At 37.0% G+C, this 115,343-nt stretch carries 85 protein-coding genes and 1 tRNA gene (1 of these 86 running past the window's edge); 50 read left to right on the top strand and 36 right to left on the bottom strand.

The genetic code is table 11. The features are described 5' to 3' along the window. Positions 1 to 619, bottom strand: partial view of an ADP-forming succinate--CoA ligase subunit beta gene (gene sucC, locus LPB89_RS11965; RefSeq protein WP_026986007.1) — the 5' portion only. 575 nt of this gene lie to the left of the window's left edge; the window shows 619 of its 1,194 coding nt (coding positions 1-619); the start codon lies at positions 617 to 619; its stop codon lies beyond the left edge, outside the window. Positions 620 to 1,036: 417 nt separating this feature from the next. Here sucC and gltB point away from each other — a divergent pair, with 417 nt between their 5' ends. The 17 genes from gltB (at position 1,037) to LPB89_RS11880 (ending at position 19,948) form a co-directional block, all read left to right on the top strand. Then, on the top strand, positions 1,037 to 5,554 hold the full coding sequence (gltB, locus tag LPB89_RS11960) for a glutamate synthase large subunit (RefSeq protein ID WP_230702027.1): 4,518 nt from the start codon (positions 1,037 to 1,039) through the stop codon (positions 5,552 to 5,554). Positions 5,555 to 5,653: 99 nt separating this feature from the next. Further along, positions 5,654 to 7,108, top strand: a complete 1,455-nt coding sequence (locus LPB89_RS11955) for a glutamate synthase subunit beta (protein WP_230702026.1) — start codon at positions 5,654 to 5,656, stop codon at positions 7,106 to 7,108. A gap of 590 nt (positions 7,109 to 7,698) precedes the next feature. Further along, a complete protein-coding gene (gene lysA, locus LPB89_RS11950; RefSeq protein WP_127336861.1) occupies positions 7,699 to 8,922 on the top strand; it encodes a diaminopimelate decarboxylase in 1,224 nt (407 codons plus the stop codon). Positions 8,923 to 9,457: 535 nt separating this feature from the next. Beyond that, entirely contained in the window at positions 9,458 to 9,772 is a 315-nt protein-coding gene (locus tag LPB89_RS11945) for a GIY-YIG nuclease family protein (RefSeq protein ID WP_230702025.1), read from the top strand. 233 nt (positions 9,773 to 10,005) lie between these two features. Beyond that, positions 10,006 to 10,455: a hypothetical protein gene (locus LPB89_RS11940; protein WP_230702024.1), complete on the top strand. Its 450-nt coding sequence runs from the start codon at positions 10,006 to 10,008 to the stop codon at positions 10,453 to 10,455. A 583-nt stretch (positions 10,456 to 11,038) separates the two neighbouring features. Next, positions 11,039 to 11,398 (top strand): hypothetical protein, encoded by a 360-nt coding sequence (locus LPB89_RS11935; protein ID WP_230702023.1) that lies wholly within the window; start codon positions 11,039 to 11,041, stop codon positions 11,396 to 11,398. Then, positions 11,398 to 11,994 carry a hypothetical protein gene (locus LPB89_RS11930; protein ID WP_230702022.1) on the top strand — a complete coding sequence of 199 codons (597 nt, stop codon included), beginning with the start codon at positions 11,398 to 11,400 and terminating at the stop codon, positions 11,992 to 11,994. Before LPB89_RS11935 ends, LPB89_RS11930 begins: the two co-directional genes overlap by 1 nt. Before the next feature lie 209 nt (positions 11,995 to 12,203). Next, positions 12,204 to 13,385 (top strand): hypothetical protein, encoded by a 1,182-nt coding sequence (locus tag LPB89_RS11925; protein WP_230702021.1) that lies wholly within the window; start codon positions 12,204 to 12,206, stop codon positions 13,383 to 13,385. A 147-nt stretch (positions 13,386 to 13,532) separates the two neighbouring features. Further along, complete coding sequence (locus tag LPB89_RS11920; RefSeq protein WP_230702020.1) at positions 13,533 to 13,859, top strand: helix-turn-helix transcriptional regulator; 327 nt, start codon at positions 13,533 to 13,535, stop codon at positions 13,857 to 13,859. Beyond that, complete coding sequence (locus tag LPB89_RS11915; protein ID WP_230702019.1) at positions 13,849 to 14,352, top strand: SRPBCC domain-containing protein; 504 nt, start codon at positions 13,849 to 13,851, stop codon at positions 14,350 to 14,352. Before LPB89_RS11920 ends, LPB89_RS11915 begins: the two co-directional genes overlap by 11 nt. 52 nt (positions 14,353 to 14,404) lie before the next feature. Continuing rightward, a complete protein-coding gene (locus LPB89_RS11910; protein WP_230702018.1) occupies positions 14,405 to 14,905 on the top strand; it encodes an SRPBCC domain-containing protein in 501 nt (166 codons plus the stop codon). A gap of 92 nt (positions 14,906 to 14,997) precedes the next feature. Continuing rightward, the gene (locus LPB89_RS11905; RefSeq protein WP_230702017.1) at positions 14,998 to 15,423 is read left to right on the top strand and encodes a DoxX family protein; all 426 of its coding nucleotides are present in this window, start codon (positions 14,998 to 15,000) and stop codon (positions 15,421 to 15,423) included. A 190-nt stretch (positions 15,424 to 15,613) separates the two neighbouring features. Further along, positions 15,614 to 17,206, top strand: a complete 1,593-nt coding sequence (locus tag LPB89_RS11900; protein WP_230702016.1) for an ABC-F family ATP-binding cassette domain-containing protein — start codon at positions 15,614 to 15,616, stop codon at positions 17,204 to 17,206. Between the two features lie 75 nt (positions 17,207 to 17,281). Then, positions 17,282 to 17,650, top strand: coding sequence for a nuclear transport factor 2 family protein (locus LPB89_RS11895; protein ID WP_230702015.1), 369 nt, complete (start codon positions 17,282 to 17,284; stop codon positions 17,648 to 17,650). 215 nt (positions 17,651 to 17,865) lie between these two features. After that, positions 17,866 to 18,393 carry a hypothetical protein gene (locus LPB89_RS11890; protein ID WP_230702014.1) on the top strand — a complete coding sequence of 176 codons (528 nt, stop codon included), beginning with the start codon at positions 17,866 to 17,868 and terminating at the stop codon, positions 18,391 to 18,393. 10 nt (positions 18,394 to 18,403) lie between these two features. Further along, a complete protein-coding gene (locus LPB89_RS11885) occupies positions 18,404 to 19,249 on the top strand; it encodes an alpha/beta hydrolase (protein ID WP_230702013.1) in 846 nt (281 codons plus the stop codon). Between the two features lie 24 nt (positions 19,250 to 19,273). Further along, complete coding sequence (locus tag LPB89_RS11880; protein ID WP_230702012.1) at positions 19,274 to 19,948, top strand: GNAT family N-acetyltransferase; 675 nt, start codon at positions 19,274 to 19,276, stop codon at positions 19,946 to 19,948. Between the two features lie 94 nt (positions 19,949 to 20,042). On the opposite strand, the gene LPB89_RS11875 is transcribed toward LPB89_RS11880, so the two are convergent. Continuing rightward, on the bottom strand, positions 20,043 to 21,578 hold the full coding sequence (locus tag LPB89_RS11875; RefSeq protein WP_230702011.1) for a YifB family Mg chelatase-like AAA ATPase: 1,536 nt from the start codon (positions 21,576 to 21,578) through the stop codon (positions 20,043 to 20,045). A gap of 75 nt (positions 21,579 to 21,653) precedes the next feature. Next, complete coding sequence (locus LPB89_RS11870; protein WP_230702010.1) at positions 21,654 to 22,631, bottom strand: Gfo/Idh/MocA family protein; 978 nt, start codon at positions 22,629 to 22,631, stop codon at positions 21,654 to 21,656. A 129-nt stretch (positions 22,632 to 22,760) separates the two neighbouring features. Here LPB89_RS11870 and LPB89_RS11865 point away from each other — a divergent pair, with 129 nt between their 5' ends. The 3 genes from LPB89_RS11865 (at position 22,761) to LPB89_RS11855 (ending at position 28,764) form a co-directional block, all read left to right on the top strand. Then, the gene (locus LPB89_RS11865; protein ID WP_230702009.1) at positions 22,761 to 25,757 is read left to right on the top strand and encodes an amidohydrolase family protein; all 2,997 of its coding nucleotides are present in this window, start codon (positions 22,761 to 22,763) and stop codon (positions 25,755 to 25,757) included. 43 nt (positions 25,758 to 25,800) lie between these two features. Continuing rightward, on the top strand, positions 25,801 to 27,108 hold the full coding sequence (locus LPB89_RS11860) for an amidohydrolase family protein (protein WP_230702008.1): 1,308 nt from the start codon (positions 25,801 to 25,803) through the stop codon (positions 27,106 to 27,108). Between the two features lie 339 nt (positions 27,109 to 27,447). Then, complete coding sequence (locus LPB89_RS11855) at positions 27,448 to 28,764, top strand: ammonium transporter (RefSeq protein WP_154342423.1); 1,317 nt, start codon at positions 27,448 to 27,450, stop codon at positions 28,762 to 28,764. 177 nt (positions 28,765 to 28,941) lie between these two features. Here LPB89_RS11855 and LPB89_RS11850 read toward each other — a convergent pair whose 3' ends face one another. The 3 genes from LPB89_RS11850 to LPB89_RS11840 form a co-directional block, all read right to left on the bottom strand. Then, positions 28,942 to 31,038 carry a cytochrome c biogenesis protein CcdA gene (locus tag LPB89_RS11850; RefSeq protein WP_230702007.1) on the bottom strand — a complete coding sequence of 699 codons (2,097 nt, stop codon included), beginning with the start codon at positions 31,036 to 31,038 and terminating at the stop codon, positions 28,942 to 28,944. Next, the gene (gene tilS, locus LPB89_RS11845; RefSeq protein WP_230702006.1) at positions 31,038 to 32,348 is read right to left on the bottom strand and encodes a tRNA lysidine(34) synthetase TilS; all 1,311 of its coding nucleotides are present in this window, start codon (positions 32,346 to 32,348) and stop codon (positions 31,038 to 31,040) included. The genes LPB89_RS11850 and tilS overlap by 1 nt, the downstream gene beginning before the upstream one ends. Positions 32,349 to 32,652: 304 nt before the next feature. Continuing rightward, the gene (locus LPB89_RS11840; protein ID WP_230702005.1) at positions 32,653 to 33,939 is read right to left on the bottom strand and encodes an anthranilate synthase component I family protein; all 1,287 of its coding nucleotides are present in this window, start codon (positions 33,937 to 33,939) and stop codon (positions 32,653 to 32,655) included. 203 nt (positions 33,940 to 34,142) lie between these two features. Between LPB89_RS11840 and LPB89_RS11835 the strand changes: the two genes are divergently transcribed. Both LPB89_RS11835 and LPB89_RS11830 read left to right on the top strand, forming a co-directional pair. Beyond that, positions 34,143 to 35,042: a DUF4349 domain-containing protein gene (locus tag LPB89_RS11835; protein ID WP_230702004.1), complete on the top strand. Its 900-nt coding sequence runs from the start codon at positions 34,143 to 34,145 to the stop codon at positions 35,040 to 35,042. A gap of 207 nt (positions 35,043 to 35,249) precedes the next feature. After that, positions 35,250 to 35,627 (top strand): DoxX family membrane protein, encoded by a 378-nt coding sequence (locus LPB89_RS11830; protein ID WP_230702003.1) that lies wholly within the window; start codon positions 35,250 to 35,252, stop codon positions 35,625 to 35,627. A gap of 57 nt (positions 35,628 to 35,684) precedes the next feature. Here LPB89_RS11830 and LPB89_RS11825 read toward each other — a convergent pair whose 3' ends face one another. The 3 genes from LPB89_RS11825 to LPB89_RS11815 all read right to left on the bottom strand — a co-directional run bounded on the left by LPB89_RS11825 (position 35,685) and on the right by LPB89_RS11815 (position 38,972). Continuing rightward, complete coding sequence (locus tag LPB89_RS11825) at positions 35,685 to 36,227, bottom strand: lipocalin family protein (protein ID WP_230702002.1); 543 nt, start codon at positions 36,225 to 36,227, stop codon at positions 35,685 to 35,687. A 164-nt stretch (positions 36,228 to 36,391) separates the two neighbouring features. Then, positions 36,392 to 37,795: a dihydrolipoyl dehydrogenase gene (gene lpdA / locus LPB89_RS11820; protein WP_127340226.1), complete on the bottom strand. Its 1,404-nt coding sequence runs from the start codon at positions 37,793 to 37,795 to the stop codon at positions 36,392 to 36,394. Between the two features lie 721 nt (positions 37,796 to 38,516). Further along, positions 38,517 to 38,972 (bottom strand): Lrp/AsnC family transcriptional regulator, encoded by a 456-nt coding sequence (locus tag LPB89_RS11815; RefSeq protein WP_230702001.1) that lies wholly within the window; start codon positions 38,970 to 38,972, stop codon positions 38,517 to 38,519. 422 nt (positions 38,973 to 39,394) lie between these two features. On the opposite strand from LPB89_RS11815, the gene LPB89_RS11810 reads away from it, so the two are divergent. Beyond that, a complete protein-coding gene (locus LPB89_RS11810) occupies positions 39,395 to 40,597 on the top strand; it encodes an aminotransferase class I/II-fold pyridoxal phosphate-dependent enzyme (RefSeq protein WP_230702000.1) in 1,203 nt (400 codons plus the stop codon). Between the two features lie 149 nt (positions 40,598 to 40,746). Here the strand turns inward: LPB89_RS11810 and LPB89_RS11805 are convergent, their stop codons facing one another. The 8 genes from LPB89_RS11805 to LPB89_RS11770 all read right to left on the bottom strand — a co-directional run bounded on the left by LPB89_RS11805 (position 40,747) and on the right by LPB89_RS11770 (position 54,141). Next, positions 40,747 to 41,841, bottom strand: a complete 1,095-nt coding sequence (locus tag LPB89_RS11805; protein WP_230701999.1) for a DUF695 domain-containing protein — start codon at positions 41,839 to 41,841, stop codon at positions 40,747 to 40,749. A 250-nt stretch (positions 41,842 to 42,091) separates the two neighbouring features. Further along, a complete protein-coding gene (locus LPB89_RS11800; protein ID WP_230701998.1) occupies positions 42,092 to 44,035 on the bottom strand; it encodes an amino acid permease in 1,944 nt (647 codons plus the stop codon). 734 nt (positions 44,036 to 44,769) lie between these two features. Further along, on the bottom strand, positions 44,770 to 47,676 hold the full coding sequence (locus tag LPB89_RS11795) for an FAD-binding and (Fe-S)-binding domain-containing protein (RefSeq protein WP_230701997.1): 2,907 nt from the start codon (positions 47,674 to 47,676) through the stop codon (positions 44,770 to 44,772). Positions 47,677 to 48,230: 554 nt separating this feature from the next. After that, positions 48,231 to 48,509, bottom strand: a complete 279-nt coding sequence (locus LPB89_RS11790; protein WP_230701996.1) for a hypothetical protein — start codon at positions 48,507 to 48,509, stop codon at positions 48,231 to 48,233. Positions 48,510 to 49,493: 984 nt separating this feature from the next. Next, positions 49,494 to 50,645 carry a macro domain-containing protein gene (locus tag LPB89_RS11785; protein WP_230701995.1) on the bottom strand — a complete coding sequence of 384 codons (1,152 nt, stop codon included), beginning with the start codon at positions 50,643 to 50,645 and terminating at the stop codon, positions 49,494 to 49,496. After that, complete coding sequence (locus LPB89_RS11780; RefSeq protein WP_230701994.1) at positions 50,642 to 51,979, bottom strand: DarT ssDNA thymidine ADP-ribosyltransferase family protein; 1,338 nt, start codon at positions 51,977 to 51,979, stop codon at positions 50,642 to 50,644. The genes LPB89_RS11785 and LPB89_RS11780 overlap by 4 nt, the downstream gene beginning before the upstream one ends. A gap of 250 nt (positions 51,980 to 52,229) precedes the next feature. Further along, positions 52,230 to 52,598: a hypothetical protein gene (locus LPB89_RS11775; protein ID WP_230701993.1), complete on the bottom strand. Its 369-nt coding sequence runs from the start codon at positions 52,596 to 52,598 to the stop codon at positions 52,230 to 52,232. Between the two features lie 331 nt (positions 52,599 to 52,929). Continuing rightward, a complete protein-coding gene (locus LPB89_RS11770; RefSeq protein ID WP_230701992.1) occupies positions 52,930 to 54,141 on the bottom strand; it encodes an alpha/beta hydrolase-fold protein in 1,212 nt (403 codons plus the stop codon). 245 nt (positions 54,142 to 54,386) lie between these two features. Here LPB89_RS11770 and LPB89_RS11765 point away from each other — a divergent pair, with 245 nt between their 5' ends. From LPB89_RS11765 to LPB89_RS11685, 17 genes are all read left to right on the top strand, one after another. Further along, the gene (locus tag LPB89_RS11765) at positions 54,387 to 55,595 is read left to right on the top strand and encodes an anhydro-N-acetylmuramic acid kinase (protein ID WP_230701991.1); all 1,209 of its coding nucleotides are present in this window, start codon (positions 54,387 to 54,389) and stop codon (positions 55,593 to 55,595) included. Between the two features lie 472 nt (positions 55,596 to 56,067). Continuing rightward, on the top strand, positions 56,068 to 57,639 hold the full coding sequence (locus tag LPB89_RS11760) for a glycoside hydrolase family 10 protein (RefSeq protein WP_230701990.1): 1,572 nt from the start codon (positions 56,068 to 56,070) through the stop codon (positions 57,637 to 57,639). Further along, complete coding sequence (locus LPB89_RS11755; RefSeq protein WP_230701989.1) at positions 57,626 to 58,948, top strand: MFS transporter; 1,323 nt, start codon at positions 57,626 to 57,628, stop codon at positions 58,946 to 58,948. The genes LPB89_RS11760 and LPB89_RS11755 overlap by 14 nt, the downstream gene beginning before the upstream one ends. A 22-nt stretch (positions 58,949 to 58,970) precedes the next feature. Continuing rightward, a complete protein-coding gene (locus tag LPB89_RS11750; RefSeq protein ID WP_154344047.1) occupies positions 58,971 to 59,321 on the top strand; it encodes a hypothetical protein in 351 nt (116 codons plus the stop codon). 22 nt (positions 59,322 to 59,343) lie between these two features. Further along, a complete protein-coding gene (locus tag LPB89_RS11745; RefSeq protein WP_230702369.1) occupies positions 59,344 to 59,796 on the top strand; it encodes a GNAT family N-acetyltransferase in 453 nt (150 codons plus the stop codon). After that, the gene (locus LPB89_RS11740; protein ID WP_230701988.1) at positions 59,796 to 61,424 is read left to right on the top strand and encodes a glycoside hydrolase family 3 protein; all 1,629 of its coding nucleotides are present in this window, start codon (positions 59,796 to 59,798) and stop codon (positions 61,422 to 61,424) included. The genes LPB89_RS11745 and LPB89_RS11740 overlap by 1 nt, the downstream gene beginning before the upstream one ends. A 119-nt stretch (positions 61,425 to 61,543) precedes the next feature. Next, positions 61,544 to 62,182: a peroxiredoxin gene (locus LPB89_RS11735; RefSeq protein ID WP_154344040.1), complete on the top strand. Its 639-nt coding sequence runs from the start codon at positions 61,544 to 61,546 to the stop codon at positions 62,180 to 62,182. 158 nt (positions 62,183 to 62,340) lie between these two features. Next, positions 62,341 to 62,649 carry a co-chaperone YbbN gene (locus LPB89_RS11730; RefSeq protein WP_041519142.1) on the top strand — a complete coding sequence of 103 codons (309 nt, stop codon included), beginning with the start codon at positions 62,341 to 62,343 and terminating at the stop codon, positions 62,647 to 62,649. Positions 62,650 to 62,732: 83 nt separating this feature from the next. Beyond that, positions 62,733 to 62,990, top strand: a complete 258-nt coding sequence (locus LPB89_RS11725; RefSeq protein ID WP_017495510.1) for a hypothetical protein — start codon at positions 62,733 to 62,735, stop codon at positions 62,988 to 62,990. A 479-nt stretch (positions 62,991 to 63,469) separates the two neighbouring features. After that, positions 63,470 to 63,967, top strand: coding sequence for a thiol peroxidase (gene tpx, locus LPB89_RS11720; RefSeq protein WP_127340202.1), 498 nt, complete (start codon positions 63,470 to 63,472; stop codon positions 63,965 to 63,967). Between the two features lie 8 nt (positions 63,968 to 63,975). Then, complete coding sequence (locus LPB89_RS11715; protein WP_230701987.1) at positions 63,976 to 64,350, top strand: diacylglycerol kinase family protein; 375 nt, start codon at positions 63,976 to 63,978, stop codon at positions 64,348 to 64,350. Between the two features lie 18 nt (positions 64,351 to 64,368). Further along, positions 64,369 to 66,813 (top strand): DNA translocase FtsK, encoded by a 2,445-nt coding sequence (locus tag LPB89_RS11710; protein ID WP_230701986.1) that lies wholly within the window; start codon positions 64,369 to 64,371, stop codon positions 66,811 to 66,813. Between the two features lie 7 nt (positions 66,814 to 66,820). After that, positions 66,821 to 67,513, top strand: coding sequence for an outer membrane lipoprotein carrier protein LolA (locus LPB89_RS11705; RefSeq protein ID WP_230701985.1), 693 nt, complete (start codon positions 66,821 to 66,823; stop codon positions 67,511 to 67,513). 8 nt (positions 67,514 to 67,521) lie between these two features. Then, positions 67,522 to 68,979 carry an LptF/LptG family permease gene (locus LPB89_RS11700; RefSeq protein ID WP_230701984.1) on the top strand — a complete coding sequence of 486 codons (1,458 nt, stop codon included), beginning with the start codon at positions 67,522 to 67,524 and terminating at the stop codon, positions 68,977 to 68,979. 2 nt (positions 68,980 to 68,981) lie between these two features. Next, positions 68,982 to 70,115, top strand: a complete 1,134-nt coding sequence (gene ribB, locus LPB89_RS11695; protein ID WP_230701983.1) for a 3,4-dihydroxy-2-butanone-4-phosphate synthase — start codon at positions 68,982 to 68,984, stop codon at positions 70,113 to 70,115. A 3-nt stretch (positions 70,116 to 70,118) separates the two neighbouring features. Next, positions 70,119 to 70,508 (top strand): acyl-CoA thioesterase, encoded by a 390-nt coding sequence (locus LPB89_RS11690; protein WP_230701982.1) that lies wholly within the window; start codon positions 70,119 to 70,121, stop codon positions 70,506 to 70,508. A gap of 160 nt (positions 70,509 to 70,668) precedes the next feature. Continuing rightward, a tRNA-Ser gene (locus LPB89_RS11685) sits at positions 70,669 to 70,753 on the top strand. Positions 70,754 to 71,100: 347 nt separating this feature from the next. Here LPB89_RS11685 and LPB89_RS11680 read toward each other — a convergent pair. From LPB89_RS11680 to LPB89_RS11620, 13 genes are all read right to left on the bottom strand, one after another. Then, positions 71,101 to 73,128: a protein-disulfide reductase DsbD gene (locus tag LPB89_RS11680; protein WP_230701981.1), complete on the bottom strand. Its 2,028-nt coding sequence runs from the start codon at positions 73,126 to 73,128 to the stop codon at positions 71,101 to 71,103. Between the two features lie 125 nt (positions 73,129 to 73,253). Continuing rightward, positions 73,254 to 76,070 carry a pitrilysin family protein gene (locus tag LPB89_RS11675; RefSeq protein WP_230701980.1) on the bottom strand — a complete coding sequence of 939 codons (2,817 nt, stop codon included), beginning with the start codon at positions 76,068 to 76,070 and terminating at the stop codon, positions 73,254 to 73,256. A 41-nt stretch (positions 76,071 to 76,111) separates the two neighbouring features. Beyond that, positions 76,112 to 77,662, bottom strand: coding sequence for a S8 family peptidase (locus tag LPB89_RS11670; protein WP_230701979.1), 1,551 nt, complete (start codon positions 77,660 to 77,662; stop codon positions 76,112 to 76,114). Between the two features lie 96 nt (positions 77,663 to 77,758). Next, positions 77,759 to 78,346, bottom strand: a complete 588-nt coding sequence (locus tag LPB89_RS11665) for a TlpA disulfide reductase family protein (RefSeq protein WP_230701978.1) — start codon at positions 78,344 to 78,346, stop codon at positions 77,759 to 77,761. A gap of 34 nt (positions 78,347 to 78,380) precedes the next feature. Further along, complete coding sequence (locus tag LPB89_RS11660) at positions 78,381 to 79,604, bottom strand: DUF4369 domain-containing protein (protein WP_230701977.1); 1,224 nt, start codon at positions 79,602 to 79,604, stop codon at positions 78,381 to 78,383. Between the two features lie 122 nt (positions 79,605 to 79,726). Next, on the bottom strand, positions 79,727 to 81,211 hold the full coding sequence (locus tag LPB89_RS11655) for a RagB/SusD family nutrient uptake outer membrane protein (RefSeq protein ID WP_230701976.1): 1,485 nt from the start codon (positions 81,209 to 81,211) through the stop codon (positions 79,727 to 79,729). Between the two features lie 11 nt (positions 81,212 to 81,222). Beyond that, a complete protein-coding gene (locus tag LPB89_RS11650) occupies positions 81,223 to 84,804 on the bottom strand; it encodes a SusC/RagA family TonB-linked outer membrane protein (protein WP_230701975.1) in 3,582 nt (1,193 codons plus the stop codon). Positions 84,805 to 84,901: 97 nt separating this feature from the next. Next, the gene (locus LPB89_RS11645) at positions 84,902 to 86,062 is read right to left on the bottom strand and encodes a FecR family protein (RefSeq protein WP_230701974.1); all 1,161 of its coding nucleotides are present in this window, start codon (positions 86,060 to 86,062) and stop codon (positions 84,902 to 84,904) included. Positions 86,063 to 86,177: 115 nt separating this feature from the next. Further along, a complete protein-coding gene (locus tag LPB89_RS11640) occupies positions 86,178 to 86,717 on the bottom strand; it encodes an RNA polymerase sigma-70 factor (protein WP_230701973.1) in 540 nt (179 codons plus the stop codon). A 440-nt stretch (positions 86,718 to 87,157) separates the two neighbouring features. Continuing rightward, on the bottom strand, positions 87,158 to 87,664 hold the full coding sequence (locus LPB89_RS11635) for a cupin domain-containing protein (protein ID WP_230701972.1): 507 nt from the start codon (positions 87,662 to 87,664) through the stop codon (positions 87,158 to 87,160). Positions 87,665 to 87,731: 67 nt separating this feature from the next. Beyond that, positions 87,732 to 88,253 carry a cupin domain-containing protein gene (locus tag LPB89_RS11630; RefSeq protein WP_230701971.1) on the bottom strand — a complete coding sequence of 174 codons (522 nt, stop codon included), beginning with the start codon at positions 88,251 to 88,253 and terminating at the stop codon, positions 87,732 to 87,734. After that, positions 88,250 to 88,642, bottom strand: a complete 393-nt coding sequence (locus LPB89_RS11625) for a DUF4267 domain-containing protein (RefSeq protein WP_230701970.1) — start codon at positions 88,640 to 88,642, stop codon at positions 88,250 to 88,252. Before LPB89_RS11625 ends, LPB89_RS11630 begins: the two co-directional genes overlap by 4 nt. A 79-nt stretch (positions 88,643 to 88,721) precedes the next feature. After that, complete coding sequence (locus LPB89_RS11620) at positions 88,722 to 89,300, bottom strand: Crp/Fnr family transcriptional regulator (RefSeq protein ID WP_230701969.1); 579 nt, start codon at positions 89,298 to 89,300, stop codon at positions 88,722 to 88,724. Positions 89,301 to 89,663: 363 nt separating this feature from the next. On the opposite strand from LPB89_RS11620, the gene LPB89_RS11615 reads away from it, so the two are divergent. The 8 genes from LPB89_RS11615 to LPB89_RS11580 all read left to right on the top strand — a co-directional run bounded on the left by LPB89_RS11615 (position 89,664) and on the right by LPB89_RS11580 (position 97,434). Continuing rightward, complete coding sequence (locus LPB89_RS11615; RefSeq protein WP_230701968.1) at positions 89,664 to 90,530, top strand: helix-turn-helix domain-containing protein; 867 nt, start codon at positions 89,664 to 89,666, stop codon at positions 90,528 to 90,530. Between the two features lie 102 nt (positions 90,531 to 90,632). After that, positions 90,633 to 91,562 carry an NAD-dependent epimerase/dehydratase family protein gene (locus tag LPB89_RS11610; protein WP_230701967.1) on the top strand — a complete coding sequence of 310 codons (930 nt, stop codon included), beginning with the start codon at positions 90,633 to 90,635 and terminating at the stop codon, positions 91,560 to 91,562. Positions 91,563 to 91,690: 128 nt separating this feature from the next. Then, on the top strand, positions 91,691 to 92,791 hold the full coding sequence (locus LPB89_RS11605) for an adenylate/guanylate cyclase domain-containing protein (protein WP_230701966.1): 1,101 nt from the start codon (positions 91,691 to 91,693) through the stop codon (positions 92,789 to 92,791). Between the two features lie 333 nt (positions 92,792 to 93,124). Further along, complete coding sequence (locus tag LPB89_RS11600) at positions 93,125 to 94,243, top strand: serine hydrolase (protein ID WP_230701965.1); 1,119 nt, start codon at positions 93,125 to 93,127, stop codon at positions 94,241 to 94,243. A gap of 100 nt (positions 94,244 to 94,343) precedes the next feature. Further along, the gene (locus LPB89_RS11595; protein WP_230701964.1) at positions 94,344 to 94,898 is read left to right on the top strand and encodes a DUF6624 domain-containing protein; all 555 of its coding nucleotides are present in this window, start codon (positions 94,344 to 94,346) and stop codon (positions 94,896 to 94,898) included. A 186-nt stretch (positions 94,899 to 95,084) separates the two neighbouring features. Continuing rightward, entirely contained in the window at positions 95,085 to 96,086 is a 1,002-nt protein-coding gene (locus LPB89_RS11590) for an alpha/beta hydrolase (RefSeq protein ID WP_230701963.1), read from the top strand. A 174-nt stretch (positions 96,087 to 96,260) separates the two neighbouring features. Next, the gene (locus LPB89_RS11585) at positions 96,261 to 97,010 is read left to right on the top strand and encodes a DUF6597 domain-containing transcriptional factor (RefSeq protein ID WP_230701962.1); all 750 of its coding nucleotides are present in this window, start codon (positions 96,261 to 96,263) and stop codon (positions 97,008 to 97,010) included. A gap of 31 nt (positions 97,011 to 97,041) precedes the next feature. After that, positions 97,042 to 97,434: a VOC family protein gene (locus LPB89_RS11580; RefSeq protein ID WP_230701961.1), complete on the top strand. Its 393-nt coding sequence runs from the start codon at positions 97,042 to 97,044 to the stop codon at positions 97,432 to 97,434. Positions 97,435 to 97,597: 163 nt separating this feature from the next. On the opposite strand, the gene LPB89_RS11575 is transcribed toward LPB89_RS11580, so the two are convergent. The 6 genes from LPB89_RS11575 to LPB89_RS11550 all read right to left on the bottom strand — a co-directional run bounded on the left by LPB89_RS11575 (position 97,598) and on the right by LPB89_RS11550 (position 111,011). Continuing rightward, positions 97,598 to 97,981, bottom strand: coding sequence for a response regulator (locus LPB89_RS11575; RefSeq protein WP_230701960.1), 384 nt, complete (start codon positions 97,979 to 97,981; stop codon positions 97,598 to 97,600). A 207-nt stretch (positions 97,982 to 98,188) separates the two neighbouring features. Beyond that, the gene (locus LPB89_RS11570) at positions 98,189 to 99,910 is read right to left on the bottom strand and encodes an FAD/NAD(P)-binding protein (protein ID WP_230701959.1); all 1,722 of its coding nucleotides are present in this window, start codon (positions 99,908 to 99,910) and stop codon (positions 98,189 to 98,191) included. Between the two features lie 51 nt (positions 99,911 to 99,961). After that, on the bottom strand, positions 99,962 to 100,864 hold the full coding sequence (locus tag LPB89_RS11565) for a CorA family divalent cation transporter (RefSeq protein WP_230701958.1): 903 nt from the start codon (positions 100,862 to 100,864) through the stop codon (positions 99,962 to 99,964). A gap of 391 nt (positions 100,865 to 101,255) precedes the next feature. Beyond that, positions 101,256 to 101,768 (bottom strand): NADPH-dependent F420 reductase, encoded by a 513-nt coding sequence (locus tag LPB89_RS11560; protein WP_230701957.1) that lies wholly within the window; start codon positions 101,766 to 101,768, stop codon positions 101,256 to 101,258. A 190-nt stretch (positions 101,769 to 101,958) separates the two neighbouring features. Further along, positions 101,959 to 103,113: a type IX secretion system outer membrane channel protein PorV gene (gene porV / locus LPB89_RS11555; RefSeq protein ID WP_230701956.1), complete on the bottom strand. Its 1,155-nt coding sequence runs from the start codon at positions 103,111 to 103,113 to the stop codon at positions 101,959 to 101,961. Positions 103,114 to 103,244: 131 nt separating this feature from the next. Further along, complete coding sequence (locus tag LPB89_RS11550; protein WP_230701955.1) at positions 103,245 to 111,011, bottom strand: S8 family serine peptidase; 7,767 nt, start codon at positions 111,009 to 111,011, stop codon at positions 103,245 to 103,247. A gap of 581 nt (positions 111,012 to 111,592) precedes the next feature. Here LPB89_RS11550 and LPB89_RS11545 point away from each other — a divergent pair. Together LPB89_RS11545 and LPB89_RS11540 are read left to right on the top strand one after the other, a co-directional pair. Then, positions 111,593 to 113,239 (top strand): tetratricopeptide repeat protein, encoded by a 1,647-nt coding sequence (locus LPB89_RS11545; RefSeq protein WP_230701954.1) that lies wholly within the window; start codon positions 111,593 to 111,595, stop codon positions 113,237 to 113,239. Between the two features lie 118 nt (positions 113,240 to 113,357). After that, positions 113,358 to 114,377, top strand: a complete 1,020-nt coding sequence (locus LPB89_RS11540) for a proline-specific peptidase family protein (protein ID WP_230701953.1) — start codon at positions 113,358 to 113,360, stop codon at positions 114,375 to 114,377. Positions 114,378 to 115,343: the final 966 nt, after the last annotated feature.

Raw genomic sequence — 115,343 nt, 5'->3', positions numbered from 1 at the left:
TTTCAAACATAGAAGCATCAGAACCAATGTAAGCATTGTACAATGAATCGATGAATTTTACCATTTCTTTGAAAGCATTTCCTGAAAGACCTAAGTTAAAGGCAATTCTTCTTGCCTGAAAACCTTGTAATCCAACAGTAGGATCAACTTCTTCAGTAAAAATTAAGTGTGGTGTGTGTTCCGCAACTTCTTCAATATCCATTCCACCTTCAGTAGAATACATAATCATATTACGACCGGTAGCTCTATTTAATAAAACAGAAACATAAAATTCAGAAGTTTCACTTTCACCAGGATAGTAAACATCTTCTGCTACTAAAACTTTGTTTACTTTTTTACCTTCAGCAGAAGTCTGAGGTGTAATCAATTGCATTCCGATAATTTGTCCTGCAATTTCTTCAACTTGTTGTAAGTTTTTAGCAAGCTTCACTCCACCACCTTTTCCACGGCCACCTGCGTGAATTTGTGCTTTAATTACGTGCCATCCTGTACCGGTTTCGGCAGTTAATTGTTTTGCAGCAGCTACAGCTTCAACTGCATTGTTAGCCACAATTCCGCGTTGAATGCGTACTCCGTAACTCGCTAAAATTTCTTTTCCTTGATATTCGTGTATGTTCATAATATAGAATTTGTCTGGTTCTGAATTTATTTCAGAATAAAAGTGCGACAAAAATAGCAAAATTCAACTGAATAGTAAAATCTTTTTTCAATTAAAAAATGCCATAAAAAGGACATTAAACCATTATTTATTTCCAAAGAAAAGGAATCGTTAAACTATCGCTTCTAAAATGTTAACTAAAAACCGTCAAATAGTTTGATATTTAACAAAAACTTCACTGATTCCAAAGCCTTACACGCAATTTCATTTCATATATTACAATGTAAATTGTGATTTTGTCATTTCACAATGCGTTCTGCAATATTATTATCATTTAAGAATCATTTTTCTAATATTACAACAAAAATGTAAGCGAAATTAGAATTTCAATACATTATGTTTAACGAAATCTTTATTTTTGTAGAAAAAATATCAAGAATGAGAGTTAAAGAACAAGGGCTTTATTTGCCTGAATTTGAACACGACAATTGTGGTGCAGGATTTATTTGTAATTTGAATGGTATTAAATCTAATGACATCATTCACAAAGCATTGGACATCTTAATAAAACTGGAACATCGTGGCGCAGTTAGTTCTGATGGAAGAACTGGAGATGGAGCTGGAATTTTATTTGATATCCCACATGACTTTTTCAAAAAAGTATGTGATTTTGAAATCCCTGAAACGCGTGAGTATGCAGTAGGAATGGTTTTTTTACCAAAAAGCAAAAACCAGGTTACTTTTTGCATGAATGCTTTCGAATCAACAATCAAAGACCAGAATTTAAAGGTTTTAGGCTGGAGAGACGTACCCGTTGACGTAGAAAATTTAGGGCAGATTGCCGCAGAAAAAGAACCATCTGTTAAACAGGTTTTTGTTAGCAAAAACGGTCAGGATTTAACGGAACAAGAATTTAATGCAAAACTTTTTGCAGCTAGAAAAATTGCAGAACACGCGATTAGAGGATCCAAAACCTCCGAAAGTCATATGTTTTACTTTACTAGTTTATCGACCACTACTATAATATATAAAGGCTTACTGATGCCGGAAGACATTAGCCGATATTATATCGACTTAAAAGATCCCGATTTAGTGACCCGTCTGGCCTTAGTACACCAGCGTTTCTCTACCAATACTTTCCCTTCATGGGACTTAGCACAGCCATTCCGATATATGTGTCACAATGGTGAAATCAATACGCTTCGTGGAAATGTAAGCAGAATGCGTGCCCGTGAAGAATTAATGGAAAGCAAAATTTTTGGTGATGATATCAAAAAATTATTTCCGATTATCTTAGAAGGAAAATCAGATTCTGCTTCTATGGACATGGTTATTGAACTTTTATTAATGACCGGCCGATCCTTGCCTGAAGCCATGATGATGGTTGTTCCGGAAGCCTGGGAAAAACACCAGACGATGTCGGCAGAAAAGAAAGCGTTCTACGAATTCAACTCCTGCATCATGGAGCCCTGGGATGGTCCCGCTTCGATTCCGTTTACCGATGGAAACGTAATTGGTGCCTTACTGGACAGAAACGGATTGCGTCCTTCCCGTTACACGTTGACAAAAAGCGGTTTCGTAATCATGTCATCAGAAATTGGTGTACTGGATATCGAACCGGAAGATGTAATTCAGCACGGTCGTTTAGAGCCGGGAAAAATGTTCCTGGTAGATATGAACGAAGGCCGTATTATTGAAGATGAAGAAATAAAAAAAGCAATTGTAACCAAGCGTCCGTACAAAGAATGGGTTGAAGCAAACTTGTTACCCTTAGCTAAAGTTCCTTACACCAACAATCCTGTTCCTGTTGAAAAACTTGATTTTCAGACCAGACAGCGTTTGTTCGGTTATACGATCGAAGATTTAAAAACAATTATCAATCCAATGGGATCAGATGGTGCTGAAGCCATCAGTTCTATGGGGAATGATACGCCATTGGCCGTTTTATCAGATCAGCCGCAATTATTGTACAACTATTTCAAACAATTATTTGCTCAGGTGACCAATCCTCCTCTGGATGGTATTCGTGAGGAAATCATTACCGACATCAGTTTAGCCATTGGAGGAGATTTTAATATTTTCGAAATTGAAGCAAAACAATGTAAAAAATTAAAAATCCAGAATCCGGTTATCTCCAATGAAGATTTAGATAAAATCAGAAACATTGACCACGAAGATTTCAAATCGGCTACCATTTCTACTTTATACAAAATAGAAAAAGGAGTTAACGGTCTGGAGCGTGCGTTGGAGAAATGTGTTCAGGCTACATTTAAAGCGGTTTCTGAAGGCTGTAATATTATCATTCTTTCAGACAGAGGCGTAAGCGAGCAAATGGCTCCAATCCCGATGTTACTGGCTTGTTCTTACATCCACCACTCTTTAAACATCCTGAAAGTTCGTTCTAAATTCGGAATCATAATCGAATCTGCAGAGCCACGCGAACCGCATCATTTTGCTTTATTGTTCGGATATGGTGCCAGTGCCATTAATCCATACATGGTAAACGAGATCATTCACGATCAGGTCAACCAGGGATTCATTACAAAAGTGAAAGCAGATTACGCTATTATCAACTATAACAAAGCGATTGCAAAAGGTATCCTTAAAATCATGAACAAAATCGGTATCTCTACCTTACATTCGTACAGAGCTGCCCAGATTTTCGAGATTTTAGGTTTAAATAAAACGTTTACTTCTAAATATTTCCCTTACACGCCTTCCAGAATCGAAGGAATTGGTTTGATAGAAGTGGAAAAAGAAGTAAAAAAACGTTTCCAGAAAGCCTTTCCAAATTCAAAAATCGCCAACTTATTGCCTTTGGAAATCGGAGGTATTTACAGATGGAGAAGAGGTGGGGAAAAACACATGTTCAACCCGACTACGATTTCTAAATTACAACAGGCCGTTCGCCTGAACAGTCCGGAAAGCTATAAAGAATACTCTGACATGGTCAATGAGCAAAGCTCAAACCTAATGACGATCAGAGGTTTATTTGAATTCAACAATTTAGATCCAATTTCTATTGACGAAGTAGAACCATGGACCGAAATCGTGAAGAAATTCAAAACCGGTGCGATGTCTTACGGATCGATCAGTAGAGAAGCACATGAGAATTTAGCGATTGCCATGAACAGAATTGGCGGAAAAAGTAATTCCGGAGAAGGTGGAGAAGATCCGAAACGTTTCCAGAAAGAAATCAACGGAGATTCCAGAAACAGTGCCATCAAACAAGTAGCATCAGGACGTTTTGGCGTTTCGATCAACTATTTGACAAATGCAAAAGAAATTCAGATTAAAATGGCTCAGGGTGCTAAACCAGGAGAAGGCGGACAGCTTCCGGGAGAAAAAGTAGTGCCATGGATTGCTGAAACCAGAAACTCTACACCTTATGTAGGTTTGATTTCACCTCCGCCGCACCACGATATTTACTCTATTGAGGATTTATCACAGTTGATTTTCGACTTAAAGAATGCCAACCGTGACGCACGTGTCAACGTAAAATTAGTTTCCGAAGTAGGCGTTGGAACCATTGCTGCCGGTGTTGCCAAAGCAAAAGCCGACGTAATCCTGATTTCAGGTTATGACGGAGGAACCGGTGCTGCACCATTGACTTCTTTGCAACATACCGGTATTCCATGGGAACTTGGTTTAGCCGAAGCACAGCAAACTTTAATATTAAACGATTTAAGAAGCCGTGTCGTTTTAGAGTGCGACGGACAATTGAAAACAGGTCGTGACGTAGCTATTGCTGCCTTATTAGGTGCTGAAGAATTTGGTTTTGCCACTGCCCCGCTTGTCGCTTCAGGCTGTATCATGATGAGAGCCTGTCACTTAAATACCTGCCCTGTTGGTATTGCGACTCAGGATCCTGAATTGAGAAAAAACTTCAAGGGAACTCCGGAGCACGTGATCAACTTCATGTATTTTATTGCAGAAGAGTTAAGAGAAATCATGGCACAGTTAGGTTTCAGAACTTTGAAAGAAATGGTGGGTCAGTCACAAAAATTAAATGTGAACAAAGCGATCAAACATTACAAAGCCAATGGTTTGGATTTATCATCAATTTTGTACAAACCGGAGAAAGCAAAAACAGTTCCGAACCACAATACAACAGAACAGGATCACAACCTGGAAAATGTATTGGATTTCGAAATTATCAAAGAAGCGATTCCGTCTATTTACAGAAAAGAAAAAACAAGAGTTACATTTAAAATTAAAAATACAGACCGTTCTGTAGGTGCCATTTTGAGTAATGAAATCTCAAAAATATATGGCGCACAAGGTTTACCTGAAGACACTATTTTAGTTGATTTTGAAGGTTCTGCCGGACAAAGTTTTGGTGCATTTGCTACCAATGGATTGTCGTTTAAAATTCACGGAAACTGTAATGATTACTTAGGAAAAGGACTTTCAGGAGGAAAATTAATTATCAAGGTACCTCCTACTGCCACCTTCAAACCTGAAGAAAATATCATTATCGGGAACGTTGCCCTTTACGGAGCTATTACCGGAGAGGCGTATATTAATGGAATGGCCGGAGAGCGTTTCTGTGTGAGAAATTCCGGAGCAACTGCGGTTGTCGAAGGAATTGGAGATCACGGATGCGAGTACATGACAGGTGGTACAGTTGTAGTTTTAGGAAAAACAGGAAGAAACTTCGCAGCCGGAATGAGCGGTGGTGTGGCTTATGTATACGATCCTAAACAACAATTCGATGCAACAGTGTGCAACATGGAAATGGTTGCCTTTGATCCTATCGAAGAAGAAGACGTAACCAAATTACGAAAACTGATCAAAAACCACTCTTTGTACACCAACAGTCCATTAGCAAAAAGAATTTTAGCAGACTGGGAAAACCAACAAAACAATTTCGTAAAAGTAATGCCAACCGATTACAAAAAAGCATTACAGCGAATTGCAGAAGAGAAAAAAATAGAAGAATTAATAGCTGGATAAATGATTTTAGAATTCAGATTTTAGATTTTAGTCCCGATAGCTATCGGGATTGGAATTTAAGCATTGGAATTTTAAAACTTTATTTTAATTAAAAATGTCATGGGTAAAATAGGCGGATTTAAAGAATATAACAGAGCCGACGAAAGTAATTTAGAAGTAGCAGAACGTGTTTCGAACTACAACGAATTTACCATTCCGTTAGCAGAAGATAAGAAAAAAGAACAAGGTTCAAGATGTATGGATTGTGGTATTCCTTTTTGCCACAGTGCCTGTCCGTTAGGAAATTTAATTCCTGACTTCAACGACATGGTACATCAGGAAGAATGGCAGAGTGCCTTAGCGATTTTACAATCGACTAATAACTTTCCGGAATTTACGGGCCGCTTATGCCCTGCTCCATGTGAGAAATCATGTGTACTGGGCATCATCAAAGAACCGGTTGCGATCGAAAACATCGAGAAAAACATCATCGAAAGAGGTTTTGCCGAAGGATGGATCAAACCACAAACACCATTAACCAGAACAGGAAAAACCGTAGCCGTTATTGGTTCGGGTCCTGCAGGGCTCGCAGCTGCCCAGCAATTGAACAGAGCGGGTCATACCGTTACCGTTTTTGAAAGAGACAATGCTATTGGAGGTTTATTGCGCTACGGAATTCCGAATTTCAAATTAGAAAAAGGAATTATCGACAGACGTGTAGCCATCCTTGAAGCCGAAGGAATCACTTTCAAAACCAATGTAAATGTGGGTGTTAACTTTAGCGTTGCAGAACTGAATGCTTTCGATTCTATCGTATTGTGCGGTGGAGCAACAGAGAGAAGAAGTTTGCCAACTAAAGGAATCGAAAGCAAAGGCGTTGTTCAGGCAATGGATTTCTTAACACAGCAAACTAAAGTTTTATACGGAGAGTCCATTCCGGACCAGGTTAAGGCAACCGGAAAAGACGTCATCGTAATTGGTGGTGGAGATACAGGTTCTGACTGCGTTGGAACATCAAACCGACACGGAGCAAAATCAGTGACTAACTTTGAAATTTTACCAAAACCTCCGGTTGGAAGAAGCGAATCAACACCTTGGCCTTTCTGGCCGTTGCAGTTGAAAACATCCTCTTCTCACGAAGAAGGCTGCGACAGAAACTGGTTAATCAATACAAAAGAATTCTTATCCAATGATAAAGGAGAACTTGTAGGATTAAAAACCGTTGAAGTACAATGGAAAATGACTCCGGGTCAGCGTCCTGAATTAATCGAAAAAGAAGGTTCCGAAAAAATCTGGCCTTGCGATTTAGCTTTACTGGCTTTAGGATTTACAGGTCCGGAAAAAACGTTAAGCGAGCAATTAGGGCTTGAAATTGATATGAGAAGCAATTATAAAGCTAAAAACTATCAGACCAACGTTCCTCACATCTTCACTGCCGGTGATATGCGAAGAGGGCAATCCTTAATCGTATGGGCAATCTCAGAAGGCCGTGAAGCAGCAAGAGAAGTAGATTTGTTCTTAATGGGCTCTACCAACCTGCCAACTAAAGGAAACGGGGATTTACCGAGTTTGTAATTTTTAAGGTTCTGAGATACTAAGATGCTAAGGGACTGAGTTTTTTTTCTACCATTTTATTTACTCTTTATTACTTAAATAACATAATTACCACAAACCCCTGAATATTAATTCAGGGGTTTTGTTTTTCTCGCAGGTTTTGCTTCGCCTGTTCGCTATCGCTCAGGTGGCTGATTTAGCAAATTAAAAATCTGATCTTCAAATATAGCCCGCGGTTCCAACCGTGGGAAACGTATTTGGATTGCGCTCCAACGTTTGAAACCGTTAGCTATGTTTTTCTCAGATTGTAAACAAATCGGCTAAGTAATTACGGTGATAATTATAAAATTCCACAATAAAAAAATTAGTGGAAATTCGTGAAATTCTTGGCAAACAAAAAAAATAAAAAATCCACGCTAATCTTTATTCCGTGACAAAAAACTTAGTATCTTAGAGTCTTAGTCTCTCAGAACCTAAAAGAGAATTTTATAAAAATTCGAAATAACCGACTTTTTGTTTAAAAACAAACAATTTGTTACAATTTGTTATTTTTCTACAAATAATTTGCTGTTAGTCAAAAGTGTAATAACTTTGCCCAAAATAGTTTAAAAATGCAAGCAAAAGATTTACTGCAGTTAGCAGACCAATTTGGAAGTCCATTATATGTTTATGATGCCGAAAAAATCCAATCTCAGTACAACAGATTAACGAAAGCTTTCTCTAAGGTAGAAAATTTGAGAGTTAATTACGCCATGAAGGCATTGTCTAATGTTGCGATTCTTCAGTTGTTAAAGAACATGGGGTCTGGTTTAGATACTGTATCGATTCAGGAAGTTTTATTAGGACTTCATGCTGGCTATGATCCTGACAAAATCTTTTTTACACCAAACGGCGTTTCTTTGGAAGAAATCGAAGAAGTTGCTGCGATGGGTGTACAAATCAATATTGACAACTTATCTATTCTGGAGCAATTCGGAACAAAATATCCTCAGATTCCGGTATGCATCCGTATCAATCCGCACGTAATGGCGGGTGGAAATGCTAATATTTCGGTAGGACATATCGATAGTAAATTCGGAATTTCGGTACATCAAATTCCGCACATATTGCGAATTGTAGAGAATACAAAAATGAGTATTGTTGGAATTCACATGCATACAGGATCTGATATTCTTGATATCGAAGTATTCCTTTATGCTGCTGAAATCCTTTTTGATACCGCTAAACACTTTAAAGATTTGGAGTTTTTAGATTTCGGAAGCGGATTTAAAGTTCCTTACAAAAAAGACGATATCGAAACAGATATTGAAGAATTAGGTAAAAAATTATCCAAAAGATTCAATTCTTTCTGTGCCGAATATGGCCGGGATTTAACCTTGATTTTCGAGCCAGGTAAATTTTTGGTGAGTGAAGCAGGTTTCTTCTTAGCCAAAGTAAACGTGGTAAAACAAACAACCTCAACGGTTTTCGCCGGAGTTGACAGTGGTTTCAATCACTTAATCCGTCCTATGTTTTATGGTTCACAACACTATATCGAAAACATCTCGAACCCAAAAGGAAAAGAGCGTTTTTATTCTGTGGTGGGATACATTTGTGAGACTGATACTTTTGCCAACAACCGCAGAATTTCAGAAATTACTGAAGGTGATATTCTAGCGTTCAGAAACGCCGGAGCCTATTGTTTCTCGATGTCTTCGAACTATAATTCAAGGTACAAACCAGCCGAAGTTTTATGGAAAGACGGAAAAGGAATCCTGATCCGCCAACACGAAACATTCGAAGATTTACTTAAAAATCAAATTCCGTTGCCAGAAGAAGTTGCTGCAACAGTTTAAAATAAAAAAAAAGAGAATATTGTTAAGTCCCGTTTCATTTTGAAGCGGGATTTTTTTATTGCATAGTTCTGATTTTAGATTGGCAAACTTATGTCAGGCTGAGCGAAGTCGAAGCCCACGCAAAGTAACCATAATGTTTGTCATTTCGACGAAGGAGAAATCTTCACAAGAACTCCGCAAATTAATAACCATACTTTCATTCGAAATCAAACCACACAAATTATCCCCATTTTTGTCATTTCGACGAAGGATAAATCACACAAGAAACTCCGCAAATTAATAACCATACCTTCATTTAGAAATCAAACCACACAAATTATCCCCATTTTTGTCATTTTGAGAAAGGAGAAATCTTCGCAAGAAACTCCGCAAAGTATAACCATAACTTCCATTCGAAATCAACACACAAATTATCCCCATTTTTGTCATTTCGACGAAGGAGAAATCTTCACAAGAAACTCTGCAACGTATATCGATTTAAAATTTTAATTATAAGAAAAATCTTAAAATTAATATCTTTAGCAAAAAAAGAAAAATGCAACTACAAGAAGGTTATCATACTTACTACATATACATCATAACGAACAAATCTAAAACTGTTTTTTACACAGGGGTTACCAATAATTTGAAAATTCGCTTAATTCAACATACAGAAAACAAAACCAATGGAAATAAAACTTTTGCATCAAAGTATAATGTTACGTACTTGCTTTATTATGAAAAATTCACTTGGATTCAAGAAGCAATTGCACGAGAAAAAGAAGTAAAAGATTGGCGCAGGGAAAAGAAAATCGAATTGATAAAAACTATTAACCCAAATCTGGATTTTTTGAATGATTTATTTGCATGATTTTACAAGCAGATTTCAGACTATATTTCCTCGCTTTGTAGAGTTACTTACGAAGATTTCTCCTCCGTCGAAATGACAAACTTTACGCACAACAAACCCGACAGGTTTTTAAAACCTGTCGGGTTTGCTAAACTCAAATCCTTACACTAATTACAAATCCACATTATTGGATTATTATTTTAATTCGTATTTTCGTCTGGGTAAATATTCACAAAATTAAAACCAAAAAACCCATGAAAATCACGATTCCCCTATCGCTATTATTCCTATTACTCACTACTACTATTTTCAGTCAGACCCTTGCTGATTTAAAACTAAAACCTAAAGAAATCCCCAAAGGTTATACTTTAAGCGATGGTCACATTTGTGTTTCTCCTCAGGCCTGCACTTTTTATACTGATATTGAAACGTACAGCAATATGACGGGAGTCTTAAAAAGTAAAGCCGTTCAAAGTTTCAAAAATAAAACCGACAGTGGTTCTATCATGTATTTTGAATTTGAAAACAGATTCAAAGGAGATCGATTCCTGCAGGGAATGCTCTGGGGAAAAGACGGGGAACCAACAGACGAGCATCCGGAAGAATATCTTGCAGAAGGAAAATTTCTGATCATCTGGAGTTTTCGTCCGAACAGCAAGATCAAAGAAAAATCAGAAGCCAAAATTGATGCGATTTTACAATAAGCAAATGGCTTAAATCTTAACATGGCTTTTCATTAATTAGTAAAAAAGCCTAACATATAAAAACACAATTATTGTGAAATCAATTTTAAAAAACTTTAAGCTATTTTTTGAAAAGTCATTCTACTTTTGGCAACTTACAAAAATTTTATTTTCTTTAATTTTTTCATTTGCGATTTACAGTGAAGGCAATTCGAGACCATTATATATTGCAATTATAATAACTTTAATCTTTGTAACATTTATCATTTCAATGCTTTATTCTCTTCTTAAATCAAATGGTGTAATTTTAAAATTTGTCTATTCCTATACTTGTATAATTTCAGTTTTATTTGGTTTTTTATTAAGCTATATTTTAATTACTGAAACAAAAGGAATCTGGTATAAAAATTTAGGTTTTCAGATAGTTCCCATTTGGTTTATATTATTTGGAATTCGTGAATGGATTATGAGATCAGCTACCTAATTATAGATACAAACTTTTTGACGAGGAGACAGGAATTTCATATCGAAATCAATAACTAAAAAAGATGTTCTAAAACCAAGCTTTATTCTTTTTAAGTAACTTTACAAAAAAAACATCAAAATGAAACTACAAATCCGATTCCTGATCTATTCCATATTATTTCTTACCTATAGTTTTTCGACTTCATTTTTACTCTTGCTGGGCGAAAAATTAAAAGACCACCGATTTATAACCTTAGGCTGTGGGTTTTTCGTGATCAATATTATTTTTTCTCTTTTTGTATTAAAGTGGCAGCCTTTGTTAAGTATTCTTTCTTCCCTTGTCATTGCAGCTTTAGCCTTATTCCTGGCTTTAAAGTTTGGGGATTTACATTTGTTTTCACAATATGATGCCTATGGCGTTAAAACCGCTTTGATGGCAAACGCTGTTTTTTCGGTTCTTCTTTGGGAAATTGCGTATCAGATAAAAAGCAGGAAATAATGAAACTAAAATTGTCATTACTAATTCTGGTTATACTTCAATTTTCTTGTAAAGACAAAACGGAAAAACAAATTGAAAACACAAATTCCAAAAGTTCAAAAGTTGAATTACACATAAAGGAAGCTAATCGATTTGATTTTGAAAAATTTAAAATATCAAAAGGACAGGTAGGAGAAATCAAAGTCGGAATGGATCTTGGTAAGGCTGAAAAATTGCTAAAACAATTAACTAAAAAAGAGGCAGAAGCCTATGATTTTGGTTTTGATGGCGGTGGAAAAGCGTATCTATATTCATTAGATGATGAATTTATTATCGGTCTTATTCCTAAAGCGGATTCTAAAGAAATACTGGCTATAGTTGCCTTAAGTAAAAACCTAAAGACCTCTAATGGACTAAATCCAAAATCTACCGTTTCAGAAATACAAAAAAAATACCCAACTACTAAAATTGTTCAAAATTTAATGATGGACTGGCAATTTATAGAAGATGAAAAAAATAATTGGGAATTTATACTTATGACTGGTGAAAATGAACCAATTGGAGAATTTAATGATTCAAATACAGAAATAAAATCAGATTGGATTACTATTAAATAAAAACTCCCAATCTAAAGTTCTGGTAAAAACTAAACCTCCTACTCTAGCCCCGATAGAGCCGGTATCCTCGTAATGAAATGGAGAGATAAAGGCGAAAGCGGGACAGATGGTCGTATTGAAAACAAAAATTACTGCTCCGTAAATTTAAAAGCTGCAGGGTGTGAATTTAGCTAAAAACAGATATATTTACACCTTCAAAAGCAAGCCTTATGCAAAAAATTACTTTATTCGTTTCTATCCTGTTCCTTGCATTTTCGTGTGGCGTAAAAACTACGCAGTCCCTGTTAAGCGATGGCAATTATGATGGCGCCATAGACCGTGCCGTAGACGCATTGAAAACCAAAAAAGACTCCAAAGGAAAACAGGATTATGTGTATTTGCTCGAAGAAGCTTTCGCCAAAGCCAAAGACCGCGATTTAAGAAGTCTTGAGCTGATGGAAAAGGAAAAAAATCCGGCTAATCTCGAACGCATTTACAATACGTATGTGCAGCTTGCTAACCGTCAGGAAAAAATCAGGCCTTTATTGCCGCTTCAGTTATTAAAACAAGGCAAAAATGCGCAGTTTCCGTTTGACAATTATACCGACAAGATTATAAGCAGTAAAAATGCTCTATCCAAATATTTGTACGATAATGCAGTAGTGCTTTTAAAGTCAACAAACAAACTCGATTCCAGAAAAGCATACGATGATCTGGCGTATATCGAAAGCATTAATCCGAATTATAAGAATGCCAAAAAACTGATGGACGACGCGCAGTTTAAAGGAACCGACTTTGTGAATGTATACGCCACAAACGAAACAGAAATGATTATTCCGAAGCAATTGCAGAATGATTTATTAGATTTCAGCACCTACGGATTAAATGATAAATGGACGGTTTACCACAGCGTCAAACAAAAAAATGTCAAATACGATTATGGTTTAATTCTCAATTTCAGGGAAATCTACATTTCACCGGAACAAATTAAAGAGAAGGAATTCATTAAGGAAAAACAAATTAAAGATGGCGTAAAAACACTTTTCGACAGCAGGGGAAATCCGGTGAAAGACAGTTTGGGGCGTCCTGTAAAAGTCGATAATTTTAAGACCATCAAAATCAATATTTACGAATACAGACAATACAAAGCCTGCCAGATAACGGCCAAAGTAGATTACCTGGATTTAAAAACCAATCATTTGCTACAATCTTTTCCTGTCGCCAGCGAGTTTGTTTTTGAAAACGTTTATTCGACCTATCGTGGTGACAGAAACGCCTCCGACGAAAGCTATCTGGGCTATTTTAATAAACGCGCCGTTCCGTTTCCGAATAACGAACAGATGGTTTTTGATACCGGAGAAGATTTAAAAGCCAAACTCAAGGACATCATTGTCAGAAACAGATTCAGGTAAGATACAAACACATTACTTTCCTCCCATTTGCCACAAGCAGGTGGGATTTTTTTTGCCTGTTATAAAAAAAATCAAAAAAACACAACGCGAAACCAAAAAGTTGCATATATTTGCAACTGATTGATTGCGCATTAAAATAAAAACAAAATGAAACGAGATATTTTTCAGGCCATAGCCGACCCGACACGCAGGGCGATTTTAGTATTGATTTCGTCTACTGCACTGACCCCAAATGCCATTGCGGAACAATTTGACACTACCCGTCAGGCGATTTCAAAACACATTAAAATCCTTAATGAGTGTGAATTACTGCAGGAAAAAAAGATGGGAAGGGAAATTTACTATCAACTTAAAATTGACAAAATGAAGGAAATAGATCAATGGCTGGAACAATTTAAACAAATTTGGGAAAGCCGTTTCAGTCAACTGGATCAAGTATTAATGAATTTAAAAGCTAAAGAAAATGGAAAGTAATCTTTTAATGGATTTTACCGTAGACAAAGAAAACAGCACGGTACACATCAAACGGGAGTTCAACGCATCACTTGACCATGTATGGTCGGCCTGGACCGAACCTGAACTATTAGACCAATGGTGGGCTCCTGCCCCATTCACGTCTAAAACAAAAAGCATGGAATTTAAAGTTGGCGGACGAAGATTGTATGCCATGGCTGGTCCTGAAGGTCAGGAAAAATGGAGTTTTTTTGAGTACAGTTCCATTTCTCCGAAAACCAATTTTAAACATTCCTCAACTTTCTGTGATTCGGAATCGAATCCGGATCCAAATATCGGAAGTTCTTACTGGGATCTGACTTTCTCCAAACAAGGCGATTCGACTATTGTTGCTATTGCCATTAAACGAAACAGCCTGGCTGAATTAGAAAAAATAATTGAAACAGGTTTCAAAGAAGGATTTGCACTTATCCTTACAAATCTGGATAAATTACTGGATGAAAAAAACAAATAATTTCTTCTCTAAATATCTCATGTTACTATTATAAATTTAAAAGCGAACTAAAATGAAAAATAATCTTTTAATGAATTTTACGGTAGATAAAGAAAACAGTACCGTTAATGTGAAACGAGAATTTAATGCTCCGGTTGCAAACGTTTGGTCAGCCTGGACAGAACCTGAAATCCTGGATCAATGGTGGGCTCCCGCTCCCTGGAAATCTAAAACAAAAAGCATGGATTTTAAAGTCGGCGGCCGAAGACTTTATGCGATGCTTGGACCGCAGGGCGAAGAACACTGGGCAATAGCTGATTTCACTTCCATCAGTCCGAAAACGAACTTTAAATACCTGGATGCCTTTTCTGATGCTGAAGGAAATTTAAATACAGACTTTCCGCGTTCGGACTGGAATGTTACTTTTTCTGAGCAGGGCGGTTCTACTATTGTTGATGTGGCCATTAAACATGATAACTTATCCGATCTGGAAAAAATTATCGAAATGGGCTTCAAAGAAGGATTTACCATTGCAATGGAGGGTCTGGATAAAATTTTTGAAGAGGCAAAGTAAATTTTTGCCAAATCAAATATAAATAATACTTTTAAAAGACAGAGCCGTCCTGAACAGGGACGGCTTCATACTAATTTAATAACACCAATTAGATGCATTCAAAATTAGTTAAAGTCTTTTTACGGCTGGCTATCTCGGCTGGCTTCCTTTCTGCTGTAGCAGACCGTTTTGGATTTTGGAGTAAAGAAAATTCCGCCTGGGGAAACTGGGAAAACTTTCTTGCCTATACAAAAGTCCTGAATCCTCTGGTTCCTGAAAGCTTGTTAGAACCGGTTGCCATCATCGCCACAGCTCTTGAAATCATTTTTGCGGTTTTTCTTTTAATAGGTTTTAAAACGGAGTTGTTTGCCAAGCTTAGTGGTTACTTATTATTACTTTTTGGTCTTTCCATGACGTTTACTATCGGAATAAAAGCTCCACTGGACTACTCGGTTTTTACAGGCGCAGCCGCTTGTTTTGCTTTGAGTGTGTTAAAAGAAAAGTACCTCGAAATTGATACACTAATTGCTAAAAACTAAAATAAATACTATTTTTCTAAAGCTTGTAAAAACTGCTTAACCCACATTTTTGCAAGCTTTAGAAAACATTTGTATATTTGCAGGCGTAAAAACGAAACAATTAATTGTATGTGAAATGTAATTTCTTCCCGAAAATAGATGGTAAACCCAATGTGGTTTGCTGTGATTATTCACTCCTAAAGAAGAAATTATGCTTACTTTACAAAACATTTCATACCTGCATTCCAACAGGGAATTACTGTTTGATGCCCTTACTTTTACAGCCAGCCATCAGGAAAAAATTGCCTTAATTGGCAATAACGGCGTTGGAAAATCCACTTTATTAAAAATCATTGCGGGAGAATTACAACCCTCAGCCGGTGTGGTTAAATCAGATTCCGAACCTTATTATGTGCCTCAGATTTTTGGACAGTTCAATCATCTCACTATTTCACAGGCTTTAAAAATTGAGGACAAACTCACCGCTCTCCAGGAAATTCTGGACGGAAACGTAACCGAAACCAATCTCCAAATCCTGAATGATGACTGGACAATTGAAGAACGTTGCCGGGAAGCATTACAATACTGGCAATTAGAAAATTTAGATCTGACCCAAAAGCTTGAAAATTTAAGTGGCGGCCAGAAAACCAAAATTTTCCTTGCCGGAATTTCAATTCACCAGCCTGACCTTATTTTACTGGATGAACCCAGTAATCATCTGGATATAGCCGGAAGATTACTACTGTATGATTTTATTCGAAACACCTCCTGCACCCTGATTATCGTGAGCCACGACAGAAAATTACTGAATCTTCTGAATGTGGTCTACGAATTATCCAAACGGGGAATTACCATTTACGTCGGTAATTACGACTTTTATGCGGAACAAAAACAGATCGAAAAAAATGCTTTAAGCCAGGATATTCACAGCAAAGAGAAAGCCTTGCGAAAAGCCAGAGAAAAGGAACGCGAAACGCTGGAACGTCAGCAAAAGTTAGATGCACGCGGCAAAAAGAAACAGGAGAAAGCAGGTGTTTCCAGAATAATGATGAATACTTTACGAAACAATGCCGAAAACAGTACTTCGAAAACCAAAAGCATGCATGCTGAAAAAATTGGCGGAATTTCTCAGGAACTACAGGAATTGCGTTCGGGATTGCCGGAAACCGATCAGATGAAGTTTGACTTCGACAATACTAATTTGCACAAAGGCAAAACACTGTTTACAGCAACCCATATCAACTATACCTATAAAGAACAATTTCTTTGGAAAGAAAATCTCAGCTTCCAGGTCCTAAGTGGTGAACGCCTTGCCCTGAAAGGAGTAAACGGTTCCGGCAAGACAACACTGATCAAAATAATGACCGGCCTTTTGGAACCACAGCAGGGAACGATATACAGAGCGGAAACAAAACTGGTTTATATCGATCAGGACTATTCGCTAATCGACAACCGGCTTTCAGTTTATGAACAGGCGGAGAAATTCAATACTTCCGGTCTTCTGGTACACGATATCCGCATGAGGCTGAATCGTTTTTTGTTTCCTCAAAACGAATTGGAGAAACCCTGCAGCGCCTTAAGTGGCGGTGAAAAGATGCGGCTGATGCTTTGCTGCCTGACCTTAAACAAACAGTCTCCGGATCTTATTATCCTCGATGAACCTACGAATAATTTAGACCTTCAGAATATCGAAATCCTGACTGCCGCTATCAACGAATATCAGGGAACTTTAATCGTAATTTCACATGATGAATCTTTTCTCGGGCAAATAAACATTCAAAATATTATGAATCTTAATAATTAAAACGTTTCCCATTAATTTTTTAAATTTGAATGGAAAACTATAAGAACCGAAATTTAATCGCAAACTATTTTGATTATGAGTGTAAATAAAGAGACCGTAGAAGAATATATGGCTGCTTTCCGGTTAAGCGATCACGAAAGAGTGCTGGCCTGTTTAACAGACGATGTAATCTGGGAGATGCCCGGAATTTACCAGCATGTTGGCAAAGAGGCTTTCGATAAGGAAATTGAAAATGAAAATTTCATCGGCAGTCCGACGATTCAGATTATAAAACTGGTCGAAGAAAACGATGTGGTTATTGCCGAAGGCGCCGTACAGGGCAGTATGAAAAACGGAAATATATTAGACGCTGTATTTTGCGATGTTTTTGAAATGAAAAACGGCAAAATCAAAAAACTGACTTCTTATCTGATGTCCAGAAATGCTTCTCTCAAATTTGAATAATTTCAAAAGCAGCTACCTTCCTATATAAAATCCCGATTCAACAGAATTGGGATTTTTTTTGACCAGATAATTACGACTTCATAGAAAAGTAAGCTGTAGTTATAAATTTATCCCGTTCTTAATTGACTTCACCTCTAATTACAATTTTAAGTTGTATTTTCGATACGTAAAAGTCCGCCAGAAAAAAAATAAACCTAAAAAGGATCTAAGAACAAATGATTAAAAAATTGCTCCCGTTTGAAGAATTAGCCTATCATTCCACATTAAAAAAAGAAGCTCTTTTGGTACATCTTCAAAATGAAATTGAAGCCGAAAAATCTTTTGGTTTTGGCACTCAGAGAATATCCTATTCCAAACCTTATATTGGTAAAATTAGTAATCCAACATTTGAACTCAAAAGAGCGATAAGCTACCGTAATTCGTTTTTACCCATTATAAAAGGAGAAATTAAAGACGATATCAGCGGTTCAAAAATAGATGTAAAAATGGGACTTCCTGATTTTGTCAAAATATTTATGTGCATTTGGCTGGGAATCGTTTTTTTGGCCAGCTTAGGAACATTGTACACTTTACTGTATAATAACGGCCTTAAAGAAGGTCCTTTTATATTTATTCCTTTCGTCATGCTTTTTGCAGGAGTGGCCATGGTTGTCCTGGGTTTTAAAACAGAAAGCAAAAAAAGCATCAACGATCTCGAGCAACTGCTACAGGCAAAAAGAATACAAAATAACAGCAGTCATTAAATACCAAAAAATGAATAAATTTTTTACCGTCATCTTTTTACTTTTTACCTCTGTTTTGCTCTTTAGCCAAACCGGCAAACCCTTTGTCCTCGGGGTTATAGAGGAAATACAGTCGAAAGAATTAGGCGAAAATCGAATCCTGAACATTTATCTTCCGGAAGGTTATAAAGCCGAAGATGCCACAAAATATCCGGTAATTTATTTGCTGGATGGTTCTGCCGATGAAGACTTTATTCACATTGCAGGTCTGGTACAATTTAATAGTTTCGAATGGATTAATCAGGTTCCGAAATCAATTGTGGTGGGAATTGCCACTGTGGACCGCAGAAGAGATTTTACGTTTCCAACCAGCATCGAAAAAGATCAGAAACGTTATGCGACTTCTGGGCATTCCGATAAATTTATTGCTTTTATCGAAAAAGAATTACAGCCCTTTATCGATAAAAAATACAAAACAACGGCTTCCAAAACCATCATCGGACAATCTTTAGGCGGATTGCTGGAAACCGAAATCTTATTAAAAAAACCAACTCTTTTTACTCATTATATTATCGTTAGTCCAAGTATCTGGTGGAATAATGGTTCTATACTAGGTCAGGACAGTCCATTATTTCAGGAGAATTTCCCACAGGAAACCGCTGTTTACATTGCAGTAGGCAAAGAAGGATTAACGCCAACCGAAATCCCAAGAGTGATGGAAGTAGATGCCAATCTGCTGGCCGAAAAAATCAAAGCTTCCAAAAGCAAAAACATAAAAGTATTCTTTGATTATCTTCCTCAGGAAAATCATGGGACCATTTTACATCCTGCGGTTTCCAATGCCTTTAAATTCTTTAATCCGAAAGTGCAGGAATAGATAACCTTTTATAAATCCGATAAAATGAAAACTACAGAACATCCATTAGACAATCCGGTTTGGAATGCTTTAGCAGAAACCCATCAGGAATTTGCCATTGCTTATGATGGTGTCAAATTTTACAATCCAGCGTATTGTCCCTTCGGTGGTTTTGTAGAACCGAAAAACACTGCCGATGCCGTAAAGCAATATGCGACATTGACAGAGAATTTCTTTATCGTTGGCGAAAAACCGCTTCTTCCCGCTTCCCTAAAAATTAATAAAGAGCTGATTTGCCTTCAAATGGTGATTGCCCGGAAAATTGATTTACCAATTGATGCTGAAATTGTGAAGCTTACCGCAGCACATAACGAAGCATTATGCGAACTGGTCAATCTGGTGCAGCCCGGATATTTCAAAAATAAAACCTTTTTACTGGGCGATTACTTCGGAATTTTCAAAGAAGGCCAATTAGTCGCGATTACCGGAGAACGCATGAAAATGAATGATTTCACGGAAATTAGTGCCATTATCACGCATCCGGACCACACCGGAAAAGGATATGCCAAGCAATTGATAACGCATGTGGTAAACGCTGTTTTTGATCAGCATAAAATTCCGTTTTTGCATGTGGTCGAAAGTAATACCGGAGCCATTTATCTCTATGAAAAACTTGGTTTTGTAACGAGAAGAAAAATAAGTTTCTGGAATATTGTTTAGTTTTTCAAACGAAATTCCAATCAAAAAATTCCAAATTCCAATAATCCAAATTCCAACAATCTAAAATCTATATTCTAAAATCTAAAATCAAAACTCATCCCAGCCAGCCATCGCGGTCTAAACTTCGGTACTGAATTGCCTCGGCAATATGCGAGGTAATAATCTTTGGAGCATCATCTAAATCGGCAATTGTGCGTGCTACTTTTAAGATCCTGTCGTAAGCACGGGCGGAAAGATTGAGTCGTTCCATTGCGGTTTTGAGCAATTCTTTTGATTGTTCGTCCAGTCCGCAAAATTCCCGAATGAGCTTGCTGCTCATTTGTGCGTTGTAATGAATATTTTCTATGGCTTCGAAGCGGCTGGTCTGAATTTCACGGGCTTTAGTCACCCGTTTTCGGATCTCAACGCTGCTTTCGGCTTTTCGGTCATCGGCTAATTTTTCGAAAGGAACCGGTGTCACTTCAATATGAATATCGATCCGGTCCAGTAAAGGCCCTGATATTTTGCTCATGTAACGCTGCATTTCGTGAGGCGAGGAAGTATTAGGCATACCCGGATCGTTAAAAAAACCACTTGGACTCGGATTCATACTCGCCACCAGCATAAAAGAAGACGGATAAGTGACCGTAAACTTGGCTCGTGAAATAGTAACCTCGCGATCCTCCAGCGGCTGACGCATTACTTCGAGAACATCCCGTTTGAATTCCGGCAGTTCGTCTAAAAATAAAACACCATTATGCGCCATCGAAATTTCACCCGGCTGCGGATAACTCCCTCCGCCTACCAGAGCCACATTGGAAATCGTATGATGCGGACTGCGAAATGGCCGCTGGTTCATTAACCCAACTTCTTTTAATTTTCCGGCAACACTATGAATTTTGGTGGTTTCCAACGCTTCCCGCAACGTCATGGGTGGTAAAATGCTGGGCAGTCTTTTGGCCAGCATTGTTTTTCCGGCTCCGGGCGGGCCAATCAGGATGATGTTGTGTCCGCCAGCAGCAGCGATCTCCATGCAACGTTTGATACTTTCCTGTCCGCGTACGTCCGAAAAATCAAATTCAGGGAAATCCAGTGTCTTATAGAACTCGGTTCTCGTATCGATCGTAGTGGGTTCCAGGGTTGCTTTTCCCTCAAAAAAAGCAATAACTTCCTGTAAGTTTTCAACTCCGTACACATCCAGCCCGGCAACAATCGCTGCCTCTTTTACATTTTGTTTCGGCAGAAAAAATCCTTTATAACCTTCTTCTTTGGCTTTTATGGCGATGGGTAAAGCTCCGATAATGGACTGCAGACCTCCGTCAAGCGAAAGTTCTCCCATGATGATGTATCGATCCACTTCGGGTGCTTTGATCTGATCGGATGCTACCAAAATTCCGATTGCCAGCGGCAAATCATAAGCCGAACCTTCTTTTCGCAAATCGGCAGGAGCCATATTGATGGTTATTTTTTTCCCGGGAAGCGAATATTCATTATTCTTCAAAGCCGCCGCAATCCGGTAGCTGCTTTCTTTGATGGCATTATCAGGCAAACCCACCAAATGATACCCGATTCCTTTATCTATATTTACCTCAATGGTAATCGTTGTGGCCTCTACTCCAAAAACAGCGCTTCCGTAAACTTTAATCAACATACTATTCTTTATTAAATATTTTTAAAACTAATTAAAAATATTTAATTTATAGCTTTTTTACTACAAAAATATTAATTATTTGAAATTAAGACCGATTTGATTTTTCACTTCTTCCACCATTTTACTCAAATCCAGACTGTTCTGATGCGACCACAACTTACTCTCGATTTGATGGTTTTGAATACAAGCATGACATTCCAAAGCTTCATGTGCATACCCTTTCCCTAAATTGGGCAAACTGAAAATTTCTTTCTTTCCTTCTTTAAAAACAGTATAACCATCCGCCATAAACCACGGGGCATTAAGTTCAATTCGGCCCTGATTTCCGCTGATAGTAGCTTTCATATCAGCATCATAAAGTATAGAAGCCTGTAAAACCGACTGCGCGTTTTCGTATTGTAAAAGCATAGTTGTCTGCAAGTCAATTCCGTTTTTATGAAGAAGAGATTTGGCTGTAATTTCTTTGGGAAGCCCTAACAGAACATAAGACAAAAACAGCGGGTAAACGCCAATATCGAATAAAGCTCCTCCGCCAAGATTTTTATCAAAAAGCCTTCCTCCTGCTGCTTCATCGGCATAAAAAGCAAAATCGGCCTGTATGCTTTTCAGGTCGCCAATTACGCCCTGATTTACTTTTTCCAACACTTCCTGAACAGATGGAATAAAACGGGTCCAGAAGGCTTCCATAAAAAACCTGTTGTGCTTCTTCGAAGCTTCAGTCATACGAACGGCATCCTGATAAGAGAGTGCCATTGGCTTTTCACACAAAACGTGTTTACCGCTTTCTAACGCTTTTATCGTTAATTCCGCATGGGAATCATGTGGTGTGGCGATATAAACAATCTCAACCTGATCGTCTGCAAAAAGCGCTTCATACGAATCATAGGCATTTGTAGAGTTGTATTTTTCGGCAAATTCAGCTGCTTTTTCCTTATTTCTGGAAGCCACTGCTGTCAACTCGGCATCATCCAGCAATAGCAAATCAGTCGCAAACTGACCGGCAATATTTCCGGGGCCAATAATCCCCCATTTTATTTTGTTCTTATTTGTCATAAAATTCTTTAAAGCCCTAAATCAAAGGATTACCTAATAATGTGTAAAATAAAGAAAAAACATTTTAAAAAAAACAAAAGCAGTATAACATATATTTCATATTTTTAGCATCAAATCATCAAATAACCTATGAAAAAAGCCTTACTCTTACTCTTTTTCTCTGTTTTTTTAACAAAAACACAGGCACAAAATTATTTCCCCGTTAATGAAAGCGTGCAGAACAAAACTAAAAATTACACTGTTTTTACGAATGCCACTATCTATGTTTCCCCAACCCAAAAAATCGAAAAGGGAACTTTACTGATTCAGGACGGCAAAGTAGTGGCGGTAGGAAATACCGTTTCCATCCCAAAAAACAGTATTACCATAGATCTTGAAGGAAAAACCATTTACCCTTCCTTTATTGATATTTATACCAGTTTCGGAATTGAAAAACCCAAAAGAAACCTAAATCCTGACGGCGACCGCAGTCCTTTGTACGATACCAAAAGAGTCGGCTATTACTGGAATGAAAGTATTCGTCCTGAATTAAACGGATACGAAACCTTTAAATATGATACCGCAAAAGCCGAAGAATTATTAAAAGCCGGTTTTGGCGTTGTCGGTACCCATATTTCTGACGGAGTGGCACAGGGAACCGGAGTGTTGGTAGCCCTGAATAACACAGAAAACAGCAAACAAATTATAGCAGACAAAATTACCAATCATTTCGCTTTTACCAGAAGTTCCCTAACCAATCAGGCGTATCCGAGTTCCTTAATGGGGATGATGGCCCTGCTGCGTCAGATGTATCTGGATCTGGACTGGTATAAAAAAGGGAATTCCGATACTAAAGATTTATCACTCGAAGCACTGGCGGCCAATGAAAAACTGGTTCAGATATTTGCTGCCGAAGATAAACTAAACAGCCTCAGAGCGGCAAAAATTGCCAAAGAATTTGGTTTAAACTACGTTTTAAAAGGCAGTGGAAATGAATTCGAAAGAATCGAAGAAATCAAAAATACGAAAGCCCAATTTATTATTCCGATTAGTTTCCCTGAAGCGTATGACGTTTCAAATCCTTACTTATCCAATCAGATCGAACTGGCCGATATGCGTTTTTGGAATCAGGCGCCTGCCAACCTTAAAGTGCTCTCCGACAACGGAATTGTTTTTGCCTTAACGACCGATAAGCTGAAGAAAACGGAAGACTTTAAAACTAATTTATTAAAAGCCATAAAATATGGTTTTGATAAAACGAAAGCTTTAGAATCGTTAACCACAATTCCGGCTGCGATCTTAGGAAAAAGCAATGAAATCGGAAGTTTAAAAACCGGGAGTTATGCCAATTTTGTTATTACCTCCGGTGAAATTTTCGATGAAAAAACCGTTCTATACGAGAACTGGGTTCAGGGAACCAAATATGTAGTCAATGATATCACGGTGAAAGATATTCGTGGTAACTATGACCTGACCATCGGAAATGATACGTATAAATGGAAAATTGACGGAACGCAAATAGCCCCGAAATCTGAAATAACGACGGTAGCCGCTGCAAAAGTAAACAGTACTTTTAACTTTTCTAAAAACTGGATTTCTCTGGTATTAAAACCAGGCGACACGATTAAATCTAATTTTACGCGTTTAACCGGATTGGTAGAAAAACCGGAAATCCTATCCGGAAAAGCAGTGCTTTCAGACGGAAGCGAACTGATCTGGAATGCGAAAAGAACAAGTCTTTTTACGGAAGTAAAAGATACGATTAAAGCAGAAAAACCAAATCCAATCCTTCCGACCACCTACCCTAACGTTGCTTTTGGGGATTCGAAAAAACTAACGGCACAAACCCTGCTTTTCAAAAATGCCACGGTCTGGACCAATGAAAAAGAAGGTATTTTAACGGAAACCGATGTTTTAATTAAAAATGGAAAAATTGCCGCAGTGGGCAAAAACCTTTCAGATCCTTCAGCTGTTATAATTGATGCCAAAGGAAAACATATTACGAGCGGCATCATTGACGAGCATTCGCATATTGCCATTTCCCGGGGTGTCAACGAAAGTGGTCACAACTCCACAGCAGAAGTTACGATTCAGGATGTAGTTAATTCTGAAGACATTAACATTTACAGAGATTTGGCCGGAGGCGTAACCATTTCCCAATTGTTACACGGATCTGCCAATCCAATTGGCGGGCGCTCGGCGATTGTAAAATGGAAATGGGGATCGGCTCCGGACGACATGTTATATAAAAACCAGCCTAAGTTTATCAAATTTGCTTTAGGGGAAAATGTAAAACAAGCCAATTGGGGCATTCAGAATCCAACCCGTTTTCCACAAACGAGAATGGGAGTTGAACAGGTTTTTACAGATTATTTTCAACGTGCAAAAGAATATGACGAAAGCTGGAAAACGTTTAATTCGGGTTCCAAAAAAGGAAAAGCGCCAAGAGTGGATCTGGAGTTACAGACCTTAGCTGAAATCCTCAACAAGGAAAGATTTATTACCTGCCATTCCTATATTGAATCCGAGATTTTGATGTTGATGAATGTTGCTGAAAAATTCAATTTCAGAGTCAATACGTTCACGCATATTCTGGAAGGATACAAAGTTGCTGATAAAATGAAAGAACATGGTGTCGGAGCGTCTACGTTTTCAGACTGGTGGGCTTATAAGTTTGAAGTGAATGATGCGATTCCGTTTAACGGACCGATCATGCACAATGCCGGATTAGTGGTTGCTTACAATTCTGATGATGCTGAAATGTCCCGCAGGTTAAATCAGGAAGCGGCAAAAGCTGTAAAATACGGAAATATCTCCGAAGAAGAAGCCTGGAAATTTGTTACACTGAATCCTGCCAAGCTTTTACATATTGACGATAAAACAGGAAGTCTTAAAACAGGCAAAGATGCCGATGTGGTCTTGTGGAGCGACAATCCTTTGTCTATTTATGCCAAAGCCGAAAAAACAATTATCGAAGGTGTTGTTTATTTTGATATTGAAAAAGATGCCGAAAAACAACTGTCTATTGCCAAAGAAAGAAGTCTCCTGATTGGTCAGATGTTACAGGAGAAAAATAAAGGAGCAAGCACACAGAAACCTGCCAAAAAAGAAAAAAAGGAGTATCACTGCGATACTTTAGAACAATAATAATGGCACCCTCAGCTAATTTTCAAAGTTAAAAACAGATAAAATGAAAAACAAACACCTCTATATATTGCTGCTATTGTCTTGTGCATCGCTTACCATAAATGCGCAACAAATACCGGCTCAGAAACAAACCAAATCAATTTTGATTTTAAATGCCACGGCACACTTAGGCAACGGAACTGTAATTGAAAACAGTGCCATTGGATTTAAAGACGGCAAAATCACTTTGGTTGCGGATGCCACTACGATCAGACTTGCTGCTGATGCGTATGATACCACCATTGATGCCAGCGGTAAACAGATCTATCCCGGATTTATCGCACCGAACTCTACCCTTGGTCTGGTAGAAATAGATGCCGTAAAATCATCGGATGATCAGGAAGAAATTGGGAGTTTTAATCCGAATGTAAGAAGTATTATTGCTTACAATTCAGAATCAAAGGTCGTTGAAACCGTGCGCCCTAATGGAATTTTAATCGCGCAGATCACTCCGCGTGGCGGCAGAATATCAGGTACTTCTTCTGTAGTGCAACTGGATGCCTGGAGCTGGAAAGATGCTGTTTTAAAAGAAAATGACGGCATTCATCTTAATTTCCCGTCTACTTTCAGAAGATCCGGATCGTGGTTTGAGCCCGGAATTGTGGAACCCAATAAAGATTATCCGAAACAGGTGGAAGAAATAAATGCTTTTCTGGCCAATGCCAAAGCCTACAACCAAACTGCAGCAAAAGAAAAAAACATAATCTTGGATGCTACAAAATACCTTTTCGACGGATCACAAACACTTTACATCCATGCAGATGAAGAGAAACAAATTACAGACGGAATACAACTGGCGGTTAACAATCAGATTAAAAAGATTGTAATCATTGGCGGGTTTGAAGCCTATAAATGTGCCGATCTTCTACAGAAATATAATATCGGAGTATTACTTAGACGTGTACATGATATGCCAACGAGTGATGATCAGGATGTAAACCTGCCGTATAAAATGGCTAAAATACTTACTGACAAAGGTATACTTGTTGGTCTTGAAAATAGTGGGGACCATGAGCGTATGAGCACAAGAAATTTGCCATTCCTTGCCGGAACCTGTGCTGCTTTCGGTTTAGACAAAGAGAAAGCTTTACAGTTAATAACCTCAAATACAGCAAAATTACTGGGAATTGATTCGAGCTGCGGTACCCTCGAAACAGGCAAAGATGCCACCTTATTTATTTCTGAAGGAGATGCTTTAGACATGAGAACAAATAAACTGACGTCAGCCTTTATCCAGGGAAGAGCCATTAATCTGGAAACTTTTCAAACAAAATTAGACGATAAGTTTAAAGCAAAGTACAATCAGAAATAAGCAGACGAAACATAAAAGTAAGGCGCCCATTGAGAAATCATTTGGCGCCTTTTTATTTGAAAAAAATCTACATTTTAAATAAGATCATTATAGATACCGATGTTATTACTCTTAAATTACGAATTATTATACCGACTTTATGTTAACAGAGCATATAAAAACCCTTTTATGATGATTTGAAGATTACTAAATTGTAAATTTTATATCTATTTTAACAAATACATGCAAAACAATGGGGGTTAAAATGAAAAATTAACAAAAATTAAACATTAGACTCTATTTTTTATAGGGGTGTCGAATGATTTTATATTTTTATCAAAAATTTAAAACTAAATAACTATGCGAAAAATTATTTTAAGTGTGATTCTTATCACTATTTTGGTACTAACCTTTGTCTCGAACTTCATCTTAACAGATAACCCGATACCTGCAGAAGCTGTAAAGTTTGATACAGGAGACACAGCCTGGATGATTGTAGCAACTGCATTTGTACTGCTTATGACACCGGGACTTGGATTTTTCTACGGAGGTATGGTAGGTAAGAAAAACGTTATCAGTACCATGCTGCAAAGTTTTATGGCCATGGTAATTGTTACTATTTTATGGGTAGTAGTTGCTTTCGGATTGGCATTTGGACCTACGATTGGAGGAATTATCGGAAACCCGCTTCCTAACTTATTCTTTCAGGGTGTCGGTACTAATACTGCATGGAGTCTTGCCCCAACAATTCCTTTCATGTTATTCGCATTATTTCAGGCTAAATTCGCCATCATTACACCTGCTTTAATCACAGGTGCTTTTGCAGAACGTGTTCGTTTCTGGGCGTATTTATTATTCATGGTTTTATTCATATTAGTTATATATGCTCCTTTAGCGCACATGACGTGGCATCCTGACGGAGTTTTCTTCAAAATGGGAGTATTAGACTTCGCCGGAGGAACAGTAGTACACATGAGTGCTGGCTGGGCTGCATTGGCCGGAGCGATCTTCTTAGGAAAAAGAAAAATTCAAAAAGTTAACCCTGCAAGAATTACCTATGTATTATTAGGAACAGGTTTATTGTGGTTCGGCTGGTTTGGTTTTAATGCGGGTTCTGCATTAGGTTCAAACGGATTAGCTGTACAAGCCTTAGGAACTACGACTGTTGCTGCTGCAGCTGCTGCAATGGCATGGGTTTTCCTTGACAAAATAATCGGACACAAATTATCAGCGCTTGGCGCTTGTATCGGTGCTGTTGTAGGTCTTGTTGCTATTACACCTGCCGCCGGTTTCGTAAGTATTCCTCACGCTATTTTCATCGGAGCTTTTGCTGCTATCGTAAGTAACCTTGTCGTAAGCAAATTCCCTAAAGGAAAAATTGATGATGCCCTGGATGTTTTTGCCTGTCACGGTGTTGGTGGAATGGTAGGAATGCTGCTAACAGGTGTTTTCGCCTCAAAAGCCATCAACCCTGTAGTTGGAGACAACCAAGGTCTGATTTTCGGAACGCCGACTTTGTTTATCAACCAATTGATTGCTTTAGTAGCAGTTTCTATCTTTGCTTTCGTAGGTTCTTACATCTTATTCTTTGTAGTAAACAAAATCACTCCTCTTAGAGTTACTGAAGAAAAAGAAGAACTAGGTTTAGATATCTCTCAACACGGAGAATACCTGTAAGAAATCTAATTTTTCAAACTAACAAAAAACAAAACAGCCCTCTGATTAAAACCAGAGGGCTGTTTATTTGAATTAAATTCAACCTGTATAAAGAAACTCGTTATTCTAAAATCTAAACTCTTTATTCTATACTCTTTATTCTATACTCTTTACTCTATTCTCTTTACTCTATTCTCTTTACTCCTTAAAATTCCCTATCCCCTCTTTCAGCCATTGCAAATATTCGTCAACACCAACATAACTGATAGTAGGTTTTGAAGTATTTAAATTTTTCCCTTCCAGATCCGTTATCACATATAAAGGCTGTGTATTCGTTTTATATTTTGAGATCATAAAATCGGTCCATTTATCGCCAACCGTAATAATTTCATCACCTGAAGCTGTTTTAATCTGTTCGTTTTTTGGCAATTCTCTTTTATCATCAACGTAAAGGGAAATCAACACCACGTCGTTTTTTAATATGGGTAAAATACGCTCGTCCGACCAGACATTATTTTCCATTTTACGACAGTTCACACAGGCATAACCTGTAAAATCCAGCATAATCGGTTTGTTTATGGATTTTGCAAAGGCCAGTCCGTCTTCGTAATCATGAAAAACCATTATGCCATGCGGCCCTAATTCCGCTCCTTCGGGCAAACCTTTTTCTGAACCGGCATTTGAAACACCTGAACCTCCTACACCAAGCGGACTTTCGCTATATTGCGGAGGTGGCGGGAAAGCACTAATCAGTTTCAAAGGTGCGCCCCATAGACCCGGAATGAGGTAAACGGTAAAAATCAGTGTAAGCAATCCCAGATACAATCTTCCCACAGAAATATGTTGCAGCGGACTATCGTGAGGCAAGGTAATTTTTCCGAATAAATACAAGGTCAGGGCTGCGAATATCGCGATCCAGATTGCTATAAAAACTTCTCTTTCCAGAAAATGCAATTGTAAAACCAAATCGGCATTGGACAAAAATTTGAAGGCCAAAGCCAATTCCAAAAATCCCAGAACCACTTTTACCGTATTCAGCCATCCGCCGGATTTTGGCAAAGAATTCAGCCAGCCCGGAAACATGGCAAACAACATAAAAGGTAATGCAAGAGCCAATGAAAAGCCTAACATTCCGATTACCGGAGCAATTCCGCCATTGGAAGCTGCTTCAACCAGTAAAGTTCCGACAATTGGGCCTGTACAGGAAAAAGATACAATCGCCAGCGCTAAAGCCATAAACAATATTCCTATTATCCCGCCTCTGTCAGCCTGCTGATCTACTTTGTTTCCCCATGAATTTGGAAGCATAATTTCAAAAGCTCCCAAAAATGAAGTAGCAAAAATAATTAATATCACAAAGAATATCAGGTTAAACCAGACATCTGTAGACAATGCATTTAAGGCGTCAGCACCAAATATTTTGGTTACAATCAAACCTAATATCACGTAAATAGCAATAATTGAGAAGCCGTAAAAAATGGCATTCCTAATTCCCTTTGCCCTGCTTTTGCTTTGCTTGGTAAAGAAACTTACTGTCATCGGGATCATTGGAAACACGCAAGGCGTTAACAAAGCGGCGAAACCGGATAAAAAGGCAATAAAAAAGATAGACCATAAGCTTCTTTGCGGAGCCTTAACCGGAATCTCTTCTTTATCGGGAGTTTGTGCAACCGCTGCTTTTGCTTTTTCCGATGCAGGAGCAACCACTGCTTTATCGATAGTATCCACAACCAAACCCGGTCGTATTGTCTCATCCAGTTTGGCTTCTGAAACTGTAGCAACGGCCTCCATTTTGAATGAGGACGGAACCAGAATCGAGAATTTTTTATTTGAATTGATACAAACTTCTTTACAAACCTGAAAGTCAAAATCTACATCAACTGTTTTCAGATTTGGATTTGTAATTATAATTTCCTGTTCGATATGCGCCTTACCTTCAAAGAAAGTTTCATTAACACCAAAAACATCATTAAAGGCCGTTTTTGTTTTTCCTTCTTTGGCTTTACCGACTAAATTATAATTTCCTTTCTGGTTTTTAAACACAATTTCCAAAGGAAGCGGGCCTCCGTCCGGCGTAAATTGGGAATACATATGCCATTCTTTTTCTATCGTTCCATCAAAAATCAGAACAGCATTACTTCCTGATTTCTTTTCGATTTTGGCAGTCCATTTTACCGGTTCAAGAATTTGGGCGTTACCTTTTGCAAAAGCAAAAATGAAAAATAACAAAAGTACAATGGATTTATTCCAACCATTTTTTGATGTAATCGTTTGACGGGATTGAGTAAAGTTCATTATTGTAGTTCTATTTTAAGTATTTTATTTGTAGTCTTTTCTATTTTAAAGCGTTCATCCTGACGAATTCCGACCACCCACACAATCTGGTTATCAGAACACAAAATCCAGGTTTTTTCTTTGTCTAACAGGGATAATTTTTCATCTTTAAAAAGTTTACCCACTTTTTTGGATTTTCCCTGCATACCAAAAGGATGAAAAACATCCCCTTCATTCCATTTACGTAAAACCAGGGGAAACCGGATTTTTTCTGCGTCCACAAAGATAACCCTATTTGAATCTATTGTAATGTCATCTACCTGACAAAGCCACAATTTTAAGGGAAAATTAACTTCTGAATCCTTTTCCGTAATTAGATATTCCACCTTTTCATCAGCCTCCGAAACCGGACTTAAAATCAATTTATCCCGGTCTTTTAACAATCTGAATTCGTCAGCAAGCACTTGTTTTCCGGACTGTCCGTCAACCAAATCATAAATATCATTCCATGCCGTAAATCCAAATTCGTTCAGCCATTGATACAGGTATGATTTATAATTCGGCAGCTTTTTAAGCTGATTCAGATCGAAATGAATATCCTCGCCCTCTTCTTTTGCCACCTGCTGGTAGATCATAATCGATGCATCTTCGACCATTTCCTGTGATTCCTGCAAAAAAGATTGTGTTTTTTGAAAGGCATTCAGAAAATTGGGACTGATCACTTTTAAAACCGGAATCAAATCATGGCGGATTTTATTGCGAAGGTATTTATTGGAAGCATTACTGCTGTCTTCCCGCCATTCTATATTGTTTTCCTCTGCATATTGCAGAATTTCGTCTCTGGAAAAAGGCAAAAGCGGACGAATAATTTTATCATTCTGCTCCGGAATTCCCGTTAATCCGTCAAGTCCTGTGCCTCGCGTTAAATTGATAAGAAATGTTTCGAGATTATCATCGGCATGATGTGCCGTAAGGATGTAATCGAACTTTTCGGTTTCGAGAAGCTCATAAAACCAGCTGTAGCGCAATTCACGGGCAGCAACCTGAGTGGAGAGTTTATAATCTTTTGCAAAAGCTTCCGTGTCAAATTGAGTGATAAAAACGGGAATATTATTTTCATCGCAATACTGTTGAACGAAGCTCTGGTCATCGAAACTTTCTACTCCGCGAAGTTGAAAATTGCAATGCAAAACAGCGATTTCATAAGGTAATTGCTTTAGCAGATGCAACAAAACCATACTATCCAGGCCTCCGCTAACAGCCAAAAATAGTTTTTTTTCTACCAAAAAGGGAAATTCTGAAATGAGATGATTTTGAAATTTTGAAAACATTCGATAAATGTAAAAAATTAAATTTAATCTATTTTTAAATGAAATGTTAAGCGTTGTTTTTTTTTGCCACTAATTGCACGAATTGGCACGAATTATTTATCATCATAGATTGAGCATATTTTTTGTCACGAATTGCACGAATTTGCGCTAATTATTTATTCACGCAGATTCTGCAGATTGGGCAGATTTTTTTTAAATCATTTTAATCCTGTAATCTGTGGCAAAATATCTGCTCAATCTGTTCCAGTAACCATCGGGAGTGGTAAAAAAATTCGTGCCAATTCGTGCAATTCGTGGCAACCTTTTACTGCAAAACCTCATGCATTGCCTTAGCTTTCAGCAGACATTCTTCGTATTCTTTTTCAGGAACAGACTGGGATGTAATAGCACTTCCTACTGAAAAAGAAACATATTGATTTTCCTGGTTGTACAGAATACTTCTGATCACTACATTAAAATCAAAATCGCCGTCCGGTGTAAAATAACCCACAGCACCACTGTATAATCCCCGTTTGGTCTCTTCGAGGTTCTCAATGATTTTCATGACCGAAATCTTTGGTGCGCCCGTCATGCTTCCCATCGGAAAAGTTGTTTTTAAAACATCCACAGGTGCATATTGCTGATCTATCTTTGAAGTTACGGTCGAAATCATCTGATGTACCTGCAAAAACGAATAGATTTTGCAGAGTTCCTTTACTTCAACGGAACCTTTTTGGGCAGTATGCGATAAATCATTCCGGACCAGATCGGTAATCATAATGTTTTCGGCGCGTTCTTTGGCATCGTTTTCCAGTGCCAGTTTTGATTCTTCATCGGCAACGGGATCGGAAAATCGTTTTGAGGTTCCTTTTATCGGTTGGGAAATGACGGCGTCTCCTGATTTTTTTATGTAACGTTCCGGTGATGCCGAAAGTAAAAATTGTTTGTTGTTTTTAAAAAAAACCGAAAATGGCGCCTTCGAAATCGTATTCAGTTTTTGAAATTTCTCCAGCGGATTTATAATCGCATCTTCAGCGAAAAATTCCATACAAAAATTGGCTTCATACATATCACCGACGTGAATGTGCTCCAGCATTCTTGTGACTTTTTCGATATAAAATTCCTTTGAAATTCGTTGTTGAATCAGGATTTTGCTCCGTGTTTCAAAAGCATCAGACTGAGTCTCTGTAATTGCTTCAAAATCCTCTTCTGCCTCATCATCACAAACAAACAAATACTGAATTTCGAGTTCGTTTCCTTTGAGGATAAATATTTTTTTAGGCTGGAAAAAAAATAAATCCGGAAAATTCAATCCGTCAAAATTAGCGGATTTCAAGTGCTCTACATTGTTTTTCAAATCATAGGCAAGATACCCAAAGAGCCAGTCTTTTGTATTGGACTGGTATTGTTTTAAATCTTCGAAAGCGTTATGAAAATCGGTTTTTAAAGACGTAAAAGCGTCTACGGCAAGCATACAATCGAAACTTGAATATTCTTGCGGATAGGAATTACTATCCAAATAGACAATCTCCCGAAATTGTTGCGACCAGGTTAAAAGCTGTTGTTTAAACGGCTCCGGATCTGCAATATGTTTATGGATTGTAACTCTCAAATGTGGTATAATTTAGGCTTCAAAATTACGACAAAAAAAATCCTTCAATAAAATAATCCTTAAAAATTATTGGCACGCTTTTTAGTACACGAGATTAACAACCTTATAAACTTATTCCGCCATCTGATACAGAATTATGCTATAACAAAAAAAGTATTTACATCGTGTAAATCACTTCCTTATTAATCAACCTTTTAACCTTTATGAAAACAATTACAAAATTAAGCCTGACCTCTTTGGTCCTGATCGCATTATTATTTTCCTGCAAAAAATCAGAGGACTCTGTCGGCGATCAGACTGCCGATTACGCGACCGAAACAGCAGACAGTACAGCCGTTTCGTCCTCGGCAGCAGTAGAAAAAAAAGACAGCAAACAAAAATTCATTCGAACCGCAGACTTGAAATTTAAAGTCCGAAATGTTGCAAAATCAACCTATGCGATTGAAAATGCGGTTCAGAAATTTGGAGGTTATGTGACGTATACCAACCTTCAAAGTACTATTCAGGAACAAATTAAAACCAAAATCAGTCAGGACAGTACTTTGGAAACTACAAAATATACCGTAGAAAATAATGTCACCATTCGCGTTCCTAATACGCAACTGGACACCGTAATCAAAACCATAGCCAGGCAAATTGATTTTCTGGACTTCAGGGTAATCAAAGCAGATGATGTTTCCCTAAAACTGTTATCCAACCAGCTTACCCAGAAAAGAAGCGCTGTTACCGAAAAAAGAGTTGCAAAAGCCATTGACACTAAAGGTCAAAAAATCAACGATATTATGGAAGCCGAGAATGCGCTGGCCAGTCAAAAAGAAGCACAGGATAATGCCGCAATCGATCATTTATCGATGCAGGATCAGATTAACTTTAGTACGATCACACTTCAGTTGTATCAGAAGGAAACAATTAAACAGGAAATAATAGCAAGCGAAAAAGATAGTAGTTCCTATAAACCAAATTTAGGCATTCAGATCATCGATTCTTTAAAAAGCGGCTGGTATATCCTTGAAGCCATTTTTGTATTTCTCCTTAATCTGTGGCCGTTTATTGTACTAGGTGCCGCTGGTTATTTCTTGTACAGAAAATATAGCAGGAAATAATAAAAGTGTTAATAAAGCCACAATTTAATAAGAAAAAATTCATTATATTTGATATAAGATTAGATTAATCCCAAAATAGGATTGTATTGATTATAGGATTCTTAATAAATGACCTGAAAAACAAGTTTTATATTATTACAGAATTCACCTTGTAATGTTTATCAGCAAATAATTTATATATTTTTAACCTATCTAAATCCTAGTATTATGAAAATTGCTACCATTATTGTCCGAGTTTTGATTGGCCTCTTATTACTTTTTGCTTCTATTAGTTACTTTTTTAACTTAATGCCTGCAGAGCCAATGACTAATGATAATTTCAAAGCTTTCAATGTTGGCCTGGTTGCCTCAACTTATTTAATGCCTTTAGCTAAATCAATTGAATTAATATGCGGATTAGCTTTTGTATCAGGCCGCTACGTAACATTAGCAAACATTTTGATCTTACCTATCACTATCAACATTCTGTTTATCAATTATTTTATGTCACCGGAACATTTGCCTATTGCAGGATTATTGTTTTTGGCTAATATATTCCTGATTTACAGATACTGGCATAATTATAAAAGTGTTTTTACTGTATAAATCCTTTCACCTAAAAAATAAAAAACCCGGCAGATGTAAAAATCTGCCGGGTTTCTTTTATTTACTTTTATCGTGTTTTACCCAAATAAGATCGGTAGTTTGATAACCGATTTCAGCTGCTTTTTTAAGATAATCTGCTTTCACATTTTCCGGAATTGTCGTTTCCCTCGAAAGGATCCACAGGTATTTCAGACTTTCTCCTGCAACAAGTGCATACTTATACTCCTGATCGACTGCAATGACATTGTAACCTGCATAAAAAGGACCAAAAAATGAGACCTTAAGCATACCAACGTTGTCTTTTTTGACAAACCTGGCTTTCCCGATACTTTGTTCCCACTTGTCTTTTTTGACATCATAGCCCTTGTTATATACTTTTATAGTTCCATTATCATTCAGAGAGTATTCGGCTGTAACATTGTTCAGGCCTTTCTCATATTTAAAATCTAATCTGGCAATTTCGTACCATTTACCCAGATATTTTGTTTTGTCAAAATTAGTGACGGCCACTGCTTTGTCCGGAATAGTAGAACCGCAGGAATAAAGTAAGAAAGCAATTCCTGCTCCTAACAAAACAGGAGCTATATATTTATTTTTCATGATGTTGTCTATTTTTATTTATATAAAGTTAACAACACAATCAACAACTATTTTACAGAATTATTCTTGATTTTTATATAGTATAAAGTTACGAATCAATACGTTACAAAACAAAAAAACCGCCAGAATAAATCCTGACGGTCAACTATATTTTTATAAATCACTTATACGTGCAATGCTCTGTTATCTGTAGCGGCTAATGCTGCTTCTTTTACTGCTTCAGCAAAAGTTGGATGTGCATGACTCATTCTTGAAATATCTTCAGCAGAAGCTTTAAATTCCATTGCAGTAACTGCTTCAGCGATTAAATCTGCTGTACGCGCTCCGATCATGTGAACTCCTAAAACCTCATCAGTTTTAGCATCAGCAATAATTTTTACGAATCCGTCTAAATCTCCACTTGCTCTTGCACGGCCTAAAGCTTTAAACGGGAAGCTTCCCACTTTATATTCTGTTCCTGAAGCTTTTACCTGCTCTTCTGTTTGTCCAACGGCAGCCACTTCCGGCCAGGTGTAAACAACACCAGGAATTAGGTTATAATCAATATGCGGTTTCTGTCCTGCTAATATCTCAGCAACCATAGTTCCTTCTTCCTCTGCTTTGTGGGCTAACATGGCTCCACGAACCACATCTCCAATAGCGTAAATGTTTGGAACGTTAGTTTGTAAATGATCGTTTACTTCTACTTGTCCTCGGTCTGAAATCTTCACTCCTGCTTTGTCTGCGTTTAATCCGTCTGTGTATGGACGACGACCAACAGAAACTAATGAATAATCTCCTTCGAGTGTAATGGTTTCTCCTTTTGCATTTTCAGCCTGAACTACAACAGCATCGCCATTTCTTTCTACTGATTTTACTTTGTGGGAAACGTAGAATTTCATTCCTTGTTTTTTCAATACTTTAGTCAGCTCTTTAGACAAAGAAGCATCCATTCCCGGAATGATTCTGTCCATAAATTCTACTACGGAAACCTGTGCTCCCAAACGTAAATAAACCTGTCCTAATTCAATACCGATAACTCCTCCTCCAATAATTACTAAATGTTTTGGTACTTCTTTTAAAGCCAAAGCCTCTGTAGACGTAATGATTCTTTCCTTATCGATTTTAATGAATGGTAAAGAAGATGGTTTTGAACCTGTTGCAATAACAGTATATTTTGCTTCAATAGTTTCTGATGTTCCGTCAGCTTTGGCTACTGCAATGTGAGTTGCGTCTACGAATGAACCTAAACCATTAAAAACAGTAATTTTATTTTTGTCCATCAGGTAGTTGATTCCACCTACGGTTTGATCTACAACTGCTTGTTTGCGGGCAATCATTTTCTCTAAATTGATTTTTACATCACCTGAAACCTCGATTCCATGATCCGCGAAATGTGCAATTTCTGCATAATGGTGAGAAGAAGACAATAGTGCTTTTGATGGAATACAACCTACATTCAGGCAGGTTCCTCCTAAAGAAGTGTACTTTTCTACTATTGCTGTTTTGAAACCTAATTGTGCGCAACGAATTGCTGATACATATCCGCCCGGGCCTGAACCTATAATGACTACGTCAAATGAACTCATAGTTTGTCTGTTTTATTTTTAGCGATACAAAATTAAGGAATAAAGTTTTGTTTAAAGTTTAAATTTCAATGTTTTTTGCGTGAATTTTGAGTTGTCGGTTTTACCGCAAAGAGTGTTAGGAAGTTTACGCAAGGTTCGGTAAGTTTTTCTTTTTTAATCTCGCAGATTTGGCAGATTTAGCAGATTTTTTTATTTGTAAGGTATAGTTTTAGCGTCTCCTTTTAAATCTGACGATTTATGAAAAACCCTTGAAGCTTTGTCTCTCTGAACTTATGAACCTAAAAACTTAGTATTCTGGTTTTTTTCACGCAAAGTCGCATAATTTAGCCGAATCTACATTATTTGGCTAAAGCTTTTTTCTGTCTAGATATTGTACCTTCAGCTAAAGCTGGAGGCAATTAAAAAAAATTACCACTTTGCACCTAAAACCTGATCTCCCAGTCTTCTCACGCAAAGACGCGAAGACAAAAAGTTCTAAACCTGAAACTAAAAAACCTTTTAACCTTTGCACCTAAAAACCTGATCTCCAATCTTCTCACGCAAAGCCGCGAAGACACAAAGTTCTAAACCTGAAACTAAAAAACCTTTGAACCTTTGCCTCTCTGAACCTTTGCGCCTAAAAACCTGATCTCCAGTCTTCTCACGCAAAGTCGCAAAGACGCAAAGTTCAAACCTGAAACTAAAAAAACTTAGCATCTTAGCCACTCAGAACCTCAGCCCCTCAAAAAATAACCGTTGAATTCTTCACTTCACTAATCATAAAAGTACTTTGTGTGCTGCCGATGTGCTGTAATGTCGTGAGTTTGGTTACCAGAAATTCGCGGTAGGCTTCCATGTCTTTTACAAGGACTTTGAGGATATAATCGTAATCACCGCTTACATGGTGACATTCCAACACTTCGTTGAGCTGAACAACTTCGCTCTCGAATTTGGTCAGGAATTCTTTGGTATGCTGAATCAGTTTTAAGTGGCAGAAAACCACAAAGCCTTTGTCAATTTTGGATTTATCAACTAATGCTACGTAGTTTTTGATTATTCCTTCACGCTCCAATTTTTTGATTCGTTCGTAAACCGCCGTTACAGAAAGATTAAGTTTTAGGGACAATTCCTTGGTTGTTTTTTTACTGTCGGTTTGTAGTAAAACCAATAGTTTTTTATCGGTGGCGTCTAAAGTCATTTTGTTGGTTTTAGGAGATGAAAGAAAATCTAGTGATCTGTAATTTGCAAATCAAATTTAGATAAATATTCCTAATTAAAGATTAATTATAGTTTTAAAATCTAATTACAATCTACATCATTGATTAATTTTCTGATAAACTGTTATTTTGAACAGGATTTATTTTGAAAAAGAGTTTCATAGCCCAGATTGAAGTGGAAAGCCCGGAATAAAAAAGGCAAAAGTTTCTTGTTGTAAAAAAGCGACCAACGGAAGCTCTTTTTACAACATTAGAAACTTGCCTTTTTCATGAGGACTTGAAACGGAAAGCTGGAAATAGCTCCTCATCCTTCGACTAGTTCAGGATGTAAATTCCAAAAACATAAATTCCAAATTCCAATATCAATTACAAAAACAATAAAATAGCAACTCAAAAAACTACTATGAAAAACTTTAACCCAGCAGACAAGATTCAGGATTTACAATATTTTGGTGAATTTGGCGGTGTGAATCCGTCGATTTCAGATTCATCGACTTATACTTTTCTTTCGGCAAAAACCATGTTCGATACCTTTGAAGGCAATATGGAAGGCTGTTACCTGTATTCACGCCATTCTTCGCCCAGTAATTTATACCTGGATCAGGCTTTGGCCGCGATGGAAGGCACGGAGACGGCAAATGTTTCGGCTTCGGGAATGGGTGCCATTACCCCTACTCTCCTGCAATTGTGCGGCGCAGGCGATCATATTGTTTCGAGCAGAACCATTTATGGCGGAACTTATGCTTTCCTTAAAAATTTTACGCCTCGTTTTGGTATCGAAACCAGTTTTGTAGACATCACGAAGTTAGATGTTGTAGAAGCTGCCCTTACGCCCAACACAAAAGTGCTGTATTGCGAAACCGTAAGTAACCCTTTATTGGAAGTGGCGGATATTGCCGGTCTGGCTAAAATTGCAAAAAAATACAACCTGAAATTAGTGGTGGACAATACGTTTTCGCCTTTATCGGTTTCTCCGGCAAAACTGGGCGCTGATATCGTGATTCACAGTTTGACGAAATACATTAACGGGAGCAGCGATACGGTGGGTGGTGTGACCTGTGCTTCTAAGGAGTTTGTCAATTCCTTAAAAAATGTAAACAGCGGTGCGAGCATGCTTTTAGGGCCTACTATGGACAGTCTGCGTTCTGCGAGTGTGATGAAAAATCTTCGTACCCTTCATATCCGTGTGAAACAACACAGTCATAATGCTCATTTTCTCGCCGATCAATTTGAAGCTGACGGTTTAAAAACGGTTTATCCGGGATTAAAAAGCCACCCGAGCCATGAATTGTACAAAACGATGATCAATCCGGAATATGGTTTTGGCGGTATGATGACGATTGATGTGGGCACTCTTGACAAAGCCAATGAATTGATGGAATTAATGCAGGCCAGAAATCTGGGCTATCTGGCGGTGAGTTTAGGTTTCTACAAAACGTTGTTCAGCGCTCCGGGAACTTCGACTTCGAGTGAGATTCCACTCGAAGAACAGGCCGAAATGGGACTTACCGATGGTTTAATTCGTTTTTCTATTGGTTTGGATAATGATATCCAGCGTACTTACGAGATGATGAAGGCTTGTATGGTAGAGCTTGGGATTTTGTAAATGAAAATGATTATTCCTTTGCCACTAATTACACTAATTTCCGCGAATTAATCTGCATGCAAAAAATAATTCGTGCAATTCGTGTAATTAGTGGCAAAAAACACACTAAAAAGCCGTTCGGGAATTATTCCGGAACGGCTTTCTGTTATTTATTTTTGCTGATAATGCCTAAACGATTGCCAGTATTTATCTTTATAAATTTCATAGCTAATTTCAAATGTCTCGCTGTACTTTTTAATGATCGCGTCTAAAACTTTTGGTGGTTTTCTAAATTCTTTACAGGCAAAAAAGATTTCTCTTTTTCCATTAGCTGTTTCTCTTCCAATATTTAAATACCCCTCTAAGTCTTTGAGGTCAGCGCTTATTTCATCTTCAATTTCATCCAGTAATTTATAGGAATCGCTATCCGGTAAGCCACTTTCATCAGTACTCTTAAATGGAATGGATACAATAAAAACCCAGGGATGCGACGCTTTTTTATCCCATTCCAGAATCGTTGTATTGATTAAAGCTAAAACAATTCCACCCGATTTTCTTTTTCCTTCAAAATTTGCGTAAGCATCATCTTCACTATTGTGCCTGATTCCTTCGTATTTCTCCACAAACTCTTTTTCTCTCCAGATTAAATAATCCTTTAGTTTTTCAATCGGAATTAACTCTTCGGAAATGCCTTCGTTACCAACTACTTTCATGCTATCAATTAAAGTAACGGCATGCAATTCACCTAAATAATTATCCAGGAAAATATAAACTCCATTGGCTGCCGCAGCTTTTTTATCCTCTGTAAAATCATCGTAAACAATAGTCAGATCAATTTCATCCGGATAATTTTTATGCAAATTGGGATAAAATTTTAAATTCCCGGAATTAAATTTAAAACCTTCATAATTAATGCTAACATCTTTAATATCCGATGCAGGCTTCAGAGCTGTGAATTTCCAACCTTCGATTTCAGGAGCAGCAGCTACCAACTCTTCAATCACATAAATATTTTTAATGGCGCCGTCCGGTGTCAGGATCAGTTCAGCAGTTTGATCGTCCAGCATTCCGGTCAGGAAATAGATACTATCATGAATTTCGTCCAGTTTTGGAGATAGCAATTCAAAGAAATCTTTATGTATAGTATCGCCTTTCTGTACCACTTTAAAAAACGCTTTCTCGTGTTTTACAAACCAGTCCCAGAAATCACTGTATGATTTTACAGGTGCCTCTTTCTTTCCAAATATGCTTTTAAGAAAATTCATGTATTAAAATTAAGTTTAAAATTACCGACGGCAAATTAAAGCAAAAATTACTTGCCGGAATATTCAGGAATATTTTTAAATAAAATAATTTTATGTATGACGGTAAACCAATCGCAACCGAATAAAAAAATCCCAATAAACGCATTCAGTCAGTACAACCCGCGCGAAAATTAAGCAGGTGCAATGTGACCGACAAACAAAAAAGCCGTTCTGATCTCTCAAAACGGCTTTCCTGTATAACTTCTAACGTCTAACTTTTAACTTCTTCAATAAAATTCAGCTTGCTGTTTTTTCTGCTGAAGCCGAAATAAATACAAAGACCTATAAGCAGCCAGACTGTAAAGTAAATCCAGTTCCAGACACTTAATTCCGCCATCATATACAAACAGCAGATTAAGCCCAAAAGCGGAATCAATGATAATTTTTGTCTGAAAGCCCAAACGGTTAATCCAACCAGAACAAATAAGAAAATCCACATTGGAATTTTGTGTTTGAATAAGCTGAATCCGCTTTCGTATTTTAATGAATCATCGATTGGCAACCCCTTTACTACTTCAGCATATTTCGCATCATCAGACTGATATTGCCCTAACAAATGCTCTAAATCTGAAGTTTCGGCAGTTTTATTCTGAACATCTATACTTTTTAAATAACGGAATACTTTTTCAGAATCGTTTTTATCCAGTGAAGTAATGATGTCTGCCGAACTGTTGATTTGAGTTTCGTTTGTAATAAAACTCATGGTTGCTTTTTTATTGTATCCGAAGGCAAAGACCAGTCCGATGATGAGTAAAACCGGCATGATATATTGTGAATTCACATAAGGTGTCTTGAATTTTCCTCTTGGTATTTCCGGTTTATTCTGCAAAACCAAAACTCCCGCGCAAACTAAAACGAAGGCAAACAAAGTTCCGATACTGCATAAATCGGTTACCATAGTAAGATTTAAAAACAAAGCCGGAACCGCAACCACAAAACCGGTTACGATAGTAGCATAAGACGGCGTTTTATATTTAGGGTGTACTTTAGAAAAACGTTTTGGCAATAATCCGTCGCGGCTCATACTCATCCAGATACGCGGCTGTCCCATCTGGAAAACCAGTAAAACACTTGCCATGGCAATTACGGCACTTACGGCAATAATTCCTGACATCCATTTCAGATCTAATTTTTCGAATACGAAGGCTAAGGGGTCACCAACATTTAATTGGTTATAACTTACCATTCCGGTCAGTACCAGGGCAATGGCAATATATAAAATAGTACATATAATAATGGCCCACATCATTCCGCGCGGTAAATCACGCTGTGGATTTTTACATTCTTCTGCCGTAGTAGAAATAGCATCAAAACCGATATAGGCAAAAAATACGGCTGAAACTCCTTTCAATACGCCACTTACTCCATTTGGTGCAAACGGATCCCAATTGGCCGTATCTACATAAAATACACCTACTGCAATTACCAAAAGTACAATACAAAGTTTTACGACCACCATTACGTTACTCGCGTTACGGGATTCTTTCATTCCTCGGTAAATCAATGCTGTAATTAAGATAATGATTAGTAAAGCCGGAAGATCGGCTACAAAGTGAAACCTGCCAAATAAGACCGGTGAAGTCGTCCAGGCGGTGTAAGCTGATTGTAAAGCGGGTTCTAAATTTGCGAATGCTTTTCCGCTATGCATTAAAGCTGTTGCGTTATCAAATCCGTTGGAGGCGGTTAGGTAATCCATCTGAACCCATTGCGGGAGCTGAATGCCTCCACTGGCGAGGAGTCCTGTAAAATAATCACTCCACGATATGGCGACGGTTATATTTCCGACCGAATATTCCATAATCAGCGCCCAGCCAATCACCCATGCTATTATTTCTCCAAAAGCCACATACGAATAGGTATAAGCACTTCCTGAAACCGGCACCATCGAGGCAAATTCTGCATAGGCAAATGCCGCAAAACTACAGGCAACGGCTGTAAAAAGGAACAAAAAGATTACTGCTGGTCCTCCGTCGGCACTGGCTTTACCGATTGTACTAAAAATTCCTGCCCCAACAATTGCAGCAATACCAAAAGCAGTTAAATCACGTGCTGTCAGGTGTTTTCCTAACGCATTATGACCGTCTGCCTCGTTTTTTGCGACTTGCTTCAGGATATCCTGTACGGTTTTTTTTCGAAATAAACTTGAAAATGCCATATATGGTTTTACGATTAAAAATTAATATAATTCTAACTTTATGCTTTTATTTTGCAAATAATGCAAATTTTATCCTGAAATCAAATATATAAAACGATTTTGTTTTAGCACGATTTTTTTCAACACAAATTGTTTTAATTTCCGGAACCTGTTTTTTTATGGCACGCGGCTTTTACGGATTAAACAGGTTTACGCTGATTGTTTTTGCTGCAGATTAAAACTCCCGCAGATTTTGCAGATTCCGCAGATTAAAATCCGTGCTAATCCGTTTGATCTGCGTCATCCGTGGTTTTTCTTTTACCTAACGATCTAACCGATAAAATAGACCAACGCGGGTTTCTCTTTAGACTTTACAAAAAAAATCTGCCAAATCTGCCAAATCTGCGGGAGTGTTTTTTTTTATCCGGATAGACTATAGAGAGTGCTAAAATTTTCTCTCGCAGATTTTGCAGATTCCGCAGATTAAAATCCGTGCTAATCCGTTTGATCTGTGTCATCCGTGGTTATTCTTTTACCTGATGATCTAACCGATAAAATAGACCAACGCGGGTTTCTCTTAGACTTTGCAAAAAAAATCTGCCAAATCTGCCAAATCTGCGAGAGCGTTTTTTTTATCCGGATAGATTATAGAGAGTGGCTAAAATTTTCTCTCGCAGATTTTGCAGATTTAGCAGATTAAAATCCGTGTTAATCCGTGTTAATCCGTTTGATCTGTGTCATCTGTGGTTAATCTGCTACTTTAGACAGCTTTTCAGGATACTTACCGGGTGCTGGGCTTCCCTGCTGGTTCCGTCAAAAATCTGATGACGACAGCTGGTTCCGGCCGCGGCGATTTTTACATTTTCGGCAGTCGCACGCACTTTGGGAAATAAAGTGTCCTCTCCCATTTGCATGCTGACCTGATAATGCTCTTTTTCATATCCAAAAGAACCTGCCATTCCGCAACAGCCTGAATTATAAATCGTAACCAGATTGTTCTTCGGTAAATTCAGCATGGCAAAAGTCGCTTCTACAGAACTCAGTGATTTCTGATGACAGTGCCCGTGGATTTTAATTTCTCTCTTTTCTTCCGAAAATGAATCCGGTGTAATCTTACCGTCAAGAATTTCTCTTTTAAAGAATTCCTCTATGGTCAAAGCACTGTGAGACAACTTTTCAGCTGCTTCCTTATCATCCGCCAGACGCAGGTATTCGTCCCTGAAAGTCAGAATGGCCGATGGTTCGATTCCGATTAACGGTGCTTTTGCGGAAACCAAATCCTTAAAAATACCCACATTGGTATTGGCAATCTTTTTGGCTTCTTCCAGAAATCCTTTCGACAAATAGGTCCTGCCGCTTTCTTCGTGATCCACAACCAAAACTTCGTACCCTAATTTTGTCAACAGTTCGAAAGCATCAATACCGATATTGACATCATAGTAATTCGTAAATTCATCATTAAACAAATAGACCTGCCCGTTCGGGAAATCATGGTTTTGCTTTTTCTGATTGTCGTACCATTTTCTAAAAGTTTTTTTAGCCAGCAACGGAACCTGTCTTTCCGGCGCAATACCCATACTTTTCTTTACCAGCGGCTGATTCGAAATAAAATTCGTGATCGACGGAAAAATACTTCCCATTTTATTCAGTTTGGCATTGTGCGCAAAAATCTTGTTTCGGGTCGAAAATCCGTTTGCTTTTTGGTATTGGTATAAAAATTCGGCTTTCAGTGTGGCGACGTCTACATTACTCGGACATTCGCTGGCGCAGGCTTTACAGCTTACACACAACTCAAAAACTTCGTACAGTTCTTTCTGGTCAAATTTGTTTTCTTTCTCCGAATACGTCAGGTATTCACGCAGTGCGTTGGCTCTGGCACGCGTAGTTTCTTTTTCGTTTTTTGTGGCACGATAACTCGGACACATCGCTCCTCCTGCCGATGGCAATTTTCGGCAATCGCCCGAACCGTTGCATTTTTCGGCTGCACGTAAAATCCCCAGACTGTCTGAGAAATCCTGAAAGGTTTTAATATCCGGCTCTGTCCTTCCCGATACCACACGATGGTTTTCGTCCATTTTTAAGGCGTTGACAATCTTTCCGATATTCAAAACTGAATTCGGGTCAAAGGCCAATTTGATTCGTTTCAGCAGTTCATAATTCGTTTCGCCAATCATAAACGGAATAAATTCACCGCGTACGATTCCATCGCCGTGTTCCCCGCTTAGCGATCCCCTGTATTTTTTGACCAAAATCGCTACATCCGTCGCGATGGTTCTGAACAATTTTAAGTCAGAAGTTTTCTTCAGGTTCAAAACCGGACGCAGGTGCAATTCCCCTGCACCCGCATGCGCGTAATAAATTGCTTCCTGGCCGTGACGTAACATCATTGCCGAAAACTCCGCAATATATTCGGGCAGGTCGTTTACCTCAACTGCCGTATCTTCAATAGAATCGGCTGCTTTATTATCGCCTACAATACTTCCTAAAAGCCCTAATCCGGCTTTTCTGAGCTCGTTTACTTTATCTATATCGGCTCCGTAAATTTTTACAAGTGCGTAACCAAAGTTATTTTTTTCTAAATCGGCCACCAAAGCATTCGCCTGATTTTCGGCATCTTCGGGATCGTTTGATGCTACTTCAAACATCATGATTGCTTTAGGTTCGCCCACCAAAAAGAACCTGTTTTTAATGTGCTCCCGATTCGTTTTCGTACAATCCAAAATTGTATCATCGATCATTTCGCAGGTATACAAATGGTGTTTCATGGCCACCACAACCGACTCCAGCGATTCGTGAATGCTGTGATAATGGGCCACTACCATAATATTATGTGCCGGTGGCAAATCATCCACCTTCAGCGTAACTTCGGTCGTAAAGGCCAGGGTTCCTTCGCTGCCGCAAAGCAGTTTTCCGAGATTTATGGTAGGTTCCGTTCCGCCAAACAAATCTGATTTCAGTAAAATATCAACGGCATAACCGGTATTTCTGCGGTGAATTTCCGGTTTCGGAAACTCCTTTACAATTTCGTCCTGCGTAGCTTTTACCGACAGTTCGTCGTAAACGCTTTTGTATATTTTATTTTCTAAAGTATCGCCTTTGGTTTTTTCGATAAACTGAGCCGAAGTCAGTTCCTTAAAAACAACTTCACTACCATCGCTCAAAATTGCTTTGATCTCTACAATTTTATCGCGCGTTACGCCGTATCGGATTGAAGTCGTTCCGGAAGAATTATTCCCGACCATTCCGCCAATCATACAGCGGTTGGAAGTCGAAGTGTTAGGACCGAAAAATACGCCATGCGGTTTCAGGAACAAATTCAGTTCGTCGCGAATTACACCGGGCTGTACCGTAACGGTTTTTTGAATGGGATCGAAATTCAGGATTTTGGTAAAGTTCTTCGAAACATCGACCACAATCCCGTCGCCCACCGTTTGTCCGGCCAGGGACGTTCCGGCAGTTCGGGGCGTAATCGAAAGATCATGCGCCGCTGCAAACCGGATTAGTTTGGTAATATCTGCATTGGTTTTAGGCACCGCAACCGCTTTTGGTTTGATCCGGTACACCGAAGCATCAGTCGAATAAAGCGTTTTATGAAGATCATCGTATAAAAGTGTTCCTTCCAACGATGCTGATAATTGTTCTAAATCCTTAAGTATTGACATTATTTATGACCTGAAAATGAATTACAAAAATAGTTTTTTTTTAGGTTTATTTGATAGGTTCAGAGGTACAAAGGAACAAAGGTGCAAAAGGTTTTCTTAGATTGTGTTTTTTTGATTTGGAATTTGGAATTTGGAATTTTTTTAAAATATTGGAATTTAACCATAGTGTCATCTGCGATCCCGATAACATCAGGAGAAGCTTATGGAATTCAGACTCCATTGTAACGAAGAGCTGAAGAAGTCATTAAAAAATTAGCACATCATATTGTCATTCCGAGGAACGAAGGAATCGCATCCTGTATTCGCCAACAGTAAGTGATTACTAGGTGTGTGAAAACAAAAATAAAAATTCACTTTCACACAACTTCTGTGTGAAAACTAAAAATAAAACCAACTTTCCCACACTTTCTGTGGGAAAACCAAAATAAAAATTCAATTTCCCACAACTTCTGTGAGAAACTGAAAAATAAAACCAACTTTCCCACAGCAATAAAATGCAAGACAAAAAAAGCCCCGTACATACGGGGCTTTGTGGTATTTGTAAAATTAGAATTCTACTCCTTAACTGCTACAGCCAGGAAGGCTTGCTGAATCTGCTGGTCTGTAAACGGAGACAAGGTCTCTGCCAGATTTCTGCTGGTTCTGATACAGCTTAGCATTTTTTGTCGGAGCTCCTGATCATTGCCGAATTCGGTTTCGAGCATTAACTCGAAAATTTCCTGCAGGTACAAGGGCTGTTGTTTAAAATCTCCCTCAAACCAAAGGTCGGAAAGGAAATGGACTACGGACGGCACCACATCCTGGTGTGATGCTTTTTGATTTTCTTTTTGCATATCTGAAAATATAAGGTACACGAAACCCACGATCGGTTGTGCAAAAACATTCCGAGGAAATGAGATCAGGGCTATCACTAGCACCTACAACGTAACGTGGGTTCGCTTATGTTAAACTAAAAATAGTTTTTTCAGGATTTCTCCTCGGTATAAAGTTTTTGCATTACAAATATATAGTTTTTTAATTAAAAAATACGTATTCACTTACAAATAAGTATTGTTTCGATAAATACTATGCTTTTGTATTCAGTAAATGCCTCCCTTGTTTCTTCTGTATAAACTGAAACGACGACAAAAGTATAAAAATGATAATAGAAACGAAGCGAAATTAGGAGAGTTTTAAAAGAATCGAGTTTATAAATGTCTCTTGCTATTTTAGAAGACTTTGCGAAATGTATTAATAAAAGCTTATAGTGATTTTTAAATTAAAAAAAAAATCTACCTCTGTAAATATTACTTGCACTAAAAACTTATTGACAAATTTAAGTTATGTCTTGTGAAATTAGAAAAACATTATAATAATTTTTTTTTCAATTTTTAAAAATTAAAAAAAATAGATAAATACTACATTTAATAAATTTTAACAAGCTCCGTTATTAATAGTAATTTATTGGTTATCAACAAAAAACAAGGACTTATAAACAATTAAAACTAATAACTTCTCTAATAGCTAATTAAATTTGATGTTATCTTTGTTAAAAATAAAAGCACCCATCAGAGTGCTTTTATTTTTCAACTTAAAAAAATTGGTCTCATTAGCCAATGCTTTTAATCAGTAATTTAGACCGTCAAATTTATAACGGTTGAAAGTATATTAGTATTTGCTTCATTAGCTTTTAACTAAAAACCAAAAATTACTTTAATCCTGTTCCTGCAGGTTAGATAAGTCGATAGGCAATTGTTTATCGGCTTATTTATTTTACAAATATATCTTTAATATTTCAAAACTGAAACTTTAATAATTTAGAGTCAAGATTAACAATTTTATAATTTTAAAAGCTCTAAAATAGGTTTAAGATTTGGTTCATTAGTTGTTCTATCTTTTCCAATTTTGGTCGCGTTTATATCTTGATAAAAATTAATTGATTCGTTCCAATAATTAATAAAAAACTTATGATTATTATTGTTTTCCATTACATCATTTTTATATTTTATTATAGGAGTTAATTCATAATACGTAAATAACATAATATTTGATATTTTAAATCTAAATTTCAACATTTTTACAGAATCAGAAATATTCCATTTACTTTCAGGATTTCCAATTGAAAGAATGGTAATCAAATTTTCATCCCAGTACTCTAACAAATCTTTTCTGATTTTTAAGTTTAGTATACTATAAGGTAAAGCAATAATTATTGAAGCTCTTTTTGAAAGCAAATATTTTACGATGTCTATTTCGAAGCTACTATTATATCCTAATAAAAAAGTATACTTTAGAAGTTCATTATTATTTAAACATTGAAAAATCACGTTTTTTTCTTTTTCATCTGGCTTAGAATTGACAAATAAAGAAAATAATTTTGTGTTTAATAAATCTAAATTTCCCTTAACGTAAAGTTCAGAACTTGTTTTCCCTTTAATTTTTAGCGGATAAGTTTCGCTACTTGGCAATAATCTTACTATTTTATTATTAGAAAGTTTATTTTCAATTTGAACTTCATTCTTTTCAGTAGAACTTTCAGGTGCAAAGACTAAAATATCAAGTTTACTTTTTGATAAATGTTTTGAAATCATTTTTTTTACAATATTCCAGTCTAGTCCTCCATGACCGCAACCTAGAGCAGGGACGGTAATAGTTTTTCCTTCATGGCCTAATAAAAAATTTGATAGCCAATTTAATCCTTTTTCAACATAATCATATTCTGATGGATTTTTCCAGTGAAGTTTGGTGGGGAAATTTATAATGATAATATTTTCTTCTTCATTAAAAATTGAATTATTAGTCCAAACATGTGGTCTTCCAATTTGTACATTATTTTCATTACAACTTTTCAAATATTCTTTAAACATCTCAGGATATTTGGTTTTAAACTGCAATGCAACTCCAGCCCCCATAACTCCTACACAATTTACTGTATTTATACGGATGTCAGCTTTATAGTCAAAAAAATTTCCCTCTACAAATTTTATCATTTTTTTAATTTATCTAAAAATTCTTTTTTTAGTTGTGATATACTATCTTCATAATTTGTATGCCAATTATTATTAAAAGATAATACATCTGCATAATTTAAACAATTTAACATATCAAATTCTTTCTCACTTTCTATTAAATCAAAAAGTTGCATTTTATCTCTTCCTTTTCCTAATATTTCGCCTATTAAATCATGATATGCTACTAAAAAACATATCATTTTAATTTCATCGTCTGATAAGATTTTAATTTCATTAACTAAAATTCTTTCCAACATTTCTAACGAATCAACAGGATGATCAGGAAAAGAGAGTTGTTTTCCTTTTTCCCATTTTTTATGAGGACCTTTACCAATATCGTGAAAGTATGCAGAAAGTTTTAAGATATCTTTTTCTTCCTCTTCTGCACCAATAAAAAATAAAATTTCTTCTAAATTATTCACTACATTTAATGTATGATCACTAACCGTTTCATTGTGAACTTCATTAATTGTTGGTAAATTATAAATTCCTTCCAATTCTTCAATTATACAAAAATCGTTATCAATTTGCAATAATAAATCGTTAACATTTTTGAAACGAAAATTAACTATAGTACTCCTCTTTTTTATGATATTTTCAACTACTTTATCATATTTATTTCTTAGAAGTATAGGGCCTGTTGTAAATGTTTCGGTACCTCTTCCCATAGCAAATTTAGTAAAGAAAAAATTCTTGCCATAAAAAGGTTCAAATGATATATTTGGACAATTAACTCCTTTTTTCAGAAAGGTATCTTTGATATGCTTTTTTATATAAGGATTCCAAGCAATTATTGTACTAACATCAGAAATTGGCAGAGATTTATATACAAGAGCTTCTGCCATTTTTTTATTCTTTTCCCCTTCATTAGGCATCCATTTTTGCGACAATATAACATCCCAATTCAATTTATCAAGATCAATTGCATCAAAATAAAAATTAGGAGGACTAATTGTATTTGCAGAAGCATCAGTAAATACAACTTCTTTATCTACAATTTTTTTAATTGGAATTGCAAAAAAAATCATAAACATTTGATCAATATTTTTTGACAAAACTAAAGAAAGTAACATTGGATTTCTTGTGCAAAAGTAAAAAGGAACGTAATCATGAACTTTACCTCCGGGGCCAACCGTAACTTTCATATTACTTCTTCTTTCTTGTATATTACCATTGGCAACGTCTTTGTGACTTAGTCCAAGCCTTTCTTTTTCATTTGTAGATAAAAATCCATTTTCTACAATCGAATCTAAATTATCAATATGTGTAAAGTGATAAAAATATTTATCTTGATGTTCTTGCGGTATTTTCATAATAAGTTTTTAAGATTAAAAAACAAATTTTAGTTTTTAATAATTAAACATTTTATGGAAAACCATAAATTACTAAAATTTATTAAACAAGTGTAGCAATAAATAAAAATGAGACAATACGTATTTATACCTGTTTATTTTTAATTCTAAAAACTTCTGAAAAAATCCTTTTAATCTTCTAATAAGAGTCACACATCCAAGATATTCTGTATCACAACAAAAAAACCTAAACCCATATAATATTCTCTAACTACATCGGAATTCTAGAATCAAACTCATCATCAGGACCAGCAGCCTCCAATGTAGATTTTTTAGAACTTTCAGAATTTAAAATATCATGCGTCGTTTTAGAATAGTTATCAGAGATTTTATCTACCGATTTTAGAATTCTTCTAACGGCCAATATCAGGATTACCGCACCAATAAAAATGGCCGATACACCAACATTCTCCGAAAAAAACTTTTGTCCGAATAATTCGAATTCAGTTTTACCGGAGCTTTTTAGGGTTATGAGCCAGATACCAAGTCCGGCAATGAGTAAGGCGAAAAAACAAAATATAATTCCGAAAATCAGGGTCGATTTGTGAAACGAATTATGCGCTTCTGTATTTATTTGCATAGCTTTAAGGTGTTTAAAATTAATTTATAAATAATCTATTCCTCAGTATTTTACAACTTTGTATAGTGTGATATTCAAAACCACTAACAGCAGATTTCAGTATGAGCAAAACAACAGGGCAATCTCACAAAATTATCAATAAATGCATTCCAATGCGCCCGTATTTATACCCCTTTTAGTAAAGTATAAAAACCCTTTTTTCCTTACCTTTATTTGTAAATATGATTTCGGCGCGACCAAATTAAAGTCGTTCTTCTGGTAGCTACTAAATTACAGCACAAAAAAAGCCCAACCAAACGATTGAGCTTTTCAATATATAATCAAATAAAATTTATTTCTTGTCCTTCAACAACTTTTCTAATTTCTCTTTCGTTTCCGGAATTGCCTTTAGCGTTAACGCTTTTTTGAAAGTTTCTATGGCTTTGGCCTTATCTCCTTTTTCAAGATATAAATCACCCAGAGAATCATAACAATTGGCACTTTCGGGATAGTTGGTGGTGTTGAGTTTAAATAAGGTTTCGGCTTTTGCTAATTGTTTGGCGCCCATCATTTGGTAGCCTAAATTATTAATCTGGCTTTCGCCCGGCTTCACGATATACCCCATGTTTTCAGAAACGTTTTTGTAATGTGCTACCAACAAAGAATCTAATTTAAAATCAGGGTTTTTTAATTCGCTGTCGTAAATTTTAAGTTTATAAAATTCAAAAATAAAGCGAAGCGCGTCGTATTCTCCAATCAAACGAACCGAAGGATGATTGTCGTCTTCGTAAAACTTGTATTTAAAACGCAGCTGGTTCTTCTTATTTTTAGACTGTTCTTTGATGAATTGTAAATTACTGCGAATAAGTCCCGTAGTGCTGCTTGTATCTTTTTGTACACTTAAAGTGTCAACACCTCTTTCTAAGCGGTTTGCCATTCCTATATACAATGTTTTTCCTTTATAATTTTGAGTTGGCAAAATCGTTTTGGCCTCTTTCACTACTTGCTGATTGTTCCACCACAACGAAGCATCGAGAGAAACATACGAATTAAATAATTTTGGATTATGCAAAAAAGTATTCATAACCGTCAAACCTCCAAGCGAATGACCTATAAAGGTTTTATAGGTTGTGGTTGGGTAATTGGCATCTATGTACGGAATCAATTCTTTCTCGACATACGACATAAATTTTTCGCCGCCGCCCACAACATCCGGCAATTCTTTGTCTGTACCGGTTGTTAAATCAACCAATCGGTTTTGGTGCAGGATTCCAACCACAATCATTGGCGGGCAAAGATTTGATTCTTCCATGTGTTCTGTAATGCTTACCACGGTATTAAAATTTTCGCTTCCGTCTAATACATAAATTACGGGATAACGGCCTCTGTCTTTAATTTTATTTCCTCCGTTACTATTCGGAATATGGATCCAGACTTTGCGTTGCTGTCCCAATATTTTTGAAGAGATAGTTTCTTCAAATCCTGTGTTAAAAGGACTGTTTTCCTGTGCCTGCATGCAAAAAGTCAGCATGAATACGGCAACAGCAGTAAAAAATGTTTTCATAGTTCTTAAGATTAAGTGTTTGATTGATGATTGAAATCCAGCAAAACAATTTCGATGAATTTCCGGGCAAACTTAACCAATTAATTATAAAAATTTTCTGCATTTTTTAAGCTTTACCGCATTAAGTTCCTTTTTCCGAATTACGGATTTTTAGAAATAAAAAATTCCTTTTTCATTATATTTATAGGCAAATAAAACTGATTTTAGCGTTATCAAATAAACTGCTTTTCTAAAACTTCATTTTAATGAATAAAAATATAAGTGCACTGAACGAAATTGCCCAAAAAGAAACCCGCAAAATAATAGGCCTCATGTCCGGCACATCACTCGACGGACTGGATATTGCGCTTTGCGAAATTTCCGGCGCGGGCGAAAACACAGCGGTAAAAATTCTCGAATTCGAAACCATCACGTATACCGAAGACATTAAAACCGAAATCCGTAAAGTGTTTGCGAAGAAAACGGTCGATTTTCAGCACTTCGCCTTACTCAACGAATGGATCGGTCTTTTGCACGCCGGCATGGTCAACGATTGCCTCGAGAAATGGAATATTCCCGCCACCGAAGTCGACCTGATCGCTTCGCACGGGCAAACGGTTTTGCACGCCCCGAAGTTTTTGCATCAGCAGGAAAAATTTCCCAATGCAACTTTACAGATTGGCGATGGCGATCATATTGCGGTAAAAACAGGAATTATTACCTTATCAGATTTCAGGCAGAAACATGTAGCGGCAGGTGGCGAAGGGGCACCTTTGGCCGTTTATGGCGATTATTTATTGTTCAGCAAAAAAGGCGAAAACCGTATTATGCTAAACATGGGCGGAATTGCCAATTTCACCTATCTGCCCGCTTCCCTCGATGCCGAAGCGGTTTTTGTCACCGATACAGGCATGGCCAATACTTTGATTGATATTTATACCAAACATTATTTCCCGGAAAAAAGTTACGATAAAGATGCCGAAATTGCACAAAGCGGAACGGTAAATCCGGAACTTTTAGCCGAATTGAAAAGCAATGCTTTCTTCCAAAAAAGCTTCCCGAAAACCATCGGCCAGGAGTTGTTTAACTTTGATTTTGTACAGAATGCACTTACCAAAACAAGCCTCGCCGCTATTTCGGCACCGGATTTGCTGGCTACCTTAACACGCCTGAGTGCCGAAACGATTTCCGAAGCGATTTTGTTTGTCGTGAAAAACAGTCCGTATGCGCTGGAAGATTTCAAAATTTATATGTCGGGCGGCGGTATTCATAATCCGTTACTGGTGAAATGGCTCGCTGAATTATTGCCCTGCGAATTTCAAAAAAGTGATGATCTGGGTATCCTGAGCGATGCCAAAGAAGCGGTTTTATTCGCCATTTTAGCCAATGAAACAGTCGCCGGAGGGGATTATAATTTTGGGAACAATAAAGGAATCCCGTCTGTGACGATGGGGAAAATTTCGTTTCCGGATTAAAAAAGGAGGTTGCCACGAATTTGAATGAAAAAAAAGTTTGCCACGAATAACACGAATTTACACAAATTATTTTTTTTGCCACAGATTAAAGGATTCGCACAGATTTTTAATCTTTTTAATCCTTTAATCTTTGGCTAAACTTTTTTTACGCCAGTTAGTAAACAATTTTAATTCGTGAAAATTCGTGTTATTCGTGGCAAAACTTTTGCACACCTATCAATACAAAATTTTAATTAGTGAAAATTCGTGTAATTTTTGGCTAAACTTTTTTTTACGCCAGTTAGTAAACAATTTTAATTCGTGAAAATTCGTGCAATTCGCGGCAAAAAAAATCACCCCAAAATTAATTAGTACAATTCATAACATTCACGGCAACAAAAAACACAACTATACCGTTAAAATTATTATTTCTTAATTATTTACGATACTCATCTAAAAAAACTATTTTTGGTTTTTGTTAAAACAGATTACAATGCATAAAAAGACGCCACTACTATTCTCTATACTATTATTACTGTTTCTTGGAATTAATGTTCATTCGCAGGAAAAAGTAACGCATCCTAAAAACGAATTTAGAGGGGTGTGGATCGCTACCGTAGTAAATATTGACTGGCCGAAAACAAGCACAGACAATGTCGAGAAAGAAAAAGCGGATTTTATCGATATTCTGGAAACGTACAAAAAACTGAATTTCAATGCGGTAATTGTTCAGATCAGAAGTGTGGGTGATGCTTTTTATGCCTCAGAACTGGCACCGTGGTCGCGTTTCCTGACCGGAAAAGAAGGCCAGGCTCCCGCCCCGTCTTACGATACGCTGGCCTGGATGATTGATCAGGCACATATGAGAGGTTTTGAATTTCATGCCTGGATGAACCCGTACCGTGCGACTTTCGATTTAAATAAAAACCTTTTGAGCCCGAATCACGATATTTTCAAACATCCGGAATGGATGATCGAATACGGCGGAAAATTATATTATGATCCTGCCCTGCCTGAAGTTCAGGAACATCTGACCAAAGTAGTCAAAGAAGTGGTGGACAAATACGATATCGACGCCATTCATTTTGATGATTATTTCTATCCGTACGCCGTACCCGGAAAAGTTTTTAATGATACGGCTTCTTTCAAAAAATACGGCTCAGGGTTAAGCCTTGCCGACTGGAGACGTGCGAATGTGAGCAATTTTGTGCACGGCATTTCGACTACCATCAAAGCCAGCAAACCATGGGTGCAATTCGGAATCAGTCCGTTTGGGGTTTGGCGTAACAAATCGGTGGATCCAAAAGGTTCCGATACCCAGTCGACTGCCAATTACGACGATCTTTACGCCGATCCGGTGTTATGGATGGACCAAAAATGGATCGATTATATTATGCCTCAATTGTATTGGAGCATGAATAATCCGAGAGCTTCTTATTCCAAACTCGTAAAATGGTGGGCCGAAAACTCCAACAATACCGCAGTTTATATCGGACACGCTTCGTACAAAATAAGAGGTGACGGTGATAAAAGCTGGAATTTTTCGTCTGAAATCCCAACTCAGGTCGATTATGCGAGAAGCTTTAAAAAAGTAGGCGGAAGTGCCTATTTCAGTGCCAAATGGTTTATGAACAAAAACTTTGATATTGTACGTCTGCTCGAAGAAAATCAATACAAATATCCGGCATTGCCACCGGCAGTTCCGAATTTAAAGCGCATTGTGATTGATATCCCGACGGTAACCGAATTTGCCAAAGACAGTTCGTTTTACACCTTTACGATCAAAGTACCGCTGAATACAAAAGTGCGTTATATGGTCGTATACGGAGCCGATCACATTTCGAAAATCAATACCAACGATGCGACGCAAATAATTGACAAAATAAGAGTTAACGAAATTAACGATTCTATTACCTTTTCGATCCTTACCCAAAAAATGAATGCCTATAAAGCTTGCGCTGTAACATTTATTGATTATTTTGCAAACGAAAGTACCCCGACTACGATCGACTTAAAAAAGACATTTAAAATATATTCACCTGCTCAGCCCAATGAAAACAGATAATAAACCCTGGTTTTGGATTCCGCTTTTAAATTTTGCATCCGGCTTGCCTTACGCCGTCATTATTTCCGTTTCTGTAATTATGTACAAAAATCTGGGAATTTCAAATGAAGATATCGGAGTTTATACCAGTTTATTATACCTGCCTTGGGTCATCAAACCTTTGTGGAGCCCTTTTATCGAATTGAACGGAACGAAGAGAAAATGGTTTCTGGCGATGCAGTTCATTATTTCCATTGCCTTTTTGCTGGTAGGATTTATTATTCCCCTCAATCATTTTTTTCTGCTGAGTTTAGCCATTTTTTGGGTCGCTGCCTTTGCTTCGGCTTCTAATGATGTGGCGAGTGATGGCTTTTATTTATTGGTTTTACCCAAAGAACAGCAATCTTTCTTTCTGGGAATCAGAAGTACTTTTTACCGAATCTCATTATTGGCCGGAAACGGATTGATTGTATTATTTGCGGGTTACCTGGAACATAAATACGGAAACAACACCAAAGCCTGGTCGTATACGATGATCGCTGTAGGTTTATTAATGGCTGTAATCACCGCTTATAATTTTATTTTTACTCCAAAAAGCGAAATAAATGCCGTACAAACCGATAAAGAAGCGCATGATAAAAGCTTCGGTTCTGTATTTGCAAGCTTCTTTAAGAAAAAGCAAATTGGTCTTGTACTGGCTTTTATCCTGGTCTTTAGACTCGGAGAATCACAATTACTTAAAATGTTAAGTCCGTTTCTGCTCGATAAAAAAGAATTGGGCGGAATGGCTCTGGATACTGAATCTGTTGGAATTATTTACGGAACTTTAGGAATTATAGCATTGACCATCGGCGGAATTTTTGGCGGAATTGCCATCTCTAAACATGGCCTTACCAAATGGATGCTTCCTATGTTTCTGGCGATGCATCTGCCTATTCTCGGGTTTATCGGATTGGCTCATTTTCAACCGGAAGCACTTTTTCACCTTCATATAAACTTATACTTTTTCGAAATCAATTCGCCGCTTAATCTCTATACCTGCATTACAGTTATTTTGGAGCAATTTGGATATGGTTTCGGATTTACCGGTTTTATGATGTACCTGATTTATGTGGCTGAAGGAGAATCCAAAACATCACATTACGCACTTGCAACCGGTTTTATGGCATTAGGAATGATGCTTCCGGGAATGATCAGCGGTTATATACAACAATATTTAGGCTATCAGAACTTTTTTATATGGGTTTTCATAGCCACTATTCCAGGTCTTATTTTATCACGTTTTTTAATTTTCCCAAAAGATTTTGGGAAAAAATCTGAAGAAGTTTAACCCCAAATCAAACATCTTACCTATGGAAATCAATGAGAATTTGCAGGCCGAACGAAATCTGAAAGGAGCTGAGTTCGAGAAAACAGGAAATCTTGAAAAAGCAGTTGAATTGTATGAAGAAAATGTCGCGGAAAGCTTTAAAGGAAACCATCCTTACGATAGATTGGCTACAATCTACAAAAACCAAAACGATATCGAAAACGAAATCCGGGTTTTAGAAAAAGCAATTATTGTTTTTGAAGAAATCACCCTCGAAGACCGGCTGGAAGGATTGCCAAAACTCTTTCGATTTAAAAACCGACTGGAAAAAGCCGTACAAACCCAAACCCAGCTTGCCAAACTTGCCAGACAAAAGAAAAGCAAACTCAAATAATAAAACTTTACAGCATTCGATCATGACCAGCCTGAAACGCACCAATTCTGATGATCCTGACTTTATAAATCTGGTCGCTTTATTAGACCAGGACTTAAAAATCAGGGACGGGGAAGAACATACCTTTTACAATCAGTTTAATAAAATTGACAAAATAAAACATGCTGTTGTATTCTATGAAAATGATATGGCTGTAGGCTGTGGCGCTTTTAGGGAAAAAGAAAGTGATACGGTTGAAATCAAACGCATGTATGTGCATCCGGAGCACCGCAAAAAAGGAATTGCTTCTCAGGTACTGAAAGCTTTGGAACTTTGGGCAGCCGAAATTAACTATCCGTATACGATTTTGGAAACCGGAAAAAAACAGCCTGAAGCTATTGCGCTGTATCAAAAATCCGGTTATACCCTGATTCCCAATTATCCGCCTTATGAAAACGTTGAAAACAGTGTTTGCATGAAAAAGACTTTATACTAATGAAAATGACAGCCGACGCACTAAAACAAAGAGTGGGACAATTTTTTTTCCCCGCCGTTTTTATCAACGATACCGAAGAAAACATTCAGGAAACCGAACGTTTAATACAAGAACACCATATTGGCGGACTGACCTTTTTTCACAGCCGTGCCAGTGCCGCAACAAATTACGAAAGCAAGAAAAAAGTAGTTTTTAATGATGACAGCTACGAGAAAATCAAAGCCTTAATCATTCGTTATCAAAAATCAGCCGCTACCCCGCTTTTAATCAGCATTGATGCCGAATGGGGCCTGGCGATGCGCATCGAAAAAACACCGCAATACCCCTACGCCATCACCCTTGGTGCTTTACCAGAAAATAAAGCAAATCTGGTCTACGAAGTTGGAAAACAAATAGGTTCCGACTTAAAAGCAACCGGAATTCATTATAACCTGTCGCCTTTGGCTGATATCAATAACAACCCGAATAACCCTGTGATTGGCTATCGTTCTTTTGGTGAAAACAAAGAAAAAGTGGCCGATTTTGCCGTGGCGTATTTAAAAGGACTGTCTGATGCCGGTATTTTAGGCTGCCTGAAACACTTTCCCGGACACGGAAACACCAATGTAGATTCGCATTTGGGGTTGCCGGTTTTGAAGGAAAGCTTGGAAGAATTATTAGACAACGAATTGTATCCTTTCATTAAAGGAATTGAAAATAAGGTCGACTCGATTATGATCGGGCATTTGGCGGTTCCAAGCTTAAATGACGGAAAAGATACCTCGGCAACGTTGTCAAAACCTATTATCGAAACCCTTTTGCGCGAAAAATTAGGCTATGATGGCTTGGTAATTTCCGATGCCTTAAATATGCACAGCGTTTCTAAATTGTACGCAACAAAAGGTCAACTGGAATGGGAAGCCTTTAATGCCGGAAATGACATTTTGTGTTTCGCCGAAAATGTTCCGGAAGGAATTGAAGCGATCCTGAAAAATGCTTCTCCCGAACGCATCGAAGCCAGTTACAACAGGATTATGAAAGCCAAAGAAAAGGTGGGCATCTTGTCCGGTAATGCATTTACGTCAGGAGAACTGGATTTTGCAAAAACTGCAGCTTTAAACCTGGAAGTTGCCCAAAATACACTTACCAAAATTATTGACAACTCCAATACAGCACTGGCTTTCGAAGCACAGCAAAACAATCAGTTAGCCAAATTGAGTTTGTATAAGGGTGTTGAAAATACGTTCTTCAAAACCTTAAATTCTAAACTAAATTCTCCGGAATTTGCTTTTGAAAACTTAGAAAGCTCCAGTATTCCGGACATTAAAAAAGCGCTCGAAAACTTCGAAACCATTCTTATTTCTTTATTTGTTCCTAAGGCAAAACCGATGAATAATTTCGAAATACATACTGAAGTTTTGGATTTACTTTCACAGCTGCTGCAAACCAAAAAATGTATCGTTTATGTTTTCGGAAATCCATACGTTTTACCTGTTATCCCGAATCTTAAAAAGGCTTCAGGACTCGTACAGGCCTATCAGGATTTTGAAGAATTTCAAAAAGTGGCAGGAATTCAATTTCTTGAAAATAGCAATTACAACGGCAGTCTTCCCGTAAATATTGACATTCAGCAACTTACAAATATCTAATTTCCAAGTATAACAAAAAGTTATCACTAAATAAATATTAATAATTACATCTTATTGTAAGTAGTCTTACTTATGCCCTACTTTTGCACCAAATAAATTTTTAACTTAAAACGAAAAATATGTCTTTAGTAGGAAAAAAATTCCCAAGTATTGCAGTAGATGCTATCTCAGAAATGGGTGACAACTTAAAAATCAATATTTTTGAAGAAGCAGTAAACAACAACAAAAAAGTACTTTTATTTTGGTACCCAAAAGATTTTACTTTTGTATGTCCAACTGAATTACACGCCTTCCAAGCTGCATTGCCAGAATTTGAAAAAAGAAATACAATCGTAATCGGAGCTTCATGTGATACAAACGAAGTACACTTTGCATGGTTAAACACTCCAAAAAACAACGGTGGAATCGAAGGTGTTACTTACCCAATCCTTGCTGATACTAACCGTAACTTATCTAACATTTTAGGAATTTTAGATATCGAATCTACAGAATACAGCGAAGAAACTGACTCTGTAATCATTGAAGGTTCAAACGTAACTTTCAGAGCTACTTACCTAATTGACGAAACTGGAAAAATCTTCCACGAAAGCGTTAACGATATGCCATTAGGACGTAACGTAAACGAATATTTACGTATGGTTGATGCTTATACTCACATCCAGGAAAAAGGAGAAGTTTGTCCTGCAAACTGGGAAGCCGGTAAAGAAGCAATGAGCGCAGACAGAATCAGTACTGCTGAGTATTTGAGCGCTAATTAAGAAAAATAAATTCCAAATTTTTAAAAATTCCAAATTCCAATTTTGGGATTTGGAATTCTTTCTCAAAATCAATAATATTTCAAAATTTAAATTTTTAAATTCTACATCGGAAGATTTGGAATTTGGAATTTAAAATATTGGAATTTAAATTCAAAGATATGTTAATCGACTTAAACGAAGATACGTTAGCAGATTTAGTTGCTAAAAACGAAAAAGTAGTAGTACAATATTCAGCTTCATGGTGTGGAAATTGCCGTATTATGAAACCAAAATTCAAAAAATTAGCCACAGAAAATGAAGCGATCACTTTTGTTTTGGTTGACGCTGAAAATTCTCCGGAATCCAGAAAATTAGCCAATGTAAGCAACCTGCCTACTTTTGCTACTTTCGTAAACGGAAAATTGGTTGGTGAAACGCAAACCAACAAACAAGAAGTTTTAATTGATTTAGTTAACGCAATTGCCTAAATAGATCATTAGATTTTTAGACGGTTAGATTTTTTGAATCTTATCTAAAAATCCAATAATCCAGTACTCTAAAAATCTAAAAAATGAAATTACCCGTAATAAAGCAATTAACGCAGTTTATCGAAGAAAACGATCAGGATTATATCATTGAAACTATTGAAGTTTTAGAAGCTATGACTGAGATTCCGTCTTTAAAAGATGAAGAATTAGATGTAATTGGCGAATTAATTTCAAATATGTATGGTGCACTTGAAGTACATAAAATGGTCGTTCAGGGCACTGACAAAAAAGAAGCATTAAACGCGTTCATGAAACGTGTTTTAGGTTCCATCGATAAATAATCGGCCTCTCTCCTGAGAATAAAAAACATGACTAAAGAAACGCTTTCATTCCAAGGGAGCGTTTTTTTTTAGTCTCGGTCGCAGTTTTCAGTCTCAGTTTTCAGTCTCTCCCAATAGCTATCGGGATCAGTCCCAGTCTCAGTGCAGCAGTTTTCGGTCTCAGTTATCAGCACAATTTTGTCACCCTGAGCGAAGTCGAAGGGCGCACAGTAGCTCGACAAAGACTGAAGAATCACAGGAACGGAATTTCTTATGTTCCTTCGGCTTTGCTCAGGAAGGCAAAAAACAACTAAAAGAAACCTGTTAATCCGCTTAATCCGTGTCATCCGCTTACCATAAAATGCTAAACTCCTATATGGTTCTTCCCATGGTATACAAAGACAAATACAAGTCTTAATCTATACTTAAACCCACAACAAATACTTTTAGATTCAAATATTAATCCTTACTTTTGAGCCTCATTAAATTAAACAAAAATCATGGCTTCAATAACATTAGGCGGAAATCCGGTTCATACATCAGGTGAGTTACCAGCAGTTGGATCACAATTAGCTGATTTCAAATTAGTACAGAATGATTTATCAGTGGCTTCCTTAAGCAATTTCGCAGGTAAAAAATTAGTTTTAAATATTTTTCCAAGTGTAGATACAGGAACTTGTGCTGCTTCTGTTAGAAAATTCAACGAAAGTGCCGGTAATTTAGAAAACACAACTGTTTTGTGTATTTCAAGAGATTTGCCATTTGCCCAGAAACGTTTTTGCGGAGCTGAAGGATTAGAAAATGTAGTGAACCTGTCTGATTTTCAGGAAGGAAGTTTCGGTAAGGCAAACGGACTGGAAATCGTTGACGGACCTCTTGCAGGTTTACATTCAAGAGCTATCATCGTGGTTGATGCTAACGGAAAAATCACTCATACAGAACAAGTTGCTGAAATTGCAAACGAACCAAATTACGAAGCAGCTTTAGCAGCACTATAATAACTTAAATGGAGTTTCAAAAAGACAATACATTTGTTAAAGGCCGACTTAAAAGCGTAACTTACGCTTTTAAGGGAGCTGTAAAACTAATCAGTACCGAACATAGTGTTATGGTACAATTTTCACTGGGAATAGTCATGACTATTGCCGGTTTCTACTTTCATATTTCGCACGAAGAATGGCTTTTTCAAACCCTGGCAATTGGTCTTGTACTAAGTATCGAAGGTCTAAACACAGCCGTAGAAAAAGTAGCCGATTTTATTCATCCCAATTATCATGAAAGAATCGGATTTATTAAAGATATTGCTGCCGGAGCGGTATTTTTTGCCGCAATGACCGCAATCGCAATAGGTTTGATCATTTATATTCCAAAATTTGTATAGGCAATACTAAACGCAAGAATGGCAAAAACAACCAAAAAAGAAACTTTAGATAAAAAAAATACGGCAAAGACCGAAACCTCAAGATCCTGGAAACCAAACAAACAACAACGCTTTGTTTTAGGGTGTCTTCTGGTATTATTTTCTATTGCATTATTAGTTGCATTCATTTCCTTTTACATCAACGGACAATCTGACCAAAGTGCTGTCAGCCAACTCGGCGACCGTACGGAAGTGGTACAAAACTGGCTCGGAAAATTCGGGGCCTTTTTATCAGATCTGATCGTTTATAAGGGTTTTGGATTAGCTGCTTTTATATTTGTGCGGCTATTTTTTCTTACCGGAATGTTTTTGGCATTGGAACTATCCCTGAAAAAATTGAAAAACATTTGGTTCTGGGACCTGTTTGCCATCATTATTGTTTCTGTTTTATTTGGATTCTTTGCCACTTCTGCACCTGAACTGGGCGGAACAATTGGTTATGAACTGAATTTATTTTCACAGGATTATATCGGAAAAACCGGCACATTATTAGCCCTGCTTTTTGGATTAATCGTGTACCTGATTTTCAAAATAAAATTATCTCCTGAAAAGATCCAGTCTTATTTTGATTCGACCAAAAACGACATCAAGTCTGAATTAAGCGCCCTTAAAACACCGGCACAAACGGAAAGTGCTTATAACTTAGAAGAATTTGCTGTCGAAGAACCGGACGAGGAATTAGACAACATCCACTTAAAAACAGAGGATACACAATTCGAAATCAACAAAGAAGCTTTAAAACCTACTATTTCAAATTCATCAGAAATTGATTTAAATCCGATTTTAAAACCGCTTCAGATGAATATAAACCCGGTCACACCAACGCCGGTACATACTGAAGAATTTGTTGTTGAAAAGCCTGAAGAAGAAGATATTATCGAAGAAAACCTGGCATCACGACTTGTAGCAGATTTCGGTCTCTTCGATCCTACGCTGGATTTATCGAATTACAAATTCCCAACGATTGATTTATTAAAAGAATATTCAACAGGCGGAATTACAATCAATCAGGAAGAACTTGAAGAAAACAAAAACAAAATTGTAGATACCCTGCGCAACTACAAAATTGAAATTGCACAAATCAAGGCAACCGTTGGTCCATCGGTAACGTTATACGAAATTGTACCGGAGGCCGGAATCAGGATTTCAAAAATCAAAAGTTTAGAGGACGATATTGCGTTGTCATTATCAGCATTGGGAATTCGTATTATTGCGCCAATTCCCGGAAAAGGAACTATCGGTATTGAGGTTCCGAACAAAAACCCTACTATGGTTTCGATGAAAAGCGTCATTGGATCGGCTAAATTTCAGGAAGCTGAAATGGAGTTGCCAATTGCTTTGGGAAAAACCATTTCCAACGAAACTTTTGTTGTCGATTTAGCCAAAATGCCTCACTTACTGATGGCCGGAGCTACAGGACAAGGAAAATCTGTTGGACTGAACGCGGTACTGACTTCACTTTTATATAAAAAACACCCTGCAGAAGTAAAATTTGTTTTGGTGGATCCGAAAAAAGTAGAACTTACTCTGTTCAACAAAATAGAAAGACATTATTTAGCGAAACTTCCGGATACGGAAGATGCTATTATTACGGACAATGCCAAGGTAGTCAATACACTGAACTCCCTTTGTGTTGAAATGGATAATCGTTATTCATTACTGAAAGATGCGATGGTTCGTAATATCAAGGAATACAACGAAAAATTCAAATCCAGAAAATTAAATCCTGAGGCAGGACACCGTTTTTTACCTTACATTGTTTTGGTAGTCGATGAGTTCGCCGATCTGATTATGACTGCCGGAAAAGAAGTGGAGATTCCGATTGCCCGTTTAGCCCAGCTGGCGCGTGCTATTGGTATTCACTTAATTATTGCGACACAAAGACCATCCGTAAACGTTATTACAGGTTTAATCAAAGCCAACTTCCCGGCCAGGATTGCTTTTAGGGTAACTTCAAAAATTGACTCCAGAACCATCCTTGATACCCAGGGAGCCGATCAGTTGATTGGACGCGGGGATTTACTCTATACCAACGGAAATGATGTAGTCCGTGTGCAGTGCGCTTTTATCGATACGCCTGAGGTAGAAAAAATTACCGATTTTATCGGTGGACAGAAAGCGTATGCTACCGCTTATTTACTTCCGGAGTTCGTTGGGGAAGAAACTGGCATCAATCTTGATATGGATATTTCCGAAAGAGATACTTTATTTAGAGAAGCTGCCGAAATTATTGTCAACGCACAACAAGGTTCAGCTTCATTATTGCAAAGAAAATTAAAATTAGGGTACAACAGGGCAGGTCGTCTGATCGATCAGCTGGAGGCAGCCGGAATTGTCGGCCCCTTTGAAGGCAGTAAAGCCCGAAGTGTAAACATCTTAGATTTAAGTGCTCTTGATCAATTTTTTAATAATGAACAAAATTAACCCCATCATGAAAGCAAAAATTCAGGAAATCAACAACAATTCTATCACTAACATGACTAAAAAGTTTTTTCAAATAGCAGTTTTATTGCTTTTGAGCTTTACTTCTATTCAGGCTCAGGATAAAAAAGCCAAGGATTTATTGAATCAGGTAACGGCTAAAATAAAAAGTTACGACAACATTGCAATTGATTTTAAATATTCCCTGAACAATGCCAAAGAGAACATTAATCAGGACAGTAAAGGAAATGTAATTATGAAAGGCAATCAGTATGTATTAAATTTCATGGGTGTTACTAAAATTTTTGACGGACAAAAAACGTACACTATTGTCCCTGAAGACGAAGAGGTTACCATTTCTAAGGTAAACGAAAAAGACGATGCTGCCATTACACCTTCCAAAATGCTTACTTTTTTCAATTCCGGATACAAATACAATATGGATATTGTTCAGAATGTAAAAGGAAGAAAAATTCAGTACATCAAATTAGCTCCTACCAATACAAAAGACCAGCGAAAAGAGATCCTTTTAGGTATTGATGTACAAACAAAACACATTTACAATTTAATTGAAACCGGAAAAAATGGAACAAAAACCACTTTAACCGTTAATTCTTTTAAAACCAACCAGCCTTTATCAAAAAATCAATTTACATTTGTAGCGAGCAAATATCCAAAATACTACATCAATAAATTAGACTAATTACAAGGTTGAAAATTTTAGACAAATACTTACTAAAAACATTTCTGATTACATTTACTACGGTATTTGTAATCCTTTTTTTTATATTCATTCTTCAGACCGTCTGGCTTTTTATCTCAGAACTTGCAGGTAAAGACCTTGATCTGATACTGGTTGTAAAATTCCTCTTATTCTCGATGCCCCGAATAATCCCTTTGGTTTTACCATTATCGGTGTTACTGGCTTCTATCATGACTTTTGGTAATCTTGCCGAAAATTATGAATTCGCCGCTATGAAATCGTCGGGAATATCACTGCAAAGAGCTATGCGGGTTTTAATCATCTTTATATGTGTACTGAGTATCGTTGCCTTCTGGTTTGCCAATAATGTAATTCCTTACGCCGAATATAAGTTTGTTAATTTCCGAAAAAATATCGCCCAGGCCAAACCTGCCATGGCAATTGCTGAAGGACAGTTTAATGATGTCGGGACTTACAATATTAAAGTAAACAAAAAGTCGGGCGAAAATGGCAATATCCTGACCGGAGTTACCATACATGAAAAAGCAAATAGTTTTGGAGAAAACAAAACCGTAATCAAAGCAAAAAACGGAGAATTAATCAGTAATGAAAAATCAAGCATTTTAAAACTGGTTCTCAATGACGGCTATTATTATCAGGATGTAACACCAAAAAAATACGAAGATCGTGCTAAATTACCTTTCATTAAAGGACAATTCAAAAAACAAATCATCAATATAGATTTATCCGAGTTAAACAAAACAGATGATGATGGCCAGGAAAGCGTCGGCAGTACCAATGGTATGCTAAACGTGAACGAATTACGCTATACCCTGGATTCCCTGAATAAAAACCTGAATAATGAAATTATTTCTTTTTCGGAAAATATCAATCAGCGTGTGGGAATTAAAACTACTCCGAAGGCACTAAAACCTGAAAAAAAGAAAAAAGCGATTCCTAACAATATTTTATCTTTATATACCAACAAACAAAAGTCGGATATCATAAAAATGGCCAGTAGTACTATTACCAGTAATATCTACTCTATTGAAACGACACAGAAAGAACTAAAGGATGAACAAAGGGAAATTAACAAACACCTAAGTGCGTTATACGAGAAATTTGTTATCGCTTTTGCGTGTTTCTTAATGTTTTTTATTGGTGCCCCGCTTGGTGCGATTATACGAAAAGGCGGACTTGGTTTACCAATTGTATTTGCCGTATTGATTTTTATTACTTTTCACTTCATCAATACTTTTGGAAAAAGACTATCACAAGAAGGCGGAATGAGCCCTTTTATGGGATCATGGATGTCTTCCTTTATCTTATTGCCATTAGCGGTATTACTTACGTATCGTGCGACAAACGACAACGGATTAATCAATTTTGATGCAATTACAACCCCAATATCGCAACTATTTCAAAAAATTTCCGAACGGTTCTTTCCTGTTCAAAACAAACAATAATTATGTCAACAGCAAAAATACAATTGAATACCATTGAAGAAGCTATAGAAGATATTCGTCAAGGTAAAGTAATCATTGTAGTCGATGATGAAGATCGTGAAAATGAAGGTGATTTTTTGGCTGCAGCCGAAAAAGTAACTCCGGAAATGATCAATTTTATGGCAACACACGGGCGTGGATTAATTTGCACACCACTTACGGAAAGCCGTTGTAAAGAACTTGATTTACGTGCCATGGTAAGCAATAATACAGACCATATGGAAACGGCCTTTACCGTTTCTGTAGATTTGAAGGGACAAGGGGTCACCACGGGAATTTCTGCTGCTGACAGATCTAAAACGGTACAGGCATTAGTGGATGCCAATACAAAACCACATGATTTGGCACGCCCGGGACACATTTTCCCTTTAGTTGCAAAACAAGGTGGTGTTTTAAGAAGAACCGGACATACGGAAGCGGCAATTGACTTTGCAAGATTAGCCGGTTTTAAATCTGCCGGGGTAATCTGTGAAATCCTGAATGAAGACGGAACAATGGCCCGTTTGCCTCAGTTAATTGAAGTGGCTAAAAAATTCGATTTGAAACTCGTTTCTATTGAAGACTTAGTCGCTTACAGAATGCAGCACGACAGCCTGATTGTTAAAAAAGAAGATTTTGATATCGAAACCCGCTTTGGAACTTTCAGACTGAGAGCTTACGAACAAACTACCAACAAACAAGTACATATTGCTTTAACGAAAGGAACCTGGAATCTTGGAGAACCTATCTTAACGAGAATCAATTCCTCACAAGTGAACAATGATTTATTAGGTACCCTGACCAATAATGCAGAGCAGCAATTAGACGACATGTTTAAAGCCATCAATGAAAACGGAAAAGGAGCTGTGATATTCATCAATCAGGATATGCAGGCCATCAATCTGTTAAACAGAATTGCGGAACTTAAAACGCTACAGGCCGAAGGGACAATGAAAGCACCAAAAGTAATCATTGACAGCAAAGATTACGGAATTGGGGCTCAGATCCTTCATGACATTGATATCTCTAAAATCAGATTAATATCGAATACAGAGCAAACCAAACGTGTCGGAATGATCGGTTACGGACTTGAAATCATTGAATACGTAAGTTATTAAGATATGGGGACATTAGAAGAAAGAATTATAAAATCGGAAACTCATATTTTTAAAGCTGTTTTCCCAAGTACTACAAATCATTACGACACTCTGTTCGGAGGTACAGCACTTCATTTAATGGACGAAGTGGCCTTTATTTGCGCTACCCGATTCAGCCGAAAAAAAGTGGTTACCATTTCGACCGGTCAGATTGATTTTAAAAAAGCAATTCCGGCCGGAACTTTAATTGAATTAGTAGCAAAAGTAATTAGCGTTGGAAGAACAAGCTGTAAAATTCACGTTGATATTTTCATGGAACAAATGTATTCTGAGCTTCGCGAAACAGTAGTTTCAGGAACTTTTTCGTTTGTTGCTGTCGACGAAAGCAAGAAACCGGTACCCATTTTAGACTAAACACTTTATTTAACGTAAAAATGTTTTTAAAATAATTACTGATTATGAACGACTTAAAAATTAATTTAAAATAATCCGTAAAAAAGCTTAAAAAAAGTTTTTACAATCGAAAAAACACACTATATTTGCACTCGCAATCAGCAAATGATCGCAACATACTGGAGAAATGGCAGAGCGGTCGAATGCGGCAGTCTTGAAAACTGTTGACTGTAACAGGTCCGGGGGTTCGAATCCCTCTTTCTCCGCTGAAGGCTAAAAAAGAGACTTTTCAAAGTTTTAAAAAAAGGCCAAAAAAAGCGGTAAACCCTGCAAATCCAACGATTTGCAGGGTTTTTTATTTTATACCACTTTTCAATATTTATAAAATCGAACAAAATCTTTGTGGCAAAATCCTGGTACAAGGTATTTTGAACAATTAGAAATTCAGCAAAATCAACAGCTAAGAAGTTTATGTTCGAAACTTTATTATACTATTTTATCAACGGCCATATGCCCCTATTTTGGCATGTTTATAAAAGCCTTTCAATAAAGACTTATATTAAGGATTCAGTAGTCTACTACGTCCTGAATCCTTAATATAATATGAAAACTATTATAGTTTAAATTTACTTATTCCGATATTAAGCCAGTTAAAATAATATTCTACATCAGGGTTATAGGCCGTTGGTTCAATAAGTTTTTTGCCATTATTATCTACCATGACATACAAAGGCTGGGCATTGGTTTTATAAGTTAAAGTTTGAAATTCACTCCACTTTTGTCCTATATATTTAATTTTTTTGCCGGTCAGTTTAGAAATAACCTGTTCGTTAACAAGTAGTTCTCTTTTGTCATCCACATATAAAGATATTAAAACAATTTTGTTTTTAAGAATTTCCAAAACTTTGCTGTCTGACCAGACATTGTCTTCCATTTTTCTGCAATTTACACATGCATGCCCTGTAAAATCGATCATTACAGGTTTTCCAACTTTTTTGGCATATTGCATTCCCTTGTCATAATCGGTAAAAGCGATTATATTATGTGGTCCGTATTCTGCACCTTCAGGTAATGCAGTGTTTGTTTCGTTTGAAACCACGCCTCCTAAACCTTTTTGCAATTCGCTATAATTTAATGGCGGCGAAAAACCACTAATCATTTTTAAAGGTGCTCCCCAAATACCCGGAATTAAATAAATAGTAAAAGATAAAACAACAATTGCAAGGGTTAATCTTCCCACACTTATATGCGATAACGGACTATCATGCGGCAATTGTATTTTTCCAAATAAATAAAGTACTAAAGAAGCAAAAATACCTATCCAAATTGATAAAAATACTTCTCGCTCCAGCCAATGCAATTGTAAAACCAAATCTGCATTTGATAAAAATTTAAAAGCCAATGCCAGTTCTAAAAAACCTAAAACTACTTTTACGGTATTGAGCCATCCTCCGGATTTTGGCAAAGAATTTAACCATCCCGGAAAAGCGGCAAACAAGGTAAAAGGCAAAGCCAATGCCAATGAGAATCCAAACATGCCTACAAACGGAGCTATTCCGCCCCTTGAAGCAGCTTCTACTAATAATGTTCCCACTATAGGACCTGTACACGAAAAAGAAACAATAGCAAGTGCCAACGCCATAAATAAAATTCCGATAGTCCCCCCCCTGTCTGCCTGATTATCTACTTTATTGGCTAATGAATTTGGCAATAAAATTTCAAAAGCTCCTAAAAAAGACAAAGCAAAAATTAATAATAAAATAAAAAACAGCACATTAAACCACACACTTGTTGACAATGCATTAAGTGAGTCTGCACCAAAAGCCCAGGTAACAACGGCGCCCAGAAAAATATAAATGGCAATTATGGAGATTCCATATAAAATTGCTTTCCTGATTCCTTCTGTTTTATTTTTGCTCTGTTTGGTAAAAAAACTTACCGTCATCGGAATCATCGGAAAAACACACGGGGTTAACAATGCGGCAAATCCAGATAGCAAAGACAATAAAAAAATACTCCATAAACTTCTTGGATTTTCTCTTGGAGCAGAAATAATAACGTTGCTTTTTGTGCTCTTTTTCTTTTGAAAGGTATCAAAATTCTCCACTACATCTACTAAAGCCAAATCGCCTGAATGATGTTTTATCTGTGGTTTTGCAAGCTCTTTTTTACTGTTTAAATCAGTTGTCGGGTTTACCTTAAAAAGAAGATCTTCATACGTGGGAGGCAAACAACTCTGGTCGTTGCAAACCATAAATTCGAGTTCCCCTTTGATCTCAAAGGTTTTGTTTCCACTAATTTTTATTCGCTGTCTGAATGTTGTTTCTTTTTCAAAAAACTTAATTTGCAATTTAAAAACCGGATCATCTATTAATTTACCGGCTTGTTCAACAACTTCACCGATCAATTTATAGTTGGCGTTTTTTGCAAAAGTAAAATGTGTTGGAAGCGGGCCTCCATCGGGAACACTCTGGCTGTATAAATGCCAGGTATCCTGTATTTTGGCATTCATTCTTAATTCATATTCCGAATCTGAAATTTTTGCCACACCCATTTTCCATTTCACGGGGCTATACACCTGCGCTTTGGACGCTATTGAAACCAATAAAAAGAAAGTTATAAAAAATATTTTCCTGCTCATACCATATCATTTTTAAAAATGGGACTGCTCTACACAACAGTCCCGTAATAAAAAACCACTTTAAAACTAAACTACTAATTCAAAATATTTAAATGTAGAGGGCAAATTATAGGTTATCTAAAAATCTATAATGGTTTGTAAACCACTTCATAACTTTTGGCTCTCTTCAAAAATGAATTGGCAAAATCCGTTAGATCTTTCTCTGTAAGGCTATTTATAATGTCTGAGTAGGTTTTAGGATCATCATTATTAATGTTATTCTGGAAAAAATCATACATTAAATCCATTGTATAACTATTGAAATTTTTACTGTCTTCCCTTTCCTTAAGGTAATTTGTTTTTGTTTTTTCAATATCTTCCTTAACAAATACACCTTTTTTCATCTTTTCGATTTCCTGGTACACAACCGGCAGTAAATGTTCGACCTTATTGGCATCGCAATCAAAATTGATAGAGAGTATAGCTGCATTTTTTGGTATTTTCATGATGTAAGAATTTGCGTGTGCGGCATACGTCCCGCCTTCTTTTTCCCGTAGGCTTTCCGTAAATCTCAAGGTTAGAACATCCCCAAACATCCTGGCTAATATGTTATTTTTTGAATTGTAATTATAATCAGCTTCAAATTGAATTTTTACCGTACTTTTGGGAGAGGCCATTTTGATAAAAACATCTTTATCAATTTTAGCAGATTTCCATGCAATAGCATTATCTCTAAATGTTTCCTTGCGTTTTACTCCCTGAATACTGGCTATATATTTTTCTAATAAAGGTTTTAGTACTTCTGCAGATACATCACCAGCGATGTAAAACTCAAAGTTTGAAACATCTGAAAAACGATCTTTGTAAATCGCCTGCGTCTTTTCAAAAGACAAGTCATCAATATACTGCTGGTTTAATATTCTGATTTTAGGGTTATTCGCTCCAAATACAGCAGCATTCAGACTATCGCGCATTTTACCCCTAATGTCATTGTCCTTGTTTTTGAGGTTATTCTGTATGTTTGTTTTCATTATCGAGAATGTTTCAGCATCAAAACGGGGTTTTACAAAACGCAGATACACTAATTGCATCATAGTTTCGATATCTTTTGCCTTTGCACTTGCAGAAACTATCTCATTTAAACTTCCAATAGCTGCACCCGAAAAAACCGATTTTCCAACCAGCGCTTTTTCCAAATCGGTACTTGAAAATACTCCTAAACCAGAACCTTGTGCTACAGAAATAGTCATGTTTACAGAGGGTAAATCTTTAGGTTCATATAAAGAAGATCCGCCAAAACTCTCTGCTTTTAATTCTACATCTCCTGTATTTTTGTTGGCAAATTTATAATGGACAATCACCCCATTGCTAAGTTTAAAAGTGGTAGCTCCTATTTCCTTATTTTGCTGTTCTGAGATAATTTTACCGGGAACAATTTTTACATCCGTCAATAATGATTTTTCGGTATAAGTATCAACGTACGGTTTTAAATCCTGATTATTTTCCGCTTTTTTGATGATCGAAAAAGCTTCTTCCTGTTTCAGGTTTGTCTCGTTTTCTACTCCTGTAACTGTTATTACGCGGTTTTGAGAAGTATATCCCGACATCAATTCTGCCTGAAGTTTTTTTGAATCTATATTCGCTAAAACAGATTTCACCATTTCAAATTCTGCTTTGGCATCAGAAAAAGTTTCATCCATCAGATATTCTTTTCTTATTGAATTAAGAATTGATTTATGGGAGCTTTCTTTTTCTGTCTCAATATAATCTTCATAACTGGAAATAACAGAAGCTGCTGCGCGTTTTATTTCTCCATCAGAAAATCCAAATTTACCGGCCCGGGTCATTTCATCCATTACACTTACAAATGCCTGGGCTTGTTTATTTGGCTTTGGACTAACATTTATACTAAGCAGATCATTTGTTCTTGTAAGTGCTGCATAGCTTAGGTAAGCAAATTTAAAAGCACAATCTGTTTTTTGAGAAAGCGCTCTGAGTCTGTTATTGAGTAGATTCAGTGCTATATTTCTTAAAGTCGAATGTTCTAAATCACCAAAACTCTTATCAGTTCGTTTTTTGCTTTGTATAATCGCAAAAGAAATATTTGATCTGGTAATTTCCTTATCGACAACCAGTTTAAAAAAGGCTTCTTCATGATTTGGAACCGTAACTTCAAAACGCTTTAACGGATTTTGAGCTGCCGGAATATCAGCAAATATGTTTTTGATCTTTTTTTCAATTTCAGCTACATCGACATCTCCAATAACTGCAATAGCCTGCAAATTCGGACGATACCAGTCCCTGTAAAAATCCCTTAAAGTATTATAATCAAAATGCTGTACAATATCCATCTCACCAATTGGCGTTCTTTCTGCATATAAAGAGTGATTGTAATAAAGAGGCGAAAACTGGTTGAAAACACGTGATGAGGCATCTTGTCTGGTTCTCCATTCCTCATTAATCACATTTCGCTCTGCATCAATTTCCTCATTAGCTAGTACTAAGGAATGTGACCAGTCGTGCAATATCAGCAAACAGCTGTCAATTACCTTAGGGTTTGTTGAAGGAATATTATCGAAGTTATACACTGTTTCGTCATAGGCTGTGTACGCATTTATATTTTTGCCAAAAGTGGCACCCTGTTTCTGAAGAAATTCCAAAACCCCTTTGCCCGGAAAATTTTTGGTTCCGTTAAAAGCCATGTGCTCCAGGAAATGAGCAAGTCCTTTTTGCTTGTCATTCTCCAAAATAGAACCCACATTTTGAATGATATAATAACTGGCCGAATTTTTGTTTACTGCTGTCGGATAAATATAGTAGGTCATGCCGTTTGAAAGCACGCCTTTTTTGACCTTTGTGTTCTTTTCTATTGCCTGATCTGCCTTGAAATTCTGCGCTTTTACAGACAAAATGCCAAAAGAAAAAAGCATTGAATTTAGAATTAAGACTTTTATAAATTTCATGAAATGATACTTTAATTATAGTTGTAAATACTTCGTTTTTTCTAGTAAGTAGCCGCTAATTTTAACGCTTCATAAGCATTAACTACCCCACCGGTACGGCAAAAATCCGACAGAACCCCGGTTTTTCCCTGTACACGAACCGGATGTGCTACTTTGCTTACTGATTTTAGTATGATCTCTTTTACCTGAGCGGCGGTTAAATTTGGATAATAAGAACGTAATAATGCGGCTAGTCCTGCTACAACAGGCGCAGCCATACTTGTTCCGTCACTTAAACCGTATTTTGAACCCTGAATTGTCGAATTAATCTGCACGCCCGGAGCAAAAACATCTACTGTGTTTTTTCCATAATTTGAAAATGGCGCTACCAAATATTGATCATCTTTTGCTGCTGAAGCCCCAACTTCAATCCATGAATTTGCTTTACCGTTTTTATTTATATCAATACAATTGGGATAAAATGAAGGCTCTATATCTACATTTAATCCATCGTTTCCGGCTGCATGAACCAATACAACATCTTTAGACATGGCATATTGTATGGCCTGATCAACCACTTTTTTATTGGGAGAATAGGGTTTTCCAAAACTCATATTAATTACCTTCGCGCCATTGTCTACGGCATAACGTATGGCATTTGCAACATCTTTATCCCGTTCGTCACCGTCCGGCACTGTTCGTACCGACATTAAAAGAACATTATCGGCAACACCGTCAATTCCAATTCCGTTGTTTCGTACAGCGCCAACAATTCCCCCAACATGCGTTCCGTGAAAGGCACCCGGACCCGTTACGTCATTGTTCCCGTAATTTTTTTCTGCAACATTGCTGTAATTATCCCCTACAATATATCTGGGATCAAAATCAAGGTTTAACTGATATTCGACCTGATCTTTATAATGATTTACGGCATTGACTATTGTATTTTGTCTGTAAGTGGCAAAATCCGGATATTGCGGCAATTGGTCTATAAATCTTTTTCGCATTCCCATCTGATTCATCGTTTCAGGATCAAAAGCTTTTATTTGTGCCAAAGTCGGATTCTCTGTCCCCATTATAATGAGCATGGTGTCAACAACAGCCTGGACATACATTTCGCCTGCCAAACCCTTTCTGGCATTGGCCAATTGTATTCTTAACTTTTCTTTTAAAACCTTATATTGTGCAAGTCCGGTAGTATCTTTTGGCAATTGGTTTACATCTTTAAACTTATTTTGTCCCTCGCGTACAAGTCTGGTAAGCTCCAGGTTTTCAAATCCTACATTTCCTTTTTCAGATCCTAAAAAATTCCAGCCATTCACATCATCGGCATAGCCGTTACGGTCATCATCTTTATGATTTCCGGCTTTTTCTTTTGGATTTTTCCATATTACCGCCTGCAGATCTTCGTGATTTATTTCTATTCCGCTGTCCAGTATGGCAACGACAACGGTTGTGCTTTTTTTGCCCTGCAGTAATTCTTTGTAGGCTTTGTCTGTGCTAATGCCAAAAATAAAATCCTGCTTTAAATCTTTATGCTGCCAATTATTTTGAGCGTAATTTTTTAGAATTATAAAAAAACACAAAGCAATTAATACCCTTTTGTTTTTCATGTTTTTGATTGTTTAGTATTTTTTAAAATGAGGCAAAGAGATCCCTGGCAAAGCATTAAATGCTTTTCCCAAAATCAAATCCAGTTGTGTGGTTGTTTAGTGTGCTGCTTTATTCTTTGCTGCTATTGCCTGTGCTTTTTCAACGGTAAATTGTCCATCCACCAGAAGCTGCAGGATTTCCTCATTCAAATCTGCCGGATAAGTCTGCCAGACCAATTTATTGTTTTGTATAACAAAGGTTTGCGGAATGGAAAAAATTCCTGCCGGAACAATCCAGTTTTTATGAAAATCGCTGTTTTTATCTCCCGCGTAAGCCGCTTTTAATTTCCAGCCAAGTCCTTCTTTTTGCAGGAACTGCTCCACTTTTGCTTTATCGCTTTCCATTACATCCTGAGCAATAAAATCAATTTTACCTTTGAATTTCTCACTTAGCTTGCTAATATGCGGCATAGAAGCAATACATGGCTTACACCAGGTTGCCCAAAGCTCTACAACATAAATACTGTCTTTTTTGAATTCTGTAACAGGAGCTCCCCTGAGCCAGTCCACTTTTGGATAGCTGATCATTTTTCCGCCTATTTCGTATTCATTTTCTTCACTTGGCTTTGTCTGTGCCGAAAGCCCTGAGGAGCAGATCGAAAATACTATTGCTAAGAGGGGCAAAATTTTGTTTGTATTTTTCATAATATTGACATTTAGTATTGATACTTAAGGAAATTTACTCCCCTATAATTTTTTTTAACTTTGGTACCAAATCATTATCAGGCATTGCCTTAAGTACAATCTTACCTGCAGGATCAATTAATATACACTGCGGGATATTACCATAATTAAGATCGTATGCTTTTGCGGTAACGCTTACAGGCTCGTTTGTTTTCATGTCAATTCCGCCGTAATCACTTACATTAAGGAAGTTCATATTGTTTTCACGAATCACTTTTTTCCATGTATTTTTAACTTCCTGCTCATAGTCTTTATCATTTTTCATCTCTGACTGTCTTTCGTAAGAAACACCTAAAACGGCAAACTTGCTGCTGTCTATCTTTTTAAAGGCTTTGCTGACATTAAAAACCTGACTCTCATTGCTCATCACAAAAGAATGCCAAAACCAAACCAGAACATATTTTCCGCGAAGCGATGATAGTTTAAGCGGACGCCCAATGGTGTCATTTAATGTAAAATCTGGCGCAGTCATACCAATATCTGTTTTCTTTGCAGCTGTTAATCGCCTTGCAATATATTTTCCTGCCTGAGAATTGCGGACTTCTTTTGTAAAATGATTGAATCTTGGCGCATCTGCTTTATAATCAAGTAATTTTCCTCGGAGTTCTCTTTTAAAACTTATTGTAAAGGCTAAATAACTATCGGGATTATTGACAATAAAACTGCTGTCAATGTCTTTCTTTTTTTGTCTCACGACTTTATCCAGACCAATCAGACGCGTTATGGCAGTATCATTTTGCTCTTTTCTGGCTTTTTGAATCTGTTCTGCGAGTTTCCTGTTTTCTTTATTTAACGGATCATACATAGCTGCCAGCTTCATGTAATCCTTTTGGGCCTTTGAACCTGTTACGGTTGCAGTTTTTAAATCCTGATTTCCCTCTATAGTTGTCGTTCCGGCTTCCAGATAAAAATTGATCTGATCGTCTTTCATACTTCCCATACTGGTTCTCCAGGCATTCGGATTAGTAGGATTTAAGGCAATTGTCGCAAAAGCGGGATCGCCCATTGTTCCTTTTAGAATAAATACGCCATCTTTTACCTGCGTAGAGTCCGTCACATATTGTTCTCCGTCTTTGTAGTGCATTCTTATTTTTCCCTGTTTGTCTTTTCCCAGATTGCCTTTTACCGTAAAAGCTTTTTGTGCATTTACAGCCGATATTGACAAACAAGCTGCTACCAGAAAGCCTGCTTTAGAGAAAATTGTTTTTATATTTTTCATTTTTTTTGTTTTTTAATGGAAATTGAAACCCAAAGAATGGGCAATAAATCCCTAACCAAAAATCTCATTTAAGGGAACTTTTGGTCGGGTTGGGGATTTATTATTACGGTTATTAAATATTTTTATTGGTTGTTCTGCATACCCGGATTGGCATTCATATACCTTTGCGGAAACTGGAGGGTTAATCTTTCCGGTCTTAAATTATAAGTTGTTGGAACATTTGAATTATCAAAAGCGGTATGTGTTTTCTTTACCGTTGCTGCAAGTTCTGTGTTTGCGTCAACTGATAATCTTCGCATATCAAACCAGCGATATCCTTCATTTGCAAATTCACGAATACGTTCTTCTAAAATAAATTTTATTAAAGCGGTTTGATTTCCGGCAATGTTTGACGGAACAGCTGCATCGGCAACAGGCATTCTGTTATTTCTTAACATTTCTACGTCATCAATTGCTCCGGAAAGATCGTTAAGTCTCGCTTTGCATTCGGCACGCAATAAATACAGTTCTGATAATTCTAAACCAAAACGTGTATACTGTGCTGCATATTTACGTAGTCTTCCATACGGATTCGCGTCTCCATATTGATAGGTTGGTGAATATAAATTTAATCTTAAATCACTTGATAAATATAAGGCCGCAGTTTCTGCACTTAATGTAGACCCGTTAATTCCTGGTCCGTTGCCGGCGTATGTATTATAACAAACTTTGGATAATACTGATTCTGTAAGATCGTTTTTGTTATTTCCAGGAGAATTTGGACCAGCATAAGAATCTATTGGAAGAAAAGATCCTCCATCGCTAAATTCAACGTTATAATCGTATAATCTTGGTCCGTCAGAACTGGACTGTAAATCGGCAAAGGCTGCATTTAAATAAGGTAAAGCTTCTGTGTATTTTCCCATAAATAGATATACTTTCCCTAAAAGACCTTCGGCTGCCGGTTTTGACATTCTGGTGCGAATCGTATTTTTTAACGGAAGATCTGCAATTGCCTGTGTTAAATCATTTATGATAAAATCATAGGTTTGCTGAACTGTTCCTCTCTCAAAAGATGTTGCGGTAACTTCTGCGGACGTAATTACAGGAAATCCAAGATCTGTTGAGGCTGTTGCAGCTGCATATGGTTTTGTATATAAATTGGTCATTAAAAAATTCTCAAATGCACGAGTTGCCATAGCTTCTGCCCTTAGCGCTCTTTTTTGTGCATCTGTACCTTCTGTAGAAGTCATTACTTCGTTAATGATCTTATTACAGACATATATGTTACTTAAGCCAAGAGTTAAGTCACGATTTGTGGAAAAGGAATCGTCTGATGGCTGATAGATAACATCTTCCCATTTAAAGAGGCGCTGCGCCAAAATATTATTAGAATTCAAATCTGATTCATTAGCTGAGATTTCATCTCCCATCCAAATTGGAGCCTGCATCGCGCTTCCTGCTTCGTAATAATAAAAGTTGCGGTAATTCATCAATAAATTATAATCATTTGTAGATACTGCCAGCTGGCTCCCTTGCGGAACAACATCTAAAAAGTCCGTACTGCAAGAACTAAGTGCAGCAGCAAACAAGAACAAAAAAGAGGTGATTTTTATATATTTTTTCATGTCCGTACGTTTTAAAGTGAAATATTTAAACTTAAGTTAACAGGGTGTTTTGTCTGTGGTATCAATCTAACCCCCTGATTGAAGTTTTGGTACTCCGGATCAATATCAGCATTGTTTGCTTTCCAAATCATGAAATTTGACATTTGAAGATTCAGGCTAAAAGCTGCTAAATGCAACGATTGAAGCACCTTTTCAGAGAAACTGTAACGTAGTGTAACATCTCGCAATTTTACATATGAGGCATCACTTACATTAATATCTCCATTTGTGTAATAGTCTACATTTCTTCTGTCAAAATTTTGAAAAGGCCGTGGCTCGTATGACGGAACATTAGTAAAAGCTTCGTCTCCCGGATTTTGCCAGCGATTAGCAAATGATTGATTTATATTTCCTGTAAAGGCTGCTGCTGCGGTCATTCTTCCTGTATAAAAAACATTTACATCATTTCGCATTACATTACCCATACTATACACCATGTTTGCTGTTAAACTTACTGCTTTATAGGTAAAAGTATTGGTCAGGCCTCCGTTGTAAACAGGCTGCATACTTCCCATATATTTTAAATCTTCCGGTTTTGCAATCGTAGGATCTTTGGTAATAGTACCGTTTGCCAATTTAATTAACGGGTCTCCCATGTTATCCAATCCTACAAAATCATAGGCAAACAAAGGCTGCATGCTATAACCGGATCTAAAATTATAAGCCATTACTTCCTGTGCCGTAGTTACGTTTGAAGTAGAATAGGATTCTAATTTATTTTTATTATAACTAAATACAAAATTAGTGGTCCAGCTAAAATCCTTAACTTGTAAATTAATTGTTCTAAGTGTTAGCTCGATACCTTTATTGGTCAGGCTTCCAATATTACCCAGGCCTTCAGCAGTTCCTGTAAAAGGATTAAACGGCACTTTACCCAGCATGTCTGTCGTATGTTTGTTGTAAAGATCAATACTACCGTTTACAGTACGGTTAAATAATAAAAAGTCAAGTCCTAAGTTGATTGTTTTGGTACTTTCCCATGCTAGTTTTTTATTAGCCTGAGACCTAATCCCCAGCGATGGCCCTGCAAGATCCACAGAAGAATCCACACTAAGAATATCAGCATTTGATGACGCTCCTACGTAAGGTGAATTTCCTGTAATTCCGTACGTTCCTCTCAAGGCTAAATTATTTGCCCAATCCATGTTTTTCATAAACTTTTCTTTACCCAAATACCATTTCCCACCGATACTCCATACCGGTTTATTCTGGGCTGAATTATCTGAACCAAAAAGGTTACTGTGGTCTACCCTCCAGCTTGCGTCAAGGCCGTACTTATGATTGAACATATAACTTCCCAATGCAAAATAAGAACTGACACGTGTCGGTTTTTCCAAAATAGACAAATACGGAACTGTTGTATAAGAACCTCTAAAACTTGGCACAGTACCAAAAACACCATTTACTAAAGTGGTATAATCAATTGTTGGGTAGGTACCCAATGCTTCGTTATAACCCAGAATTCTCGTTGAACTTCCGGTTGTAACCTGTTCATTGGCCTCCTGACCAAACTGTAAATCCAACTGATCCTGCTGTTGTCTAAAACTTCTATTATAAATTAACTGGTTACGAGCTGTCCAGTTTAACTGTTCGTTATTACCTGTCTGATAATTTCCACCTGTAGTTGGCAAGTAATATATAGGGGTAGATGCCGTTGTTGGGGCAACTGTCATTCCTAAAATTTGCAGTCTTACTGCAAGGCTCTTGGCATCATCATAGGCTTTATTGTTTCCATCTATTTTAATGTAACCATATGTTCCCTTAAAACTTAGTCCTTTATAGAGGTTAAGGTTAAAGCCCCCTGTAAGGTCAAAACCTAAAGTTTTATTTTTGGCATAACTATAATCTACTTCATCCAGTGGTCTGTAATCGAGATTTATACGGCTTCTTGCCTGAAAATCCAGACGTGTCGCATCACTCCAGCCTAACATATACGGCATGTTGATACTGTTGCCCTGATCATCTCTAAATAATTGATAAGGTAGAAAACTATCCAGAATTGTAACTTGTTTATTTTCTGATGATGAAGAGTTATTTAATGAAAAATTAAGATATACCTTAAAGTTTTTACTAAAGTCATAATCCTGATTAAAAGATATTCTATAGGTTTTGCTATCACTTCCCGGACGGTTATTTTGCGTATCGATATAATTAACAGATGTATAAAAACTATAAGCCTGATTTCCACCTGACAACGAAAGACTGTGTCCCATGCTAAAAGCATCGCGATACCATAAATTCTTAACTTGGCTTCTGTTATCTGTGTTGGCAAGCGCATTCAATTTTTGATCTGCTTCTGCCTGAGAAATCAAACCGCGGTACTGGTCGTAAAGAATAACTTCGTGAGGCGCTACAAATGTTCTGCTCAAAGATCCCCAAGGATTAACATTTGGATTAAAAGTTTCTCTGGCCGCCTGAATATACTGGCTGCTGCTCATCATTTTTCCGTAACCAAAATCAGGTTTTCCGTCAAAATTGAAATAGGAATTATAATTGATACTTAGCTTCTCGTTCTTTTTACCTTTTTTGGTAGTGATAACAATCACGCCATTTGATGCTTTGGCTCCCCAAATTGCAGCTGCAGCTGCATCTTTTAGAACTGTTATATCCTGAATATCATCCGGATTAACAATACTAAAATCTGAAACAAGCACACCATCAACTGCATAGATAGGATCTGTTGCTAATTGAACACTGCTAACCCCTCTTATTAAACTAGTCTGATTAGCAGCCTGATTTCCGTTTCTGCTTGTTGTTGCTCCTTTTTGACCCGGTACTACCGTCAAACCGGCAACCATCCCCTCTAATCTTGATACCACACTTCGATTTCCTTGTCTGCTGTTAAATACCTGCATATTTGCTGCACTGTATGAACCGGTAGCTCTTTCTTTATTAACGGTCTGATAACCTGTAGAAAGCACCACTTCCTGCAGATTAAAGCTTTCCACTTCCATATTCATTTCGATTGTAGAGAGATATCCTACTTTCAATTCTTTTGTTTTAAAACCTATATAGGAGAAAACTAAAATAGAATTATTATTAGGGACCCTTATGGTAAAACTACCGTCAAAATCTGTATAGACATTAGTGCCGGCTCCTTTTATTGAAATATTTACTGCAGGCAGCGGCATTCCGGTGTTATCTTTTACAGCTCCCTTTATAATAATTGGATCTCCGGATTGAATTTCTTTTTCTCTTATAAGAATAGCATTTTTAGCCGATACAATAACTTCAAAATTGCCGTAACTCAAACTTTTTTCCAATAGTGTATTGGCATCAATTACACCTTTTGTAAGAGTTATTTTTGGGAAATTACTAAAAAGACCGTCCTCATATATAAAAGTATATTTCGTTTGTTTTCGAATGAGCTCGAAAACCTCGTCAACTGTAATAGCCTTGTCTGAACTGATCGTAATTTTGGCATTCTGCGAGAATATCTTTCCAGGCGAGAAACTAAAAACTGCAGTACAGAATAAGAATATAAAAGTTTTCATAATAAACAGCATAAACGATTTCCCGCGCGGGAAAACATTGTTAGTATATTTAAATTTCATAAATTTGAATGTTGGTTAGTTAAATTTTTTAATTAGGTAACATTTTCAAAGAGGGATAAAGTGCATAACTGTCCAAGGCTGTGGCTTTATTCCCTTTTTATTTTATAATAATTTTTCCGTTTTTCACTTCATAGGCATTAATGGATTTGGTTGTTTGTATGGTTGTTAATATTTCTTTTATATCCTGATCTTTTCTTAAAACACCGTTGAATTTTACATTTTCAAGTTTTTTATTGGCAAAGGTCACATCTACATTATACCAGCGCGATAATACTTTCATAATGTCTTTAAGAGGCATTGTTCTAAAGCTGAAAAATCCTTCTTTCCAGGCCACTGCGCTGTAAACGTCAACTTTAGATACTGTCAGGCTACTAGTTTCAGGATCAAAATCAGATTGTTCTTTCGGAATTAAAAATTGCTTTTTATCAGGAGTTGTAACGGCTACTTTCCCTTCGACCAGAGTGGTATAAATATGATCCTCGTCGTCATAAGCTTTGATATTAAACTGTGTACCAATAACCTCAACAGTCTGTTTTTTGGTAAAAACTTCAAATTTCGAACCTTTGTGTGCCGTACTTGGCGATACTTCAAAATAAGCTTCACCATAAACCAATTCCACTTTTCTTACTTGCCCGTCTACAAAGGCAACCGGATATTTTATTTGGGATTCAGAATTCAGCCATACCTTTGTTCCGTCAGCAAGCTGTATGAAAAATTGTCCTCCACGTGGAATGGTTAAAAAATTTGATCCTATTTTTTCGTTTGCATGGCCTTTAGAATCATATACAATATGTTCTCCGTTACTGCTTACATCACTTGTTTTATAATTTGTTCCTTTTACTAAAGCTATTTTAGTTCCGTCTTCTAAAGTTAACATTGCTTTATTGGTTCCAATTTCAATTGGAGCATTTACAACAATCGGATTTTTTACTTCAGGATTTTTATTTAAAAACAAATACGAAACTGCAACTAATAATATAAGAGACGCTGCCGCTGCATATTTATACCAGGATCTATTTAAAGGAATAACAGAAGGAATATTTTCCTTGTTTCTGGATTTTTCTAAAATAGCTTTCCACGCTGCTTCTTTATTAATTAAAGAATAGTCGGAAATTTTTTGAACTATTTTTCCATAATCAATTGATTTAGAAAATGGATATTCCGTTCTAAATGATTTTAAACGTGACTTTTCATCATCGCTTAAAACTTTCAGTTTCTTTTTAATTATCAGTTTGGATATATTGAAAATATCTTTCATTCTAGTAGTGCTTTTCTACAGAACAACTAATAGTTGAAAAGGTACTATTGAAAATTATCTTTTTTTTAATAAAAAGTAATCTTATAGTTAAAAGTGTACGAATACTGAGACAATATTACGAAATCAAGAAATATAATATAGTATCGATATCTTTAAACTGACTTCTTAATATAGTATACGACTGCGATTTTAGGGTTTTTACAGTCTGAAGTTTGATACCTAAAATATCTGCAATTTCAGCATTCGAATGGCCGATAAGACTTAATTTTATAATCTCTTTTTTTCTGTCAGGAAGTAATTCTATAGCTTTATGTAATTGTCTTACTATTTCTTCTTCCAGAATTTGTTCCAAAAATAAACTATCGTCCTGCAGTAACTGAATATTGCTGGCCGCATAATTATCTTTTACCTTGCTATGTTTAATAAAGTTAAAACATTTATTCCGAGTGGCTTTGTATAAATAAACCTTTAAAGAAACGGTATCGGGAAATATCAGTTCTTTTTCCCAAAGCTCAACAAAAATATCCTGTACCAGATCTTCACACTCATCCCTTAATGATAAAAAACGACAGCCATACGAAACTAACGCCTCGTAATAGGTGTCGAATATTTTTTTTAAGTCGCTTTTATTAAGTTCGGTTTGAGTAGATTCCAAAAGAGATACCTGTTTTTGCAAAAATATATAAATATGATTACCAATAGTAAATTTACGCTACTAATTACATTATAATGATTTTCGATTATATATATTTTTTATTTGATAATTTTTTGCATCTCATAGTATCAATTTAGATTAGATATGACTAAATAAAATGAAAGTTATTATTTTATATAAGGATTTTACAAGTAAATTCTGATTTAAATTTTAGGTTAATTAAATATCAAACAAAGTGCTTGGCTAATTTAGTGTCTCTTACTTCTGAAGTTGCATTCTATTTTACCATAAAAAGTTGAAACGGTTTTTAAAGATATTTCACCATTCTAAGTTGTGTGGCAGAATCGCGGCACATGGGTATATTGGAAAACACGAAAGTCCATTTGAATTTAGCAAAAAATTAAAGCAAATAGTAAGGTACCTTAACTTATGCCAATTGTTTATTTCTGATCAAGATAGTTTGGCGGATACACAATTTGTCCATGCTTTTGCGCAATGGTCTGTAAGTTTTTAATAGATTCAGGATCCATTGGAGATGCCGTCAGAAATTCGCCTGCAGCTGCGGGATTTCCAATTTCTTCAAAAAACTCTTCCAGACCTGCTGGGACAACTGTGCAAAGTAATTGAGCCATCTTATCGCCTGTATTTTTAAAATAATGCACAATGCCTCCTTCTGGCACTACTACAAATGAGCCCTTTTTTGCTGAATAAAACCCTGCCTCGGAATGAACTTCCACTTCGCCATCAATAATATAAAAGGATTCATAAAAATCGGCATGGGAATGCGGACCGGGTCCGTTTTGTGGAGGCACCAGCATTTCAATAGTAGCAAATGCGCCATTGGTCTGTTTGCCTGATACAAGTATGCGGTAGTTACCACCAGCTACAGAAAGTACTTCTCCGCCTGCTGGGTCTACAGTAATGGGTGTCGGTTTTGATGTTTCCATATTTTTTATTTTTAATGTTATAGAATAAGAGCCCTTCTTAATGATAAGCAGGATAAGACCAAGCGATTTATTGCGTTAAGTTACAATACTTTTCTATCAATTTGTCGAGCTGGCCTTTTTTAATAGCAGCTTTGGTAAAGAAGTTAAACACTGGTTCAGCCATTTTCTGAATTCCTGTCATTTTTGAATTGCTTAGGTAAACGAAAAGGACTAAATGGGCAAACCTCTTAGGTGTTCCTGCACTGGTGGCCAAACCATCACTGGCAAGCCCTTTTAAAATAAGAAGGGCATTTTCAAAGTTTTTATTTCCCGGATCAATCGTTGTGGTTATAATACATTCTTCGTTGGAAGTGTTATGATAATAGTGCTTTTCTTTAGCCATTATTGTCACTGCATCTCCCTGCTTTAAATGGAGGATATCTCTTCGTCTGCCTACTTCCAGGGTTCCTTTTAAGATACTGAATGTTTCTGAAAACAAAGTGTGATAATGCCAGGGAGTCTTTTCCCCGGGAAGAATATTCAGCCTGGCTATGCTTTTGTTGCCATTGTCAACTGAACCGATCAGCTTGATATATCCTGATTTTTTCATAGCTTTTCTGATTGAGGTTTGGCGGCTAATAATAGGATCCCGAATACAGCACAAATAGCGATGGCGATAATATGCGGCACTGCCTGCAGAAGGCTGTTGTAACTTTTGCTGAGCACGATAAGCATATCAGTAAGCGGAATCATTGTTCCTGCCAGCAATGTCACACCGAGAGCCCGGCGCTCATTCAATAATACAAAAACACAAATAATCAGACCGGAAAATATATCCCTGATACCTTTTATATAGTGAAATGAATAGTCTCCCTGTGCATTATAATGTATGCCATATCCTGCTGTTGCAACTTCGGGAGACCAAAAAAAACGGGAGCCCAGAAAAATCATTCCCAGACCTAATAAAAATGTGATGACGTAAAAAATTGTAGTTCTCATGATAATTTGTTCTTAAGTATTAATAATGAAACAAAATTATCAGGATGATGGCCGATTTTTATGCACCTGGGTTAACAAATCAACTTTTATTGAAAATTCTTTTACGGATGCGGCTTAGTGATTGCGGTTTGACACCAACAAATGAGGCGATGTGATATTGGGAAACCCTTTGCTGCAGATCTGAATGGTTAGTTAAGAACCTTTCATAACGAACCTCAGGTGTTTCCGTATAAAACGAATTGATGTCTTTCAGCATTTGCAGAAAAACTGCTTCGATGGCAATTCTCCCGTAACGTTCGCCTTCACGAACTTTCGCATAAAGTATTTGCAGGTCACTATGCGAAATTACCATGACGTCGCTGTCTTCCAGGGCTTGAATGATTTTTGACGAAGGGTTCTGGGGCAGGAAGCTCTCATAATTGCATACATATTGGTTTTCCTGAGAAAAAGCGTATGTTTTTTCTTCGCCGTCGTGATTAATATAATATCTCATTAATCCTTTGGTAACAAATCCGACCTGTTTGCAAATTTGCCCTTCTGCTAAAAAGAAATCGCCCTTTTTATAAGTCTGCTCTTTAAATAGGGAGATTACAATATCTTTCTCTGCCTTGCTTAGGCTAATGAGATATTGAATGTTAGTAAGCAAGCTGTTTATCATAATATAGTGTGCCTCTTTTACAGTCCGGATATTCAGATTATCATCAGTAACTTCGATCTACAATTTACTGAATTTCCTGTAAATTTATAAAAATAACGGAGGTCTTTGATTCTAAGTACGGCACTTCCTATGCTTTTTTTGGGAACTTATTGGAAATTGCCAAATAGAAAGATTTTTCTGAGCACAACAAACATTTTAAAAATTGTCCCGTAAAACTATTTTCCATAGATTTACATCTATAAAAATACATTGACTGACTAAGACCTATATTGATTGAGGACACAAAAGGGATACAAGCTAACTCACTATAACTAGACTTATGAGGCAGGTCAAAGTAAGGAGTTGCCTAATACTGTAAAATTAATGGAGCAGGAAGATAAGAACGGTATGCTATACACGGTTGAGGGAAGCTTAAATGCTGTTATCAGCCATTTTTACCATATATACCATAGTGGTGGACCGCCGGTAATAAAGCATTTATCCCCAAGCCTTGAGATGCTTTTACTATTTAATTTTGGCACATCCGTTCCAATATCATTCAACAATGCATCCTCAGCCCAGGTAATCAAAAAAGGCTGTTCAGTTATCGGTCCATTGAAACAGATGCTTAATTATGAACTGAGTGAAGGGGCTGACTTAATTGTAGTGAATTTTAGGCTAAGCGGATTTTACAATCTATTTAATGTACCGCTTAATAATTTTGATGGGCAGACGGTTTATAATCCCGATGAATTAACCGGTAAGTATTCCTGGCATGAGCTACATGAAACACTTTCCGAGATTAGCGATCTTAAGGCGAGATTAACTATAATTTCCGATTACATTGCACACTATATACGTGAGATGGATACTGCTGCCCAGCCGCTTATTGACGGTGAGCATTACTTCTACAACCCTGCAACACATCCGGTAAAAGCCATTGCATCGGACGCTAAATTGACTGAACGTACCGTCCAGATTCGATTTCAGAAGTATGCCGGTTTTTCCCCTAAGGAATTATTGCGTTTTTTAAGATTTAAAATGGTTATTGCCCAACTTATCAGTACCCAGGAAAAAATGCCTGATATGTTTGAAATCGTAACAGCATTTAACTACCATGACCAAAGCCATCTTATTAAAGACTTTCAGCAATTTTTAGGGACAACACCGCAACAGTTTATAAAAGATTTAAAGGGAAAAGAATTTTTTACCGTGGGCTCAGGCCCCAAAAGCCCGGACATAATTGAATAATTATTTAGTAGTATTTCGGCACATTCGTTTTCTTACAATGGCCGTAAAAAATCGTACTGTAGTTTTGCTTTAGAAATAAATAATATTCTAAATCTTAAAATTATGACCCATACTATTTTAGGTGCCAACGGTACCATCGCCACCGAACTTATACCTGTATTAAAAAAGCACAATGTAAACATTAGGCTCGTATCAAGAAAACCTCAAAATATTGAAGGCACGGAATCCATAACAGCTGATGCGCTTAATTCTGAAGAAGTACTTTCTGCCATACTCGGATCGGATGTCGTTTATCTTACAATCGGACTGGTATATAACGCAAAAATATGGAAGGAACAATGGCCGGTTATTATGCGAAACGTAATAAATGCATGTAAGGCTACAGGTGCAAAACTTGTGTTTTTTGATAATATTTACATGTATGGTAAGATTGATGGTGTGATAACCGAGGATACCCCATACAATTATATAAGTAAAAAGGGAAGAGTTCGTGCTGACGTAGCCCGCATGCTGCTACAGGAAATGGCGGCGGGGACACTAAAGGCAACTATTGCAAGGGCCACAGACTTTTATGGTCCAAGAGTAATAGAAAAAAGCTTTGCCGGCTTGCTGGTATTTGACAAAATGAAGAAAGGAAGCAGTTCGCAATGGTTCATTAATGCCGACGTGCCACGGTCTTTTAACTATACGCCGGATGCTGCTGAAGCATTATACATGCTGGCTACCAGCGAACAATCATTCGGGCAGGTCTGGCACCTGCCGTCTGCGGCCCCGCTGACTGCAAGGCAATTCATTAAACTTTCAGCAGAGTATATGCAAAGTTCAGATAAGGTTACTGTACTGCCTAAGTGGCTGTTGAAAATATTTGGTTATTTCAACCCCTTCATGAAGGAGGCCTATGAGATGAATTACCAAAATGAATTCCCACTTCAATTCAGTTCGACGAAGTTCGAGAAAGCGTTTAACTTTACACCGACATCTTATATCGATGGCATAAGGGAGACGGCAGCATGGCATTTAGGAAGGGAATAGTAAAACATTTTTGTTACTCTGTTATTACTGTACTTAAAACCCTTAACAATTATATCAGTTAAGGGTTGAGTAATTTCATCATATATTGAATATCTTAGTTGTGATTTATTTTAACAGCTCAAATTCAGATGATGACACCGACAACCAAAAGAAATATTACACGTATTTTACCATTTGCCATCATATGGTTTGTGTTCAGTGTGATTTACACTATTCTTGAAAGAGGTCTGTTAGGTAATCTGAACTTTTATCCATCATCGAAGAATCCATATATATTTGGTCGCAATATAATAGTAATTCCAATGTTAGCCACTACATTTGGAACCATAATAGGCATAGTGGAAATCCTGTACATCAATAAATGGTTCAGCCAAAAGTGCTTTTCCAAAAAGATTTTATATAAATCTGCTATTTACCTGGTCATCATTTTGTTCTTACTCCTAATAATATTCCTGACAACAAACAATGAAATGCTCACGGCAATTTCTAATAAGCTCTTTTGGCAGGGAATGTGGAGTTTCTTTATGGATTATTCGTTTCTCGGAATCTTAACTTACCTGACGAGCATCATTGTTATCACGCAGTTCTATACTGAAGTAAGTGAAAGTATGGGTACAAGCATGCTCAGTAATTTTTTTCTGGGAAAATATTATAAGCCTGTAGAAGAAGAGCGGATATTTATGTTCCTGGATATGAAATCATCTACAGAGATTGCAGAAAAGTTGGGGCATGTCATCTATTTTCAGATGCTTCAGGAGTATTTTTCAGATCTGAGCGATCCTGTAATTGAATATTCTGGCGAAATATACCAATATGCCGGTGATGAAATGATTATATCCTGGAGATTAGAAAAAGGTCTTAAAAACAATAATTGCATACGCTGCTTTTTTGCTATGAAGGATTCCCTAATCCACAAATCAATTGCCTATAAAGAAAAATATGGCTTAGCACCACAATTCAAAGCAGGACTTCATTGCGGAAAGGTCACCACAGGTGAAATAGGAATACTAAAAAAGGAAATTATATTTACAGGCGATGTATTGAACGCGACGGCCCGAATTGAAGGGCTTTGTAATCAATTTACTGTAGATATTCTGATATCTGATACACTTGCACATCAACTTGAACCCAGCCCTTACTATAAAGCAAAATCAGTAGGACAAAATACCTTAAGGGGCAAGGATGGACAATTTGAATTATTCACCTTACTACAAAATTTAAAGAAGTGATACGCAATTCTATCCTGTAGAAACCACGTATGATCTTGCTTAGTACCTTAATCAGTCTTTGCATGTTGCCTTAACTATTGATGGGGATACAATGGCTGTATATATGAACCGCACAAAGCTGGCGGATGCCATTTTATTTAGCCCTGGCGCAGCCAAAAACTTCTTTATAACCGCTCCATGGAAATATAAAAACAGCGTTAAGGTTTTGGTTTCTAATTTTAAAATTTTAGCATTCATAAATTGAGAAAGCAGAAAATTATAGCGGCAGAAGCAAATGAGGTCAGGTTTTTTTTCCTGAAGTAAATTTTTCTACATGTAATTTGTAACCTGATTATGTTCCGGGGCGTCTTATTTTTTAAACACTTAATTATTATGAAGAAAATAAAAAACATCTGTAGCCTGCTATTTGTTTTGCTTTTTATCTTTGGGATATCGGATGCCGTTTCTGCCCAAAGCCTTGAAGTCAGGATAGACAGCCTGATCCTAAAAAATTTTAGCGATAAAAATGGTCCCGGCGGCGCATTTATGGTTGCCCGCCAAGGCAACATAATCTATCAAAAGGCATTCGGCAAAGCCAATTTGGAACTTGGGGTTGATATGACACCTGAAAATGTATTTCAGCTGGGTTCCATGACCAAGCAGTTTACGGCGATCGCAATACTGATTCTTGAGGAACAGGGGAAATTGAATATAGACGATCCCATATCGAAATACATACAGGATTATCCCGGCGGGAGTAAAATAAAGCTTCACCATTTGCTGACGCATACTTCGGGCATCAAAGACTTCACAAAGATGAAGTCGCTATCCGATATCGCTCAAAAGGAAATGACACCTAAAATGATGGTCGACTTCTTTAGGAATGAAGCGGCTGATTTTTCTCCCGGAGAAAAGTTTGAGTATAACAATTCCGGCTATGTGCTGCTGGGGTATATTATTGAGCTGGTGTCGAAGGAAACCTACGATAACTTTTTAAAAAAGTATATCTTTGATAAGGCAGGAATGGATCAGTCACGCTATGCCAGTGATCGAACGGTAATCGCAAAAAGGGCTTATGGATATCATAAGAAGGAATACGGTTACGTAAACAAAACGGTAATCGACTTTAGTGTTCCATTTTCGTCTGGTTCACTAATGTCTACCACTGCTGACATGCTGAAATGGCAAAATGCCTTAAATCGCAATGTTCTTCTAGGTAAGGCGGAAACAAGCAAAGCATTTCGCAGATACAAATTAAATAACGGCGACGAATTCTCCTATGGCTACGGATGGCACATAAAAGATATAAACGGGATACCGTCCCGTGAACATGGAGGGAGTATTTTCGGCTTTAAAACGATGGGGGTTTATATTCCTGAAAAAGATATTTACGTAGTAGGGTTCAGTAACTGCGACTGCAATTCTCCAACGCAGCTTGTAAGGGACATTGCTTCATTGGCGCTTAAATCCTAATTCTGCTCTTACAGCTATTGCTAAGAATTGATACAGCTTAACAGTACACGGCGATAGTCTAAATTGATTATTTACTATTGAAATTAAATAACATCTATAAATGAATATTCAGATTGCTAACGAATTAATAGAGATGGCTCGACATGACCTTCAGGTTCGGGATAAGCTATTAAAAGAAGGAAAACTCTTAGCAGGATATCATCCTGAAATGGAAAGCGTGCATAAAAAGAATGCGGCCTGTCTTAATGAAATTATAAATGCTATCGGGTATCCTACAAGATTAATTGTTGGACGGGAAGCCAGTGATGCTGCATGGCTTATTGTCCAGCACGCAATCAGTGAACCGGCATTGATGAGAAAATGCTATGAGCTATTATCCCGAAGCGATGGCGAAGTCAACCCTCAAAATCTTGCGTATCTACACGACAGGATCTGTTATTTTGAAGGAAGGCCGCAGAAGTACGGCACCCAGTTTGATAATCGTGGCCTATATCCTGTAGAGGATAAGGAAGAAATGATACGACTGCGTAAAGAATTGAAGCTTGGAGAATTAGAGCAGAACGCAATCATTGAAATTAAAACTGACGAACATAAGAATCTGCACCCGGACGATTTGGAGTTTAACAGCTGGCGAAAACAAGTTGGATGGATATAGTCCGAATTGGCTTTCGGTATTGCAGAATTAGAAAACGCTCAAGACTTTTTATTCACGGTTTTTCAAACAACTCCTAAAAATTTAACAGGATACGCACCATATTTATAACTGATCACCTTGGATTGATAATCTCAACGCATCAACTGTAACAAAAATGAAATATAAATGTCTTTGTAATAAAAAAACATGAAAAAATTTCTCAAATGGACAAAACGAATAGGCTTGGGCTTACTTTCATTGACCGTATTATTACTTATCGCTGGATTTGTGTTTGAAAGGATATCCCGAAATGATGCTGAAAAAATTAGTCCCGATGGCGGCTTTGCAGAAGTTGGAGATCACCGCCTGCATTATTTCAAAAAAGGAAATCGGGGGCCAACGGTTGTATTTGAAACTGCATTTGATCCTGCCGGACACCTTCAATGGTACAATATTCAACAAGAATTACCAACCTCCTATACAAGCTTTTCCTATGACAGGGCTGGAATTTTATGGAGTGACAGGGGTCACAACCCAAAATCAGGTGAGGAAATTGCTGGAGAATTACATCTCTTGCTGGAAAAAGCCAACGTCCCAAAACCGTATATTCTTGTAGGACATTCATTTGGAGGAACACTTGTTCGATTTTTTGTCAACAAATATCCTGAAGATGTAGCTGGTGTAATATTAGTGGATAGTCAATGTCCTGATGACGAAAAATATTTATCTCCCGAACTATTTAAAATGGTCAATCAAGGATTGCCAGGAGGTTTTTTGAAATTCGCAAATGACTTTGGCCTGGCCAGATTAATGTTCAAAAATATGTTCCCAAAGGATAAACAATACCAACATCAAAATTCAATAATGCCCGCTTTACTTTACAAAAGTGCTGATGCTGTGCTGGAAGAGCAAGATCAGATGCGTTCCATTAAAAAGGAAGCATCAAAAATAAAATCTTTTGGTGATATCCCTCTTTACGTATTGACCGCCGCAGATGAAAAACGCTATGATTCCTTTATTAAAGACGGTAAATTAAAATCTGAAATGATAAATGCCTGGTCTGTGATGCAAAAGGATTTTTTGCTTCTTTCTACCAACAGCAAACAAATCCTGGTTCCCAATAGTGGACATTATATCAACCAGGAACAACCAAAAGTCATTGAAAACGCAATCAATGATATGATTACAAAGACAATAGTTCCACAATAATTAATAATAAAAATTTTCCATCAGGGCTATCTGCAATTTAATAGAATTAATGATTTAATCATATTTTTGTAGATTCGTAAGTACTTTACTGAAACATTTTAGAAAATTGGCAAACGATGAAGGGTACCCGCTATTTTTTAAGAGACATTCAACAAAACAAATAAAAAGAAAAGATTGATCTATAAAGAGTTTCAGCCCGACAAATTACTGACCGATTTCGTAAAGAATTATTGGTGGTTTGATAATTCTGCAGCTCAGCAGCTGGACTTTACAATTTTGCCCGACGGATGTTTTGACCTTATTGTATCGTTTGATAATTACAAACAGGAAGAAATTTCACTAACAGGACTTTGGACAAAACAAGTTGAAGTTTCAATTGAGCCAAACCGGCAACTTTTCGGAATACGATTTAAATTATTAGCGGTCGACTATATTTTACAACAGAAAATTTCACCTTTTTGTAATAGCGAACAAATTCTGGAACACGATTTTTGGCAGATAGACCAATTATCATTTACAAATTTAGAAAGTACTACTGAAAACTTAGACAAAATTATGCTTAAAATTGTGAGTAAGCAAAAAAGCATCGATAACAAAAAACAGAATTTATTTAACTTGCTATATCAAACACATGGCCAAAAGACCGTAGAATGGTATTCTCAACAGGTTTTTTGGAACGCCCGACAAATTAATCGATACTTCAAAGACAGGTTTGATGTTCCTCTAAAATCATACTGCAAGATTTTGAAATGCTTTGATGCATTTAAGCATATAAAGAAAGGCCAGTTGTATCCAGAAAAAAATTATTTTGATCAGTCGCATTTTATCAAGGACTTAAAAAAATATACAGGAAACAAACCAACGGAATTGTTTGAAAACAAAAACGACCGATTTTTACAATTGACGACAATGAAAGAAAAGTAGTTTTGCATCATTAACATTTAAAAACAGCAAAATGAAATTTAGTAATATCAGACTTTTAGTAAACAACTTTGACAATTGCTTCACTTTTTACAACGACATCCTTGGTTTAGAATGCAACTGGGGCAAACCTGGAGAAAATTATGCTAGTTTTACCGTTGGGGGTACATCAGTATTAGCGTTGTTTAAGCAAGAATTAATGAGTAGCGCAATAACCAATGGCAAGCCCGGGGAAAACGAAATTCTTCAGGATAAAATTGCAATCATAATTCAAGTGGACAATGTAGATGAAACCTATATTACCCTACAAAATAAAGGTGTGATATTCCTGACAGAGCCAAAAGATATGAATGCATGGGGAATTAGAGTTACACATTTTAGAGATCCGGAAAACAATTTATTCGAATTGTATTCAGACTTACCATAAAAATAGGATAACCATAGAATTTTGTACAGCAAAGTGATTCCATAAAGGCTCATGAATAATGATGAAACTAATCGGTAATCACTTTGTTACGGTAATATCGTAAAACTGTAATCGGTCACCTTAGAGAGCAAATTTCACGTCAATATACTTTTTCTTCTGAATTTTAAGGTATAATTATCTTTTGCAGGGACTTAAAAAGCTTTGTAAAGTTCGCACGCTTCTTCAAAAATTGTACTCTCTTGAATTTGGTCATCGTTTCCTCCAGCATATGTCCTGAATTTCGGGAATAAAGTACAACAGGAATTTTTTTTATACCTTTAATATCACGAAGTAATTTGAGAAATCCAATTCCATCAAAATAAAGCATGTTGTAGTCCAGGAAAATTATATCAGGTGCTAATTTTGAATCCCTGAGCTTTTTTAGCGCTTCAAGCGCACTACCTTCTACTGATGATATAATTTTATGATTAATTGCATTCAGGACTAATACAAAAGTCTCTGCATCATCATTTACATCGTTGACTAGTAATATGTTTTTATATTTCATTCCCCAAATATTTTTTTAGCAGAAAAAGTGCTAATTTAAGGCAGTTATTGTATTTAAATTCCGTGCAATTTTATAACAAAATAAAACTATATCAAAGAGCAATAATGCTAATTTGTAATAACTCTGAAAAACTTTGTAATAACTTATAATCTATCTTTTAAATTGATAAATATGAAGTAGTGACTGTTTAATTTTAGTTAAACCGGCTTATTCCAGCCTGCTCATGCTATTTAGAATATGCATTGATGCCGCTTCGCAAAAATCCAGTCCGGAATAATCAGGATTGTAACCGCCAATATAGGGAACCGCCATAATGTACAGATTTTCATTGTAAGCTCCGTACTGATTAATAATTTGGAAATTATCATTGATGGCAATTCCGGATACGCTTAAAAAGTAACTGCCCTCGCTGTCTTTCTCTATAGCGCTATTGCCCTGTGAAAAAGCCAGATGACCTATTTCGTTTGACTTAAACTTTATTCGGGCAGGACTTATTGATTTTTGCGACAGTAGACTTTTAAAAGGGAAATCTTTATAAGACAGATGCGGCTGGCCCACACAGTCCACAAAAGTTTCATAGTAAACCGACCTGGGATTATGATCCGGATCAGAGAAATGGTAGACAATTCCTCCCCCGTTCTGAGGCTCTATTACACTGTCATCCCCTACGGGAATAATGTCCAGAACACCTGCATGATGCAGCGCCAGTAACTCAGTACACGATTTTTGCGGAACGAAAGCGATCACAATTGAAATTAACGGCATAAGTACTTTTTGAAGGCGTTGCATATCTTCCGCCGAAAGGTATTTGGCAGGGTGATTCATGGCAAAACTCAATACTGCCAGCATTTCTTTCCAATACACCGATTCTTCTCTTTTTATCGATTTCTCTGCCTGAATGTATTCTGCTTTTAAAAGCTGGAATGGTTCCAGACGTTCGCGAAGCTCCATCATTTCCGCTACAAAATCTTCGATACTGAGGTCCTTAATACGATCATAAAAATCAGGATCTTTCTCCCTGAAAATCTCTTTGAAATTTTTTTGAAACACAAAGTCTAAGGACAAAAACCCATCATTGTTTTTCCTGTGGATTTCAATATCTTCTTCGGTCAGAAGCGAATTATTTTTAAGATGAGAGTCCTCTAAATGAAACCTAACCGCCGGAAGCATGCCGTTTCTGGAATGCATAATGATTTTAAAATCCGGGCTTTCCGGGTGGTTTTGAAAACTTATATTTCCGTTTTCATCTTTTAAAAATGCTCCGTTTTCCCTGGCAAGAGTCCGTATGGCATCAATGGCTGTCAAAGACGAGCCCTTTATTGCTACCGCGTGATTTAGCTTAAGCAGAAGTTTAGATGGCGGATATGGAGCATCATAATATCCTTTAACTTTTCCTTCGTATCGAACTGGCCAGTTGTGTCCGGTACAAATGACTACATAATCAAATTTATCTTTACTAGTGGTGGTTTCTACCCAAACTTCTTTCCCTTGTTCATTATAACTAATATCCACCACATTGCTTTGGTAATGAATTCGCGTTGTTATTCCGGCTTCATTTGCTTTTTGCTCTAATAGTTTAAACTGGTCGGCAAGGTAATAGCCAAAAAGTAATCTGGGCAGTACTTTATACTCCGTAAAATTAGCAGTATCAATTTTAAATCTTTCCAGTATTTCTGCGGGTACGGTCAGAATCCATTCTGAAATGGAAGTGACAATTCCGGGTGTTTCATTATCTGATATATTGGTTACATGTTCATCGTTTGCTCCCTCATGGCTATAGGGCATTCCTGCACCAAGGGTACTTTTTCGTTCATAAATATCAATTTCGAAATTGGTTTTTCCTGATTCTACCAGTCTTTTATACATAAACAGTCCGCTTGGTCCTCCGCCTAAAATTGCAATTCGCTCTTTAATTATTTCCGTTTTCATTTTCGTTCTGTTACTATTTTCTTTAAAGTTTGTTCTACCTAATCGCTTATCTTAAAGCCATTTTTTTCTTTTAAACCAAAGAAAAATTATGACAGAAACTAAAACCATTACAATCACAGTAATGGGATATGCCCAGTAATAGTTTAGTTCCGGCATAAATTTGAAATTCATTCCATATATTCCTGCTATAAATGTCAGTGGCATGAAGAAAACGGAAAATACGGTAAGTACTTTCATAACGTCATTCGTTTTTCTGGCCGATAACGAGAGATAAATATTCAGCAATTCTTTGGCATCTTCCTGAACCTGATCATTGAGCATCAGCAATTTGGTATGAAGATCATGAACATCCCGAAGTGCCGGGGCTTCTTCTCCCTCGGCGCGAATTGAATTAACGATCTCATTACTGAGCAACAGCAGTTTTTTATATAATCCTGCCCTGTTTTTGAGGTAATAAATAGCCTCGATCATATCGGCGGGAATATTTTTTTTCAAAAATAATTTGGATTCGTAACCATCTATTTCATTGGATAAATCTATGGCAGGCTGTTCAAAGGAATGTAATGCATCACGGACAATATGAATGACGATGCCGGTACTTGTTTTAACTTTACCTGTATCCACATAATTTTCTTTGATTGCAGAAATTAACGGCTGTGCCGTACGATGCACCGTGATAATAAAGGATTGGTTATAAAAAATCGCAATTTTACAGCTCAGGCTCTGGACAGTCTGTAATTTTTCCTTGTTCTCATTGACCACTCTTATGATAAGAAAATGGGTATTATTATGTTCTTCGAATTTGGGAAGATGATCCGGATCAAGACAATCCAGTAATGCATAGGGATTTAGTTTATACTTTTCACTAATACCGGAGAGTTCTTCGCTTGTGGGGTCCACAGCATCAATCCAGGTAATCGCGGTATTTTTTATAGTACAGGTAGAAATAGGCATGTTGCTTTTTTTTAGTAATAACTAAGTCGTTTTGGTAGCATCTCTTTAGAAAAATTATAAGATAAATTTACTTCTACACAACTGAATTGGTTTACATAAAAGCTGTAAACTTTTTCAAAATTATAAGTCTTCTATTAAGTTAAAACGTGATCAGCGTATTTTAGAATCGTCATTTATACATTTCCGCCGAGCAGCGGCAAATGGTGTTTATATTAAAGCAGCAGTATTATACGAAGTAACATGGAAGTAAAAAAGCAGATTTGTTGTGATATGGGGCTACTATTCCTGATTAAATTACACAGGTAGAAAAATTCTCCTCCTCAATATAGAGTGTACATAAAGAATCCCTTAAAAAAAGTAGCTTCGGGAGGTAAAAATAAGAGGATAACGGCTATAATTCTGCACCATCTGGTCTGATAAAATTTAAAGATTCCAAAAAACCAATTACCCGGTCTTTTATTTCCTGATTGGCTGCCGTGTCAAATATCTCGTATTTATTTTGGTTTTCCTTATGCGGTTCTAATACATTAAATATTTTTACCACATGTGCCGCTGGCAATAGGGAAGCTATTGTTTCGCTTGAAGATTTTATTCCTGTTTTTTGTACAGAAACATCTAAATTTAAAATCGGATTATTGGTGTGCAATACTATTTTTCCTGTCATATCCGGTAAATCATGCATTAAGGCATCAATATCTTCGCGGGGAATAAACAGGATTATAATATCCGATTTCGCCGCTTCGTTTACACTGACCAATTTTGCATTACTGCCGATTCTTTGAACGACCTCTTTAAAACAACTGTTGTTGCGAATGTGGCTTATCAGTACTTCATGTCCCGATTTGGCAGCTCTGTCGGCATAATCCAACGTAATGCTGCATACTCCAATGATACCTATTTTCATCTGATACTTTTTATTTGTTTGTCCTTATTCTTTTCTTTTTGAAGGAGATCGATACTATAGTATAACGCTATTTATTCAAAACACGGATTACATTTTTGGAAAATTCCCTATAAAACAGTCTGTTCTTTCAAACAACCTGTTCTATAGGGATGATTTATTCTAACCTCAATACAAAATAGTATTGAATGCCTTAGTTATTATTTTTTTCCTTTTCTTCCTTGTGCTCCAAAATAGTATCACCAATAGCAAAGGATAATGAAAACCGCAATACATTATTCAATGCGGTATTGTGCTTAGAAGCTGAGCTCAGATAAGAAAAGTCAAATTTAACCTTCTTATATTGAAATCCGGATCCAAGAGTAAAGTACTTACGATTGCCTTTTTCACTGCTTTCATGAAAATACCCTGTACGTAATGCAAAAGATTTTTGGTATAAATATTCAAATCCAACTGCCCAGGTTACTTCCTTTACTTCTTCACTAAAACCTCCCGGTGCATCGGTAAACGAATTAAATGCTCCCTTTACAAAGCCTGCTTTTTGATATTCTGCATTGGTCTGGTTATCCTGCGGTGACGGAACCAACAGTTTATTAAACTCTACGGAAGTGGCTAACGTATGGTCCTGATTAAAAATAAAATCAAAACCTCCTCCTAATTTCAAATTGGCCGGTAAAAAACTTTCAGATGCGGTATCCCCGTTGTATTTCAGCTTAGGTCCAAGATTTGAAACATTGAATCCACCTCGCCAAATCCCGTTGAATCTATTGAAAGCCATTTCAGGTGTCTGGTAAAATCCTGCAATATCAACAGCAAATGAACTCGAAGCACGTGCATCAGGATTAGCTTCCTGAATTTGTAAATTAGAATGGATATATCTTCCCGTAACGGACATGGCAAATTTTTCGCTTAATTTTAGCGAGTAAGATCCATCAAAAGCCAATTCATTTGGTTTCATAATTTGACCCTGCTCCTCTTCATTTTGTTTGAATACGGTTTCCCCTAATCCAAAATACCGCAGACTGAAGGCATACGAACTTCTTTCGTTGATCTTATTGAAAAAATTTAAATTCAGCAGACCTGTATCATGCGATAAAGAGGACAGATAGGGTGTATAACTCAGTCCAATACCAAATTTATTTTCGGAAAAAGGATATTTTGCCGCATTCCATTGTTGCGAATAAACATCTGCTGATGTCGCAACTCCCATATCTCCGATACCGGATGCTCTGGCATCTGCCGAGACTTGTAAAAAAGGAACTCCCGTAGTAATTACCTTATTTTGTCCTTGTGCAATTAAATTTCCAACTCCAAGTAGTAGTGAAAATAAAAGAAATATTTTTTTCATGTGTATCTGTTAATTGTTTTTTGGGATTGAAATCGGAATACGCCTGCGATACAAAAGCTATTGGATGTAATAAAGAAGAATTTTATAAAACATTCCCTCTTGTATCGCTGCGCATTTCATTATTTACTCCCCTATCTTTTTATAAATTTGAAAACTGAAGATGTTCCCTCTTTTCCGCTCACATGCAGAAAATACGCTCCTGTTGGTAAAGTGCTCAAATCTAACTGGCTGTAGGTTTTAAGCTGCACATCTTCAATATTAAACTGGCGTACAGTTGAACCGTTCAGAGCCACTACATCAATAGTTACATCTCCAGCCCAACGGCTTGTCCATTTGATATTTACTATGTTCACAACAGGATTAGGGAATATATTAAGCTCCATAACTTCAGACTGGTTCACAATTACAGTTATACGTTGTTCTGCACTTGCCCCGTAAATATCTGTAGCTGTTAAAAGCAATTCTGTTTCTCCGTTCGCGATACTTTCAACTGTAAAACCAGTTCCTGATGTGGCTATTGATGCAATTGCCGGATCTGCCACAGTCGCCATAAAGGTCAGTTGATCTCCGTCGGGATCTTTGAAATAAGTATCAAAATTATAGGCTTCCTGTACGGATAATTTGTTAAATATAATTGATTGTGCACCAAGCGCTACAGGAGCACGATTATTTACTACGGTAACTTTTATTTGCTGTACAGTGCTTAATCCGAAAATATCTGTCGCTGTCAGGGTTAATACGGTTTCACCCGCAGCATGTGTTTCAATCACATATTGACCAAGTTCCTGTCCTATTGTAACTGACACAATATTTTCATTTGCTACTGTAGCATTGAAAGTCATTTTATCAGCATCCGGATCTGAGAAATAAGCCGCAAACTGACGTACATCAAAATAGTTCAGTTTGGAATAAACCAATTCTTCTGACGAAATCACTACCGGTGCCCTGTTGGTTTTCAAAACCTTCACTTCGAACGCCATTTCTGTAGCTGCTCCAAGTTCATCAACAGCAGTATAATTCAATGTGTACGTTCCGGCAGTTTCATAACCCGGAGCAAGTTTTATTGCAATTTCGCCACCAATCACTTCAAATGTTGCCCATGTCGGCGCATTTGGAGATGTAACTGTAATTTTATGATTTTCTGTATCGGTCAGGCCAATGTTTACCATTACTTCAGAAGCTTCATTCACCACTGTAACTTCATCAGGTACATTAGAGAAAACAGGCGCTTCATTAATATGTAAGTTAACCGGAATCTGACCCACTGCATTTACAGGATCATTGGTTCTCACTTTTAAAACAGCATGCTGGTCTCCACGTACTCCATTAGCAGCAGTAAAATCCAATTGCACCTCTTTTTTTCCACCCGGTGCAACAGCACCGTTTGGAAGTCCATTTATTGAAACCCAGGCATTAGACGTATATTTTTCCTCACCTGCCCTAACCATCCATCCATAACCAGGGTATAAATCAGCATCCTGCAAATCATACCATTTACCTTCACTATCAACCAATGTATATCTGCCGGGCGTATCTGTAATTCCTTCAACTGCACCTTGTACAAAAGGCAATTCATAAGGATATGTTATCACAACATAAAAGTCCTCGTTCGGATAGAGTCCTTTTGGCTCTTTAATAGGCAATGTTACCCATGCCCCGTTTTTATCTCCTTCATATACATAATCCACATAACCCTGATCAATTATAGTCGCTTCGGCAACAGAAGAACCACCGGCACGTATTTCGTAAGCAATCGTTCCTGCTGGTTTATCCATTGCAAACATGAAAGTCTGGAAATGTGATAACGTAAAACCGTCCTTACCGGCATTAAATCGTGTTGCCGCTGTGAAAGGTTCTCCACCGTCATAACCAAAATGAGTATCTGCAGCCATCTTATCCTCGTGAGCCAAAACTCTGTTAAAGGCAGGATCAGCGTATACAGCAGTTCCTCCTTTAGGCGCAGGAGAAGATCGTACGATAGAAGAAACTTTGGCGGTTTTTGCTTTTTTTGCCATTATTTCGGAGCGTGAAGTACTGCCCGTTGCAGCTTTTCTGAGGTAGTCAATACTCAATTCATATTTTAAAGTCCCTCCACCATTGCTATTATTAAAAGTCGCAAATTGTGTATCGGTGTCCGTTAAATAATTAACAACACTATTAACTTCATTCGTTTGTACTGCTAAAGCCGGAGGTAAGATCACTTCCGCTTTTATTGGAAGCATCATTTTTGCTACTGTTGCATTGCTTTCAATAACAATATGATCAATTACAGAACCAGCTGCCGTTGGGGCATATGTAATTCTGAATTTAGAGTTTTCTCCCGGCAGTATTGTCGGGTAATTACCTGCAAGGTCATTTATATTGGCCCAACTCCAGTACCCTCCCCCAAACCAGTCTTCAAAAAAAGCATAGGTTTCGAGGGTATATGCTGCAGAACCGCTTTCTATAGCAATAGCAGTTATCGAAAGATTTTCAGCACCTGTATTTTGAATTGAAAACTCTCGCGTGTAGCTCGCAGCAGGATTGACCATTATTTCACCAAAATTTATTTCTTCAGGATTTGAAGTAATAACTGGTGCCCCTGTTACCGTTAATTTAATTGGTTTTTCAAGCCATTCCTGACCAGGAACATTGGTACGTAATTTTAATTTAGACGAATATTCGCCGGCATAGATATTACGTGCATCAATATCAATCTGAGCATTTAAAGTAGTTCCTGCAGGAATAACATGTTTTTGCGCCGGATTAATGACATATGCCAATCCTTTTCCGTGATTTACATTGGCATAATTTGAAATTGCCACAAAATCGGAATGGTCGCCATTCTGAAGTCCGATAGCAGTTAAATTAGTGGTCAGATCTGAAGTTCCATTCACTTTATATTGAAACTTCATCGTCCCGTTTTTATAAAAGATAACTTCTGCCGAAGTCGGATCTCCCAATCCTCCAAAGAAATTTGAAAAATATTCCCATGAGATAATCATCTTTTCAGCATCACTATAATAGAAAACGCCTACTTCATCTGCCGGATATGTTGTCGTATCAAAAGCACCAAACGTCCAATAAGGAGCGATAAGGGTTTTAAACAAATCCGTCGGGATCATATCATTCATTGCGGCACTGGCGTCCGGTGTATCAAAAGTCAATAATCCTGTAGTACCAACATTTATATCCGTATACTCTTTACCATAAAAATTAAAAGACCACGGTAATGTTATTTTATTCCAATACTGATCAGTATCAAAAATATCTTCCGGTAATGGCAGGTGAGTTCCTGTTTTACGGATATCAATCCATTGATAATTTGTTCCATCATTAAAAGTTTCATAACTGTAGGTGAAATTTGGAATAGCTTCTGCAGGACTTACCGGTACAGAGGCAGTCAGCCAGTTTGTTCCTGTAGCCACTACTTCAAGATCAGCGATTCCTGTATTCTCTATTTTTAATGGAAACTTAGCCGTTTGTCCATGTTGTAAAGTCGTCGTGATCAGATCTAAATCCGCAACAATAATACCAGGAGGATCTAATACTTTTCCGGAAAGTGTGATCGCATAACTACCACCTTTATCATCCGTAATTCGCAATACATCACTTAAATCAGCCACCAGATTTGTCGGCATAATTACATCGTACACTTTGCTAAATCCGGGTGCAATAGTTGCAGTTGTTTCGCCGGTAACCTGAAATTTAGCATTGTCTAAAGCAAATCCTGTTAAGGTTACTGGTGCAGTGCCGTTATTTTTAATATTAAATTTTCGTGCCGCAACGGCTCCCTGAAATACATCGCCAAAATTAATATCCGTATGAGAAAGAGTCAGTTCAGCTTTACCTCCGCTTGTGATGTTAATTTGAATCAAAGGATTAACCTGAGTATTTAACGGATCTGTAGAGACAACATTTAAATATCGGTTGATGGTGCCTTCATGCAAAGCAGCTGTTTCCATAACGACATCCATCTTAGCAGATTCACCCGGCAACAAAATACCGCCGGCATTACTGATAGATGTAATCATGTCAGGACCCGGATAATCAAATCCTAAAGCCAGCCCTGAGTAAATTTTGGTTGTTTTATTATAATTATTTACCAAGATCCCATCTGTCTGCGCATAATCTTCGATCAAAATGTTCAGATAAGCCAGATCCTGCTCAGAAAAAGTAATATTGTCATAATAGAAACGAATGTTACCATCTGCAAATAATACCATTTGTGTCGTTAAAGTTCCGGAGGATCCATCGGTAAGATTGGTATATTGCACGATCACTTTATCCGGTTCTACTTTATAATAAACAGCACCTCCGGCAGCCAATTCAACAAAAGTTCCTAAAGGAGAAATATATCCTTTCGGAGAATAGGGCGCTCCATCTAAATCCGGAGCATTAATAGGTCTAACGGTATCATCAAAAGTTGTAAAACCTCTGTAACTCACATAAAGTTTTTTCATTTTTTCAGCATAGTAAGGAAAATCAAATCCCATTTCAACAGGAAAGTACCTGTCAGCCTCTGCTTTAAAATAATTGGTAATATCTGTTCCTGAACCTGAAATATCCTGATATTCGTAAGCTAATGGAGCACTTTCAGAAGCATAATTTGTACGGTATTTATATCCGTATTTATGATAACCGCCTTCCCACGTGTCACTTGTTCCGGATTGGTCATATTTTGGAATAAAATATTTCAATGCCGCCTGGCCTTCGTTTTTAACGGTAACCGAAGCCGTTACCTGATCTCCCAATGCAACATTATCAATCAATTGCGTCATTGGATCCACCACTATTTTGGCAGGCTCAGCACTTACTCCGAATAAAATAACTCTTAGTGTTTTCGGACTGCTGGCAGAAGTGAGCGTTACAAAACCATTATCGTTTCCTGTAGCATTTGGTGTATATTTAACTTTCAGCAGCACTTCACTATCCGCAGTAATTTGATTCGGAGCTGAACTGGTAAGCTGGAAATTTGGATTAGAAATATTTACGGCAATATCATTGAAATTACCCAATCCTGTATTTTTAACTACAAATTCCATTTCCTTGGAAGTCCCTTTAAAAACACTGGAAAAGTCCAGTTTTTCAACAGATTTAAGAACCGGCTGCTGACCTGATACATTAACAGTAACCGGAAGCTTCAGCGCTCTGTTCGTTCCATCATTAGATTTTAAAATAGCATTTGCATGATAAGTACCGTTAATCAGCTTAGAGGCATCGGCTGAAAGAGTTGTGTTTTGTGTCGTATTTCCATTTAATTCTCCGTTAGCAGGATCCATCGACAGATATTCTCCTAAATATTTGTTTTGGCTTCTCGCAATACTAAACCATGCAAAATCATTGCTATCCAGTGCAACGCCTAATGGTCCCCAGGTTTGTCCTGAGTCAAAAGAAATAAAACAATTGTCAGATCCTTCCGGTGAATTCTCGTAACCAATAGATAAAGGATAAAGATTTCCTGCCGGAATATGCATTACAACCCAAAAAGTCTCTCCTTGCTGAAAATACAATTGTTCATCTAATGTAACATATGCATAACCCTGAGCGGCACTTGCAGGCCTATATTCCTGTGCATAAATTAGATTTTCTTTCTTAAGCTGAGTTCCTTTATAAACTTCAAAAACTACAGGGCCTAATGCAGGATCTACCTGAAGGTAACTCACAATTTGTGTCAGATTGAAACCATCCGTTTCGCTGACCACATATTTTGTGGCAGCTGAATTTGGAATATTCACATCGGTATCTCCAATAAGATCTGTAGGGTAATCACAAAAACTTTTTTCTTGCGGATTAAATTCAGAAGCTTTAGCAGTTGCAGTTTTAGAAGATGCTGCAATCTGAGATTTTCTTCTGCCTACTTTACCTGCAGCCGCAACTTTTGTTGTTTTAGCAGAAGGATAGTGTATGTTTTTGGCAGAATAGGAAAGAGAAGCATCTTTATGACGAGCTGCAAACTCCCATCTCAAAACCCCTTCTCCGTTGTTTAAGATTGTCATTTCATGTGATCCTTTAAAAGAAGTACTGGCATCCACATCAATTACAATGTCCTTACTAGTGTTATCAACATCTATTTTTGGTCCCTCATTTGTGGTACCCTGGACAATATTCGATAATTCAGATAAATTATTCCATCTGTCACCCGAAATCACGGTAAAATAATAGGATGTAAGTCCCAAAAGTCCGTTAACCGAATGAGTAATAATTTCTCCCGGCAGAGCGGTATTTTTAATAATATCATATTGTGCCGATGCAATATTACTCTTTGTTATAGGTGAAGTACTGTAGTAAATACGAAAATCCACAGGCTGCATATCATCTGTATCAGTTGGAACAGTCCAGGATAAATTAGCAAATTCCTGTGCGATTCCTTTTAAAGCTAAATCGGTAATAGCATTTGGAGTAACACCGGCATTATTTTGAATGGCCAAAAATGCATCTATATGTCCTGAACCTAATTTTCCTGCGTAGTCAGGATTATGACTGTCAATATCAACAACACCTGTTATAAGTTTTGTTCTCAAAACTTCTGGTGTTAACTGACTTTTACGATTTGCCAGAGCAAGTGCCGCAATACCGGAAACGTGTGGACAAGCCATCGAAGTTCCCTGATAAAAACCATATTGGTTTTTAGGCAATGTACTTAAAACACCATTTTTTGAACCCAGATCAGTTTCTCCTCCAGGAGCAGCAATGTCTACCCAGGTACCGTAATTAGAGTAACTGGCTTTTTCCCAGTTTGGTCCAATAGAACTTACAGATAAAGTATTTTCATAATGTCCCGGATACCAGTCTCCATCAGAGTTGCTGTTTCCTGCGGCAAAAATTACTATACCCCCTTTCATTGGGCTATTGGGAAAATCTCCCGCTTCAGCAATAAAATAGTCTATCGCCTCTTTGATCGATTCGTCAAAATTTCCCGGGCTGGTATATCCCCAACTGTTTTGAGAAATTACAGAACCATTATTGGCTGCGTAAATATAACTTTCCTCAAAGCTGCCGCCTCCTAACGTCTGAACCGACATTATTCTGGTACCATCATTATTTCCGCTGCCTCCGGCAACACCACAGACACCTATCCCATTATTGTTTACGGCAGCTATTGTACCCGCTACGTGAGTTCCGTGCGGTTGCGCTTCAATAGCTCCGGTATTTTTGTCAAAATTCCATCCATGAATATCATCCGTATAACCATTTCCATCATCATCAACGCCGGGAACCCCATTAAGCTCCGCTAAATTGGTCCAGATATTCGCTTTTAAATCGGGGTGCTCAATATCTACTCCCTGATCATGTATTGAAACTATAATATTCGGATTACCCTTTACGACATCCCACGCTTTGAATAAATTAATGTCGGAACCATTCGGATATCCCGTTTGTCCTGTATTATTATAATGCCATTGATCCGGCAAACTGGGATCATTAAAATAAGAAGCTGCTCCGGAAGTTTTCTTCTTAGGAATACTTTTAACTGGTGTAAAATTATAATCCGAAAGCACTTTTTGCTTCTCTGTTTCAGCAGTCTCAATTTCAGCAATTCCTTTATACTTCTGAACTGCTTCTTTAACGCTCTGGTTCGCGTCAATATCTACAACATACCATAAATCAAGTTTGTGCTTTCGCAATTTTGCTTCTAATATCGGATTAGGGTTTTCAGGAAACAGCCTATGCATATTCCGGGCTCCAACCTTAGCAGAGACCTTGTCAAATGCCTGAATTCCTGTTGTAAGTTTTTTCCCTGTAGTCACATTCATTTTCTTTAAAGTTTGTGACAATTGTCCTGAAAATTTAATCTTTACAGAACCTTGTTTGACACCTTCTTTAAAGGTCGCTTGCTGACCAAAGGAAAAAACAGACCAAAGCGAAAAAATAAAAAACCATAATAATCGATTTCCTCTTTTGTAATAATTTGTCATTAAAGTTGTTTTTTGGTTAGTTAATAATTCAATGTATTGGCAATAGATCCTACTTAAGTTTAATTACTAATCATAATTTTTTATGAAAATAGTCTGCTATTTAAACAAAACATTAAATGTTTCGCAACAAGAATATGGAAAAATCAAATAGTTCGGCTTTGAAGAATAGTTACATCTTATATATAGAGAATAAACAACCATTACATTTGTATAACAAGTAACCATAAAACACTGTACACAAAGTATTTACATGAATAAAATTTTCACTGATTATAGAATTAAAAACAAGACTTAACCCTATTTAAAATGCGTTTTTTTTACCGAAGTTTTTTTTACGTATGGGTATAGCGGAATAGTAATTTTAGAAGTGGAAGTGCTACTAAAATCCTTATTTATAAAGTCTGGATATTTTTAATGGGTACTCTCCCATTAAATAAGAGCAAGCAAATAATCCGCTGTATATTTTAAATCCTTACAGGTGATGTTGTACTGAATTTTAAAAAAAGTTTTTACAAATCCCATAAATGATAATTCTAAAACTCGAAAATAATTCATAGTTTAGCGGATAAAATTAAATTAAATTGAAGTATTCACAGCTATATATAGGGATCTTACTGTTTTGTTGTGATGTACTGTTTTCACAAAATATTGATCGTCTTACACTTCAATATCAGAAAAGTACTGAACCGGATAAAAAGGTGGATCTGCTGCTTCAAACGGGACATCTATTAGAAAAAAGAGACCTGGATTCTGCATTGTTCTATTATAAAAAGGCATTACCCTTTGAGAAAAAAATTACGGACACCCTTTTAGGAAGAGTGTACTCCAATATAGGAAATGCCAATCTTTTAAAAGGCAACATTGATATTTGCCTCGAATATCAGTTAAAAGCACTGAAAATTTATGAACAATACCCTCCTCAAAAAGATATCCTAAAAGTCTATAACAGTATTGCCCTAGTCTATTTTTATCAGACAGATTTTGAGAAAGCTCTTGTAAAATTCAAGCAGGTAGAAGACTTATTGAATAAAAAAATTATAAAAGATCCAATTAAAGAGCACCAGATCAAAGGAAAAGTACTCAATAATATTGGGATTATTTATGATAATAAAAACCAGACCGATATCGCGCTTGAGTATTTTATGCAGGCCTCGACACACAGCAAAAAGGCAAAGGACAATGAAAATCTGTCCTCCGTATATTCCAATATGGGAATTATCTATCTTAAAGGAAAACGCTATGACCTTGCTGAAGCCATTTTTATAGAAGCCCTTAATATCAGAAAACAAGAATCCGATATATTCGGGCTATGCAAATCCAATTATCACTTAGGAAGGCTTTATAAAGAAAAAAAACAATTTGATAAAGCACAAGAATACTTGCTTAACAGTCTTAAGCTATGTAAACAAGCGAATTCATCCTCTTCAAGAGCATCCGTTTTAGACGAACTTAGCCTTGTAATGGCCGGAAAAGGAGATTACAAAAATGCCTACAACTATCACGTTGCATATAAGTCTTTAAGCGACAGCCTTTTTAATAAAGAAAACCAAAAAAAGATTACCCGGGCAGAAATGCAGTACAAATTTGATAAAGAAAACCAAACTGCCAAAATAGCGCAAAGCCAAAAAGAACTTGTATACTCTATTATTGCTATCGTTTTAATTCTGGGAATTATTATCGCTATCATTATGTATCGGCTTCAGGAAACCAAAGCCAAAATTCAGCAACTGGCAAAAGAAAGCGCTGAATTGAGTAACAAGGAACTTTCATTGCGGGAAAACACTTTAAAAAGAGAATTAGAGTTTAAGAACAAAGAGCTTACAACGAATATCATGTACCTCCTAAAAAAGAACGAGTTCAATACTGAAATTTCAAATCGTTTGGTAGATTTGAAAAAGCAAATGAAGAAAAATGATCAGGAAGTTATTCAAAAGATAATAATAGACATTAAAAGCGCTCAGGATGACGATATCTGGAAAGAATTTGAAGTCCGCTTTAGTCAGGTTTATAACGAATTTTATGAACGATTAAACACTAAATATCCGGACTTAACACTCAATGAGAAAAGGATTTGTGCCTTTCTAAGGTTAAACATGACCACAAAAGAAATTTGCGCACTTACACGTCAGTCTTATAACAGTCTGAATGTGGCAAGGGCAAGGTTGAGAAAGAAACTCAATATTCAAAATGAGGATATTAATCTGGTCACTTTTTTAGAAAACATATAGATTAATATATCAAACAGACAAAAAGAGTACCCAATTAACAGCTCAGTTATTTATCGAATTTTAATTTGTAATTTAGTTTAAAAGAAATTTAATCCCTTATCCTTTAATTCCAACAAATATGCGTTCTACTCTCCTCTTATTAGTACTCTTAGTCTTTTGTTCCTGTAAAAACGAGCCCAAATCAGATTCCCTTTCCAACTATTTCACCTATAATCAGGAGGATGCTGTAGAATCAGCCGGTGTAAAAATGATTCCAATTAAAACACCTGTAGGGGATTTTAAAGTCTGGACAAAACGTTTTGGTACTAATCCGAAGATAAAAGTATTGCTTTTGCACGGAGGACCGGCGATGACTCATGAATATATGGAATGCTTTGAAACTTTTTTTCAGCGTGAAGGCTTTGAATTTTATGAATACGATCAATTAGGATCCTATTACAGTGATCAGCCAAAGGACAGCAGCTTATGGACTACCGAAAGATTTGTAGAAGAGGTAGAGCAGGTTCGAAAAGCTATTGGAGCAGATAAAAATAATTTTTATGTATTAGGAAATTCGTGGGGAGGAATTCTGGCCATGGAATATGCCTTAAAATACCAAAAAAATCTAAAAGGACTGTTAGTTTCCAATATGGTAGCCAGTGCTCCGGAATATGGCAAATATGCTGATGAAGTATTAGCCAAACAAATGAAACCGGAGATATTGGCAGAAATCAGGTCTTTGGAAGCTAAAAAAGACTTTAACAATCCACGTTATATGGAACTTTTAATTCCTAATTTCTACAAAGAACACCTGTGCAGATTAAAAGAATGGCCAGACGGATTAAACCGTGCCAGTAAACACGTTAATGGAGAAATCTATACATTGATGCAAGGACCAAGCGAATTTGGTATAAGCGGTCGTTTAGCCAAATGGGATATTAAGAATCGCCTGCATGAAATTGCAACCCCCACCCTCATGATTGGCGCTAAATATGATACGATGGATCCTAAAGCAATGGAAGAGCAAAGTAAGCTAGTTCAGAACGGACGTTATTTATATTGTCCAAACGGAAGTCACCTGGCCATGTGGGATGATCAAAAAGTTTTTATGAGCGGAGTTATCCGGTTTATCAATGATGTCAACGATAATAAGTTATAAAATCTGAAAAAAAATAATTAAACAGTTACAATATTTTTTGTTGCTGTTTTTTTCTATTACATACTTACAGTTACTTATATTTTAAGAATATTTTTATTATCCCTTTGCAAATTGTTAATTACTACACCTTGAGTAGATAAAAAAATTCCAATCCTAATTTAGCCAAATTATCTCTTACTACATCAGCTATTTTTCATCTGGGCGTTTCCCTTTGGGCCGGGCTCTTCGCTAAATCTTTTGCGGAATTGGTTTAGTTCGGCTTCGCTACAGGTTTGGGATACCCGCAAAAGGATATCGCTGCGATCCCTAACGCACTGAGGTATAAATACAAAATTCCAATTCCGATAGCCATGGGACAAGCACCAAATTCCAATACTTGCCGCACAGCTTTGCGTACCTTGCAATTTAAAGTCATTTTCAAATCCCTTCTGCGCACTTTGCGGTTAAATCCATCAACAAATCAATTCTTACTACATGTGTATTTCATCCGGGCGTTTCCCTTCGGGCCGGGCTCTTCGCTAAATCTTTTGCGGAATTGATTTAGGCCGGCTTCGTCACAGGTTTGGGATTCCCGCAAAAGGATATCGCTGCGATCCCTAACGCACTGAGGTATAAATACAAAATTCCAATTCCGACAGCCATCGGGACAAGCACCAAATTCCAATACTTTCCGCACAGCTTTGCGTCCTTTGCGATTTCAGAGGATTTAGTAAACCCTTTTGCGTGCTTTGCGGTTAAAATCCATCAAGAAAATCACTTCTTAAAACATCATCAGGTATTACTTTTGGGCGTTTCCCTTTGGGCCGTGCTCTTCGCTAAATCTTTTGCGGGATTGCTTCACGTGGCTATTTACAGATCTGACATTCCCCGCAAAAGGATATCGCTGCGATCCCTAACGCACTGAGGTATAAATACAAATCTCCAATCCCGACAGCCAGCGGGACAAGCCCCAAATTCCAATACTTG

This window comes from Flavobacterium sp. ENC (genome assembly GCF_020991415.1).
Classification (GTDB): domain Bacteria; phylum Bacteroidota; class Bacteroidia; order Flavobacteriales; family Flavobacteriaceae; genus Flavobacterium.
Note: the sequence above shows the minus strand (reverse complement) of the source record. Positions and strands in the feature narration are given on the sequence as shown.

Coding starts and splice junctions, on each gene's coding strand:
- gltB (WP_230702027.1), top strand. CDS start 1,037: ATGAGAGTTAAAGAACAAGGGCTTTATTTGCCTGAATTTGAACACGAC.
- LPB89_RS11955 (WP_230702026.1), top strand. CDS start 5,654: ATGGGTAAAATAGGCGGATTTAAAGAATATAACAGAGCCGACGAAAGT.
- lysA (WP_127336861.1), top strand. CDS start 7,699: ATGCAAGCAAAAGATTTACTGCAGTTAGCAGACCAATTTGGAAGTCCA.
- LPB89_RS11945 (WP_230702025.1), top strand. CDS start 9,458: ATGCAACTACAAGAAGGTTATCATACTTACTACATATACATCATAACG.
- LPB89_RS11940 (WP_230702024.1), top strand. CDS start 10,006: ATGAAAATCACGATTCCCCTATCGCTATTATTCCTATTACTCACTACT.
- LPB89_RS11935 (WP_230702023.1), top strand. CDS start 11,039: ATGAAACTACAAATCCGATTCCTGATCTATTCCATATTATTTCTTACC.
- LPB89_RS11930 (WP_230702022.1), top strand. CDS start 11,398: ATGAAACTAAAATTGTCATTACTAATTCTGGTTATACTTCAATTTTCT.
- LPB89_RS11925 (WP_230702021.1), top strand. CDS start 12,204: ATGCAAAAAATTACTTTATTCGTTTCTATCCTGTTCCTTGCATTTTCG.
- LPB89_RS11920 (WP_230702020.1), top strand. CDS start 13,533: ATGAAACGAGATATTTTTCAGGCCATAGCCGACCCGACACGCAGGGCG.
- LPB89_RS11915 (WP_230702019.1), top strand. CDS start 13,849: ATGGAAAGTAATCTTTTAATGGATTTTACCGTAGACAAAGAAAACAGC.
- LPB89_RS11910 (WP_230702018.1), top strand. CDS start 14,405: ATGAAAAATAATCTTTTAATGAATTTTACGGTAGATAAAGAAAACAGT.
- LPB89_RS11905 (WP_230702017.1), top strand. CDS start 14,998: ATGCATTCAAAATTAGTTAAAGTCTTTTTACGGCTGGCTATCTCGGCT.
- LPB89_RS11900 (WP_230702016.1), top strand. CDS start 15,614: ATGCTTACTTTACAAAACATTTCATACCTGCATTCCAACAGGGAATTA.
- LPB89_RS11895 (WP_230702015.1), top strand. CDS start 17,282: ATGAGTGTAAATAAAGAGACCGTAGAAGAATATATGGCTGCTTTCCGG.
- LPB89_RS11890 (WP_230702014.1), top strand. CDS start 17,866: ATGATTAAAAAATTGCTCCCGTTTGAAGAATTAGCCTATCATTCCACA.
- LPB89_RS11885 (WP_230702013.1), top strand. CDS start 18,404: ATGAATAAATTTTTTACCGTCATCTTTTTACTTTTTACCTCTGTTTTG.
- LPB89_RS11880 (WP_230702012.1), top strand. CDS start 19,274: ATGAAAACTACAGAACATCCATTAGACAATCCGGTTTGGAATGCTTTA.
- LPB89_RS11875 (WP_230702011.1), bottom strand. CDS start 21,578: ATGTTGATTAAAGTTTACGGAAGCGCTGTTTTTGGAGTAGAGGCCACA.
- LPB89_RS11870 (WP_230702010.1), bottom strand. CDS start 22,631: ATGACAAATAAGAACAAAATAAAATGGGGGATTATTGGCCCCGGAAAT.
- LPB89_RS11865 (WP_230702009.1), top strand. CDS start 22,761: ATGAAAAAAGCCTTACTCTTACTCTTTTTCTCTGTTTTTTTAACAAAA.
- LPB89_RS11860 (WP_230702008.1), top strand. CDS start 25,801: ATGAAAAACAAACACCTCTATATATTGCTGCTATTGTCTTGTGCATCG.
- LPB89_RS11855 (WP_154342423.1), top strand. CDS start 27,448: ATGCGAAAAATTATTTTAAGTGTGATTCTTATCACTATTTTGGTACTA.
- LPB89_RS11850 (WP_230702007.1), bottom strand. CDS start 31,038: ATGAACTTTACTCAATCCCGTCAAACGATTACATCAAAAAATGGTTGG.
- tilS (WP_230702006.1), bottom strand. CDS start 32,348: ATGTTTTCAAAATTTCAAAATCATCTCATTTCAGAATTTCCCTTTTTG.
- LPB89_RS11835 (WP_230702004.1), top strand. CDS start 34,143: ATGAAAACAATTACAAAATTAAGCCTGACCTCTTTGGTCCTGATCGCA.
- LPB89_RS11830 (WP_230702003.1), top strand. CDS start 35,250: ATGAAAATTGCTACCATTATTGTCCGAGTTTTGATTGGCCTCTTATTA.
- LPB89_RS11825 (WP_230702002.1), bottom strand. CDS start 36,227: ATGAAAAATAAATATATAGCTCCTGTTTTGTTAGGAGCAGGAATTGCT.
- lpdA (WP_127340226.1), bottom strand. CDS start 37,795: ATGAGTTCATTTGACGTAGTCATTATAGGTTCAGGCCCGGGCGGATAT.
- LPB89_RS11815 (WP_230702001.1), bottom strand. CDS start 38,972: ATGACTTTAGACGCCACCGATAAAAAACTATTGGTTTTACTACAAACC.
- LPB89_RS11810 (WP_230702000.1), top strand. CDS start 39,395: ATGAAAAACTTTAACCCAGCAGACAAGATTCAGGATTTACAATATTTT.
- LPB89_RS11805 (WP_230701999.1), bottom strand. CDS start 41,841: ATGAATTTTCTTAAAAGCATATTTGGAAAGAAAGAGGCACCTGTAAAA.
- LPB89_RS11800 (WP_230701998.1), bottom strand. CDS start 44,035: ATGGCATTTTCAAGTTTATTTCGAAAAAAAACCGTACAGGATATCCTG.
- LPB89_RS11795 (WP_230701997.1), bottom strand. CDS start 47,676: ATGTCAATACTTAAGGATTTAGAACAATTATCAGCATCGTTGGAAGGA.
- LPB89_RS11790 (WP_230701996.1), bottom strand. CDS start 48,509: ATGCAAAAAGAAAATCAAAAAGCATCACACCAGGATGTGGTGCCGTCC.
- LPB89_RS11785 (WP_230701995.1), bottom strand. CDS start 50,645: ATGATAAAATTTGTAGAGGGAAATTTTTTTGACTATAAAGCTGACATC.
- LPB89_RS11780 (WP_230701994.1), bottom strand. CDS start 51,979: ATGAAAATACCGCAAGAACATCAAGATAAATATTTTTATCACTTTACA.
- LPB89_RS11775 (WP_230701993.1), bottom strand. CDS start 52,598: ATGCAAATAAATACAGAAGCGCATAATTCGTTTCACAAATCGACCCTG.
- LPB89_RS11770 (WP_230701992.1), bottom strand. CDS start 54,141: ATGAAAACATTTTTTACTGCTGTTGCCGTATTCATGCTGACTTTTTGC.
- LPB89_RS11765 (WP_230701991.1), top strand. CDS start 54,387: ATGAATAAAAATATAAGTGCACTGAACGAAATTGCCCAAAAAGAAACC.
- LPB89_RS11760 (WP_230701990.1), top strand. CDS start 56,068: ATGCATAAAAAGACGCCACTACTATTCTCTATACTATTATTACTGTTT.
- LPB89_RS11755 (WP_230701989.1), top strand. CDS start 57,626: ATGAAAACAGATAATAAACCCTGGTTTTGGATTCCGCTTTTAAATTTT.
- LPB89_RS11750 (WP_154344047.1), top strand. CDS start 58,971: ATGGAAATCAATGAGAATTTGCAGGCCGAACGAAATCTGAAAGGAGCT.
- LPB89_RS11745 (WP_230702369.1), top strand. CDS start 59,344: ATGACCAGCCTGAAACGCACCAATTCTGATGATCCTGACTTTATAAAT.
- LPB89_RS11740 (WP_230701988.1), top strand. CDS start 59,796: ATGAAAATGACAGCCGACGCACTAAAACAAAGAGTGGGACAATTTTTT.
- LPB89_RS11735 (WP_154344040.1), top strand. CDS start 61,544: ATGTCTTTAGTAGGAAAAAAATTCCCAAGTATTGCAGTAGATGCTATC.
- LPB89_RS11730 (WP_041519142.1), top strand. CDS start 62,341: ATGTTAATCGACTTAAACGAAGATACGTTAGCAGATTTAGTTGCTAAA.
- LPB89_RS11725 (WP_017495510.1), top strand. CDS start 62,733: ATGAAATTACCCGTAATAAAGCAATTAACGCAGTTTATCGAAGAAAAC.
- tpx (WP_127340202.1), top strand. CDS start 63,470: ATGGCTTCAATAACATTAGGCGGAAATCCGGTTCATACATCAGGTGAG.
- LPB89_RS11715 (WP_230701987.1), top strand. CDS start 63,976: ATGGAGTTTCAAAAAGACAATACATTTGTTAAAGGCCGACTTAAAAGC.
- LPB89_RS11710 (WP_230701986.1), top strand. CDS start 64,369: ATGGCAAAAACAACCAAAAAAGAAACTTTAGATAAAAAAAATACGGCA.
- LPB89_RS11705 (WP_230701985.1), top strand. CDS start 66,821: ATGAAAGCAAAAATTCAGGAAATCAACAACAATTCTATCACTAACATG.
- ribB (WP_230701983.1), top strand. CDS start 68,982: ATGTCAACAGCAAAAATACAATTGAATACCATTGAAGAAGCTATAGAA.
- LPB89_RS11690 (WP_230701982.1), top strand. CDS start 70,119: ATGGGGACATTAGAAGAAAGAATTATAAAATCGGAAACTCATATTTTT.
- LPB89_RS11680 (WP_230701981.1), bottom strand. CDS start 73,128: ATGAGCAGGAAAATATTTTTTATAACTTTCTTTTTATTGGTTTCAATA.
- LPB89_RS11675 (WP_230701980.1), bottom strand. CDS start 76,070: ATGAAATTTATAAAAGTCTTAATTCTAAATTCAATGCTTTTTTCTTTT.
- LPB89_RS11670 (WP_230701979.1), bottom strand. CDS start 77,662: ATGAAAAACAAAAGGGTATTAATTGCTTTGTGTTTTTTTATAATTCTA.
- LPB89_RS11665 (WP_230701978.1), bottom strand. CDS start 78,346: ATGAAAAATACAAACAAAATTTTGCCCCTCTTAGCAATAGTATTTTCG.
- LPB89_RS11660 (WP_230701977.1), bottom strand. CDS start 79,604: ATGAAAAATATAAAAACAATTTTCTCTAAAGCAGGCTTTCTGGTAGCA.
- LPB89_RS11655 (WP_230701976.1), bottom strand. CDS start 81,211: ATGAAAAAATATATAAAAATCACCTCTTTTTTGTTCTTGTTTGCTGCT.
- LPB89_RS11650 (WP_230701975.1), bottom strand. CDS start 84,804: ATGAAATTTAAATATACTAACAATGTTTTCCCGCGCGGGAAATCGTTT.
- LPB89_RS11645 (WP_230701974.1), bottom strand. CDS start 86,062: ATGAAAGATATTTTCAATATATCCAAACTGATAATTAAAAAGAAACTG.
- LPB89_RS11635 (WP_230701972.1), bottom strand. CDS start 87,664: ATGGAAACATCAAAACCGACACCCATTACTGTAGACCCAGCAGGCGGA.
- LPB89_RS11630 (WP_230701971.1), bottom strand. CDS start 88,253: ATGAAAAAATCAGGATATATCAAGCTGATCGGTTCAGTTGACAATGGC.
- LPB89_RS11625 (WP_230701970.1), bottom strand. CDS start 88,642: ATGAGAACTACAATTTTTTACGTCATCACATTTTTATTAGGTCTGGGA.
- LPB89_RS11620 (WP_230701969.1), bottom strand. CDS start 89,300: ATGATAAACAGCTTGCTTACTAACATTCAATATCTCATTAGCCTAAGC.
- LPB89_RS11615 (WP_230701968.1), top strand. CDS start 89,664: ATGGAGCAGGAAGATAAGAACGGTATGCTATACACGGTTGAGGGAAGC.
- LPB89_RS11610 (WP_230701967.1), top strand. CDS start 90,633: ATGACCCATACTATTTTAGGTGCCAACGGTACCATCGCCACCGAACTT.
- LPB89_RS11605 (WP_230701966.1), top strand. CDS start 91,691: ATGATGACACCGACAACCAAAAGAAATATTACACGTATTTTACCATTT.
- LPB89_RS11600 (WP_230701965.1), top strand. CDS start 93,125: ATGTTCCGGGGCGTCTTATTTTTTAAACACTTAATTATTATGAAGAAA.
- LPB89_RS11595 (WP_230701964.1), top strand. CDS start 94,344: ATGAATATTCAGATTGCTAACGAATTAATAGAGATGGCTCGACATGAC.
- LPB89_RS11590 (WP_230701963.1), top strand. CDS start 95,085: ATGAAAAAATTTCTCAAATGGACAAAACGAATAGGCTTGGGCTTACTT.
- LPB89_RS11580 (WP_230701961.1), top strand. CDS start 97,042: ATGAAATTTAGTAATATCAGACTTTTAGTAAACAACTTTGACAATTGC.
- LPB89_RS11575 (WP_230701960.1), bottom strand. CDS start 97,981: ATGAAATATAAAAACATATTACTAGTCAACGATGTAAATGATGATGCA.
- LPB89_RS11570 (WP_230701959.1), bottom strand. CDS start 99,910: ATGAAAACGGAAATAATTAAAGAGCGAATTGCAATTTTAGGCGGAGGA.
- LPB89_RS11565 (WP_230701958.1), bottom strand. CDS start 100,864: ATGCCTATTTCTACCTGTACTATAAAAAATACCGCGATTACCTGGATT.
- LPB89_RS11560 (WP_230701957.1), bottom strand. CDS start 101,768: ATGAAAATAGGTATCATTGGAGTATGCAGCATTACGTTGGATTATGCC.
- porV (WP_230701956.1), bottom strand. CDS start 103,113: ATGAAAAAAATATTTCTTTTATTTTCACTACTACTTGGAGTTGGAAAT.
- LPB89_RS11550 (WP_230701955.1), bottom strand. CDS start 111,011: ATGACAAATTATTACAAAAGAGGAAATCGATTATTATGGTTTTTTATT.
- LPB89_RS11540 (WP_230701953.1), top strand. CDS start 113,358: ATGCGTTCTACTCTCCTCTTATTAGTACTCTTAGTCTTTTGTTCCTGT.